Source organism: Consotaella salsifontis, from assembly GCF_900167365.1.
Taxonomy (GTDB): Bacteria; Pseudomonadota; Alphaproteobacteria; order Rhizobiales; family Rhizobiaceae; genus Consotaella; species Consotaella salsifontis.
Genome location: NZ_FUXL01000005.1, coordinates 168,324 through 281,181 on the forward strand (window position 1 = coordinate 168,324; position 112,858 = coordinate 281,181).

105 protein-coding genes, 1 tRNA gene, 1 pseudogene and 1 riboswitch (2 of these 108 only partly in view) are annotated in these 112,858 nt (G+C 65.9%); of the genes and pseudogenes, 61 read left to right on the plus strand and 46 right to left on the minus strand.

Features of this window, described 5'->3' with window-relative positions; all coding sequences use genetic code 11:
* The 4 genes in view from B5D38_RS08915 to mce are tightly spaced (at most 38 nt apart) and all read left to right on the plus strand, a layout consistent with a single transcriptional unit that may run on beyond the window.
* A protein-coding gene (locus B5D38_RS08915) for an acetyl-CoA carboxylase biotin carboxylase subunit (RefSeq protein ID WP_078708063.1) crosses the window boundary here: on the plus strand, positions 1-141 show its 3' end. 1,869 nt of this gene lie to the left of the window's left edge; 141 of the gene's 2,010 nt are visible here — the last part of the coding sequence; the start codon falls outside the window, past its left edge; it ends in the stop codon at positions 139-141.
* Between the two features lie 38 nt (positions 142-179).
* Positions 180-2,021, plus strand: a complete 1,842-nt coding sequence (locus B5D38_RS08920; RefSeq protein ID WP_078708064.1) for a methylmalonyl-CoA mutase family protein — start codon at positions 180-182, stop codon at positions 2,019-2,021.
* Positions 2,018-4,183: a methylmalonyl-CoA mutase gene (scpA, locus tag B5D38_RS08925; RefSeq protein ID WP_078708065.1), complete on the plus strand. Its 2,166-nt coding sequence runs from the start codon at positions 2,018-2,020 to the stop codon at positions 4,181-4,183. The genes B5D38_RS08920 and scpA overlap by 4 nt, the downstream gene beginning before the upstream one ends.
* A 7-nt stretch (positions 4,184-4,190) precedes the next feature.
* Complete coding sequence (gene mce, locus B5D38_RS08930; protein WP_078708066.1) at positions 4,191-4,619, plus strand: methylmalonyl-CoA epimerase; 429 nt, start codon at positions 4,191-4,193, stop codon at positions 4,617-4,619.
* On the opposite strand, the gene B5D38_RS08935 is transcribed toward mce, so the two are convergent.
* From B5D38_RS08935 to B5D38_RS08945, 3 genes are all read right to left on the minus strand, one after another.
* Positions 4,613-5,137 (minus strand): SH3 domain-containing protein, encoded by a 525-nt coding sequence (locus tag B5D38_RS08935; protein ID WP_165690817.1) that lies wholly within the window; start codon positions 5,135-5,137, stop codon positions 4,613-4,615. The genes mce and B5D38_RS08935 overlap by 7 nt on opposite strands.
* A gap of 84 nt (positions 5,138-5,221) precedes the next feature.
* A complete protein-coding gene (gene gshB, locus B5D38_RS08940; RefSeq protein WP_078708068.1) occupies positions 5,222-6,166 on the minus strand; it encodes a glutathione synthase in 945 nt (314 codons plus the stop codon).
* Positions 6,167-6,253: 87 nt separating this feature from the next.
* Positions 6,254-6,751: a P-loop nucleotide/nucleoside kinase family protein gene (locus B5D38_RS08945; protein ID WP_078708069.1), complete on the minus strand. Its 498-nt coding sequence runs from the start codon at positions 6,749-6,751 to the stop codon at positions 6,254-6,256.
* Between the two features lie 94 nt (positions 6,752-6,845).
* On the opposite strand from B5D38_RS08945, the gene B5D38_RS08950 reads away from it, so the two are divergent.
* Complete coding sequence (locus B5D38_RS08950) at positions 6,846-7,211, plus strand: VOC family protein (protein ID WP_078708070.1); 366 nt, start codon at positions 6,846-6,848, stop codon at positions 7,209-7,211.
* Positions 7,212-7,222: 11 nt separating this feature from the next.
* Here B5D38_RS08950 and B5D38_RS08955 read toward each other — a convergent pair whose 3' ends face one another.
* From B5D38_RS08955 to rph, 7 genes are all read right to left on the minus strand, one after another.
* Positions 7,223-8,146 (minus strand): alpha/beta hydrolase, encoded by a 924-nt coding sequence (locus B5D38_RS08955; protein ID WP_078708071.1) that lies wholly within the window; start codon positions 8,144-8,146, stop codon positions 7,223-7,225.
* Between the two features lie 89 nt (positions 8,147-8,235).
* Positions 8,236-8,604 (minus strand): YraN family protein, encoded by a 369-nt coding sequence (locus B5D38_RS21840; RefSeq protein ID WP_116002618.1) that lies wholly within the window; start codon positions 8,602-8,604, stop codon positions 8,236-8,238.
* 3 nt (positions 8,605-8,607) lie between these two features.
* Positions 8,608-9,504 (minus strand): 16S rRNA (cytidine(1402)-2'-O)-methyltransferase, encoded by an 897-nt coding sequence (rsmI, locus tag B5D38_RS08960; protein ID WP_116002619.1) that lies wholly within the window; start codon positions 9,502-9,504, stop codon positions 8,608-8,610.
* Between the two features lie 13 nt (positions 9,505-9,517).
* Positions 9,518-9,841 (minus strand): YnfA family protein, encoded by a 324-nt coding sequence (locus B5D38_RS08965; RefSeq protein ID WP_078708072.1) that lies wholly within the window; start codon positions 9,839-9,841, stop codon positions 9,518-9,520.
* Positions 9,838-11,028, minus strand: coding sequence for a radical SAM family heme chaperone HemW (gene hemW, locus B5D38_RS08970; RefSeq protein ID WP_078708073.1), 1,191 nt, complete (start codon positions 11,026-11,028; stop codon positions 9,838-9,840). Before hemW ends, B5D38_RS08965 begins: the two co-directional genes overlap by 4 nt.
* Complete coding sequence (gene rdgB / locus B5D38_RS08975; RefSeq protein WP_078708074.1) at positions 11,025-11,675, minus strand: RdgB/HAM1 family non-canonical purine NTP pyrophosphatase; 651 nt, start codon at positions 11,673-11,675, stop codon at positions 11,025-11,027. Before rdgB ends, hemW begins: the two co-directional genes overlap by 4 nt.
* Positions 11,672-12,391, minus strand: a complete 720-nt coding sequence (gene rph / locus B5D38_RS08980; protein ID WP_078708075.1) for a ribonuclease PH — start codon at positions 12,389-12,391, stop codon at positions 11,672-11,674. Before rph ends, rdgB begins: the two co-directional genes overlap by 4 nt.
* A gap of 220 nt (positions 12,392-12,611) precedes the next feature.
* Here rph and hrcA point away from each other — a divergent pair, with 220 nt between their 5' ends.
* Positions 12,612-13,691, plus strand: coding sequence for a heat-inducible transcriptional repressor HrcA (hrcA, locus tag B5D38_RS08985; RefSeq protein WP_425349322.1), 1,080 nt, complete (start codon positions 12,612-12,614; stop codon positions 13,689-13,691).
* Between the two features lie 158 nt (positions 13,692-13,849).
* On the plus strand, positions 13,850-14,533 hold the full coding sequence (gene grpE, locus B5D38_RS08990) for a nucleotide exchange factor GrpE (RefSeq protein WP_078708077.1): 684 nt from the start codon (positions 13,850-13,852) through the stop codon (positions 14,531-14,533).
* Positions 14,534-14,627: 94 nt separating this feature from the next.
* Here the strand turns inward: grpE and B5D38_RS08995 are convergent, their stop codons facing one another.
* Complete coding sequence (locus B5D38_RS08995; protein WP_078708078.1) at positions 14,628-15,239, minus strand: NAD(P)-dependent oxidoreductase; 612 nt, start codon at positions 15,237-15,239, stop codon at positions 14,628-14,630.
* Between the two features lie 103 nt (positions 15,240-15,342).
* Between B5D38_RS08995 and B5D38_RS09000 the strand changes: the two genes are divergently transcribed.
* Positions 15,343-15,768, plus strand: coding sequence for a winged helix-turn-helix transcriptional regulator (locus tag B5D38_RS09000; protein ID WP_116002620.1), 426 nt, complete (start codon positions 15,343-15,345; stop codon positions 15,766-15,768).
* Here the strand turns inward: B5D38_RS09000 and folD are convergent.
* Positions 15,732-16,631: a bifunctional methylenetetrahydrofolate dehydrogenase/methenyltetrahydrofolate cyclohydrolase FolD gene (gene folD, locus B5D38_RS09005; RefSeq protein ID WP_116002641.1), complete on the minus strand. Its 900-nt coding sequence runs from the start codon at positions 16,629-16,631 to the stop codon at positions 15,732-15,734. The two genes, B5D38_RS09000 and folD, sit on opposite strands and share 37 nt — an antisense overlap.
* Before the next feature lie 117 nt (positions 16,632-16,748).
* Here folD and B5D38_RS09010 point away from each other — a divergent pair, with 117 nt between their 5' ends.
* The 5 genes from B5D38_RS09010 (at position 16,749) to B5D38_RS09030 (ending at position 27,901) form a co-directional block, all read left to right on the plus strand.
* Complete coding sequence (locus B5D38_RS09010; protein ID WP_078708080.1) at positions 16,749-20,306, plus strand: hydantoinase B/oxoprolinase family protein; 3,558 nt, start codon at positions 16,749-16,751, stop codon at positions 20,304-20,306.
* A gap of 123 nt (positions 20,307-20,429) precedes the next feature.
* Positions 20,430-22,376, plus strand: a complete 1,947-nt coding sequence (locus B5D38_RS09015) for a methyl-accepting chemotaxis protein (RefSeq protein ID WP_078708081.1) — start codon at positions 20,430-20,432, stop codon at positions 22,374-22,376.
* A 325-nt stretch (positions 22,377-22,701) separates the two neighbouring features.
* Complete coding sequence (locus B5D38_RS22735; protein WP_280949378.1) at positions 22,702-24,906, plus strand: methyl-accepting chemotaxis protein; 2,205 nt, start codon at positions 22,702-22,704, stop codon at positions 24,904-24,906.
* Between the two features lie 404 nt (positions 24,907-25,310).
* On the plus strand, positions 25,311-27,560 hold the full coding sequence (locus B5D38_RS09025) for a methyl-accepting chemotaxis protein (protein ID WP_078708082.1): 2,250 nt from the start codon (positions 25,311-25,313) through the stop codon (positions 27,558-27,560).
* Positions 27,561-27,763: 203 nt separating this feature from the next.
* Complete coding sequence (locus B5D38_RS09030) at positions 27,764-27,901, plus strand: DUF3096 domain-containing protein (protein WP_078708238.1); 138 nt, start codon at positions 27,764-27,766, stop codon at positions 27,899-27,901.
* 18 nt (positions 27,902-27,919) lie between these two features.
* Here B5D38_RS09030 and B5D38_RS09035 read toward each other — a convergent pair whose 3' ends face one another.
* From B5D38_RS09035 to B5D38_RS09045, 3 genes are read right to left on the minus strand one after another with little or no spacing between them, the layout of a single operon-like run.
* On the minus strand, positions 27,920-30,145 hold the full coding sequence (locus B5D38_RS09035; RefSeq protein WP_078708083.1) for a xanthine dehydrogenase family protein molybdopterin-binding subunit: 2,226 nt from the start codon (positions 30,143-30,145) through the stop codon (positions 27,920-27,922).
* Positions 30,145-31,125, minus strand: coding sequence for an FAD binding domain-containing protein (locus tag B5D38_RS09040; protein WP_078708084.1), 981 nt, complete (start codon positions 31,123-31,125; stop codon positions 30,145-30,147). The genes B5D38_RS09035 and B5D38_RS09040 overlap by 1 nt, the downstream gene beginning before the upstream one ends.
* The gene (locus tag B5D38_RS09045) at positions 31,122-31,625 is read right to left on the minus strand and encodes a 2Fe-2S iron-sulfur cluster-binding protein (RefSeq protein WP_078708085.1); all 504 of its coding nucleotides are present in this window, start codon (positions 31,623-31,625) and stop codon (positions 31,122-31,124) included. Before B5D38_RS09045 ends, B5D38_RS09040 begins: the two co-directional genes overlap by 4 nt.
* Positions 31,626-31,798: 173 nt before the next feature.
* On the opposite strand from B5D38_RS09045, the gene B5D38_RS09050 reads away from it, so the two are divergent.
* From B5D38_RS09050 to B5D38_RS09070, 5 genes are all read left to right on the plus strand, one after another.
* Entirely contained in the window at positions 31,799-32,653 is an 855-nt protein-coding gene (locus tag B5D38_RS09050) for an SDR family NAD(P)-dependent oxidoreductase (RefSeq protein ID WP_078708086.1), read from the plus strand.
* 95 nt (positions 32,654-32,748) lie between these two features.
* The gene (locus tag B5D38_RS09055; protein ID WP_078708087.1) at positions 32,749-33,381 is read left to right on the plus strand and encodes a TetR/AcrR family transcriptional regulator; all 633 of its coding nucleotides are present in this window, start codon (positions 32,749-32,751) and stop codon (positions 33,379-33,381) included.
* Positions 33,381-34,352, plus strand: a complete 972-nt coding sequence (locus B5D38_RS09060) for an HlyD family secretion protein (protein ID WP_078708088.1) — start codon at positions 33,381-33,383, stop codon at positions 34,350-34,352. Before B5D38_RS09055 ends, B5D38_RS09060 begins: the two co-directional genes overlap by 1 nt.
* The gene (locus tag B5D38_RS09065) at positions 34,349-35,308 is read left to right on the plus strand and encodes an ABC transporter ATP-binding protein (RefSeq protein WP_078708089.1); all 960 of its coding nucleotides are present in this window, start codon (positions 34,349-34,351) and stop codon (positions 35,306-35,308) included. The genes B5D38_RS09060 and B5D38_RS09065 overlap by 4 nt, the downstream gene beginning before the upstream one ends.
* The gene (locus tag B5D38_RS09070) at positions 35,301-36,437 is read left to right on the plus strand and encodes an ABC transporter permease (protein WP_245318957.1); all 1,137 of its coding nucleotides are present in this window, start codon (positions 35,301-35,303) and stop codon (positions 36,435-36,437) included. The genes B5D38_RS09065 and B5D38_RS09070 overlap by 8 nt, the downstream gene beginning before the upstream one ends.
* Before the next feature lie 66 nt (positions 36,438-36,503).
* On the opposite strand, the gene nagA is transcribed toward B5D38_RS09070, so the two are convergent.
* The 4 genes from nagA to B5D38_RS09090 are packed head-to-tail and all read right to left on the minus strand — an operon-like array spanning position 36,504 to position 40,346.
* Entirely contained in the window at positions 36,504-37,664 is a 1,161-nt protein-coding gene (nagA, locus tag B5D38_RS09075) for an N-acetylglucosamine-6-phosphate deacetylase (RefSeq protein ID WP_078708091.1), read from the minus strand.
* Positions 37,661-38,671, minus strand: coding sequence for an SIS domain-containing protein (locus B5D38_RS09080; protein WP_078708239.1), 1,011 nt, complete (start codon positions 38,669-38,671; stop codon positions 37,661-37,663). The genes nagA and B5D38_RS09080 overlap by 4 nt, the downstream gene beginning before the upstream one ends.
* A 38-nt stretch (positions 38,672-38,709) precedes the next feature.
* Complete coding sequence (locus B5D38_RS09085; protein ID WP_078708092.1) at positions 38,710-39,477, minus strand: GntR family transcriptional regulator; 768 nt, start codon at positions 39,475-39,477, stop codon at positions 38,710-38,712.
* Positions 39,474-40,346, minus strand: coding sequence for a glucosamine kinase nucleotide-binding domain-containing protein (locus tag B5D38_RS09090; protein ID WP_078708240.1), 873 nt, complete (start codon positions 40,344-40,346; stop codon positions 39,474-39,476). Before B5D38_RS09090 ends, B5D38_RS09085 begins: the two co-directional genes overlap by 4 nt.
* Before the next feature lie 185 nt (positions 40,347-40,531).
* On the opposite strand from B5D38_RS09090, the gene B5D38_RS09095 reads away from it, so the two are divergent.
* The 7 genes from B5D38_RS09095 to B5D38_RS22005 all read left to right on the plus strand — a co-directional run bounded on the left by B5D38_RS09095 (position 40,532) and on the right by B5D38_RS22005 (position 47,160).
* Positions 40,532-41,467 (plus strand): N-acetylmuramic acid 6-phosphate etherase, encoded by a 936-nt coding sequence (locus tag B5D38_RS09095; protein WP_078708093.1) that lies wholly within the window; start codon positions 40,532-40,534, stop codon positions 41,465-41,467.
* A 1-nt stretch (position 41,468) separates the two neighbouring features.
* Positions 41,469-42,734, plus strand: coding sequence for an ABC transporter substrate-binding protein (locus B5D38_RS09100; protein ID WP_078708094.1), 1,266 nt, complete (start codon positions 41,469-41,471; stop codon positions 42,732-42,734).
* A gap of 79 nt (positions 42,735-42,813) precedes the next feature.
* Complete coding sequence (locus tag B5D38_RS09105; RefSeq protein ID WP_078708095.1) at positions 42,814-43,731, plus strand: carbohydrate ABC transporter permease; 918 nt, start codon at positions 42,814-42,816, stop codon at positions 43,729-43,731.
* A gap of 12 nt (positions 43,732-43,743) precedes the next feature.
* The gene (locus B5D38_RS09110; RefSeq protein ID WP_078708096.1) at positions 43,744-44,583 is read left to right on the plus strand and encodes a carbohydrate ABC transporter permease; all 840 of its coding nucleotides are present in this window, start codon (positions 43,744-43,746) and stop codon (positions 44,581-44,583) included.
* On the plus strand, positions 44,580-45,644 hold the full coding sequence (locus tag B5D38_RS09115) for a Gfo/Idh/MocA family protein (RefSeq protein WP_078708097.1): 1,065 nt from the start codon (positions 44,580-44,582) through the stop codon (positions 45,642-45,644). The genes B5D38_RS09110 and B5D38_RS09115 overlap by 4 nt, the downstream gene beginning before the upstream one ends.
* A 15-nt stretch (positions 45,645-45,659) precedes the next feature.
* Positions 45,660-46,682: an ABC transporter ATP-binding protein gene (locus B5D38_RS09120; protein ID WP_078708098.1), complete on the plus strand. Its 1,023-nt coding sequence runs from the start codon at positions 45,660-45,662 to the stop codon at positions 46,680-46,682.
* A gap of 61 nt (positions 46,683-46,743) precedes the next feature.
* On the plus strand, positions 46,744-47,160 hold the full coding sequence (locus tag B5D38_RS22005) for a hypothetical protein (RefSeq protein ID WP_131829888.1): 417 nt from the start codon (positions 46,744-46,746) through the stop codon (positions 47,158-47,160).
* Positions 47,161-47,414: 254 nt separating this feature from the next.
* Here the strand turns inward: B5D38_RS22005 and B5D38_RS09130 are convergent, their stop codons facing one another.
* Positions 47,415-48,416, minus strand: coding sequence for an SDR family oxidoreductase (locus tag B5D38_RS09130; RefSeq protein ID WP_078708241.1), 1,002 nt, complete (start codon positions 48,414-48,416; stop codon positions 47,415-47,417).
* Positions 48,417-48,668: 252 nt separating this feature from the next.
* Between B5D38_RS09130 and B5D38_RS09135 the strand changes: the two genes are divergently transcribed.
* Entirely contained in the window at positions 48,669-49,247 is a 579-nt protein-coding gene (locus B5D38_RS09135) for a DUF488 domain-containing protein (RefSeq protein WP_078708100.1), read from the plus strand.
* A 3-nt stretch (positions 49,248-49,250) separates the two neighbouring features.
* Here the strand turns inward: B5D38_RS09135 and B5D38_RS09140 are convergent, their stop codons facing one another.
* From B5D38_RS09140 to tsaD, 7 genes are all read right to left on the minus strand, one after another.
* On the minus strand, positions 49,251-49,859 hold the full coding sequence (locus tag B5D38_RS09140; RefSeq protein ID WP_078708242.1) for an NUDIX domain-containing protein: 609 nt from the start codon (positions 49,857-49,859) through the stop codon (positions 49,251-49,253).
* A gap of 40 nt (positions 49,860-49,899) precedes the next feature.
* Positions 49,900-50,553: a class I SAM-dependent methyltransferase gene (locus tag B5D38_RS09145; protein ID WP_245318960.1), complete on the minus strand. Its 654-nt coding sequence runs from the start codon at positions 50,551-50,553 to the stop codon at positions 49,900-49,902.
* 22 nt (positions 50,554-50,575) lie between these two features.
* Entirely contained in the window at positions 50,576-50,812 is a 237-nt protein-coding gene (locus B5D38_RS09150; RefSeq protein ID WP_116002622.1) for a DUF3072 domain-containing protein, read from the minus strand.
* Positions 50,813-50,884: 72 nt separating this feature from the next.
* Positions 50,885-51,319 (minus strand): EVE domain-containing protein, encoded by a 435-nt coding sequence (locus tag B5D38_RS09155; RefSeq protein ID WP_078708103.1) that lies wholly within the window; start codon positions 51,317-51,319, stop codon positions 50,885-50,887.
* 12 nt (positions 51,320-51,331) lie between these two features.
* Positions 51,332-51,622: a YciI-like protein gene (locus B5D38_RS09160; RefSeq protein WP_078708104.1), complete on the minus strand. Its 291-nt coding sequence runs from the start codon at positions 51,620-51,622 to the stop codon at positions 51,332-51,334.
* A gap of 17 nt (positions 51,623-51,639) precedes the next feature.
* Entirely contained in the window at positions 51,640-52,620 is a 981-nt protein-coding gene (locus B5D38_RS09165) for an NAD(P)H-dependent glycerol-3-phosphate dehydrogenase (protein ID WP_078708105.1), read from the minus strand.
* Positions 52,617-53,735 carry a tRNA (adenosine(37)-N6)-threonylcarbamoyltransferase complex transferase subunit TsaD gene (tsaD, locus tag B5D38_RS09170; protein WP_245318964.1) on the minus strand — a complete coding sequence of 373 codons (1,119 nt, stop codon included), beginning with the start codon at positions 53,733-53,735 and terminating at the stop codon, positions 52,617-52,619. Before tsaD ends, B5D38_RS09165 begins: the two co-directional genes overlap by 4 nt.
* A gap of 146 nt (positions 53,736-53,881) precedes the next feature.
* Here tsaD and hemC point away from each other — a divergent pair, with 146 nt between their 5' ends.
* The 6 genes from hemC to B5D38_RS09200 all read left to right on the plus strand — a co-directional run bounded on the left by hemC (position 53,882) and on the right by B5D38_RS09200 (position 60,109).
* A complete protein-coding gene (gene hemC / locus B5D38_RS09175) occupies positions 53,882-54,817 on the plus strand; it encodes a hydroxymethylbilane synthase (protein ID WP_078708107.1) in 936 nt (311 codons plus the stop codon).
* A gap of 15 nt (positions 54,818-54,832) precedes the next feature.
* Positions 54,833-55,528 (plus strand): uroporphyrinogen-III synthase, encoded by a 696-nt coding sequence (locus B5D38_RS09180; protein ID WP_078708108.1) that lies wholly within the window; start codon positions 54,833-54,835, stop codon positions 55,526-55,528.
* 130 nt (positions 55,529-55,658) lie between these two features.
* Positions 55,659-57,311 carry a COG4223 family protein gene (locus B5D38_RS09185; RefSeq protein ID WP_078708109.1) on the plus strand — a complete coding sequence of 551 codons (1,653 nt, stop codon included), beginning with the start codon at positions 55,659-55,661 and terminating at the stop codon, positions 57,309-57,311.
* Positions 57,312-57,320: 9 nt separating this feature from the next.
* A complete protein-coding gene (locus tag B5D38_RS09190) occupies positions 57,321-58,844 on the plus strand; it encodes a heme biosynthesis protein HemY (protein ID WP_078708110.1) in 1,524 nt (507 codons plus the stop codon).
* 3 nt (positions 58,845-58,847) lie between these two features.
* Positions 58,848-59,324 (plus strand): tellurite resistance TerB family protein, encoded by a 477-nt coding sequence (locus B5D38_RS09195; RefSeq protein ID WP_245318967.1) that lies wholly within the window; start codon positions 58,848-58,850, stop codon positions 59,322-59,324.
* Positions 59,325-59,326: 2 nt separating this feature from the next.
* Positions 59,327-60,109: a glutamine amidotransferase gene (locus B5D38_RS09200; RefSeq protein ID WP_078708111.1), complete on the plus strand. Its 783-nt coding sequence runs from the start codon at positions 59,327-59,329 to the stop codon at positions 60,107-60,109.
* Between the two features lie 27 nt (positions 60,110-60,136).
* On the opposite strand, the gene B5D38_RS09205 is transcribed toward B5D38_RS09200, so the two are convergent.
* The 3 genes from B5D38_RS09205 to B5D38_RS09215 form a co-directional block, all read right to left on the minus strand.
* Positions 60,137-61,363 carry an MFS transporter gene (locus B5D38_RS09205; RefSeq protein WP_245319033.1) on the minus strand — a complete coding sequence of 409 codons (1,227 nt, stop codon included), beginning with the start codon at positions 61,361-61,363 and terminating at the stop codon, positions 60,137-60,139.
* Between the two features lie 282 nt (positions 61,364-61,645).
* Complete coding sequence (locus tag B5D38_RS09210) at positions 61,646-63,112, minus strand: mannitol dehydrogenase family protein (RefSeq protein ID WP_078708113.1); 1,467 nt, start codon at positions 63,110-63,112, stop codon at positions 61,646-61,648.
* Between the two features lie 291 nt (positions 63,113-63,403).
* A complete protein-coding gene (locus B5D38_RS09215) occupies positions 63,404-64,270 on the minus strand; it encodes an ADP-polyphosphate phosphotransferase (protein WP_078708114.1) in 867 nt (288 codons plus the stop codon).
* Between the two features lie 182 nt (positions 64,271-64,452).
* On the opposite strand from B5D38_RS09215, the gene B5D38_RS09220 reads away from it, so the two are divergent.
* Entirely contained in the window at positions 64,453-65,214 is a 762-nt protein-coding gene (locus tag B5D38_RS09220; RefSeq protein WP_078708115.1) for a ThuA domain-containing protein, read from the plus strand.
* A gap of 218 nt (positions 65,215-65,432) precedes the next feature.
* Positions 65,433-66,056, plus strand: coding sequence for an SAM-dependent methyltransferase (locus tag B5D38_RS09225; RefSeq protein ID WP_078708244.1), 624 nt, complete (start codon positions 65,433-65,435; stop codon positions 66,054-66,056).
* Here the strand turns inward: B5D38_RS09225 and B5D38_RS09230 are convergent.
* The 3 genes from B5D38_RS09230 to B5D38_RS09240 form a co-directional block, all read right to left on the minus strand.
* On the minus strand, positions 66,053-66,367 hold the full coding sequence (locus B5D38_RS09230) for a hypothetical protein (protein ID WP_078708116.1): 315 nt from the start codon (positions 66,365-66,367) through the stop codon (positions 66,053-66,055). The two genes, B5D38_RS09225 and B5D38_RS09230, sit on opposite strands and share 4 nt — an antisense overlap.
* A 126-nt stretch (positions 66,368-66,493) precedes the next feature.
* Positions 66,494-66,570: transfer RNA gene (locus B5D38_RS09235), tRNA-Arg, on the minus strand.
* An 81-nt stretch (positions 66,571-66,651) separates the two neighbouring features.
* Positions 66,652-67,305: a thiamine diphosphokinase gene (locus B5D38_RS09240; protein WP_078708117.1), complete on the minus strand. Its 654-nt coding sequence runs from the start codon at positions 67,303-67,305 to the stop codon at positions 66,652-66,654.
* An 86-nt stretch (positions 67,306-67,391) separates the two neighbouring features.
* Positions 67,392-67,496, plus strand: a riboswitch (TPP riboswitch).
* Positions 67,497-67,557: 61 nt separating this feature from the next.
* Here B5D38_RS09240 and thiB point away from each other — a divergent pair.
* The 4 genes from thiB (at position 67,558) to B5D38_RS09260 (ending at position 72,717) form a co-directional block, all read left to right on the plus strand.
* Positions 67,558-68,565 (plus strand): thiamine ABC transporter substrate binding subunit, encoded by a 1,008-nt coding sequence (thiB, locus tag B5D38_RS09245; RefSeq protein WP_425349323.1) that lies wholly within the window; start codon positions 67,558-67,560, stop codon positions 68,563-68,565.
* A 19-nt stretch (positions 68,566-68,584) separates the two neighbouring features.
* Positions 68,585-70,231: a thiamine/thiamine pyrophosphate ABC transporter permease gene (thiP, locus tag B5D38_RS09250; protein WP_078708119.1), complete on the plus strand. Its 1,647-nt coding sequence runs from the start codon at positions 68,585-68,587 to the stop codon at positions 70,229-70,231.
* Positions 70,228-70,977 carry a thiamine ABC transporter ATP-binding protein gene (gene thiQ, locus B5D38_RS09255; RefSeq protein WP_245318971.1) on the plus strand — a complete coding sequence of 250 codons (750 nt, stop codon included), beginning with the start codon at positions 70,228-70,230 and terminating at the stop codon, positions 70,975-70,977. Before thiP ends, thiQ begins: the two co-directional genes overlap by 4 nt.
* Positions 70,978-71,196: 219 nt before the next feature.
* On the plus strand, positions 71,197-72,717 hold the full coding sequence (locus B5D38_RS09260) for a M48 family metalloprotease (protein ID WP_245318972.1): 1,521 nt from the start codon (positions 71,197-71,199) through the stop codon (positions 72,715-72,717).
* Positions 72,718-72,816: 99 nt separating this feature from the next.
* On the opposite strand, the gene B5D38_RS09265 is transcribed toward B5D38_RS09260, so the two are convergent.
* Positions 72,817-73,683, minus strand: a complete 867-nt coding sequence (locus B5D38_RS09265; RefSeq protein WP_078708121.1) for an RNA polymerase factor sigma-32 — start codon at positions 73,681-73,683, stop codon at positions 72,817-72,819.
* Positions 73,684-74,112: 429 nt separating this feature from the next.
* Positions 74,113-74,709, minus strand: coding sequence for a CarD family transcriptional regulator (locus B5D38_RS09270; RefSeq protein ID WP_078708122.1), 597 nt, complete (start codon positions 74,707-74,709; stop codon positions 74,113-74,115).
* Positions 74,710-74,878: 169 nt separating this feature from the next.
* Here B5D38_RS09270 and B5D38_RS22010 point away from each other — a divergent pair, with 169 nt between their 5' ends.
* Complete coding sequence (locus B5D38_RS22010) at positions 74,879-75,307, plus strand: hypothetical protein (protein WP_131829889.1); 429 nt, start codon at positions 74,879-74,881, stop codon at positions 75,305-75,307.
* 36 nt (positions 75,308-75,343) lie between these two features.
* On the opposite strand, the gene fdxA is transcribed toward B5D38_RS22010, so the two are convergent.
* The gene (gene fdxA, locus B5D38_RS09275) at positions 75,344-75,682 is read right to left on the minus strand and encodes a ferredoxin FdxA (RefSeq protein WP_078708123.1); all 339 of its coding nucleotides are present in this window, start codon (positions 75,680-75,682) and stop codon (positions 75,344-75,346) included.
* A gap of 384 nt (positions 75,683-76,066) precedes the next feature.
* Here fdxA and B5D38_RS09280 point away from each other — a divergent pair, with 384 nt between their 5' ends.
* The 8 genes from B5D38_RS09280 (at position 76,067) to B5D38_RS09315 (ending at position 81,535) form a co-directional block, all read left to right on the plus strand.
* On the plus strand, positions 76,067-76,441 hold the full coding sequence (locus B5D38_RS09280) for a response regulator (RefSeq protein WP_165690818.1): 375 nt from the start codon (positions 76,067-76,069) through the stop codon (positions 76,439-76,441).
* A gap of 65 nt (positions 76,442-76,506) precedes the next feature.
* Positions 76,507-76,707 carry a hypothetical protein gene (locus B5D38_RS09285; RefSeq protein WP_078708125.1) on the plus strand — a complete coding sequence of 67 codons (201 nt, stop codon included), beginning with the start codon at positions 76,507-76,509 and terminating at the stop codon, positions 76,705-76,707.
* Positions 76,708-77,055: 348 nt separating this feature from the next.
* Positions 77,056-79,032, plus strand: coding sequence for a methyl-accepting chemotaxis protein (locus tag B5D38_RS09290; protein ID WP_078708126.1), 1,977 nt, complete (start codon positions 77,056-77,058; stop codon positions 79,030-79,032).
* A complete protein-coding gene (locus B5D38_RS09295; protein WP_245318975.1) occupies positions 79,032-79,373 on the plus strand; it encodes an STAS domain-containing protein in 342 nt (113 codons plus the stop codon). The genes B5D38_RS09290 and B5D38_RS09295 overlap by 1 nt, the downstream gene beginning before the upstream one ends.
* Positions 79,370-79,735 (plus strand): response regulator, encoded by a 366-nt coding sequence (locus tag B5D38_RS09300; protein WP_078708127.1) that lies wholly within the window; start codon positions 79,370-79,372, stop codon positions 79,733-79,735. The genes B5D38_RS09295 and B5D38_RS09300 overlap by 4 nt, the downstream gene beginning before the upstream one ends.
* A 15-nt stretch (positions 79,736-79,750) precedes the next feature.
* Positions 79,751-80,599 (plus strand): Hpt domain-containing protein, encoded by an 849-nt coding sequence (locus B5D38_RS09305; RefSeq protein ID WP_078708128.1) that lies wholly within the window; start codon positions 79,751-79,753, stop codon positions 80,597-80,599.
* A gap of 49 nt (positions 80,600-80,648) precedes the next feature.
* A complete protein-coding gene (locus B5D38_RS09310) occupies positions 80,649-81,116 on the plus strand; it encodes a chemotaxis protein CheW (protein WP_078708129.1) in 468 nt (155 codons plus the stop codon).
* A gap of 26 nt (positions 81,117-81,142) precedes the next feature.
* Positions 81,143-81,535, plus strand: coding sequence for a response regulator (locus B5D38_RS09315; protein WP_078708130.1), 393 nt, complete (start codon positions 81,143-81,145; stop codon positions 81,533-81,535).
* A 161-nt stretch (positions 81,536-81,696) separates the two neighbouring features.
* Here the strand turns inward: B5D38_RS09315 and B5D38_RS09320 are convergent, their stop codons facing one another.
* Positions 81,697-84,246: a putative bifunctional diguanylate cyclase/phosphodiesterase gene (locus B5D38_RS09320; RefSeq protein WP_078708131.1), complete on the minus strand. Its 2,550-nt coding sequence runs from the start codon at positions 84,244-84,246 to the stop codon at positions 81,697-81,699.
* A gap of 401 nt (positions 84,247-84,647) precedes the next feature.
* Here B5D38_RS09320 and B5D38_RS09325 point away from each other — a divergent pair, with 401 nt between their 5' ends.
* The 3 genes from B5D38_RS09325 to lepA all read left to right on the plus strand — a co-directional run bounded on the left by B5D38_RS09325 (position 84,648) and on the right by lepA (position 87,995).
* The gene (locus B5D38_RS09325) at positions 84,648-85,142 is read left to right on the plus strand and encodes a CYTH domain-containing protein (RefSeq protein WP_078708132.1); all 495 of its coding nucleotides are present in this window, start codon (positions 84,648-84,650) and stop codon (positions 85,140-85,142) included.
* Positions 85,139-86,086, plus strand: coding sequence for a CHAD domain-containing protein (locus tag B5D38_RS09330; protein ID WP_078708133.1), 948 nt, complete (start codon positions 85,139-85,141; stop codon positions 86,084-86,086). The genes B5D38_RS09325 and B5D38_RS09330 overlap by 4 nt, the downstream gene beginning before the upstream one ends.
* A gap of 97 nt (positions 86,087-86,183) precedes the next feature.
* Positions 86,184-87,995 carry a translation elongation factor 4 gene (gene lepA, locus B5D38_RS09335; protein WP_425349325.1) on the plus strand — a complete coding sequence of 604 codons (1,812 nt, stop codon included), beginning with the start codon at positions 86,184-86,186 and terminating at the stop codon, positions 87,993-87,995.
* A 1,334-nt stretch (positions 87,996-89,329) separates the two neighbouring features.
* On the opposite strand, the pseudogene B5D38_RS09340 reads toward lepA, so the two are convergent.
* A pseudogene (locus tag B5D38_RS09340) lies at positions 89,330-90,283 on the minus strand (IS1595 family transposase); the annotation flags it as partial.
* 226 nt (positions 90,284-90,509) lie between these two features.
* Between B5D38_RS09340 and B5D38_RS09345 the strand changes: the two are divergent.
* Positions 90,510-91,571 (plus strand): hypothetical protein, encoded by a 1,062-nt coding sequence (locus tag B5D38_RS09345; RefSeq protein ID WP_131829890.1) that lies wholly within the window; start codon positions 90,510-90,512, stop codon positions 91,569-91,571.
* A gap of 491 nt (positions 91,572-92,062) precedes the next feature.
* Here B5D38_RS09345 and B5D38_RS09350 read toward each other — a convergent pair whose 3' ends face one another.
* Positions 92,063-92,248, minus strand: coding sequence for a hypothetical protein (locus B5D38_RS09350; protein ID WP_078708136.1), 186 nt, complete (start codon positions 92,246-92,248; stop codon positions 92,063-92,065).
* A gap of 131 nt (positions 92,249-92,379) precedes the next feature.
* On the opposite strand from B5D38_RS09350, the gene B5D38_RS09355 reads away from it, so the two are divergent.
* The 3 genes from B5D38_RS09355 to B5D38_RS09365 are packed head-to-tail and all read left to right on the plus strand — an operon-like array spanning position 92,380 to position 94,376.
* The gene (locus B5D38_RS09355) at positions 92,380-93,303 is read left to right on the plus strand and encodes a DMT family transporter (protein WP_078708137.1); all 924 of its coding nucleotides are present in this window, start codon (positions 92,380-92,382) and stop codon (positions 93,301-93,303) included.
* 23 nt (positions 93,304-93,326) lie between these two features.
* On the plus strand, positions 93,327-93,626 hold the full coding sequence (locus tag B5D38_RS09360; RefSeq protein ID WP_078708138.1) for an HNH endonuclease: 300 nt from the start codon (positions 93,327-93,329) through the stop codon (positions 93,624-93,626).
* A 24-nt stretch (positions 93,627-93,650) separates the two neighbouring features.
* The gene (locus B5D38_RS09365; RefSeq protein WP_245318978.1) at positions 93,651-94,376 is read left to right on the plus strand and encodes a DUF7002 family protein; all 726 of its coding nucleotides are present in this window, start codon (positions 93,651-93,653) and stop codon (positions 94,374-94,376) included.
* 26 nt (positions 94,377-94,402) lie between these two features.
* On the opposite strand, the gene B5D38_RS09370 is transcribed toward B5D38_RS09365, so the two are convergent.
* Positions 94,403-94,588 (minus strand): hypothetical protein, encoded by a 186-nt coding sequence (locus B5D38_RS09370; protein ID WP_078708139.1) that lies wholly within the window; start codon positions 94,586-94,588, stop codon positions 94,403-94,405.
* Positions 94,589-95,212: 624 nt separating this feature from the next.
* On the opposite strand from B5D38_RS09370, the gene B5D38_RS09375 reads away from it, so the two are divergent.
* Together B5D38_RS09375 and B5D38_RS09380 are read left to right on the plus strand one after the other, a co-directional pair.
* Positions 95,213-95,773, plus strand: coding sequence for a DUF2585 family protein (locus B5D38_RS09375; protein ID WP_245318981.1), 561 nt, complete (start codon positions 95,213-95,215; stop codon positions 95,771-95,773).
* A 97-nt stretch (positions 95,774-95,870) separates the two neighbouring features.
* The gene (locus B5D38_RS09380; protein WP_078708141.1) at positions 95,871-96,743 is read left to right on the plus strand and encodes a 1-acyl-sn-glycerol-3-phosphate acyltransferase; all 873 of its coding nucleotides are present in this window, start codon (positions 95,871-95,873) and stop codon (positions 96,741-96,743) included.
* Here the strand turns inward: B5D38_RS09380 and B5D38_RS09385 are convergent.
* From B5D38_RS09385 to B5D38_RS09400, 4 genes are all read right to left on the minus strand, one after another.
* Complete coding sequence (locus B5D38_RS09385; RefSeq protein WP_078708142.1) at positions 96,721-98,256, minus strand: methyl-accepting chemotaxis protein; 1,536 nt, start codon at positions 98,254-98,256, stop codon at positions 96,721-96,723. The two genes, B5D38_RS09380 and B5D38_RS09385, sit on opposite strands and share 23 nt — an antisense overlap.
* 208 nt (positions 98,257-98,464) lie before the next feature.
* Entirely contained in the window at positions 98,465-100,009 is a 1,545-nt protein-coding gene (locus tag B5D38_RS09390; protein WP_078708143.1) for a SpoVR family protein, read from the minus strand.
* 5 nt (positions 100,010-100,014) lie between these two features.
* Positions 100,015-101,325: a YeaH/YhbH family protein gene (locus B5D38_RS09395; RefSeq protein ID WP_078708144.1), complete on the minus strand. Its 1,311-nt coding sequence runs from the start codon at positions 101,323-101,325 to the stop codon at positions 100,015-100,017.
* Between the two features lie 211 nt (positions 101,326-101,536).
* A complete protein-coding gene (locus B5D38_RS09400) occupies positions 101,537-103,477 on the minus strand; it encodes a PrkA family serine protein kinase (RefSeq protein ID WP_078708145.1) in 1,941 nt (646 codons plus the stop codon).
* Between the two features lie 759 nt (positions 103,478-104,236).
* Here B5D38_RS09400 and B5D38_RS09405 point away from each other — a divergent pair.
* From B5D38_RS09405 to B5D38_RS09415, 3 genes are all read left to right on the plus strand, one after another.
* A complete protein-coding gene (locus B5D38_RS09405) occupies positions 104,237-105,235 on the plus strand; it encodes an ABC transporter substrate-binding protein (protein WP_078708146.1) in 999 nt (332 codons plus the stop codon).
* 278 nt (positions 105,236-105,513) lie between these two features.
* Positions 105,514-106,425 (plus strand): ABC transporter permease, encoded by a 912-nt coding sequence (locus B5D38_RS09410; protein WP_078708147.1) that lies wholly within the window; start codon positions 105,514-105,516, stop codon positions 106,423-106,425.
* Positions 106,418-107,503 (plus strand): quaternary amine ABC transporter ATP-binding protein, encoded by a 1,086-nt coding sequence (locus B5D38_RS09415; protein ID WP_078708148.1) that lies wholly within the window; start codon positions 106,418-106,420, stop codon positions 107,501-107,503. Before B5D38_RS09410 ends, B5D38_RS09415 begins: the two co-directional genes overlap by 8 nt.
* 22 nt (positions 107,504-107,525) lie before the next feature.
* Here the strand turns inward: B5D38_RS09415 and B5D38_RS09420 are convergent, their stop codons facing one another.
* Both B5D38_RS09420 and B5D38_RS09425 read right to left on the minus strand, forming a co-directional pair.
* A complete protein-coding gene (locus B5D38_RS09420; RefSeq protein WP_078708149.1) occupies positions 107,526-108,755 on the minus strand; it encodes a DUF1501 domain-containing protein in 1,230 nt (409 codons plus the stop codon).
* Positions 108,756-108,759: 4 nt separating this feature from the next.
* Positions 108,760-110,109, minus strand: coding sequence for a DUF1800 domain-containing protein (locus tag B5D38_RS09425; RefSeq protein WP_078708150.1), 1,350 nt, complete (start codon positions 110,107-110,109; stop codon positions 108,760-108,762).
* A 218-nt stretch (positions 110,110-110,327) separates the two neighbouring features.
* Here B5D38_RS09425 and B5D38_RS22535 point away from each other — a divergent pair, with 218 nt between their 5' ends.
* On the plus strand, positions 110,328-111,902 hold the full coding sequence (locus tag B5D38_RS22535) for a precorrin-8X methylmutase (protein WP_245318984.1): 1,575 nt from the start codon (positions 110,328-110,330) through the stop codon (positions 111,900-111,902).
* A gap of 170 nt (positions 111,903-112,072) precedes the next feature.
* On the plus strand, positions 112,073-112,858 hold the 5' portion of the coding sequence (gene cobT / locus B5D38_RS09435; RefSeq protein WP_078708151.1) for a nicotinate-nucleotide--dimethylbenzimidazole phosphoribosyltransferase. Its footprint extends 234 nt past the window's final position; only the first 786 of its 1,020 coding nucleotides appear in the window; it begins with the start codon at positions 112,073-112,075; the stop codon falls past the right edge of the window.

The window sequence follows — 112,858 nt, forward strand, 5'->3', positions numbered from 1 at the left end:
ATCGGCGATCCGCTGGCCGTGGTCGAGGCGATGAAGATGGAAAACCAGCTTCGCGCCGAATTCGACGGCAAGGTCGCCAAGATCTGCGCCAAGGAGGGCGACAGCCTCGCTGTCGATGCGGTGATCCTCGAATTCGCTTGAGCGACTCGCTCGGACGGACAAGACGAGGGAGAAGGGCCATGACGGAACATTCTGCCGCAATCAACGCCGAAGAAGCCCAGGCCGAATGGCGCCGGCTGGTCGAGACGGCGCTCAAGGGCCGATCTTTCGAAAGCCTTGTCTCACAAACCGCCGACGGCATCGCCATCCAGCCGCTCTACGACAAGGCCGAACCGAGCCGCCGCGCCCTGCCGCGCCGGACCGGCCCGTGGCGTGTCGTCGAGATTGTCGATCATCCCGATACCGCAGCGGCGCTGGCGGCTGTGCTGGAAGCCAGAAATGGCGGGGCGGGCGGCATCTCGCTCGCCCTTCGCGGCTCAATCTCGGCGCGAGGCTTCGGCCTTCCATCCGACCACCTCGCCGCCATCCTCGAGCAGATCGACCTGACACGCCTTCCGCTCCGCCTCGATTTGCCTCCGGGCTTCGCCAGGGAAATGTTCGCCATCATCCACCGGTTGCTGGCGCGCCATCCGGGCGGCGGCGCCGGGATCGATCTCGATCTCGGCCTTGATCCCATTGGCGATTTTGCCCGGAGCGGCCGGGAAGAAGCGCTCATCCCTTCGGCGGACCTCGGCCGCCATGTGGCGGGCCTGAAGGCGCTCGGCCTCGATTCGCCCATTCTGCGCGCCGATGGCCGCGTTCATCATGAGGCCGGCGCCAGCGAGGCCGAGGAGTTGGCGGCCGTCCTCGCCACCGCCCTTTCCCACCTCAGAGCCCTCGAAAGCGCGGGGCTCGAGCTGGAGGTGGCACGCCAAAGGCTTGGCTTCCTGCTGGTGGCCGACGCCGACCAGTTCCTCGCTACCGCGAAGTTCCGGGCGCTGCGCCTGCTCTGGGCAGAGATCGAGGCGGCATGCGGTCTGGCGCCGCGTTCCGTCCGGCTCGATGCCGAGACAGCCTGGCGCATGACCAGCCGCAGGGACCCGTGGGTCAACCTCCTGCGCAACACGATGGCGGCCGCCGCGGCCGCTTTCGGCGGGGCCGATGCCGTGGCTGTCCTGCCCCACACGGCGCCGCTCGGCCTCGCCGATCCCTTCGCCCGCCGCACGGCGCGCAACATCCAGATCATCCTGCGGGACGAGAGCCAGCTCTGGCGCGTTGCCGACCCCGCCGGGGGGGCGGGTGGTATCGAGGCGCTGACGGACGAGCTCTGCGACAAGGCATGGACGCTCTTCCAGGAGATCGAGGCATCGGGGGGAATGGCCGCGATGCTGAAAACCGGAGCTTGGCAGGTGCGCGTCGCCGCGACACGCGCGCGGCGCGAGAAGGCCATCGCCACTCGAACCCAGCCGCTGGTCGGAACCAGCGTCTTTCCGCTGCTGGACGAAACAGCGGTCGCCGTCCTCGCCCCTGCCCCGCCGGAGCCCTCGCCCGAAGAAGCGAGCGAATTGGCGATGCGGCCGCATCGTCTGGCCGAGCCTTTCGAGCGGCTGCGCGATAGGGCGGACCGCTTCCGGCAGAGGACCGGGCGGGAGCCGACCATTTTCCTCGCCGCGATTGGCCGTCCAGCCGATTTTACCGCGCGGGCGAATTTTGCCGCTGCCCTGTTGGCGGCGGGCGGCATCCGACTTGTCGGCGAGGCCGGACATGACGATGCCGAGGCCGTGGTGGCTGGATTCGCCGCAAGCGGCGCCGACGGCGCATGCCTTTGCGCGTCCGATGCCGACTATGCCAGCGGCACCCTCGCCACGGATGTCGCGCGCGCGCTGCGGGAAAAGGGCTGCGGCCTCCTTCTCGCCGTCGCCCCGCCCAAGGTTCATCAGGAGCATTTGGGTGCGGCCTCTTTGGACGAGTTGCTCCACGCCGGCCTCGACGCGGTCGCCCTCCTCTCCCGCCTCCACGAACGGATCGGAGTTGGTTCATGACCCAAATTCCGGACTTCTCGCACCGTCCTCGCCAGGGGGTCCCTGCCGAGATACCCGTTGTCACCGGCGAAAGCTGGAGGACGCCGGAGGGGATCGCGGTGAAGCGCCTCTATGGCGAGGAGGACCGAAAGGGGCTTGCCTTCGTCGACACCTTTCCCGGCATCGCGCCCTATCTGCGCGGGCCCTATCCCACCATGTACGTGACCCAGCCCTGGACCATCCGGCAATATGCGGGTTTCTCGACGGCCGAGGATTCCAACGCCTTCTATCGGCGCAATCTCGCGGCGGGCCAGATGGGCCTTTCGGTCGCCTTCGACCTTGCCACCCATCGCGGCTACGACAGCGACCATCCGCGCGTGGCCGGCGATGTCGGCATGGCGGGCGTCGCGATCGATTCGATCTACGACATGCGCACGCTGTTTTCCGGCATTCCGCTGGATCGGATGAGCGTATCGATGACCATGAACGGCGCCGTTCTGCCGATCCTCGCGCTCTTCATCGTCGCGGGAGAGGAGCAGGGCGTGCCGCCCGAAAAGCTCTCAGGGACCATTCAGAACGACATTCTGAAGGAGTTCATGGTCCGCAACACGTATATCTATCCGCCCGCCCCTTCGATGCGCATCATCTCGGACATCTTCGCCTATACCTCCGAAAAGATGCCGAAGTTCAACTCGATCTCGATCTCCGGCTATCACATGCAGGAAGCCGGCGCGACGGCGGATCTCGAGCTCGCCTATACGCTCGCCGACGGCCTCGAATATTTGCGAGTCGGCACCGGCGCGGGGCTCGATATCGACGCTTTCGCACCCCGCCTCTCCTTCTTCTGGGCGATCGGCATGAACTTCTTCATGGAGATCGCCAAGATGCGCGCGGCTCGGCTCATCTGGTCGCGTCTCGTCGCCGATTTTTCGCCGAAGAACCCGAAGTCGCTGGCGCTTCGCACCCATTGCCAGACCTCCGGCTGGTCGCTGACCGCACAGGACGTTTTCAACAACGTCGCTCGCACGGCGATCGAGGCGATGGCTGCGACGCAAGGCGGAACCCAGTCGCTCCACACCAACGCCTTTGACGAGGCGCTGGCACTGCCCACCGACTTTTCGGCGCGCATCGCCCGCAACACGCAGCTCTTTCTTCAGCAGGAGGCGGGCACCAGCCGCATCGTCGATCCGTGGGGCGGCTCCTATTTCGTCGAGCGCCTGACCGCCGACCTCATCGAGAGGGCGGAGGCGCACATCGCCGAGGTGGAGGCGCTCGGCGGCATGGCGAAGGCCATCGAGGCAGGCATTCCCAAGCTGCGGATCGAGGAGGCGGCGGCCCGCACCCAAGCGCGCATCGACGCCGGCGAGCAGGTCGTGGTGGGGGTCAACCGCTACCGCGTGGCGGACGAGCAGCCAGTCGATGTGCTCAAGGTGGACAATGGCGCGGTGCGCGCCCGCCAGATCGAAAAGCTCCAGCGCCTGCGCGCCGAGCGCTCGGCAAGCGAGGTGGAGGCCGCACTCGACGCGCTTTCCAAGGCCGCAGCCAGCGGCGCCGGCAACCTCCTCGCTCTCGCCGTCGATGCCGCCCGCGCCAAGGCGACGGTCGGCGAGATATCGGACGCCATGGAGAAGGCGTTCGCCCGTCACAGCGCGGCGATCCACATCAATTCGGGTGTCTACAAGGAAAGCTTCGACGACCCGGTGCGCCTGGAGCGCGCCAGCGCCCTTGTTGCCGACTTTGCCGCCGAGGACGGCGCCCCGCCGCGCATTCTCGTCGCCAAGATGGGTCAGGACGGGCACGATCGCGGCCAGAAGGTCATCGCCTCGGGCTTTGCCGATCTCGGCTTCCAGGTGGAAATCGGCCCGCTTTTCGCAACGCCCACGGAGACGGCCGCACTCGCGATCGAAAAGAACGTCCATGCCGTCGGGGTCTCGTCGCTCGCCGCCGGCCATCTGTCCCTGGTGCCGGAGCTCAAGGCCGAGTTGGAAAGGGCGGGGCGCGGCGACATTCTCATCATTGTCGGCGGTGTCATCCCGCCCCAAGACTATCAGGCGCTCTACGACGCCGGAGTCGCCGCGATCTTTCCGCCGGGAACGCCGGTCACGGACGCCGCCCTTGCCGTTCTAGACCACTTGTCGGCCCATCTCGGCTATCGGCAGAAGCATCCGAGCGAATATCAGTGAGGACGAGATGATCGGACGGCTCAACCATGTCGCCATCGCCGTGCCGGACCTTCGCGCCGCCAGCCGACTCTACTCGGAGACACTGGGAGCTGAGGTCTCGGCGGTGACGGATCTTCCCGAACATGGGGTCAGCGTCGTCTTCGTGACGTTGCCCAACACCAAGATCGAGCTGATGGCACCATTGGGTGACGGCTCGCCCATCCTGGGCTTTCTGGAGCGCAACCCGTCGGGCGGCATGCACCATGTCTGCTATGAGGTGGACGACATTATCGCGGCCAGCGACCAACTGGTGGCGAAGGGCGCTCGCGTCCTTGGAGAGCCAAGGACCGGCGCCCATGGGCTGCCGGTCCTGTTTCTGCATCCGAAGGATTTTCACGGTACGCTGATCGAGCTGGAAGAGGTGGCGCGGCCACTCTCCTCCTCATTCCATCAATAGTTCCGGTAGGGCCGATGCGGCATGAAGGGCCCTGGGCGAGGCCGGTCGCGGAAATGATGCGGCGGGCGATGCGGGCGTCCGTGCCACCGCGGACGGTGATGGCGAGGCCGGTCGAAGTGCCGGCCATACCAGCGGTCGCGATGGCGATAGAAGGATCGGTTGCGATAATGACGATCCCAGTAGTTGCCGACCGAAAAGCCGATAATCGGCGCGCCGATCATCGGCACCACTGACGGCCCGGAGATGCGCCGGCCGCCCTCGAGATAGGCAAGATAGTTAGACGACATCCAGCCGCGATTGCCGCGATAGCCGATGTCGCACCACGACCGGTTGGACAGGCACCCGTAGACGCGCACATTGTCCCTGTTGCCGACCACGGTGATCACCGGATAGCGCGTCGACGGCCCGGCTCGCAAATTGACGTCGGCGGTGGCGATGGCGCTCGCCGCCGCGAGAGCGGCGGTCGGCACCATGAAAGCGCCCGCGAGCATGATGGCCGCGATAGCTTTTTTCATCATCGAGTTTGTTCCCTGACGGACCCACATCCCTTCCAAGACATGGGGGTAATCGCGCAGCAGCGCGATTCGTTCCCGCAAGGGAAATCAGCGCCCGACCTTCCTTTCGATCGCGTCCCAAAGCAGAACTGCGATGTCCGTACCGCCGAAGCGCTTGACCTCGCGGATGCCGGTCGGCGAGGTGACGTTGATTTCGGTGAGATAGTCGCCGATGACGTCGATGCCGACGAAGAGAAGGCCGCGCTTCCTCAGTTCCGGCCCGATGCGCTCGCAGATCTCGCGCTCGCGCGCCGTCAGCTCCGTCGGCTCGGCGCGCCCGCCGACATGCATGTTGGAGCGGGAATCGGTTTCCGAGGGCACCCGGTTGATGGCGCCGGCGAACTCGCCGTCGATGAGGATGATGCGCTTGTCGCCCTTGCGCACGTCCTTCAGATAGCGCTGGACAATGAAGGGCTCGCGAAAGAGCAGCGCGAAGGTTTCCAGGAACGAGGTTAGGTTGCGATCCTCGCGGGTGATGTGGAACACCCCCGCCCCGCCATTGCCGTAGAGCGGCTTCATGACGATCTCGCCGAATTCCTCGCGGAACGCCGCCACCTCCAGCGGGTCCTTGGTGATCAGCGTTTCCGGCATGAGGTCGGCATACTCGGTGACGAAGATCTTTTCCGGCGCGTTGCGCACCGAGGTCGGATCGTTGACCACCAGCGTCTTCGGATGAATGCGGTCGAGAATATGCGTCGAGGTGATGTAGGCCATGTCGAAGGGCGGGTCCTGGCGCAGAAGGACGACGTCCATGGTCGAAAGGTCGATCTTTTCGGATGGCCCGAGGGTGAAGTGGTTGCCCTCCTCCTCGCGCAGGATCATCGGCTCGGCCCGTGCCGTCACCTTGCCGTCGCGCAGTGAAAGCCGCTCGGGCGTATAGTGGAAGAGCTCGTGCCCGCGCGCCTGCGCCTCCATCGAGATGGCGAAAGTCGAATCGCCCTTGATGGTGATCGAGGAGACATGGTCCATCTGGACCGCAACTTTCAGCGCCATGATGAAGGCTCCGTGATTGACTTTGGCCGAAGGCGGTAGCGCGTCGGTGGGACAATGGCAACGTGCGCCCTGCGCGAGACCGCCTGGTCAGGGAAGCTCGGCCCGGATCGCCGCAACACAGCCGGTGATATCGCGTCGCGCCGTGTCGACCACAAGGCAGGGCCTCTCCCACGGACGATAGTCCCGCGCCAAGACATCGGACCAGCTCGGCAGGCAAAGTCCCGGAACCTCGCCGCGTCGCTTCTCGACCCGTCGTCGATGCTCGGCCCTGTCCGAACAGACGATCTCCACCTCGAGGACGCCGACGCCGGCATCAAGGGCGAGCGATCGCCAGTAGTTCCGCGTTTCCATCCACGGGTTCACGCAATCGGCGACGACCGTCAGCCCGAGGCGAAGATTGTCCTCGGCAACGCTGCCGGCGGCACGGTAGCCGGCATCGTTCAGCGAACCCGTCACCACGTCGGCGTCGCGGATCGCCTGCTCGATGGAATCGATCCTGAGCCAGGCCGCCCCGATCCCGCGGGCAAGAGCCCTGGAGATGGTGGACTTGCCCGTACCGGGCAATCCGGAAAAGGCGATCAGCATGCTCTTTTCTCCCTCGCGGCATCGATGAGCGATCCCTGCGGCGGCTCCACCTATATGGTACGGCTTCGCCAACCATCATGTCGGAGATGGCCGAATGACCATTCTTGCCCTGCACCATGTCCAGCTTGCCATGCCGGAAGGGCGCGAGGCGGAAGCGCGGGCCTTCTATGCTGGTCTCCTCGGCCTTGGCGAGGAGACAAAGCCCGAGCATCTCGCTCGGCGCGGCGGCTGTTGGTTCGCGGCTGGCGAAACGCGGCTGCATCTCGGCGTCGAGACGGATTTCCGCCCTGCCCGCAAAGCCCACCCCGCGCTTCTCGTCGACGATCTTTTCGCCCTCGTCACGCGGATCGAGCGCGCAGGCTTTACGGTCATGGAGGACCAGTCGCTCGAAGGCTTCGAGCGCCGCTACGTTTCCGACCCCTTCGGCAACCGCATCGAGCTGATGCAGCGCGCCGGCTGACCCTCGCCGGATCAGCTGCCCGACTTTGGCGGTTCGGCGGCAAAGCGCAGGGCGCGCTCCACCGAGGCCGGAAGTTCGGAAGGGTGGTTGGCGCCATCGTTGCGATGAAAGCGGGCAGTCACAGTGGGCAGGCGGTCGAGCCGTTCGGCGAGTTCGCGCACCCGATCGACAAAGCGTCGCTCGGCCAGCTTCTTCGCCCGCTCGCTCGCCCCCGGCGTTCCCGCTTCGTCCGGGCTCAACACCTGCTCGTATTCCGCCGCCATGAGAAGGACGCCGATTCGCTCGGACAGCATCCCGGCCGAGAAGGACTTCTCCTCCTTGTCGAGGATGCTGTCGCCGAAGCGCAGCGACGGGCTCGCCGCGACATAGGCCGAAAAATCCTGCGGCTGCGAATAGAGCACGTGCAACGCGAAAAGCCCGCCATAGGAATGGCCGAAGAGCGTCTGGTGCGCGTGGTCGATCGGCGCGTCCTTTTCGATCAGGGGTTTCATCTCCGTCTCGATCGCACGCAGAAACTTATCGGCGCCGCCGATCGGCTCGCCGTCGCGATCGACGGTGCGCCCCGGCACCGGCGGTGTCAGATCGTAATTGCGGGCCGGGTCGTATTCGCCATCGATATCGTATCCGACGCCAACCACGACCTCCTGCGTGAGTTCGCGGTGGGTCTTTTCCTCCTTGGCAAGGGTCGCCATCGCCATGGGGAAGGTGATGTTGCCGTCGAGGAGATAGATCACGCGGTAGCCGGCCGCCGGCGGCGGCGCGGTCGGCAAGGCAACATAAAGACGGTAGTCGCGCCCCATGATCGCCGAATGGACGAGATGCTGCTCGATGCGCAGCCCGGCGGGCGGTGCCAACGGTCCCGCCGCGGCCAGCGCCGGCGCCGCCGCAACAGTCGCAAGAAGCAAGAAGACCCAGCCTGACGCGCGAAGATGCATGACGGCAAGTTCCTTTCCTGGGGGACGGGCATCGAAGCTAGCGCGGCAGGCACCGGGAAACGAGCGGATGCGCTATGACAAATACGGGATCATCCCCTGGCGCGCCAGGCATCCCTGATATGGATCGGCCAACGCCGGGGAAGAACGGCGACGATGTCGAAGCGCAGCGACAGCCGGCCGTAGTCCTTTTGGCGCGCCAGCCAAAGGTCGGCCGCCGCCTCGATGCGCCGCTGGGCAACCGGTCCGACCGCCTCCATCGCGGCTTCTAGGCTGCCGCGCGCCTTAACCTCGACGATGGCGACAAGATCGCCGCGACGGGCGATGAGGTCGATCTCGCCGAGCCGGGTGCGGTAGCGCCGTTCGACGATATGGAAGCCCTTGAGCCGCAAGGCCCAGGCGGCGAGCCACTCGCTCCGGTGCCCGCGCGCATGAGCCAGCCGACGCGCCTCCGTCGACATGGCTCAGCTCTCGCTTTTCATCGCCAATGCCCGGGCATAGAGGTCCCGGCGCGAGAGACCCGTCAGGCGCGCCGCCTCCTGCGCCGCCTTGGTCGGCTTCATCTCGGCAAGCAGGCCGGCGAGAATGGCGTCGGCGTCCTCGGCGCTCGCCGCCGCCTCGGCCGCCGGCGGCGCAACGACCACGACGATCTCGCCCTTGATGCTCTCCATCGCGGAGAACTCGCCGGCGAGCGCCGACAGCTCCCCCCGATAGACAGTCTCATGGGCCTTGGTGAGTTCGCGGCACACGCTCGCCCGACGCTCGTCCCCCAGCACCCGCGCCATATCTGCGAGGCTCTCGGCGATGCGATGCGGCGCCTCGTACAAGAGAAGCGTCGCGGGAATCCGGCAAAGCTCCTCCAGGCGCGTCCGCCGCGCCGCTTCCTTCGGCGGAAGAAAGCCGGCAAAGAAGAAGCTCTCGGCCGGAAGACCGGAGACGAGGAGCGCCGCAAGCGCCGCAGAAGCACCGGGCACGGGGAAGACCGGGATTCCGCGCTCGATCGCCGCCTTCGCCAGGCGCTCGCCAGGATCGGAGACAAGCGGCGTTCCCGCGTCCGAAACCAGGGCAATGCTTTCGCCGCGCTCCAGGGCTTCGATCAAAGCCTCGCCGGCCCGCGCGGCGTTGTGTTCGTGATAGGGGCTCATGCGGCGCTCGATGCCGAAGCGGGCGAGAAGCTTGGCGGTGACGCGTGTGTCCTCGCACACCAGCCGGTCGGCGCCGGCGATGATCTGAAGGGCTCGCAAAGTGATGTCGGAAAGGTTGCCGATGGGCGTCGCCACCAGATAGAGCCCTGGTTCGGGCTTTGTGGCGGCAAATCGCGCATCGCGGATCTTGAAGCTGCCCGCCTCCGCCTCATCCATGACGCTTCTCCTTTCAAGCCGGCCGGGGCGCCCAAAGAATAATGGCGGCACCGAGCAGGCAGACCATCGCGCCGAGGACATCGTATCGGTCTGGCCGCGCGCCTTCCACCGCCCACAGCCAGGCGAGCGAGGCCAGGATATAGACGCCGCCATAGGCCGCATAGGCCCGTCCGGCCTGTGCCGCAGGGCTCTGCGCCAGCAGAATCGCGAAAAGCGCGAGGCTCGGAAGTCCCAGCGCCAGCCAAAGCGCGGAGCGGCCGAGGCGCAGCCAGGACCAGAAGGCGAAGCAGCCGCCGATCTCGGCGAGCGCGGCTGCCGTATAGACGAAAAGCGTCATGCGAGGTCGGCGACCACGGCATCGAGAACCAGCATGCCGGCGGGCGTCGCCCGGATGCGGTCGGGCGACAGGCGCTCGACCATGCCCTGGGCGACAAGGTCGGCCTCCACGGTCGGGTCGATATCGCGCCCGGAAACCTGCCGCCACCGCTTGAGGTCGACACCCTCGGTCAGGCGAAGCCCCATCAGCAGGAGTTCGTCCGCCTCCTCCTGATGCGACAGAGCGTCGTCGATCGTCGTGCCGGTTTCCCAGTCCTCGACCATTTGCAGCCAGCGCTCGGGATTGGGCTCGGTGGCGACGGCGTGGCGACCGAGGCGCCCCATCAGCCGGCCGTGAGCGCCCGGCCCGACGCCGGCATAGAGGCCATAACGCCAATAGGTGAGGTTATGGCGCGATTCGGCACCCGGCACGGCGTGGTTGGAAATCTCGTAGGCCGGAAGCCCCGCCGTTCGCGTGACGGACTGCGTCGCTTCGTAGAGATCGGCTGAAAGCTCGCCGTCGGGCACCTTCAGCTTGCCGGCCTTGTGAAGCGCATAGAACGGCGTGCCGTGCTCGATGGTGAGCTGGTAGAGCGAGAGGTGATCGGCGGCGAGATCGATGGCGCGCGCCAGCTCCGCCTCCCACGACGCCACGCTCTGCCCCGGACGGGCATAGATGAGGTCAAAGGAAAGGCGGGGAAAGGTCGAGCGCGCGAGTTCGATCGCCTTCAGTGCCTGGGCAACGTCGTGAAGCCGCCCCAGCCCGCGCAGGTCCTCGTCGTTCAGCGCCTGGACACCAAGCGACAGCCGGTTCACTCCCGCCGCCCGATAGCCGAGGAAGCGCTCGGCCTCGACGCTGGAGGGGTTGGCCTCCATCGTCACCTCGGCGCCGGGAGCCACGGTCCAGTTGGCGGCGATGGCGTCCAGGATGGCGCCGACGGTCGCCGGCTCCATGAGCGAGGGGGTACCGCCGCCCAGGAAGATCGACGTGACGGTCAGCCCACGCGAGCGCCCCGCCATGACCGCGATCTCCCGGGCGAAGGCACGGGCGAAGCGCTCCTGGTCTATCGCCTGATGGCGAACATGGCTGTTGAAGTCGCAATAGGGGCATTTGGCCGCACAGAACGGCCAGTGGACATAGACGCCGAAGCCCGGATCGGCCGGCGTCGTGGGAAGGAAGCGGTGAACCTCGGCGCTCAAGGCGTTCATTTCGGTGTCAGCGCTTCTTCGGCGAAGCGCTTGAAGGCGCGGGCGCGATGCGACAGCGCATCAGGATCGCCCGGCTTCCAGCCATGCTTGGCCTCCGAGCTCATCTCGCCGAACGTCTCGGTGAACCCCTCGGGAAGGAACATGGGATCGTAGCCGAAGCCGAGCGTGCCGCGCGGCGGCCAGACCAGCGTTCCCTCCACCTCGCCGCGAAACTCGCGCGTCGCGCCGTCGGGCATGGCGAGGCAGAGCACGGCGACGAAGCGGCCCGTGCGGCTGTCCGGCGTCGTCGCGCCGGCCGCCTGAAGCTTCTCCTCGATGTTGCGCATGGCAAGGGCGAAATCGCGCCCCTCTCCCGCCCAGCGCGCCGAATGGATGCCCGGAGCGCCGTCGAGTGCGTCGACGCAAAGGCCGGAATCGTCGGAAAGTGCGAGAAGGCCCGAGGCGGTCGCCGCCGCCAGCGCCTTGATCCGCGCGTTCTCCTCGAAGGTCGAGCCCGTTTCCTCGGGCTCCGGCAGGCCCTTTTCGGCGGCCGAGGTCACGGCGATGCCGAAAGGCGCCAGAAGCTCGCGGAATTCGCGGATCTTGCCCTGGTTGTGGCTGGCGACCAGCAACGGCCCACCGCCAATGTCGAAGTTCGCGCCGCTCATCGCGCCACCGCCTTCTTCTGAAGATCGATCAGGCTGGTGACGCCGCGCCGGGCGAGCGAAAGGAGGTTCAAAAACTCCTCCTCGGAAAAGGGCGCGCCCTCGGCCGTGCCCTGGATCTCCACGAGACCGCCCGAGCCGGTGATGACGAAGTTGGCGTCGGTTCCCGCCGACGAATCCTCGAGATAGTCGAGGTCGAGCACCGGCGTCCCACCGTGAATGCCGCAGGAGACGGCCGCGACATGATCCTTCAGCACCTTCTTGCGGTCGATCATCGCCCGGTCGGCCATCCAGCCGAGACAGTCGTGAAGCGCGACCCAGGCACCGGTGATGGCAGCCGTTCGGGTGCCGCCGTCTGCCTGGATGACGTCGCAATCCACCGTGATCTGGCGCTCGCCGAGCGCTTCGAGGTCCACCACGGCGCGCAGCGAACGGGCGATGAGGCGCTGGATCTCCAGCGTGCGGCCCGACTGCTTGCCGCTGGATGCCTCGCGGCGCATCCGCTCGCCCGTGGCGCGCGGCAGCATGCCGTATTCCGCCGTCACCCAGCCGCGCCCGGAATTGCGCAGCCAGCCCGGAACCCGCTCCTCGAGGCTGGCGAGGCAAAGCACGTGGGTGTCGCCAAACTTGACGAGGCAGGAGCCCTCGGCGTGGCGCGAGACCCCGCGTTCGAGGCTGACAGAGCGCATCTCGTCGTTGGCGCGTTTGGAGGGTCGCATGATCGGGGTCCGGTTCATCAGGAGCTGCAAAGGTGGCGGCCCGGCCGCCAAGGCGAATCGCTGCGGCTTGTACCGCAATGGTGCGGCAGGGAAAACCTGAGCGCAATCGAGCGCTTGCGCGTTGTCCCGGCGCCGCCCTTGGCGCCGACCGCGAGGCTCCCTATAGTGTTGTTTTACCAGGGTGTAATATCGGTAGGCCATGAGTGAATTGAGGCGATCGATGGCGGATCTTTCGGGACCGCTCGACGAGCGGTCTCGCGAAATCTTCCGTCTCATCGTCGACAGCTATCTGGAGCTTGGCGAGCCCGTGGGTTCACGCTCGCTCTCCCGCCTGTTGACGACCTCGCTCTCGCCCGCCTCCGTGCGCAACGTGATGAGCGACCTTGAGGCGCTGGGGCTGATCTATTCGCCACACATCTCGGCCGGCCGCGTGCCGACGGAGCTGGGCTTGCGCTTCTTCGTCGATGCCTTTCTGGAGGTCGGAGACCTGCCGCAGAAGGAGCGCGAGGAAATCCAGGAGAAGGTCCGCGTGACGGGCGAGGCGCGCAGCGTGGACGTGCTTTTGACCGAGGCGAGCCAGCTTCTGTCCGGCCTCTCGCGCGGCGCCGGTCTGGTTTTGACATCGAAGTCCGACCTTCGCCTGAAGCATGTCGAGTTCATTCGACTGGAGCCGACCAAGGCTCTGGCCATTCTGGTCGGCGCCAATGGCGACGTGGAAAACCGGGTGATCGAGCTGCCGGCGGGCGTCACGGCGTCGCAGCTCGTGGAGGCGGCGAACTTCCTCAACGCCCATGTGGTGGGGCGTACGCTTTCGGAAGCGAGCGACGCCGTGCGCGCCGCCAAGGAGGCTATTTCCGGCGAACTCGACGCGCTCTCCCGCGCCCTCGTGGAGCAGGGGCTCGCCATATGGTCCGGCGCGGAAAAGGACCAGCCGCCGAGGCTCATCGTGCGCGGCCGCGCCAATCTCCTGGAGAACGTGACGGCGAGCGACGATCTGGAGCGCCTGCGCCTGCTCTTCGACGACCTGGAGACAAAGAGCGGCATCATCGAGCTGCTGGAGCTTGCCGAGACCGGCTCCGGCGTCAGGATTTTCATTGGCTCGGAAAACAAGCTGTTCTCGCTGTCCGGCTCCTCCCTGGTGGTGGCGCCCTATCGCGACAGCTCGGAACAGGTGGTGGGCGCTGTCGGCGTCATCGGCCCAACGCGGCTCAACTATAGGCGCATTGTGCCCATGGTGGATTACACGGCGCGTCTCGTGTCGCGACTGCTGAAACCGGGTTCGGCTGCCGTCCGGCCTTGATTTTCCGGGGCGAAGTCTCGATATCCCGCACGGGAAATTGAACGGCGCGGGCGTGCCGGCCTGTCTCCGCCGGCAGGCGACGCGGCAGAACCGCGAGCCATGCCAAAGAGCAGCGCCGAACCTTGGCCGAAGCACGAGAAGACGGGATCGATCGGCGTATGAGTGACATCGACAAGACCAACACCGAGAACGAGATCGAGGCCGGCGCCACCGAGGCGCCCGGCAACGAACAGGCGACCGGGGGCAAGGCTAGCGGCTGGGGCTCGCAGGAAGCGGCGGGTGCCGCCGATGCCGAGCGCATCGCGGCGCTCGAGGCCGAGAATGCCGATATCAAGGACCGGATGCTGCGCATCGCCGCCGAGATGGAGAATCTGCGCCGGCGCACCGCTCGCGAGCTGCATGATTCGCGCCAATATGCCGTGGCCTCCTTCGCCCGCGACATGCTTCAGGTCGCGGACAATCTGCGCCGCGCCATCGAATCCATCCCGGCCGAGGCGCGCGACGCCGGCAATGCCGGGCTCGACAGCCTGGTCGAGGGCGTCGAGATGACCGAGCGCGGCTTCCTCGCCACCATGGAAAAGCACGGCGTCAGGAAGCTGGAGCCGGAAGGCCAGCGCTTCGACCCCAATTTCCATCAGGCCATGTTCGAGGTACCGAACACCGAGGTGCCCAACGGCACAGTGGTTCAGGTGGTCCAGGCCGGCTATGCCATCGGCGAGCGTGTTCTTCGGCCCGCCATGGTCGGCGTTTCCAAGGGCGGCCCCAAGCCGGGTGCAGAGCCCAAGGCCGAAAGCCCGGCGGAGCCCGCCAACAGCAACGACACCGGCAACGGCGCGGCTTGATAGAGGCTCTGCTGCCTTAACGCCTCAAATGATCAACGCCCGGCCTTGCGACCGGGCGTTTCTTTTTCTGGCAGCCATTCTTGTCGGGAAAGGATCAGTAGCCCACCGTGAAACGCTGGCGCACATGAGCCGGCTTTTCGAGCTCGTCGACCAGAGCGACGGCATAATCCTCATAGGAAATGTGGCTCTGCCCGTCGGGTGCGGTGAGAAGGGTGTCGCCGCCGATCCTGAAGCGGCGGGTCCGTTCGCCGGGCCCGAACATCGCCGACGGCGAAAGGAACGTCCATTCCAGACCGTCCTCGCGCCGCAGCAGGTCGAGAAACCGCACACCGCCGGACGCCTCGGGCTTGTAGGCTTCCGGAAATTCCGCCGTGTCGATCAGCTTCACGCCCGGCGCGACCTCGAGGCTGCCGGCGCCGCCTACGACGAGAAAGCGGGAAACGCCCGAATCGCGCACGATCTTGATCAGCGCCGCAGCGTCGAGGTCCTGGAACCGCACCGAGCTGACGACGGCCTCGTGGCCGGAAAGGAGAGACGCAAGCGCCGCCGGATCGGCGATATCGCCCCGCACTGCCGTCACGCCCGGAAGCGCCGAAATCTTCTCGGGATTGCGCGCGATCGCGGTGACGCTATGGCCGCGGTCCGAAAGCTCCTTGGCGATGCGTGAGCCGACATTGCCGCTGGCGCCGATCAAGGCGATTTTCATCGAGTATGCTCCTGGTAGTTTCTGATGGGTACCAGATGATATATTGACACCGCCGTGTAAAGGAGGCACGAATCCGTCACCTGGTTCCCGATGAGAAACCGCCATGGAACAACGCCCCAATCCCTACGCCGCCAACTGCCCGACACGCCTTGTGCTCGACCGCCTGGCCGACAAGTGGGCGGTGCTGCTGCTCGGCCTGCTCGCGTCAGGGCCGCAGCGCTTCAACCAGCTGCGCCGCGAAGTGGAGGGCCTGTCGCAGAAGATGCTGTCGCAGACGCTGAAGGGCTTGCAGCGCGACGGCCTGATCGAGCGCACGGTCTTTGCCACGGCGCCGATCACCGTGGAGTACGCGCTGACGCCGCTGGGCCGGACGCTGATTTCGCCCATCGAGGCGCTGCGGCTCTGGGCCGAGAGCCACATCGGCGAGGTGGTCGCGGCCCAGGCCGCCTATGATGATGCCGGCCCGGCCGTTCCGGTGATGCCGATGAAGGTTCAGAACGTCGGCGCGGGAAGCCCCGCCGCCCGGTAGGCGGCGATCACCGTGTTGGCCATGAGCATGGCGATGGTCATCGGGCCGACGCCGCCTGGCACCGGCGTGATGGCGCCGGCGTGCTCCAGCGCCTCTTCGTAGGCGACGTCGCCGACGAGCCGTGTCTTGCCCTCGCCTTTTTCGGGCGCCGGCACGCGGTTGATGCCGACGTCGATCACCACCGCTCCATCCTTCACCCAGTCGCCGCGGATCATCTGCGGCCGGCCGACGGCGGCCACCAGAATGTCCGCGCTGCGGCAAACGGCGGCAAGGTCGGCGGTGCGTGAATGGGCGACCGTAACGGTCGCGTTGGCCGCCAGGAGCAGACGCGCCATGGGCTTGCCCACGAGCTGCGAGCGCCCAACGACGACGGCGCTCTTGCCCGACAGGTCGTCGCCCAGCGTCTGGCGCACCAGGAGCATCGCGCCCGCCGGGGTGCAGGGCAGCAGCACCTCGTCGAGAACGTCCGAGGCCAGCCGCCCGGCGTTGATCACCGTGAGCCCGTCCACGTCCTTTTCCGGCGTGATGGCGGCGATGACGCGCCGCGCGTCGAGAGGACCGGGCAGAGGAAGCTGCTGAAGGATGCCGTGGATCGCCGGATCGGCGTTGAGCTTTTCGATGAGCGCGATGAGATCGGCTTCGCTGGTCTCGGCGGGCAGGCGATGGGTGAGCGAGCGAAAGCCGCAGCTCTCGGCCATCTTGCCCTTGTTCGCCACATAGACCTGGCTCGCCGCGTCCTCGCCCACCAGGATCACCGCCAGCCCCGGCCGAACGCCGGACGCCTCGGAAAGGCGGGCCGCCTCCACCTTCACGCGCTCCACGACGGATGCCGCCGCTGCCTTGCCGTCGATGCGGGCTGCCACCATGATAGACCTCTTCCGGAGCACTGCGTCTGGAAAGCCTTATAGCGAGCCGAATCGGGTTTTGGCACCCGCTCTTCTCGTTGCTCCGACCACACGACCGAACCGCATTGGACAAGGATGACGCTGGTGGCAGGCTGGGACTTCTGGATCGACCGGGGCGGCACGTTCACCGACGTCATCGGCCGCTCGCCGGACGGCGCGCTCCACGCCCGCAAGCTGCTGTCTGAAAACCCAGGCGTTTACGAGGACGCCGCGATCCAGGGCATCCGCGATCTCCTGGACGTGCCGGCGGGCGCGCCCTTCCCCTCCTCCCGCGTCGCCAGGGTGCGCATGGGAACGACGGTTGCGACCAACGCCCTGTTGGAGCGCAAGGGCGAGCGGACGGCCCTCCTTATCACCAAAGGTTTCCGCGACGCCCTCAGGATCGCCTATCAGGCGCGGCCCGACATCTTCGCCAAGGAGATCGTCCTTCCCGAACAGCTCTATGACGAGGTGATCGAGGCGGATGAGCGCGTGCGCGCCGACGGCACGGTGGAAGCGCCGCTCGACGAGGCGACGGTGGCGGCAGGCCTTGCAGAGGCGCGCGGCCGAGGCATCGAGGCGCTCGCCATCGTCTTCATCCACGCCTGGCGTCATCCCGAGCACGAGCGCCGGGCAAGACGGCTGGCGGAAGCGGCGGGCTTCTCGCAGATCTCGGTGAGTCACGAGGTCTCGCCCTTGATCAAGCTCGTCGGGCGGGGCGACACCACGGTCGTGGACGCCTATCTCTCGCCGATCCTCAAGCGCTACGTCTCCCGCATCGCAGGGGCGCTGGGCACCGACGAGAAGACGGGGCAGGCACCCCTCCTCCAGTTCATGATGTCGTCGGGCGGGCTGACCGCCGCCGACCTCTTCCAGGGCAAGGACGCCATCCTGTCGGGACCGGCCGGCGGGGTCGTCGGCATGGCCGAGACGGCACGGGCCGCCGGCTTCGACAAGGTCATCGGCTTCGACATGGGCGGCACCTCGACCGACGTCGCCCATTTCGACGGGGCCTATGAGCGAACGCTGGATTCGGAGGTGGCCGGGGTGCGCGTTCGCGCGCCGATGATGCGCATCCACACCGTGGCGGCCGGTGGCGGCTCGGTCCTGGCGCTGGATCAGGGGCGCTTTCGTGTCGGCCCCGCTTCGGCCGGCGCCGATCCCGGCCCGGCAGCCTATGGCAAGGGCGGTCCCCTCACCGTCACCGACGCCAACGTCATGCTCGGCAAGCTGAAGCCCCACCTCTTCCCGGCGGTCTTCGGGCCAAGACAGGACCGGCCGCTCGACGCCGCCGTTGTGGAAGCGCGGTTCCGCGCCCTCGCCGCCGAGATCGGTGACGGGCGCCGCCCAGAGGAAGTCGCCGAGGGCTTTCTCACCGTCGCCGTCGAGAACATGGCGAACGCCATCAAGAAGATCTCCGTCCAGCGCGGCTACGACGTCACCCGCTACGTTCTGAACTCCTTCGGCGGTGCCGGCGGCCAGCACGCCTGCCGCGTCGCCGACGCGCTCGGCATGGGAAAGGTGCTGATCCACCCGCTATCGGGGCTTCTTTCGGCCTATGGCATCGGCCTTTCCTCGGTGTTCGCGACACGGAGCCAAGCCCTCGTCGCGCCTCTCGCCCAGGACGGGCCGGGTGCCGTCATTGCTCTCGCCGAGGCGCTGGAGCGGGACGCGCGCGCGGAACTCGCGGACCAGGGCATCGAGCCCGACGCGATCCATGGCAAGGTCCTTCTGCAACTGCGCTACGACGGCACCGACACCACGCTTCCCGTCCCTCACGACGGCACCGTCGACGGCGCGCGGCAGCGCTTCGAGGAGGTGCATCGGGCACAGTTCGGCTTCGTCTACGAAGATCGCGCGATCGTCGTCGAGGCGGTGACGGTCGAAGTGTCAGAACGCCGGGAGGCCCCGCCGTCCACGACAGAGCCGCCAGCCGATGCCGTGCACATGCCGGCAGACGAAACGGGCTCGTTCTTCTCCGGCGGACGCTGGGTCGAGGCGAGCATCCTGCGCCGCGCCGATCTTGGCTCAGGCGCTGTGCTCAAGGGTCCGGCCCTTGTCATCGAGGAAAACCAGACCGTAGTGGTGGAGCCCGGCTGGCGCGCCACGGTGACGGCGCGCGGCGACTTGCTTCTGGAGCGCGCAGCGCCGCTGGAGCGCCATGCCGCCCTCGGCACCGCCGGCAAGGGCGCGGCCGGCAAGGGCGCCGATCCCGTGCTCCTCGAGGTCTTCAACAACCTCTTCATGTCGATCGCCGAGCAGATGGGCGTGACGCTCCAGAACACCGCCTCGTCGGTCAACATCAAGGAGCGCCTGGATTTCTCCTGCGCCGTCTTCGATGCCTCGGGCGCGCTCGTCGCCAACGCGCCGCACATGCCGGTTCACCTCGGCTCCATGGACCGTTCCGTCCAGACCATCATCGAGGAGAACCGGGGCCGTCTCAGGCCGGGCGACGTCTATGCCCTCAACGCGCCCTATAACGGCGGTACGCACCTGCCGGACATCACCGTGGTGACGCCCGTCTTCGCCGAGGACCGATCCCGCATCCTCTTCTTCGTCGCCTCGCGCGGCCATCATGCCGATATCGGGGGCCTCGCGCCGGGCTCGATGACGCCGAGAGCCACGACGGTGGACGAGGAAGGCGTTCTCATCGACAATTTCAGGCTGGTCGAGGGCGGACGCTTCCGCGGGGACGCCTTGCGCCGCCTCCTGACCGACCATCCTTATCCGGCGCGCAATCCCGACCAGAACATCGCCGACCTCAAGGCGCAGATCGCCGCCAACGAAAGAGGCGTGGCGGAGCTGAGGAGGATGGTGGAAGCATTCGGGCTCGCCACCGTCGAGGCCTATATGGGCTTCGTCCAGGACAACGCCGCAGAGACGGTCGCCGAACTGATCGCGACCCTCGACGACTGCGGCTGCGACTACGAGACGGACACGGGCCAGATCATCCGCGTCGCAGTGACCGTCGATCGAGCCGCGCGTACGGCGACCGTCGATTTCACCGGCACCTCGCCGAGCGCCGCCAACAACTTCAACGCACCCGAGCCGGTGACGCGCGCCGCCGTGCTTTACGTCTTCCGCGTGATGGTGGAAAAGCCAATCCCGATGAACGCGGGGTGCCTCAGGCCCCTCACCATCGTCGTTCCCGACGGCTCGATGCTGAAGCCGCGATATCCGGCCGCCGTGGTCGCCGGAAACGTCGAGACCTCGCAGCATGTCGTCAACGCGCTGTTCCAGGCGTTCGGGTCGCTCGCCAACGCGCAAGGGACGATGAACAACCTGACGTTCGGCAATGCCCGCCACCAATACTACGAGACCATCTGCTCCGGTGCGCCCGCCGGACGCCTCAATGACGGACGAAGCTTTGCCGGCGTCTCCGGCGTCCACACTCATATGACCAATTCGCGTTTGACCGACCCGGAAGTGCTGGAAATGCGCTACCCGGTCGTCCTGGAGGGCTTTGATATTCGTGAAGGTTCAGGCGGCTCAGGAGGGATGCCCGGCGGCGGCGATGGCGAGGCAGGCCGCACTGTGGTCCGCCGAAACGACGGCCGTCTGGAGACGCTGTCGGCGTGCGATCAGACGGTCCTGGAGGCGGGTGAGGCCATCATCATCACGACGCCGACGCCCGGCGGTTTCGGCGCCGGATGATGCGTCGCCGAGCCTTCGCATCATGGCTCAAGCCCCCCTCTACCCCTGGTCAATAAGCAAATTCGAAATCTATTTGCGGTAGGTCCAGATGGTGTGTTGCGTGTTTTGGTAGGCGAGGGCCGCATGACGTTGTCGATTTCGAGGAAGCTGGGACTTCTGGTCGCTCTCGCCGCGCTGATCTGCATATCAGTGACAGCCGTACAGCTTCTTTCGCTGCGAAGCGCCATCATGGTCGAGCGCAAGGCGCTTCTCAAAACCCAGATCGAGACGGCGATCTCGATGACCAAGGGCTTCAAGGCCCAGGCCGACGCGGGCAAGATTTCCCAGGACGAGGCCAAGAAACTCGCAGGAGAAGCCCTGTCCGCCGTTCGTTATGGCCATGACGACTACGTCTTCGTCAACGACGACAAGGCCACCATCATTGTTCACCCGAAGGCCGAGCTGGTCGGCCAGAACCTTTGGGAAAAGAAGGACCCGAACGGCGTCCTTCTGTTTCAGGAACTCATCCGCCAGGCCAAGGCCGGCGGCGGCTACACCCCCTATCTCTGGCCGCGTGCCGGGGCCGAGGAACCGGTCGCCAAGCTGAGCTACTCGGCGCTTATCCCCGATTGGGGCTGGGTGGTCGGCACCGGCGTCTATATGGATGATCTCAGCGCGATTTTCTGGCGAGAGGTTCGCACCGCCCTCCTTTGGTCCGGCAGCCTGCTCGCGGTGCTTTTCGCCGTAGGGTGGATGCTCGCCCGCACTATCTCGCGGCCGATCGAGAAAATCACCCAGGTCATGCGCGAGCTCGCGGGCGGCAAGAATTCTGTGACCGTACCGTTCAAGGGCCGCTCGGACGAGATCGGCCGGATGGCAGGAGCCGTGGAGGTTTTCCGCAACGCGGCTGTCGAGCAGAAGCGCCTTGAAGAGGAGTCGGAACGCCTTCGTGCCAGCCAGGAAGCGGAGCGTGAGCGCCAGGCGGCGGCCGATCACGAGAAGGCGGAGCGGCTGGAAAGCTTCATCGCCGACATCGGCGCCGGCTTTGCGCGCCTTTCGGACGGCGACCTGACGGTTCGCATGAACAAGGCGGTCGCGGCGGAGTTCGAGACGATCCGCGGCCAGTTCAACGGCTCGGTGGAGAAGCTCGAGACGACGCTGGGCTCGGTGGTGAGCTCCATCGGCTCGATCCGCTCGGGCCTCGACGAGATCAACACGGCCTCCAACGACCTCGCCCATCGCACCGAGCAGCAGGCGGCGGGCCTGGAGGAGACGACGGCGGCGCTGACCGAGGTGACGCGGGCGGTGAACGAAACGGCCGAAAGCGCGGGCCGCGCCCAGCATTCCGCCGAAACCGCCCAGAAGAACGCCGAGAAGGGCGGCACCATCGTCGGTCAGGCGGTCGAGGCGATGGCCCAGATCGAAAAGAGCTCGGAGGAGATCGGCAAGATCATCGGCGTGATCGACGAGATCGCCTTCCAGACCAACCTTCTCGCCTTGAACGCAGGCGTCGAGGCGGCACGCGCCGGCGAAGCCGGCAAGGGCTTCGCCGTCGTCGCCCAGGAGGTTCGCGCGCTGGCGCAGCGCTCTGCTGAAGCGGCCAAGGAGATCAAGGAGCTGATCTCCAAGTCGAGCGAGCAGGTCGGGCGCGGCGTCGAGCTGGTGACGGCCTCGGGCAAGAGCCTGGAAGAGATCGTGGCGCAGGTCGCCTCGATGAGCCAGGAGGTGAAGGAGATCGCCAAGACCACCCGCGAGCAGGCCGCCAACCTCAAGGAAGTCTCCACCGCCGCCGACCAGATGGACAAGGTGACGCAGCAGAACGCGGCGATGGTGGAGGAGACGACGGCGGCGGCGCAGACGCTGGCGAACGAGACCGACCATCTCGCCGAGTTGATCGCCCAGTTCCGCACGGCCGCGAGCGCCGGCCATGCCTCGCAGGGTGCCCGCACGGTTCGCCGTCAGGCGGCGGCCGCGGCTCCTCGTCCTGCCGCCAAGCCCGCGCCGCGCCCGGTCCCGCAGATGAGGACGGCGGGCGCCGGCGGCGCGGCGCCCAAGGCCGCCCCGGCCAACGAGGGATGGGAGGAGTTCTAGGCCGCTCATCCCCTCGAGAAGCAGCTCTCAACCAGAAGGACCGGCCGCAGCGATGCGGCCGGTCCTTTCGTCATTGGAAACGGGAAAGGCAGGGCGGCACCCAATACCGTTTGAGTATCATACTATAACTTCGCGGTATTGTTTATTTATACATCCTAAACGACGCCGAGACACAATCTACGGATGTTAATACATTATCGCTTGTTTAAGCCCCATCATGCGAGAAAGAGATAGTGGAAGCGCCGACCAATCCGGAGGCTGCTCCAGCCTCGCTCGCCGATCAAGGGTTTCAATGCGTCTCTCGAACTTCAAGATCTCACAGCGTATGGCTGTGGCCGCGGCCGTGTCCATCCTCGGAATGCTCGCCCTCGCGGTGACGCCGTTCATCGAGAGCGGGATTCGCGCTCCTTATGAAGCCGTCGCTCAGAAGGCCGACCAGGCGGAGCGCCTGATCAAGGACATCGAGATCAATTTCCTTGAGGAGCGGCGAGCGGAAAAGGATTTCTTCCTACGCAAGGACGAGGCGTCGCTCGCCAAGCACCTGGAAATATCCGCCAAGCTCGACCAGCAGCTGCAGAACCTTTCCGGCGCCCTCGACGCGAAGGAGATCGCCGGGCTGAAGAACGATGCGGGCGAGATGACCTCGCTCTTCGGAGAGTACGTGAAAGTGATGGCGGCGGCGGCCGACGGCGAGAAGACGCTGGGGCTGACGCCGGATTCCGGCCGCCAGGGCGACCTGCGCAAGGCCGTCCACTCCCTGGAGGCAACGCTCGAAACCATCGCCGATCCGCAGATGCAGGTGATGATGCTGATGATGCGTCGTCACGAGAAGGATTTCATTCTTCGCCAAGACCGCAAATACGCCGCGCAGCTGCATGATCAGGCGGCCGCTATGAAGGCCCTGCCCGAGGCCCGCTTCGGATCTCCCGAGGCGTACGCCTACTCGCTCGCAGATATCGACACCTACGAGAAGAATTTCGACGCCTATGTCGATGCGACGTTCGAGGAAGCCGATCTGCGCGAGCAGCTGAGCCAGGTCTTTTCGAAAATCGAGCCGCTCTTCCGCACCATCCAGTCGGGTGTGAGTGCCGCCCGTGCCGATGCCTTCTCCTCGGCCGCTCAAATCTCGGCGACCGCCCGCCAGTCCATGATCGGCACGGCGGTGGTGCTGACGCTCCTCGTCTCCGCAATCCTCTTCGTCGTCGGCCGCTCCATCACCGCGCCGCTGATCCTGACCGCCTCGGCCATGCGCCGCTTCGCCGAAGGCGACATGACGGCCCGCCTTCCCGAGGAAGGGCGGAAGGACGAGGTCGGCGACATGGTGGGCGCTCTCCTCGTCTTCCGAAAGTCGGAGGAGGAGAAGCGCCGCATGGAGCGGGAGCATCAGGAATCCGAAAGGCATGCGGCCGAGGAGCGGCGACATGCCGAGGCGGCCGCGAGCGAGCGGGCGCGGCTGGAGTTCATCGCCAATGTCGAACCCGTCTTCTCCGCTCTTTCCCAGGGTGATCTGACGACCCGGATGGACCCGGCGCGCATGCCCGGCTTCGAGGAAATCTGCGATCTCTTCAATCGCTCGATCGTCGAGCTCGAAGGTGTCGTGGGCTCGGTGGTGAGCTCCATCGGCTCGATCCGCAACGGCCTCGACGAGATCAATACAGCCTCCAACGATCTTGCCCACCGCACCGAGCAGCAGGCGGCGGGCCTGGAGGAGACGACGGCGGCGCTGACCGAGGTGACGCGGGCGGTGAACGAGACGGCCGAAAGCGCGGGCCGCGCCCAGCACTCGGCCGAGACCGCGCAGAAGAACGCCGAGAAGGGCGGGTCCATCGTCGGCAAGGCCGTTTCGGCCATGGCGGAAATCGAAAAGAGCTCGGAGGAGATCGGCAAGATCATCGGCGTCATCGACGAGATCGCCTTCCAGACCAACCTTCTCGCCTTGAACGCAGGCGTCGAGGCGGCGCGCGCCGGCGAGGCCGGCAAGGGCTTCGCGGTGGTGGCCCAGGAGGTTCGCGCGCTGGCGCAGCGCTCGGCGGAAGCGGCCAAGGAGATCAAGGAGCTGATCTCGAAATCGAGCGAGCAGGTGGGCCAGGGCGTCGAGCTGGTGACGGCCTCGGGCAAGAGCCTGGAAGAGATCGTGGCTCAGGTCGCCTCGATGAGCCGAGAGGTTTCCGACATCGCCAAGACGGCGCGCGAGCAGGCGGTGAGCTTGAAGGAAGTCTCCACCGCCGCCGACCAGATGGACAAGGTCACGCAGCAGAACGCGGCGATGGTGGAGGAGACGACGGCCGCCGCGCAGACGCTGGCCAACGAGACGGATCACCTCGCCCAGCTCATCTCCCAGTTCCGCACGGCGGCGAGCGCCGGCCATGCCTCGCAGGGGGCGCGCACGGTTCGCCGCCAGGCGGTCGCCCCTGCTCCGAAGGCAGCATCCAGGCCCGCGCCGCGCCCGGTCCAGCAGATGAGGACGGCGGGCGCCGGCGGCGCGGCGCCCAAGGCCGCCCCGGCGGACGAGGGATGGGAGGAGTTCTAGGCCCTCATCGCTCCTACAACACGGCCTTCAATCGAAAGGACCGGCCGCAGCGATGCGGCCGGTCCTTTTCTTTGGAAGTGGCGTATGACCGCCCGCTATTCATGATCGCCGCACGTCTTTTGACTTTCGCAACCAATCAGCCGGAAGTCCTCAACGATGCCGCTGCAAGCCCGGGTCTTTGATCGCCGCAGCCCGTTGGTTCGATGCGGTAAAACACACGCCGGCGTATATACTTCGCAACCTTGGGTGTATTTATCAGAAATAAACTGAATTTAATTCTTTGCTACTGTCAATTTTAGGACTACATCAATATGTCCTCGATAGTTTTTAGTCGGCTCAAAAAGCTCAATCGACAAAAACTTACTGTACGGCTAGCCCCCCTACGCCCGAGGAACTTCCCCGCGATGACGACGACGGATATCAAGCGTCCCCTTTGGGTGCGCATCACTGCCTATGGATTTGCAGCAGTTCTCTTCGCCGGTTGCACGATCGGTGGCTTTGCGTGGTATCGCCAGTCGATGATGGGCGACACGATGATCGGCGCGGAATTGCGCAACGATGTCGGCTTTGTCTTCGCGGATATCGACGCCCAGAAGAATTCCGCCGCCGGCCTTGCCGTCGCCATCGCCAGCCAGCCCGAAGTCGCCGTGGCGCTCGAGCGCGGTGATCGGGAGGCGCTCCTTGCAAGGTATGAGAAGAGCCTCGCCAGCATCACGGCGGCAAGCTCGTTGCAGCTGATCACCTTCGCGGACGAGAATGGTATTGCGGTCGCCCGCGCGCACAATCCCAAGACGTTCGGCGATGACATGAAGGGTCGGCGCAAGACTGTCATCAGCGCCCTTCAGTCCAAAGCGCTCGCCGCGGGCGTCGAGCCGGGGCGCGATGCCGTCAGCGTCTTCGCCTCTGCGCCGGTCCTCGACAACGGAAGAGTGGTTGGAGTCGTCGATGTCGGTACAAAGCTCACGGAGGAATACTTCCAGCAGCTGTCTGACAAGGTCGGAGGCAAGCTTGCTGTCTATATCCTCGGCGACCAGGGCTTGGCGCAGCAAGCCTCGACCTTTCCGGGCGAGCCGCTGCTGAGCGAGGAGGAGCTGCGGCAGGCCTTCGACGGCAGCCGTGTCCGCCGGGAGTTTTCCGCCGACGGCAAGGATTTCGCCGTCACGGCAGTGCCCTTCAAGAACTACTCCGGCGACAAGGTCGGCGTCGTGGAGCTCGCCTCCGACGTCTCCGAACTCGTCGAACGGCGTCAATCGGCGCTTTGGTATGTCGCGACGGCGGCGGTCGTGGTTTCGCTGCTCTCGCTCGCCGGCTTCTTCCTCTTTGCCCGCTCGCTCGGCTCGGCGATCCGCCGGGTGACGACGGTGATGAGCCGCCTCGCCGCCGGCGACAAGACGACGATGGTCGAGGGTGCCAACCGTCCCGATGAGATCGGCGCGATGGCTCGCGCGGTCGAGGTGTTCAAGGCGGCGGCCATCAGGCAGGAGCAGCTCGAGCACGAGGCGCAGGTGCTGCGTGAGAAGCAGGAGGCGGAACGCGCCCGGCAGCTGGCCGAGGAGCAGGCCAAGGCCGACGAACTCCAGAGCTTTGTCTCGGACATCGGCGCCGGCTTTGCCCGCCTGTCGGATGGCGACCTGACGGTTCGCATGAACAAGGCGGTCGCGGCGGAGTTCGAGACGATCCGGGGCCAGTTCAACGGCTCGGTGGAGAAGCTCGAGACGACGCTGGGCTCGGTGGTGAGCTCCATCGGCTCGATCCGCTCGGGCCTCGACGAGATCAACACGGCCTCCAACGACCTTGCCCACCGCACCGAGCAGCAGGCGGCGGGCCTGGAGGAGACGACGGCGGCACTGACCGAGGTAACACGGGCGGTGAACGAGACGGCCGAGAGCGCGGGCCGCGCCCAGCACTCGGCCGAAACCGCCCAGAAGAACGCCGAGAAGGGTGGAGCCATCGTCGGCAAGGCCGTTTCGGCCATGGCGGAAATTGAAAAGAGCTCGGAAGAGATCGGCAAGATCATCGGCGTCATCGACGAGATCGCCTTCCAGACCAACCTCCTCGCCCTGAACGCAGGCGTCGAGGCGGCGCGCGCCGGCGAAGCCGGCAAGGGCTTCGCCGTCGTCGCCCAGGAGGTTCGCGCCCTCGCCCAGCGCTCGGCGGAAGCGGCCAAGGAGATCAAGGAGCTGATTTCCAAGTCGAGCGAGCAGGTCGGACAGGGCGTCGAACTGGTGACGGCCTCGGGCAAGAGCCTGGAGGAGATCGTGACGCAGGTCGCGGCGATGAGCCAGGAGGTGAAGGAGATCGCCAACACCGCCCGCGAGCAGGCCGTGACCCTGAAGGAAGTCTCCACCGCCGCCGACCAGATGGACAAGGTGACGCAGCAGAACGCGGCGATGGTGGAGGAGACGACGGCGGCGGCGCAGACGCTGGCGAACGAGACCGACCATCTGGCGCAGCTGATTGCCCAGTTCCGCACGGCGACGAGCGCCGGCCATGCCTCGCAGGGCGCGCGGACAGTTCGCCGTCAGGCAGCGGCTCCGGCGCCGAAGCCGGCCGCCAAGCCCGCGCCGCGCCCGGTTCCGCAGATGAGGACGGCGGGCGCCGGCGGCGCGGCGCCCAAGGCCGCCCCGGCCAACGAGGGATGGGAGGAGTTCTAGGCCGCTCATCCCCTCGAAAAGCAGCTCTCAACCAGAAGGACCGGCCGCAGCGACGCGGCCGGTCCTTCTGCATTTGTCACAGTTTGATACACGCGCGGCACAGAAGGCGGCATCCGGCGCGCTATCTTGATCCTGGCTCCGAACTCCCCTGGCATCCGCCGTCGGAGCGGGGGCGGAACAGGCAAGGACTGGATACGCCGATGATGTACGGATCGATCGCCATTCAACCTCTCATCGCGCTGGTCGCCGGGGTGCTCATCCTGATCGCGCCGCGACTGCTCAACTACGTGGTCGCCATCTACCTCATCATCATCGGCATCGCCGGCTTGGCTCATTTTTGACGGCGCGCCCCGCGCCGCTCATTGCCTTCCGCCGCCCTCGGCAAGCCCTTCGAGAACCTTGTCGAGCGTTGCCGGGTAGTCGCGGACACGCACGCCGCAGGCATTGTAGATGGCGTTGGTCACGGCCGCGCCGGCGCCGCTGATGCCGAGCTCGCCGAGCCCCTTGGAGGCCATGGGCGAGGCGAGGCGATCCACCTTGTCCAGAAGCACGACGTCGAGCTGAGGCACGTCGGCGTTGACCGGCACATGGTACTCGGCAAGGTCGTGGTTGACCAGGAGCCCGTTCCGGTCGTCGATCACCAGTTCCTCGGTGAGCGCTGTGCCGATGCCGAAGATCATGCCGCCGAGGCACTGAGAGCGCGCCGTCTTGGCGTTGAGGATGCGCCCCGCCTCGCACACGGACAGCATCCGCCGGACCCGCGTCTCGCCCGTCACCGCATTCACCGCCACCTCGCAGAAGTGCGCGCCATAGCTCGCCTGGTGGTGGTCCTTGGTCGCATTCCCGGGCTGGAGCGTTCCCTCCGCGCTCAGCGCCTCGCCCGCCAGAAGCTCGACCAGAGGCACTTGGCGATTGCCGGCGACGGCCGTGCCGTCCTTGAGGGTCAGATCTTCGGCCGCGCAGTCCATCTTCCGCGCGAGGCGCTCGATCAGAGCCTCGCAGGCGATATAGACCGATGATCCGGCGCTGGCGGCACCGAACGACCCGCCCGAGCCCGAGCTTTCCGGCAGCGCCGAATCGCCGAGCAGCACGGTGATCCGGTCCATCGGCAGACCCAGCATCTCGCCCGCCGTCTGCGCGAGGATGGTATAACTTCCGGTGCCGATGTCGGTCATGTCGGTGAGCACGATCGCCCGGCCGTCCGGTTCGAGGCGCACCTCGGCGGATGATTGGGCGAGAAGGTTCTTGCGCGAAGCGGCGGCCATGCCGATGCCGATCAGCCAGTCGCCTTCTTGCCGCGCCCTGGGGCGGGCCTCGCGCTCGCTCCAGCCGAAACGCCGCGCCCCCTCCTCCATGCATTCGATGAGATGCCGGCTGGAAAAGGGCTTGTCGTCCTCCGGATTCCTGTCCGGCTCGTTGCGCTTGCGGAACTCGATCGGGTCGAGCCCCAGCTTCTCGGCCATCTCGTCCATGGCGTTTTCCAGCGCCAGCATTCCCACCGCCTCGCCGGGCGCGCGCATGGCCGAGGCCATGAGGACGTCGAGTTCGGCGAGCCGATGCGTGATCAGGCGGTTTTCGCCGGCATAGAGGAAGACGGTCGAGAGCCCGATGGGCTCGAAATAGTCGTCGCCCGCCATGTTCGAGCACCAGGATTCATGCCCGATGGCCGTGATCCGCCCGTCCCTGGTCGCGCCGATGCGCACACGCTGGATCGTGTCGGTGCGCCGCGACGTCACCTGATAGACCTGCTGGCGCGTGAGCGCGACCTTGACCGGTCGCCCGATCTCCTTGGCGACCATCGCCGCGAGCACGGCCTCGGGCCCGATGCCGAGCTTGCCGCCGAAGCCGCCGCCGATATAGGGCGTCAGGATGCGCACCTTATCCGGCTTGATGCCGAGCGCCGCCGCGAGCTGGCGCGTGTTGTCGCCGACGAGCTGGCACGAGGTGTGGACGGTGAGCTGGCCTCCTTGCCATTCCGCGACGGCCGCGTGCGGCTCCATGGCCGAATGGCTCTGGCTGGGCGTGCGGTAGGTCTCGTCGAGCTTGACCTCGGCCTCGGCGAAAGCCCGCTCGAAATCGCCGCGCGCCGTGTCCGGCGGCATGTTGCCCGGCGGCGGCACCTTGGCATTTGGCCTTTCGGCATCGAGGTCGTAGCGTCCCTCCCGGGTCTCGCACTCCACCGTGACGAGGCTGGCGCCATGACGCGCGGCCTCGAAGCTGTCGGCCACCACGAGGGCGAGGACCTGCCCGTAGAAATGGATTTGCCCGCCGCCGATGGCCGGCTTGTCGCCGCTCGGCTGGGCCGAGTTGGTCGGCAGGTTGTCGCCGGTGAGAACATGGATGACGCCCGGCGAGGAAAAGGCCTTCAAGGTGTCGATGGAGACCACCTTGCCCTTGGCCACCGGAGCGGTGACGACGACGCCGTAGGCAACGCCCTCGCCATGCCGTGTCTCATAGGCGTAGGGCGCCTTCCCCGTCACCTTCAACCGCCCCTCGTAGCGGTCGAGCGGCTTGCCGATGAGGCCCTGCGCACCTTTGTCGAGACGGGTTTCGCCCAGCGCTTCGTTCATGACGTGGGTCGGCATCACTTGTCTCCCTGGCAGGCTTCGGCGAGGACGGCGCAAAGGGTTCGCCGGGCCAGCGTGATCTTGAAATCATTGGCGCCATGCCCGCGCGCCTCGGCGAGGAGAAGGTCGGCCGCCTCCTCGAACAGCGTCGGCGAGGGTTCCTTGCCAACGAGATGGGCCTCCACCTTTTCGTTGCGCCAGGGCTTGGGCGCCAGGCCGCCGAAGGCGAGACGGGCGGCGGCGATGCGTCCCTCCTCCATCGAGGCGACCGCCGCGACAGAGACGAGGGCGAAGGCGTAGGAAGCGCGATCGCGAACCTTGCGATAGACCTGGCGATCGCCGATAGGCGCCGGCAGGACGACCGCGACGATCAGCTCGCCGGGTTCAAGGGTGGTTTCAATGTGCGGCGTCTCGCCCGGCAGCCGGTGAAGCTCGGCCAGGGGGATTTCCCGCGAAGAGCCATCGGGAAGCAGCGTCTCGACCGTGGCATCGAGCGCCAGCAGCGCGACCGCCATGTCCGACGGGTGGACGGCGATGCAGTTCTCGCTGCCGCCGAGCACGGCGTGAATGCGGTTGAAGCCGTCAAGCGCGGCGCATCCCGACCCCGGCTCCCGCTTATTGCAGGCGGCGGACGGCTCGTAGAAATAGTAGCAGCGCGTGCGCTGAAGGAGGTTTCCGCCGGTCGTCGCCTTGTTGCGGATCTGGCCGCTCGCCCCGGCGAGGATCGCGCGGGCAAGCACGGGGTAGTCGCGCCGCACCGCGGCATGGCGCGCGAGGTCGCTGTTGGTGACGAGCGTGCCGATGCGCAGTCCCTCGTCGGTGGGCTCGATGCGGTCCAGCGGAAGCCGCGAGATGTCGACAAGACGGCGCGGAGCCTCGATCTCCAGCTTCATCAGATCGAGGAGGTTGGTCCCGCCGGCGATGAAGCGCCCGCCCGCAACGGCAAGATCGGCCGCCTGGCCCGCGTCGGTGGCGCGCTGATACTCGAAAGGTCTCACGCCGTCTCCTCCGCGTTCGCCTCAAGGATCGCCTTGACGATGTTGGGATAGGCGGAGCACCGGCAGAGATTTCCGCTCATCCGCTCGGAAATCTCTTCGGCTGTCGGCTCGAAGGGACCGTCGAGATCGTCCGAGACATGGCTGGGCCAACCCTGCGCCATTTCCTCCACCATCGCGACGGCCGAGACGATCTGCCCCGGTGTGCAGTAGCCGCACTGGAAGCCGTCATGGGCCAGAAAGCTCGCCTGCATCGGGTGGAGGTTTTCAGGATCGCCCAGGCCCTCGATCGTGGTGATCGCGTCGCCCTCGTGCATGACCGCGAGCGTCAGGCATGAATTCACGCGCCGGCCGTTGACCATGACGGTGCAGGCGCCGCACTGGCCGTGATCGCAGCCCTTCTTGGTTCCGGTCAGTTGAAGATGCTCGCGCAGGGCGTCGAGCAGCGAGGTTCGAAGGTCGAGATCGAGGTCGTGCTCGGTCCCGTTGATGGAAAGACGCATGGCGGCTCGACTCCCTGGAATTGTCTGAGGCTTCAAACGCGCCAGCGACCATTTGTTTGCATCACCGGCCAAAGGGATTTCAGCATCCACGCGCCAGGTGACGGCTTGCCGCCTGGGGATCGGAGGCCTAGCCTTCCTGTCTGATCCAACCGCAACCCCGCCGTGAGATCCCGATGACCCACCCCGCCCTGTCGCCGTCCAACATCGCTCTCGTCACCGGAGGGGCATCGGGCATCGGCCTTGCGGCGGCGCGGCGCTTCGCCGCTCTCGGCCTCAAGGTGGTCGTCGTCGATCGCGACGAGGAGCGGTTGAAGCCGGCCGCCGCCGAGGTCGCGGCAAAGGCGGCAGGGGGTGCGGCGGACGTCATGGCGGTGGCGATCGATGTCGGCGACCGCCTGGCGCTGGAGACGCTCGCCAAGACTGTCAAGGAAAGCTGGGGCGTGCCCAACGTTCTGATGAACAATGCCGGCATTCAGCCCGGCAGTGGCATCTTCGGCCCCGAGGCGGCATGGATCGAAATCCTGCGCATCAATCTCGGCGGCATCGTCAATGGCTGCCAGGTCTTCGTGCCGGAGATGATCGCCAGCGGCAGGCCCGGCCTCGTCATCAACACCGGCTCCAAGCAGGGCATCACGACGCCGCCGGGCGATCCGGCCTACAACGTTTCGAAGGCCGGCGTGAAGGTGTTCACCGAGGCGCTCCAGCATGACCTTCGCGGCCGCGAGAACTGCAAGGTCGAGGCGCGCCTGCTTATCCCCGGCTTCGTCTTCACACCACTCACGGCCCACGGGCGCTCGTCAAAGCCCGAGGGCGCCTGGACACCCGACCAGACCGTGGACTTCATGATGGAAAAGCTCGCTGCGAGCGACTTCTACATCCTCTGCCCGGATGGGGAAGTGACGCGGGAGATGGACGAGCGACGCATCCTCTGGGCGGCAGGCGACATCGTCGAGAATCGCCCGCCCCTGTCGCGCTGGCATCCCGATTATGGGGAGGCCTTCAAGGCTTTCGCAAAGAAGACGGACTGACCGGCGGCGCCACGGTTCCCGCTCACGCAAGGCCATCAGGCGGAGGTCGCGACATTCGGCTTGATTATGACTGACTGGTCAGTCATAATCGTCTCATGGACAAGAGCAAGAAGCCTCGCCGCCGTGCCGGCTCGATTTCACCCGACGAGCGGGTCCAGGCGATCCTGGAAGCGGCCTGCGCGGTCTTCCTCGAGAAGGGCTTCGCGAACGCCCGAGTTGAGGACGTGGCGGCCCGCGCCGGCATCGCCAAGGGAACGGTCTATCTGCACTTCGCCAGCAAGGAGGCGCTGTTCGAGGCGCTGATCTCCTCGCTCGCCTTGCCGCCGCTCGACGGGCTCACGGCCCTTCTCGCTGACGAAACCGGTTCCAGCGCCGATCTGCTGCGGCGGGCGATCGGCATCTTCAAGGACGGCGTCCTCGCCAGCGAGCGCCGGCACGTTCTGCGGCTGCTGCTTACCGAAGGCCCGCGCTTTCCCGCCATAGCGCGCTTTCACCATGATCATGTCGTCTCCCGCGCCATCCCCATGCTGCGGGCGGTGGTGGCGCGCGGTGTCGAGCGCGGTGAGTTCGCCACGGATGCGCTGGCGCGCTTCCCCCATCTTTTCGTCTCGCCCATGCTGCTCGCCCTCGTCTGGGAGGCGCTGTTTTCCGACATCGAGACACTCGACGTCGACGGGCTGATGAACGCCCATCTCGAGCTCATCCTTCGCGCGATGGAGCCAAGGTGATGCGCCGCCTCCTCGTCATCGTCGCCGTGCTCCTCCTTGCGGTCATGGCCGGCTGGTGGTGGGGCATTCCGGGCACGGGGCAAAGCGAGCCCGCCCCCTTCCTCGGCTATGTCGAGGGCGACGCGATCCATACGGCGGCGAAAGCGGGCGGACGCATTGTCTCCCTTGATGCCAAAGAGGGCGAGGACGTCGCGGCCGACGCACCTCTCTTCAAGCTCGACTCTGAGAGCGAGGAGGCCGCCGTTTCGGCGGCTGCGGCCAAGCTCGCCGAGGCGAAGGATCAGCTCGCCGATCTCGAGGCGGCGCAGCAGCGCCCGGAGGAAATCGCAATTCTCGAGGCCGAGCGGCGGCAGGCGGCGGCCTCGCTCGACCTCGCCAGAACGGAACTTGAGCGCCAGCGCCGGCTGGTCGCGCAAAAGACCGCCGCCCAGTCCTCGCTGGACCAGGCGGAGATGACTTTCGCGCGGGATACCGCCGCCTTGGGCGAGGCCGAGCGGCGGATCGAGGCGGGAAGACTGGCCGCGCGCCAGGGCAAGGTCGATGCGGCCAAGGCGGCGGTCGCCGCAGCGAAGGCCGAGCTCGACGGCGCCGAGAAGACGCTTGCCGAGCGAAGCGTCGCCGCGCCGGCCGCCGGCCGCATCTCCGAGGTGCTCTATCGCGTCGGCGAGATCGTTCCCGCCGCCTCCCCGGTGGTGAAGATCCTGCCGCCCGACCGGATCGAGGCGTGGTTCTACGTGCCCGAGGGCCGGATCGCGGCGCTGAAGCCCGGCGCAGGCGTCGTCCTTTCCTGCGACGGCTGTCCGCCCGGGCTTTCAGGGACGGTGCGCTTCATCGCGCCGGAGGCGGAGTTCACCCCGCCCGTCATCTTCAGCCGCCAGGAACGGGCCAAGCTGGTCTTCCTGGTCAAGGCCGCCATCGACCGGCCGGACGCGGTCGCTCCGGGCCTGCCCATAGAGGTGCGGCCAAGATGAGCGCGCCGGACGACATCGTCATCGACGTGGAGGGCCTGACGAAGACATTCGGCAAGCAGGTCGCCGTGCGAAACCTTTCCATCAAGGTGAAGCGCCGCCTGATCTATGGCTTCCTCGGCCCCAACGGCTCGGGCAAGACGACGACGCTGCGGATGCTCACCGGCCTCTTGCGCCCCGACGGCGGGCACGGCACCTGCCTCGGCTACGACATCCTTCGCCAGAGCGCCGAGATCAAGCGCCATGTCGGCTACATGACGCAGCGCTTCTCGCTCTATGCCGACCTCACCATTCGCGAAAATCTCGAATTCGTCGCCCGCATCCACACCCTGCCACATCCGCGCGACCGGGCTCAGGAGGCGATTGTGCGGCTCGGGCTGGAAAGCCGCGCCGGCCAGCTCGCGGGGTCCCTGTCCGGCGGCTGGAAGCAGCGTCTGGCGCTCGGCGCCTGCATCCTTCCCGGTCCCGAGCTTCTGCTGCTCGACGAGCCGACGGCGGGCGTCGATCCCCAGGCGCGGCGCGACTTCTGGGACGAGATTCATGCCCTGGCCGCCGACGGGCTGACCGCGCTCGTCTCCACCCACTACATGGACGAGGCCGAGCGCTGCCATGAGCTCGCCTTCATCTCCTATGGCGATCTTCTGGCCACCGGGCCGGTCGAAGAGATCATCGCGCGGTCGAACCTGTCGACATACACCGTCGGCGGCCCTGATCTCGACGCCCTGTCGCGGCGGCTGAAGTCCCTGCCCGGCATCGACAACATCGCCCCCTTCGGCAATGCGCTCCACGTCAGCGGACGCGACGGTGCGGCGCTGGAGGAGAGCATTGGCCCACTGGTCGAGGCTGGCCCCCAGCACTGGCAGAAGAGCGCGCCGACCATCGAGGACGTGTTCATCGATCTCGTCTCGCGGCCGAAAGGCGCCCTGGCTGCGCCGTCGAAGGATGGGCGAAATGCTTGACGCCGTCCGCCGTCCCCTCGGTCGTACCCTCGCCGTCCTGATCAAGGAGTTCATTCAGCTCGCGCGCGAGCGCACGACCTTCGCGATGATCATCGCGATCCCGCTGCTTCAGCTCATCCTTTTCGGCTACGCCATCGATTCGGACCCACACGAGTTGCCGACGGCCGTGCTCGCACACGAGACCAGTCCAGAGACACGCGCTGTGCTCGCCGCGATCGACCGAACCGGCTATTTCCGCGTCGCCTATGCGGTTTCCAGCGAAGCCGAGATCGATGGCCTCGTCCATTCAGGCAAGGTGCTCTTCGCCATCGAGATCCCCGCCCATTTCGGCCGCGATGCGCGCCGCGGCCTCTCCCCGGAGATCCTGGTGATCGCCGACGCCTCGGACCCGGCGGCCATCGGCAACGCCGTCGCCGCCCTTTCCGGCATCGCCGGGGGCGCCCTCGCCCATGTCGGCCCGCCGCTGACCGGAGCCGACGCCGCCCCGCCCTTCCGCTTCGTCGTGCATCGGCGCTACAACCCGGCCATCGAAACGAGCCTCAACATCGTCCCCGGCCTCACCGGCACCATCCTCACCATGACCATGGTGATCTTCACCGCGCTCGCCGTGACGCGGGAGGTCGAGCGCGGGACCATGGAGAACCTCCTCGCCATGCCGGTTCGTCCGACGGAGGTGATGCTCGGCAAGATCGCGCCCTACGTGGTGATCGGCGGGCTCCAGATGGCGATCATCCTCTTCCTAGCCTGGCTGCTTTTCGACGTGCCGGTGGAGGGCAGCCTCGGCCTTTTGGCGGCGCTGACGACGCTCTTCGTTCTCGCCAATCTTTCGGTCGGTTATACGTTCTCGACCATCGCCACGAGCCAGCTCCAGGCGATGCAGATGTCGATCATGTTCTTCCTGCCGAGCCTGCTGCTGTCGGGATTTCTCTTTCCCTTCCTGGGCATGCCGCTTTGGGCGCAGTGGATCGGCGAGGCATTGCCCCTCACCCACTATCTGCGCATCGTGCGCGGCATCATGCTGAAGGGCGCGGGGTTCGCCGACCTCGTCCGCGATGTCGGCGCCCTCGCCGCCTTCACGCTGGCTGCCATGACGCTCGCCGTCCTGCGCTTTCGCCAGACGCTGGATTGAGGTCGGCGCGTCAGAGCATGGCGCCGAAAGTCGCCAGGACTTTCGGCGTCAGGCCGAACCGGGACATCAGAGCGAGGCCGCCGCCTGCCCCTCGATCCAGACGCCCTCGACCTGAAGATCGTCCGACAGATGGACGAAGGAGGCCACGGCGCCATCCTTCAGGTGGCCGAGACGCTCGGCGGCGCCCACCGCCTCGGCCGGATAGAGCGAGGCCATCCGCAGCACCTCGGCAAGGTCGACGCCCATTTCGCAGTACATGAAGCGTACGGCCTCGGCCATATCGAGGTCGGCGCCGGCAAGCGTGCCGTCCTCGCCGGTGAGGCGGCCGTCGCGGCGCAGCATGCGCCGCCCGTTGAGCATGAACTCGGTCATGTCCGTGCCGAGCGGCGACATGGCGTCGGTGATGAGGAAGAGCTTGCCGGGGCCGCGCTTCGCCCGCATCGCGATGGCGATGCAGTGGCGATCGACGTGGACACCGTCGGCGATCAGCCCGCAATAGGCCGCTTCCGATTCCAGGGCCGCGCCGACCACGCCCGGCTCGCGCTGGCTGATCTGGCTCATGGCGTTGAAGAGATGGGTGTAGAGCGTGGCGCCGGCCTGCTCGGCGGCTTGCGCCTCGCCGACACTGGCCGCCGAGTGGCCGAGGCTGACCCTGACGCCCGCCGCGGCGAGCGCCGTGATGCGCGCCGGCGGAACGGTCTCCGGCGCCACCGTCGTCATCAGCACCGGCATTCCCTTCGCCGCCGCCGAAAGCGCCTCGAAGTCGGCGTCCTCCATCGGCCGGATCAGGCTCGGCTCGTGGATGCCCTTCTTGGCGAGCGAAAGATGCGGCCCCTCGACGTGAAGGCCGAGGAAGCCGGGAACATGGGCGGAGGCCGCCGCGACGCCGGCGTCGAGCGCCGCCCGCGTCACCTCGGGCGCGTCCGTGACCACGGTGGGAAGAAGCGCCGTCGTGCCGAACTTGGCGTGGGCGCGGCACATGGTCCGGATGCCCTCGACGGTCGGCGTATCGTTGAACAGCACGCCGCCGCCGCCATTGGCCTGAAGATCGATGAAGCCGGGGGCGACGAGGCCGCCGGCGAGATCGATCACCTCGCCGTCCGCCGGCACGTCGCCGGTGCCGACGATCGCCGCCACCTTCCCGCCCGTCACCACCAGGGCGCACCCGTCGTGCCAGTTCTGGCCGTCGAAGATGCGCGCGCCGCGATAGGCTGTCGTCTTGGTCATCGGGTTTCCGTCACTTTCTTGAGGTTCTGCGGCTTGTCGGGATTGAAGCCCCGATGGCGCGCATAGGCCTCGATGAAGCCGTAGAAGGAGGTGATGAGGGAGAGCGGTTCGGTCAGCGGATGGCCGGTCGCCGCGAAGGGCAGGCGGCGGGCCTTCGAGGCTCCATCGCTGGTGACGAAGACGGCGGCGCCGCGCTCGGCGAGCGTTTCGGCCGTGTCGACCGCGCTCTGCTGCGCAGCGTCGCGCGCGGCGAGCACCAGCACCGGAAAGCCCTGCCCGACCAGCGACACCGGCCCGTGCATCAGCTCCGCCGCACTGTAAGCTTCGGCATGAAGCGAGGAGGTCTCCTTGAATTTCAGCGCCGCCTCGTTCGCCATCGCCATGGACGGGCCACGCCCGAGAATGAAGAGCGAATCATGCCCGTCGACGGCCTCGCCGAGGGCGCTCCAATCGCAGGCGATCGCAGCCTCCAGCTTCTCCGGCAGGTCGCGCAGGGCGGAGATGAGCGCCTGGTCGCCCTGCCAATAGGCAAGAAGCCCGAGCCCCGCGACAGCCGAGGTGACGAACGTCTTGGTGGCGGCCACCGCCACCTCTTCCCCCGCCAGGATGTCGATGGTCTCGTCCGCGGCCTCGGCCAGCGGCGAGGACGCGGTGTTGGTCATGGCGAAGGACAGCGCCCCGCCCGCCCGCGCGACCTTCGCCATCTCCACGATGTCCGGGCTCTTGCCCGACTGGGAGATCGAAAGGCATGCGGCATGGGCGAGCTTCAGCTTGGCGCCGTAGACCGAGGCGATGGACGGGCCCAGCGAGGCGACGGGAATGCCGGCCGTCAGCTCGATGGCATATTTCAGGAAGAAGGCTGCATGGTCGGACGAGCCGCGCGCCACCGTCGCCACCAGCGCCGGGTCGAGCGCGGCAAGGCGGCGTCCCGCCGCCTCCAGTCGCGCGCCACCCTCGCCGACAAGCCGGGCGACGACCGCCGGGATTTCCTCGATTTCACGACGCATGAATGTGGAGGTTTGGCTCACGACGTGTTCTTCCTTCTTCATAGGTGTGATTCGGCCAGCCGAAGCTCGGCGACGAAGTCATAGGCATCGGCGCGATAGCGCGACCGGGTGAACTCCACCACCTTGCCCGACGCAAGATAGGAGATGCGCTCGATGACGAGGCTCGGAGCCCCCGACGAGACGCCGAGCCTTGCGGCGTCGCTGTCGTCGAGGAGAGCCGCCGAAATCCGCTGGATGGCCCGGACGGGGCGCGCGCCGACCTTGTCGAGCGCCTCATAGAGCGAGCCGTCCAGCTCTTCGGGATGAGGCAGCATACGGCCCGAAAGCGACGCCCTTTCGATCGCCAGCGGATTGCCGTTGGCCATTCTGAGGCGGCCAATGCGCGCCACCTTCTCGCCGGCCGAAAGTCCAAGCGTCATGGTCTCCTCGGAGGTGGGCTCGTAGAGGCCTCGATCGAAGAATTCCGACCGCACGGCAAGCCCGCGCCGGGCCATGTCCTCGGTGAAGGAGGTCAGGACCGAGAGCGACTGTTCAACCCGCTCGACAGGCAGGGCGACGAAGGTTCCCGAGCCCTGGCGCCGCTTCAGAAGGCCGTGGGCCACGAGATCGCGAACCGCCTTGCGCACCGTGACGCGCGAGACGTCCGCAAGGTCGGCGAGATCGCGCTCGGAGGGCAGTGCGTCACCCGGCCCGAGCACGCCCGCCTCGACAGCGCTTTCGATGGACCTTCTGAGCCTCAGATAGAGCGGCCCGCCACCCCTCGCGGCGGCTCCACCGGAAAGGAACTGGCGCAGCGCCTCCGTCATGGCTGGTTCGCTCCGCCGGGGCCGAAGCGCTCCCGCGCGATCGCCAGCGCCCCGTGCAGCGCATCGCCGAAGGGCTGCTTCAAAATGGCGCCGAAGCGCGACGAAAGAAGGCCGGCATAGGCTGCGGAAAGACCGCCGAGCAGGCAAAGCCGATCGCAACCGGCGGGCATGAGCGCGGCCAACGCCTCTTCGACCGCGCGCCGCCCCTCGTCGAGAAGCCGCTCGGCGACCGGATCAGAGGTTCCCGCCGCCGCGATGATCCACGGCGCGAAGGTGCCGAAGTCCAGGGGACGGGCCGTATGGGCGAACTCGACGATGGCCTGCGGGTCGTTGCCGAAATGGGCGAGCACGCGCTGCGTCAGCGGCGAGCGAGGGTGAATGCCGTCATAGGCAAGGAGGGCCTCCTCCAGGAGCGCGCGCCCGAGACGCGCCCCGCCGCCGAGATCGCCAACCTTGAAGCCCCATCCCCCGACGAAGCGCACCGCGCCTTCAGCGCGCGCGGCGAAGATCGAGCCCGTCCCGATGATGGCCATGGCGCCGTCGTGAGGCCCCAACGCGCCGACAAGCGCGGTCAGCGCGTCGCTGACCACGGCGGAGCGGGCAAAGGGCAGCATGCCCTCCAGCAGCCGCCCGTTGCCGCCAACGTTGGCGCCGGCGAGACCGAGCACGGCAGGCATTTCGGCCAGCTTTTCCGGTTGAAGTCCGGCGTCACGGCAGGCAGCTTCGGCGGCCTCGATGATATGGGTGTGCGACGTCGCAAGATCGGTCACGATGTTGGCGGCGCCGGCCGTCCCAGTGCCAAGGACGCGGCCGTCTGCGCCTGCAACCGCAGCGCGACAGCCTGTTCCACCACCGTCGATGCCGATCATCAGGTCCAATGTGGTTTTCCTCTTTCACACATCATACCAATTTGCTACCAATAGCCAAATCAGGTCAGAAATGCCAGTGCCGAATAATCAGGCAGAGCGAGGAAAATAGGGGCAGGCGCAGTATTCAGGGCAAGGCCGGTGGATTGTTTTGGCATTCATTGCCGAGGTGGGAGGCGAAAGACTGCATGACGGTGGCCAGGACGGAAGAGTTGCATGAAGAGGCAGCCGACCTTGATCGGCGCCCTGCGGCCGAGGTGCTGGCTGTCCTCCTCCGGTCGCAACGCGCGGCCGCTGCCGCAGTCGAGCCCGCTCTTCCCGCCATCGCCAAGGCGGCCGCCCTCGCCGCCGAGTGCCTCGCCTCAGGCGGTCGTCTCGCCTATGTGGCCGCCGGCAGCTCCGGTCTCATGGCTCTCGCCGACGGGCTGGAACTACCCGCCACCTACGGCTTGCCGCCCGAGCGGGTCATCATCCTCTTCGCCGGCGGCGCCGAATCACTGCTGCGCATGGCCGGAGCGGTGGAAGATAGCGAGGCAGAGGGAGCGCGCGACGTCGAGCGGGCGAGCCTCGGGCGCGGCGACTGCGTCATCGGGATCTCGGCCAGCGGCTCGACGCCCTATGTGCTTTCGGGCATCGAGCGGGCACGAAAGGCGGGAGCGCGCATCATCTCCCTCGCCAACAACGAGCAGACGCCGCTCCTCGCCATGGCCGACGTGTCTGTGCTCCTGGAAACGCCGCCCGAGGTGATCGCCGGATCGACGCGCATGGGCGCTGCGACCGCGCAGAAGATCGCTCTCAACCTTCTCTCGACGATGATGGCCATCCGCCTCGGCCACGTCCATGACGGCCACATGGTGTCCGTTCAGGCCGACAACGAAAAGCTGCGGCGCCGCGCGGCGCGCATCGTCGCCGCCATCGGCGGCTGCCGCGAGGACGAGGCGAGAAGCCATCTTGCCGCGGCCGACGGCTCGGTCAAGGCTGCCGTTCTTCTCGCCGCCGGCGCGGGCGATCCCTCCGCAGCCTCGGCGCTTCTCGCGGCCAACGCCGGCCACCTTCGCCCGGCCCTGGCCGCGCTTCAACCTAGACAACCAGCCGCCCCAACCGGCGAACAACAGGGAGAATGAGATGAGACATACCGCATTGACGGGCCTGCTCCTGGCGTCCAGCGTTCTCGGCTCCGCGAGCCTGGCTGCTGCGGAGACGACTCTCACCATCGAGAGCTGGCGCAACGACGACCTCTCCATCTGGCAGGACAAGCTGATCCCAGCCTTCGAGAAGCAGCACCCCGACATCAAGGTGGTGTTCTCGCCCTCGGCGCCGCCGGAATACAACGCCGCACTCAACGCCAAGCTGGACGCGGGTTCGGCCGGCGACCTCATCACCTGCCGGCCCTTCGACGCCTCGCTCGAGCTCTTCAACAAGGGCAAGCTCGCCGACCTCACCAGCCTGCCGGGCATGGAGAACTTTTCCGACGTCGCCAAGGCGGCTTGGTCGACGGACGACGGCTCCAAGACCTTCTGCGTGCCGATGGCCTCGGTCATCCACGGCTTCATCTACAACAAGGCCGCCTTCGAGGAGCTCGGCCTCAAGGTGCCGACGACGCGCGAGGAGTTCTTCGCCGTTCTCGACAAGATCAAGGAAGACGGCAACTACATCCCCATGGCGATGGGCACCAAGGATCTCTGGGAAGCCGCGACCATGGGCTACCAGAACATCGGCCCGAACTACTGGAAGGGCGAGGAAGGCCGGAAGGCTCTGATCGCGGGCGAGCAGAAGCTCACCGACGAGCCCTGGGTGGCGCCGTTCGAGGAGCTGGCCAAGTGGAAGCCCTATCTCGGCGATGGCTTCGAGGCGCAGTCCTATCCGGACAGCCAGAACCTCTTCACCCTCGGCCGCGCGGCGATCTATCCGGCAGGCTCGTGGGAAATCGCCCCGTTCCGGGCGCAGATCGGCGATTCTTTCGAGATGGGCGCCTTCCCGCCGCCGGTGGAGAAGGCCGGCGACAAGTGCTACATCTCCGACCATACCGATATCGGCATGGGCCTCAACGCGGCGAGCAAGAACGCCGACGCGGCCAAGACCTTCCTCACCTGGGTCGCCTCGCCGGAATTCGCCAACATCTATGCCAACGCGCTGCCCGGCTTCTTCTCACTCGCCAAGACGCCGGTAGAGATGGAAGACCCGCTCGCCCAGGAGTTCGTCTCCTGGCGTGACAAGTGCGCCTCGACCATCCGCTCAACCTACCAGATCCTGTCGCGCGGCACGCCCAACCTCGAGAACGAGACCTGGGTGAAGTCGGCCAACGTGATCAACGGCACCGAGACGCCCCAGCAGGCCGCCGAAGAGCTCCAGAAGGGCCTCGCCAGCTGGTACGAGCCGCAGAAGAAGTAAGGCCGGGCTCTCCGCTCACGGGGCCGCCGTCTCGGCGGCCCCGTTCCAACCTTGACACGCGAAGGACGAGACAGAGCCGATGGCGGGAAAGAAGCCGATCCGCTGGCATATCGCCGTCTTCCTGGCGCCGGCCGTTCTCATCTATACGGCGATCATGATCCTGCCGCTGTTCGGCACGCTGGAGCTGTCGCTGTTCCACTCCTCGCCGGACGGCCGAACCTTTGTCGGCCTGGACAATTTCCGCACGCTCTTCGGCGATCCGCGCTGGGCGGCGAGCTTCTGGAACGCCCTTGCCAACAACACCTGGTTCTTCATCATCCACATGCTGGTGCAGAACCCCGTGGGCATCCTTCTCGCCGCGCTGCTCTCGCACCCGAAGCTCAGATTCCGCGCCTTCTATCGCACGGCGATCTTCGTTCCGACGATCCTCTCCTTCGTCATCGTCGGATTCGTGTGGAAGCTGATCCTCTCCCCGCTCTGGGGCGTCGCGCCGAGCCTGCTCGACCTCTTCGGCCTCAAGGCGCTGTTCTCGCCCTGGCTCGGCAAGGAGGAATACGCGCTCACCGCTCTCGGCCTCGTCTCGGTCTGGCAGTTCGTCGGCATCCCAATGATGCTGATCTATGCGGCACTCCTCTCCATCCCCGACGAGATCATCGAGGCCGCCGAGATCGACGGCATCACCGGCGTCGCGCAGTTCTGGAAGATCAAGCTGAGGCTGATCCTGCCTTCCATCGGCATCATATCGATCCTGACCTTCGTCGGAAATTTCAACGCCTTCGACCTGATCTATTCGGCGCAGGGCGCGCTCGCGGGGCCGAACTTCTCCACCGACATTCTCGGCACCTTCCTCTACCGCACCTTCTTCGGCTTTCAGCTCCAGATCGGCGATCCCAACATGGGCGCGACCATCGCCTCGATGATGTTCTTCATCATTCTCGTCGGCGTGTGCCTCTACCTCTTCGCCATCCAGAGGCGGCTGCGCCGCTACCAGTTCTGAACGGAGGCAGAGATGAGCAAGGCAACCAGCAGCCCCACCCGCTCCATCGCCGCCCACGGCGTTCTGATCCTCTACACGGTGATCGCGCTCTTCCCGGTGATCGTGATCCTGATCAACTCCTTCAAGAATCGGCAGGCGATCTTCCGCTCGCCGCTTTCTCTGCCGGGGCCGGAAAGCTTCAGCCTCATCGGCTATCAGACCGTGCTGAAGCAGGGCGACTTCCTGCTCTATTTCGAGAACAGCCTGATCGTGACCGTGGTGTCCATCGTGCTCGTTCTCTTGTTCGGGGCGATGGCCGCCTTCGCGCTGTCGGAATACCGCTTTCGCGGCAACACGCTGATGGGGCTCTATCTGGCGCTGGGCATCATGATCCCCATCCGCCTCGGCACCGTCGCCATTCTCCAGCTCATGGTCGCCTCCGGCCTCGTCAACACGCTGACCAGCCTGATCCTCGTCTACACCGCACAAGGGCTTCCGCTCGCCGTCTTCATCCTGTCGGAGTTCATGAAGCAGGTCTCGGACGACCTGAAAAACGCCGGGCGCATCGACGGGCTGTCGGAATATCGCATCTTCTTCCGCCTCGTCCTGCCCCTGGTGCGCCCCTCCATGGCGACGGTTGCCGTCTTCACCATGATCCCGATCTGGAACGATCTCTGGTTCCCGCTGATCCTGGCGCCGGCCGAATCGACCAAGACTGTCACGCTGGGCGCGCAGATGTTCATCGGCCAGTTCGTCACCAACTGGAACGCCGTCCTTGCCGCCCTGTCCCTGGCGATCCTGCCGGTTTTGATCCTCTACCTGATCTTCTCGCGCCAGCTGATTCGCGGCATCACCGCCGGAGCCGTCAAATGAGCCAGACCCCCATCAAGGTCCTCGTCGCCGGCCTCGGCAATATGGGCGCGTCCCATGCGCGCGCCTACCACACCGACCCCGGCTACGAGATCGTCGGCCTCGTGACGCGCGGCGGCAGACCCCTCCCGACCGAATTCGCCGCCTATCCGCATTTCACCGATTTTCACGAGGCGCTGGCGACGACGAAGCCGGACCTTGCCTCCATCAACACCTACACCGACACCCACGTGCCCTACGCCATCGCCGCGATGGAGGCAGGCGCCCACGTCTTCGTCGAAAAGCCTTTGGCAACGACGGTGGAGGACGCGCGTCGGGTCGTCGACACCGCCGCCCGCCTCAAGCGCAAGCTCGTCGTCGGCTACATCCTGCGCCATCATCCGTCCTGGATGCTCTTCATCGAAAAGGCGCGCGAGCTGGGCGGGCCGTTCGTCATGCGCCTCAACCTCAACCAGCAGTCCTTCGGCGAGCAATGGGCGCTCCACAAGACGCTGATGGAAACCACCTCGCCCATGGTCGACTGCGGCGTCCACTATGTCGACGTCATGTGCCAGATCACCGATGCGAGGCCGAAGGAGGTGCGTGGCATGGGCGTGCGCCTCACCGACGAGATCGCCCCCGACCAGTTCAACTACACCCATCTTCAGGTGCTCTTCGACGACGGGTCCGTCGGCTGGTACGAGGCGGCCTGGGGGCCGATGATTTCCGAAACGGCCTTCTTCGTCAAAGACGTGATGACGCCGAAGGGCTCGGTTTCGATCGTCGTCGAGGACGGCTCGAAGTCGTCCGATATCGACACCCACACCAAGACCTCGCGCATCCGCGTCCACCACGGCGCGCTTTCCGCCGACGGCCGGTTCGCGCGGGACGACGATTGGCTTTCGACGGTGGACGAACCGGGCCACGACGCGCTTTGCGCGCGCGAGCAGGCTTTCATGGCGAAGGCCATCCGCGAGGATCTCGACCTTTCCCGCCACAACGAGGACGCCGTGCGCTCGCTCGCCATCGTCCTTGCCGCCGACCGGAGCGCCCACGAGGGTCGCCCGATCGCTCTGGAATTCTAGAAGAGAGACACGCGCATGGCCGAGGCGACCGGCACCAGCATTCTCGAACTGAAGGCCGTCACCAAGAAGTTCGGCCCCGTGGAGGTCATCCGCGGCATCGATCTTGATGTCCGGCAAGGCGAGTTCATCGTTTTCGTCGGCCCGTCGGGCTGCGGCAAGTCCACGCTTCTGCGCATCATCGCCGGCCTCGAGGACGCCTCAGCCGGAGAGGTCTGGATCGCCGGCCAGGAGGTTTCGTCAACGCCGCCCGCCAACCGCGGCATCGCCATGGTGTTTCAGACCTACGCGCTCTATCCGCACCTTTCCGTGCGCGACAACATGCGCCTGGGCCTCAAGCAGGCGGGCACGCCGGCGGCCGAGATCGACCGGCGGGTGGAGGTTGCCTCCACCATGCTGTCGCTGGATCCCTATCTCAAGCGCTTCCCGGCCGAGCTTTCCGGCGGCCAGCGCCAGCGCGTCGCCATCGGGCGTGCCGTGGTGCGCGAGCCGACCCTCTTCCTCTTCGACGAGCCGCTGTCGAACCTCGACGCCGGGCTGCGCGTCAACACGCGCCTGGAGATCGCTCAGCTCCACCGCCGCCTGAACGCCACGATGATCTACGTCACCCACGATCAGGTGGAGGCGATGACATTGGCGGACCGCATCGTCGTGCTTTCCGCCGGCCGGATCGAGCAGGTCGGCGCGCCAATGGAGCTCTACAACAACCCGGCCAACGAGTTCGTCGCGGGCTTCATCGGAAGCCCCAAGATGAACTTCATCGAGGGCGCGCGTCTTGGCGACAAGGCCAAGACCCTCGGTATCCGCCCCGAGCATCTCACCGTCGACCCCAATTCGGGAGCCTTCAAGGGCACGGTGGTCCATGCCGAGCATCTCGGCGGCGACACCAACCTCTATGTCGAGACGGAGAAGGCGGGCCTCATCACCGCCCGCCTCTTCGGCGAATACCAGGCCGCGCCCGGCGCCACCGTTCATCTCACCCCCCTCCCCGGCCGCATGCTGCGCTTCGATGAGACGGGAAAGACCATCGGGACGATGTGAGGATGACCGGAGCAGGAGCAGCGCCTTCTGCTTTGTGATCCTTGGTGTGCCGACGGCGTTCTTGGCCTTGGTCCTCGGCGTGCCGCGTGGAGGAGGCGAGCGAACCGGCGGCCTCACTGCAGACGTACAACACAGCGTGGGCGGCCACACGGTTTATTTCGTAAACATCGCAACTCATCTGGGACACAACGGCTTGCTGTCCGGAGGTCAAGCCGATTACGCCAAAGAGGAGCGACCGATGAACACGGAACTTCGCAACCGCATTTTCGCCAACGATCGCCTTCTCAAGGCACTGATCACCCTGATTTCGCTGCGCGATCCGCATCTGCTCGATGAACTGAAGGAGATCTTCGAGTTTGCGGCGGAAACGGGCAATCCCATGGGCGACGCCCCCGCCGGCGCGTGGGAGCATCTGCGCGAGGAACTGGAAGCGATCGCCGCGCTCAGCCAAGCGGCCGAGCAGGGCCTCGAGCACTGAATCTGGCCTCCGAAGGTTGCCATTCATCGAGCATCCGGCAGCCGCGAATGTCTCGGGCGCCGAAGCCATCGCTCCCTTCGTGGCGGCGGGGATCGATCGCCTGGGCATGGCGCCGTCCGCCCCAACCGGCGCCATCGCCCATATCACTCGCCCAGCCGCATGCTCCTCTCCGGTGACGCCGGACGCAGCTTGAGCCCGCCCGGTGGTTTGTTCACAGGCGGCTTCGGGACGAAAATTCGGGCCGCCGTGGCGGCTCAGACCCCCGGCTGGGCATCCCCGCCGGTTGCGCCGAACACCTGTCCGGTCGAGTAGCTGAAGGCGGGGTCGGCAAGCGCCACGTACAAAGGCGCGAGCTCCACGGGTTGCCCGGCCCGTCCCACCGGCGTGCTCGATCCGAAATTCGGGATATTCTCCGGCTTCTGTCCGCCCGTCACCTGCAGCGGGGTCCAGATCGGTCCCGGCGTCACGGCATTGACGCGGATTCCGCGCGAGCCAAGCTGTTTCGCCATCGTCTTGGTGAACAGCAGGATCGCGGCCTTCGTCATCGAATAATCGATCAGGATCTCGGGGGCGGAGGCGGCCACCTCGCTCGAGGTGTTGATGATGGCCGCGCCTGAATTCAGATGCGGCAGCGCCGCCTTGGTGAGCCAGAACATGGCGTAGAGATTGGTCTTCATCGTCTGGTCGAACTGCTCGTCCGACAAGTCTTCGAGGCCCGGCACCCATTTCTGATAGGCGGCGTTGTTGACCAGGATATCGAGACCGCCGAGCGCCTCGACGGCCCGGCCGGGCAGCGCCGTGGTGTACTCCTTGTCGCGCAGGTCCCCGGGGAACGCGGCAAACTTGCGGCCCGCCTTCTCCACGACCTGCTTGACCTCCTCAGCGTCGGGCTCCTCCTCCGGAAGATAGCAGATCGCGACGTCCGCGCCCTCCTTGGCGAAGGCGATCGCGGCGGCGCGCCCGATCCCGCTGTCACCGCCGGTGATCAGTGCCCGCTTGCCGGTGAGCCGGCCGGTCCCCTGGTAGGTTTCTTCACCGTGATCAGGCCGGGGATCCATCTTCTGGGCAAGCCCGGGCCAGGGCTGCTCCTGCTTTGGATAGGGTGGCTTCGGGAAATCGGCGGCCTGTCTCGTCATGGGCGCATTGCTTCCGCCGGACTGGCCGCTCTGCGCAAAGGCGGGAGCCGCAGCAGCGGCGGCACCGGCCATTGCGGCACTGGCGACGAAGGCGCAGCGAGCGGGATCGAACTCGGTCATCGAGTGCTCCATTCTCGTTCGAGGGGTGGGCGGCCCGCTTGGCGACGGGTCAGCAAAGCAATCCCTCGCCGCCAAGCTCGTTCCGGGCTCTTTTGGAAGAAGAAACTTGCCAGCCAACAATGGAGTGAACGATCGGCTCGACGGTTTCCCAGGTTGCGGAGGCCGGACGACCGCGGAAATCCTCGTGACGATGGCATTTCTCTCCGGCGCGTCCTAGACCAGCGTCGGAACACCGCGCGAGGGACGAACGCCATGGCGAACCCGGCAGCCGAGATCTGGACGATCGGCCATTCGAATCACGCCTATGAGGCTTTTCTGGAGCTGCTTCGGAGCCACCAGATCACCGCGCTCGCCGACGTCCGCTCCATTCCCTATTCGCGCCGGGTGCCGCATTTTTCCCGCGCGCCGCTCTCGGCGCGGCTGCGGGAGGACGGCATCGCCTATGTCCATCTCGGCCTTGAGCTCGGCGCGCGGCCGAGTGATCCGGCCCTGATGACCAACGGCCATGCGGATTTCGACAAGATCGCAGCAGGAGACGCGTTCAACACCGGTCTCGACCGGCTGATCGAGGGCGCCAAGAGCCACCGCATCGCCATCATGTGCGCCGAGCGCGATCCGGCCGACTGCCACCGCTGCCTGCTTGTCGGCCGCGCGCTCCACGAGCGCGGCGTCCTGGTGCGCCACATCCTGGCCGATGGCGAAGTGACCGATCAGGCGGCCATCGAGGGCCGGCTCATGGCGATGCACGGGCAAGGCGAGGTCGACCTGTTCGCCTCGCCCGAAGAGCGGCGTGCGGCCGCCTATCGGCGACACCTCGCGCCCGCATCCTGAGCTTCAGAGAATCCCCTTCACCCGCATGTGATAGAGCAGGATGATCGTCTTGGCGTCGCGGATCTCGCCGCGATCGATCATCGCGAGCGCCTCGTCGAAGTCCACCTCGATGCGCTCGATATCCTCGCCCTCGTCCGCCGCGCCACCACCTTCCGAGCCGCGCACGCCCGCCTCGATCTCGGCGAGATAGAAGTAGAGCCGCTCGGTGACGGCGCCGGGGCTCATGAAGATGTCGAAGAGCTCGGAGACATCGCGAACGTGATAGCCCGTCTCTTCCTCGACCTCCTTGATGATCGCCGCCTTGGGATCGAGGTCGTCGACGAGCCCCGCCGTCGCCTCGATCAGCATGCCATCGCCGCCCTCGTTGACGTAAGCCGGCAAACGGAACTGCCGTGTCAGGACAACGCTGCGCTTCTGGCGGTCATAGAGCAGGATGGCAACGCCGTTGCCGCGATCATAGGCCTCGCGCGCGGCGCTCTGCCAGGCGCCGTCACGCCGGCGTTGGGCGAACGTATAGCGGCGCAGCGTATACCAGGCATCGGAGAGGATTTCGGCCCTTTCCAGCCGGACATGGTCGCTGTCGCCCGGCCAGGGCGCTTCTTTGGAGGACATGAGGGAAGTATCTCCGTCGGAAGGATCGGGAGGCGGCATTCTATCCCGCTCCCCGGCGCCAGCGCCAGACCGTCGTCGCCTTGAAGTCAGCGTCCTCCAACGCCTGGCTGGTGGGCACGCGGTGGACCGCCAGCCGTTCGAGCCTCTCGACCGGTACATAGGCACGGCCGGGATCGCCGATGAGGATTTGGACGCCCTCGCCCGCCAGCCTGTCGAACCAGGGAATGATCGCCGCGCTCATCGCCCGGTCGAAGAAGACGTCGCCGGCCAGCAGAATATCGGCCTTGATCATCTTGCCGACGGGGTCCTTGATGGCAATGTCGATCGAAACGCCGTTGGCCTCCGCATTGAGGAGAATGGCGGCGCCGCAGAAGGGATCGATGTCCACCGCCGTCACATGCGACGCGCCTGCCTTCCGCGCTGCGATCGCCACAAGACCGGAGCCCGAGGCGAAGTCGACGACGCGGCGTCCGGCGACGACGGCGGGATGGTCGAGGATGAAGCGGGCCAGCCCCTGCCCACCAGCCCAGGCGAAGGCCCAGAAGGGCGGTGCGAGGCCGGCGGACTGAAGCTCCGCCTCCGTCTTCAGCCACAGACCGTGCGCCTCCTCGGCGAGGTGAAGCGCAACCTCCGGCACGGAGGGAACGCGCTGAAGGCGCGTCTCCGCAAGAACGAAGGCGCGGGCGCCCGGCACGGTAAGGCCGGCGCCCTTGCCGTCACTTGGCGTCGCCTCCCCTGGTCCCCTTGAGACGCTTGCTCTGCTGTTGCAGGTCATCGATGAGCTTGGAGGCCTCCGCCTTGGTGAGCGAGGAGTCGAAGTCGTGGTCCGTCTCCTCGCACAGCGTCTTGAGATAGGACGCCTGGGCGCCGGTCATCGGCTCGTCGGCCGTCGTCCAGTCGTCGGGGTTCTTTTCCGTGTTGGAGGCTTGCTCCGCCTTCGGGGCATCGGTCATGGAGATCTCCGTCTCAGGATTATGTTCCTGAAATGTTCAGCCCCCTCCTTCGTTCCCCGCCCCAGGCACGCCTCAGACCATCACGCTTGCCGGATCGAGCCCGCCCATCTCGCAGATCCTGCGAAACTCCGCCTCGCCGACCGGCTGAACCGACAGGCGCGAATTGGAAACGAGCACCATGTCCTTCAACGCCGGCTCCGCCTTGATGGTCTCCAGCGTCACCGGGCTCGGCATGTCCGCGACGGCCATGAGATCGACGCACTCCCAGGCCGTGCCGGGGGCCGTCGAATCAGGATGGGCCTCGGCCGCAACCTCGACCACGCCGACCACCGCCTTGCCCTCGTTGGAATGATAGAAGAAGCCGCGCTCGCCTGTCTTCATGGCGCGCATGAAGTTGCGCGCCTGATAGTTGCGGACACCATCCCACTCCTGCCCCGCCTCGCCCTTCGCCTTCTGCTGGTTCCAGGACCACTTGCCCGGCTCGGATTTGAACAGCCAATAGGCCATGGGCTTCCCCTCTCAGGCGGCGTCGGGCTTGTTCAGTGCCCACACCCAGGGGCGGATGGTCACGGAGGAGAAGAGCCCGGCCTTGGCATAGGGATCGCCATCGGCGATCGCCTGTGCCGCCGCCGCATCCTCCGCCTCGATCATGACGAGGCTGCCGTTCGGCTTGCCGTTCTCACCGAGGAAGGGGCCGGCAAACTTCATGGCATCGCCAAATGAGGACAGGTAGTCGAGGTGGGCGGCCCGCGTTTCGGCACGCAGCGATCCGGCGTCCGCGCGATCCGTGCAAAGAAGGGCGAAGAGCATGGGTCAATCCTTTCCTGTCAGTCCCATTCGCGTTTGAGGGGGCGGGCGAGAAGCGCCTTCATCGCCTCCTCGAGTGTCATGCGCCCCGCCACGACGGCGGCGACGACGTCGATGATCGGCGCCTCGATGCCACGCTCGGCGGCGATCCGCGCGGCAATCTCGGCGGAATGCACCCCTTCGGCCAGCTTGAGCTTCGACACGTCCTCGCCGCGCCCGAGCGCCAGTCCGAAGGTGAAGTTGCGCGACTGGGCGCTGGAGCATGTGAGGATGAGGTCGCCGAGGCCGGAGAGGCCCATCAGCGTCTCGGCGCGCCCACCCAGCGCCTCGCCAAGACGGCGCAACTCGACGAAGCCGCGCGCCGTCAGCGCGGCGGCGGCCGATGCGCCGAGGCGCCTTCCGTGGACGGCGCCGACGGCGATCGCCAGGATGTTCTTGAGCGCGCCTCCCGCCTCCACGCCGGCAAGATCGTCCGAGGCATAGCAGCGCAAGGTTTCCGTTGAGAGCGCGCGAGCGAGGTCGTCGGCAAGCGCAATCTCGCCCGCCGCAACCGTCACCGCCGTCGGCAGGCCGCTGGCCACATCGGCGGCAAAACTTGGACCGGACAGCACGGCCGCGCGCGCCGTCGGCGCTTCCTCCCGAAGAACATCGGAGGCAAAATCGCCGGTCGCCTTCTCGATGCCCTTGGCGCAAAGGACCACGGGCGTACGATCCTGAAGGAGCGGAGCAAGGCTTGCCGCGACTGCCCTGACGCTCTGCGTCGGCACGACGGCAAGAACGATCTCTGCGCCGGTGGTCGCGGCCGCGAGGTCGTCGGTGGCGGTCAATCCCTGCGGCACAGGGATGCCGGGCAGATACCGGGCATTCTCACGGCTCTGGTTGATGGCGGCCGCCATCGCGGTATCGCGCGCATAGAGCGTCACCTCATGCCCCGCTTTGGCATAGAGCGCGGCGAGCGCCGTGCCCCAGGCGCCGCCGCCGATCACGGCAAAGCGCGTCATGCCTTGGCCCCCCGCTTGCCGAACCCGATCATCGGCGCAGCCTGTTCGTCCAGCGGCCAGCGTGGGCGCACCGGCGCCTCGAAGCCGTCGAAAAGCCCGGCCTCCAGCCGCTCGAGCCCGGCATGGGCGATCATCGCGCCATTGTCGCCGCACAGGGAAAGCGGCGGCGCCACCAGCCGTACGCCATGACCCTGGCAGGCGGCATTAAGGGCCGCCCGGATGGCGCCGTTGGCGGCGACCCCTCCGGCAACGGCGAGCACGGGGTCGGCAAGATCGGACAGCTCAGCCCGGTAACGTTCGAGAGCCCGGCCGATGCGGTCGCGGACGCTGTCCGCCGCCGCCGCCTGGAAGCCGGCGCAAAGGTCGGCGACATCCTGGTCCGAGAGAGGCGCCGCCGCGTTCGCCGCCTGTCGCACCGCCGTCTTGAGGCCGGAAAAGGAGAAGTCGAGTCGCTTCTCGCCCCTCATGGGGCGCGGCAGATGAAAGCGCCCGGCATCGCCGGAGGCGGCGGCGCGCTCCACCAGAGGGCCGCCCGGATGGCCGAGCCCCAGCATCTTCGCGGTCTTGTCGAAGGCTTCGCCAAGGGCGTCGTCGATGGTCGTTCCCCAGCGCTCGTAGCGCCCGAGACCCCGCACCAGGAGAATCTGCGTGTGGCCGCCAGAGACAAGCAGGACGAGATAGGGGTAGGCGACCGCGTCGGTGAGACGCGGCGTCAGCGCGTGGCCTTCCAGATGATTGATCGCGAAGAAGGGCAGTTTTCTTGCCGCCGCCAGCGCCTTGCCCGTCATCGCCCCGACGATGAGGCCGCCGACAAGGCCGGGGCCGACTGTCGCCGCGATGCCGGCGAGCCCTTCGAGCCCGGTTCCGGCCTCGGTCAGCGCGGCCTTGACGATGCCGTCCACCGCCTCGACATGGGCGCGGGCCGCGATTTCCGGCACCACGCCGCCAAAGGCCGCATGCTCCTCCGTCTGGCTGAGTACGACACTGGATAGAATGACCGGCGCGCCCGATGCCGTCCTCCCCACGACGGCCGCCGCGGTCTCGTCGCAGCTCGTTTCGATGCCGAGCACCGGCCCTTTCGGAGCGGCGGAAACCGGGTTGACTGGACGGGGCACCAACAAGGACATCCTCTTTGCGTTGCGCGGCAGGCTGATCCGCCTTACCCCTATGCTCCCAAACCGGACCGGCAAAACCTTGCCGGGTTGGAGAAGAAGGTCGGAATGCGGCGCGTCACGCCCTTCCGGTAGCAAAGGGTTGATCCATGACGCAATCGAAACCCGTCGTCATCGGCACCAGAGGCAGCAAACTCGCGCTCGCCCAGGCGGCGGAAGTGCGCGCGCGCCTGATGGCCGCGCACGGGCTGGAGGAAAGCGCCTTTGCCATCCAGGTGATCTCGACGGCGGGCGATCGCATTCTCGACCGTCCCCTGGCCGAGGTAGGCGGCAAGGGCCTCTTCACCAAGGAGATCGAGGAGTCGCTGCTCGACGGGCGGATCGATCTCGCCGTCCATTCCTCCAAGGACGTGGCGACGGTGCTGCCCAATGGTCTCGAGCTTTCCGTCTTTCTGCCGCGCGAGGATGTACGCGATGCCTTCATCGGGCGCACCGCGCCGACCCTTGACGCCCTTCCGGCCGGCGCCGTGGTGGGAACGGCTTCCCTCCGCCGCCAGGCGCTGGTCAAGCGCCTGCGCCCGGATCTCGAGGTCAAGACGTTTCGCGGCAACGTTCAGACGCGGTTGAGGAAGCTCGAGGAGGGCGAGGCCGACGCGACGCTTCTGGCGATCGCCGGGCTGAAGCGCATGGCCATGGAGGATGTGGCGACGGAGGTGCTCGACCTCGAGCGCTTTCCGCCGGCTCCGGGTCAGGGCGCGATCACAGTGGAAAGCCGGATCGGTGACGAACGTCTCGGCGGCCTGCTCGGCGCCATCGACCATCGCGAGACGCATCTCGCCTTGCTGGCGGAGCGGGCATTCCTGGCCGAGCTCGATGGCTCCTGCCGGACGCCGATCGCCGCACGCGCCACCATCGAGGGTGAAACGATCACTCTGACGGGAATGATCCTGACGCCGGACGGTACGCGGGCGCACACCACGCGGCGAAGCGGCCCGGTGGGTGAGGCCACCGCGATTGGGCAGGAAGCGGCGCGTGTCGTCATCGCCGAGGCAGGGCCCGGCTTCTTTGACGGCTGGCGGTGCTGAAGGACCAGGAAGCCAATGGCGAGGGTCCTGATTCTGCGGCGGCATGAGGAGGCCCAGCGCACGGCCCGCCTGGTCTCCGAGCGGGGTCACGAGCCGTTGATCCTGCCCACGGAGGAGGTCGTTGCCCTGCCAGGCCCGCCTCCGTCGAGAGACGTCGAGGGATTTCTCGTCACCAGCGCCAATGCCGTCGGCGCGCTCGCGGCCGCCTTCCCGCGTGACGGGCGCCCGCTCCTCGCCGTGGGCAAGGCGACGGCGAAAAAAGCGCAAGATGCCGGCTTCAGCCATATCAAAGCCGGCTCTGGCAAGGCCGAGGATCTCGCGGCTCTCGTATCGACCGTGTTTGGTCAACCGCGACGCCCGCTCCTCTACGCAACCGGGCGTCAACGCACGGCCACATTGGAGCAACGCCTTGCCGCATCAGGCATCGCCCATCTCGTATGGGAGGCCTACGACATGCGCCCGCTCCACCCGTCGGGGAACGAGATAGCGGCGGCGGTCGGCGGCAAGCCGGCTGATTTCACGCTGCTTCTGTCGGCGGCCCAGGCGCGGGCGTTTGCGGCGCTGATCGACGAGGAACCGGCCCTCCTCGGCCCCGCTCGCCCCCTGTGCCTTTCGCCGCGCATCCGCGACGCACTGCCTTTCTCTTTGGCCGATGCCGCGGCCATTTCGCCCGAACCACATCTTTTGTCGCTTTTCGATTGCTTTCTATAACCTAGTTTCGCAAAGCGAGGGCGTCCTGACTTGCGTCCCGTCCGGTCGCGGATCAATAGGGGAGCCGAGCCTAGGTCGGTCCCGCGCCCTGCCGGGACCCGCCAAGCATGAAGGAAACGGAGTCGTCTCGATGAACAGTCGCCCCCGGCGCTCGCGGCCCAACAAGCAGGAAGGCCCGACGATCGATCTTACCGCCGAGGACAAGACCGTGGCGCGAACGCCAGACGAGGAAACGTCGGCGGAGGCGACCCGGCAAGCCGCGCCCGATCCCACTCCCGAAGAGGCGGCATCGGAGCCAAGGCCCGACGTCCCGGACATCGAGGCAGGCAGCCCGCCGATCGAGCCGTCCGAGAGCGCAGCGGTCGAGCGTTCCGCCATCGAGGAAGCCCCGGCCGGGTCGACCTCGACCGAAGAGCCCATCCCTGCCCAAGAGCCCGCTACCGATACGACCGAAGAGCTCGCCGGCCCGCGGGAATTTGCCGAGGACGAAGGTTTGCAGGCGCCCGAGGCAGAAGCCGCCCCGGCGGCCGACGACGGTCTCACCCAGGCCGACCGCGATCTTATCCTGGAAGCCGCACACCCTCACTCGGCGCATGAAGAGCCCGAACACTCGACGCGCCCGCCTTTTTCCGGCACGCCGTTATCGCCCGCCTATGAGGCCGCTCCCCACGGCGGCGGGTTCGGCCCTGCCTTGGGTGCCGGCCTTCTTGGCGCGGTGATCGCCCTCGCCGGCGCCGGCGTCCTACAATATGCGGGGGTTTTGCCTTCGGTCGCGACCGAAGAGGCCGCTCCGATGGACGATGTGGCGCGCAAGGGCGACATCCAGCAGTTGCAGAACCAGATTCAGGACATGAAGGGCGGGCTCGATCAGGTCCGCTCCGCCCAGGCGGCCGGCGGCGATACGGCCGCAGCGACATCGAGCCGGCTCCAGGAGCTGGACAACCGCATCTCCGCCGTGGAGAAAGGCGGCGGCGGACAGGCGGCGGGCGATCTCGACGGCCTTCGGCAATCGGTGAACGAGGCGACCAACACGGCCAATGCCGCCAACGCGGCGATCGAGGAGGTTCGCCAGACGGCAACCAAGGCCAACGACACAGCCAACCAAACCGCGAGTGCGCTCGACGAGCTGCGCTCCACCGTCGACGCCAACCGCCAGAACGCGGAGAACTCCGTTGCCGAGGCAAGGCAGGTGGCCGATTCGGCCAACCAGACCGTTGCCCAGCTCGCGGACCGTCTCTCCGCCGTGGAAGCGGCCAATGCCAAGGCGCGCGTCGCTCTCGCCGCCGCCTCGCTGAAGGCCGCCATCGATCGCGGCGACCCGTTCATGAGCGAGCTCGAAACCTATGCCGCAGCCGCCGGCGGTGACGAAGCCGTCGCCGACTTGCGCGATTTCGCGGCCAAGGGCGTTCCGACCGAGCGCACCTTCGCAGCCGAATGGAGCGACGTGAAGGACAGGATCGCCGCGGCGCTGGCACCGAGCGGCCCCAATGTCGGCATCGGAGAGCAGGTTCTCTCCGGTCTCAAGGGTCTCGTTTCCGTCCGTCCGGCTGGCAATGCCACGACTGCGGCGCCGGCCGCCGACGTTCCGGTGCTCGCGCAGATGGATCAGGCGATGGCTGAGGGCAATTTCCGCCATTGGCTGGAGCTCTGGCAGGGCCTGCCCGATCCGGGCAAGGCGGCGAGCCAGGATTTCGAGGAGGCCGTCCGCTCGCGCATCGCCGCGGACGATGTCGCCGAAAAAGCGCTGGGCGGAGCCCTTGGCGCCAATCAGACGGCAGGGTGAGGACATTCCATGTTGCGTGTGCTGGCCTTTTTCCTCATCGTTCTCGCCGCCGGCCTGGGCTTTGCCTGGCTTGCCGACAATCCCGGCATGGTGTCGCTCACCTGGCAGGGGCAGCATGTCGAAACCAGCTTCCTGGTCTTCGTCATAGCTGAGGCGCTGCTGATCTTCGCGGCGCTGATCCTCGCCTGGCTGATCGTCGCCTTTTTTCGCACGCCCGGAGCGCTCGGCGGCTATTTCCGCCGTCGCAAGCGCGATCGGGGCTATGACGCCCTGTCTCGCGGCATTCTCGCCGCCGGAGCGGGCGATGCCGTCGCCGCCCGCCGCCTCGCCAAGCGCAGCGAGAAGCTTCTCGGCAATCGCCGCGAGCCGCTGGTGCGCTTCCTCGACGCACAGACGGCGATGATCGAGGGCGACCATCAGCGCGCCCATGCCGCCTTCGAATCCATGGAGCGCGACCCGCAGACCCGTCTTCTCGCCCTGCGCGGCCTCTACCTGGAGGCCGAGCGCGCCGGCAACGAGACTGCGGCCCGGCACTATGCCGAGGAAGCGGCGCGGATCGCCCCGCAGCTGCCCTGGGCGGGCGGCGCGGTGCTGGAAGCGAAGTCCTTGGAGAAGGATTGGGACGGGGCACTGCAGATTCTCGAGGCGCAGCGCGAATCGCGCCTCGTGGGCAGGGACGATTCGAAACGTCTGCGCGCCGTGCTTCTGACCGCCAAGGCCAAGGCGGTGGCCGATGCCGATCCCACCACGGCCAAGAATGCCGCCATTGAGGCGCACAAGCTTGCGCCGGACCTCGCGCCGGCGGCTGTCACGGCAGCGCGCGCCCTCTTCCGCCTCGGCGATATCCGGCGCGGCGCCAAGATCCTCGAATCCGCCTGGACGACGGAGCCGCATCCGGAGATCGCGGAAGCCTATGTCAACGCCCGGCTCGGCGACTCGACATCGGAGCGACTGAAGCGCGCCAAGACGCTGCAGTCGCTGCGGCCGAACCACGTCGAGTCGTCCATCTGCGTCGCCCACGCCGCGCTCGATGCCCACGACTTCGCTCTCGCCCGCGAGGAAGCGCTCGCGGCGAGCCGCATGGGGCCGCGCGAAAGCGTGTTCCTGCTTCTTGCCGATATCGAGGAGGCCGAGGGCGGCAACGAGGGCAAGATGCGCGAGTGGCTTTCCCGCGCCCTGCGCGCCCCGCGCGATCCCGCGTGGACGGCCGACGGCATGGTGTCGGAGGAATGGCAGCCGATCTCGCCTGTCACCGGCCGGCTCGACGCCTTCCGCTGGAAAGTGCCGGTGCAGCGCCTCGGCGCCGCAGAGCCGCTGAATATTTCCCACGAGGAGGAGGCAGCCCGTCCGCTCGTCGAACACGCGCCGGTGACCTCTGCGTCGACTCAGCCATCGGCCGAGAACCATCCGACGAGTGGAGCCGCGTCACCATCTCCCGTGGACGCGGACGACGAAACTCCGCCTTCGACAGGCACCACGCCGCCGCCCGGCGGTCAGGAGCATGGCGAAGGCGGCCGGATGCGGTTGTTCTAGCCCGTGCTGGCTGATCGCCTGAAGGAGCTGGTCCGTTTTCTCGGCGGCGATGGCGAGGGCGTCGCCGGCTCGTCGCTCGGGCCGGACGATCCTCGCGTTGCCGCCGCCGCCCTGCTCGTCCATGTCGAGCGCGCCGACGGCAGGATGACCGAGGCCGAGCGGGAGAGCCTGCGCGCCGCCCTTGCAACGGAATTCTCGCTGTCGGAAGATGAGATAGACCGCGTCACCGACGCCGGCGGCCAGGCGGACGCCGAGGCTGTCGATCTCTATCGCTTCACCAACGTCCTGATGCACGCTCTCGACGCGCAAGGGCGCGTGCGCTTCATAGAACTGCTTTGGGAGGTCACTTTCGCCGACGGCGAGGTGCATGAGCTGGAGGACAACCTGATCTGGCGGATCGCCGATCTTCTCGGCGTCTCGACACGAGATCGAATGCTCATGAAGCACCGGGCCGCCGATCGACACGACAAAGGTGGATGAGAATGGCGGAAACGGCCGGAAAGAGCGCTCAAGAGACATTGGACGAAGCGGCCGAGCGCCGTTTCGTGCTGGGTGGCGCTTCCGACCCCCGGCCGATCCTGGCGGTCCTGCACCAGGAGATGTCGACGACCGGCCGCGTCGGCCAGATCCTTCAGTCCCATGGCGTTGCCCTGGACATTCGCCGGCCGGTGATGGGCGACGCTCTCCCCGAAACGCTGGAGAATCATCGCGGCGCCATCATCTTCGGCGGACCGCCCAGCGCCAACGACGACGAGCCTTATCTTCGCCAGGAGATCGAATGGCTCAAGGTGCCGCTGGAGGAAAAGCGCCCCTATCTCGGCATTTGTCTTGGCGCCCAAATGCTGGCCAAGCATCTCGGAGCGGAGGTCGGGCCGCGTTCGGACGATATGGTGGAGATCGGATATTATCCCCTGTCCACCACGACGGAAGGCCGCCGGCTCATGCCTCATTGGCCGTCCATGGTCTATCAGTGGCACCGTGAGGGGTTCGATCTGCCGTCTGGCGCCTCGCTGCTCGCCACCGGCGATCGCTTTCCCAACCAGGCGTTCCAATATGGCGAGACGGCCTTCGGCGTTCAGTTTCACGCCGAGCTTACCCTCGCCATGCTTCACCGCTGGACGACGCGCGGCCACGAGCGCACGCTGCTTCCGGGCGCTCAGAAGCGCCGCCAGCACTTCGACGGGCGCGCGATCTACGACGCGCCGGTGCGCCGCTGGCTCGAGGATTTTCTCGCGCACATCTTTGGCGAGCCGGCCAAGAGCTGACGCCGGACTCGGCCGCGCCCTCTTCCCTCAAACCCGGCCGGCGAGATGGCGCGCCTTGCGCAGCTCCGGGAACAGCGCCGACCAGATTCCGGCGACGGCGATCGTCGCGAAGCCGCCGAGCACCACCGCTGGCACGGCGCCGATCCAGAACGCCATCACGCCCGCGCGAAACTCGCCAAGCTCGTTGGACGCGCCGATGAACACCTGGTTCACGGCGTTGACGCGCCCGCGCACATGGTCCGGCGTCCAGAGCTGCATCAGGGTTTCGCGCACATAGACGCTGATCATGTCGCACGCGCCCATCGTCGCCAGCGCCACGATGGACAGCCAGACCCATTGAGACAACCCAAAGACAACGGTGAAGAAGCCGAACAGGGCGACGAAGACGAACATGATCCGTCCCGCATGATCCTTGACGGGGTGGGCGGCGAGCCAAAGCGCCATGCCGATCGCGCCGAAGGAGGGCGCGGCGCGCAAGAGCCCGAGCCCCCACGGCCCAACATGGAGGATGTCGCGCGCATAGACCGGCATCAAGGCGACCGCGCCGCCGAGAAGCACCGCAAACAGGTCGAGCGAAATGGCGCCAAGCACGACCTTCTCCGTCCACACATAGCGGAAGCCGGCGATCACCGTGGACATGCTCTTGCCTTCGTTCGTCACCACTCGCTGGGCGGGGGCATGGATCGAGAAGACGAAAACGGCCGCGAGGAGGAAGAAGATGACGGCGACGGCATAGGGCACGTTGGCGCCCACGCCGTAGAGCAGGCCACCGATCACCGGGCCGATAATGCTCGCCGCCTGCCAGGACGAGGAGTTCCAGGCGATGGCGTTCGCCAGCTCCTCGCGCGTCACCAGGTTGACCACCAGGGACTGCTGCGCCGGCCCGAAGAAGGCGCGCGCGATGCCGAAGGCGATGAGGATGGCGAACACCGGCACCGGCGAAACGAGGCCATGCCATGTGAGCGTCAGCAGCGCGGTGGCTCCCATGGCCTCAACTAGGATCGCGCAGCCCATGATGATGCGTCGCGGATAGTGGTCCGCCACCGTCCCCGTCACCAGAACCAGCAGAAGCGCCGGAAGGAACTGGCAAAGCCCGATGAGGCCAAGGTCGAGGGGATCGCGCGTCAGGTCGTAGATCTGCCAGCCGACGGCGACCACCACGATCTGGATGGCCAGCGACGACAGAAGCCGCGACAGCCAGTAGAGAAGGAAACGCTTGTTGCGGAAGACCGCGAACCGGTCGCTCTCGGGCACCGAGCCCGGTTGCGGCTCGCTGCGTTCTTCCTTCGATTCTCCGCCTGCCGTCACGACGCACCACCTGCCGTTGTCGGCCACCGGGCGAGCGAACTCGCGCGGCCACCGCCCCATCTTCGACCGGCACTCTGACTCCGGCTCCACTCATCGAGGGAAGAAAGAGGACTTAGCAGGACGAATCGGACTTGCACAAGGGCGATGCGGCACGGCGGCAAAACCTCGACGTGGCTCATCAGCCGTCGGATTTTGCCGCCGCGTGGTGTCAGGCGTTGGTGACGCCGGTCAGATGTAGGTCTTCACGGTCGCGGCGGCGCCCTGATCGAGAAGCTTCGTCAGCGCGGCCTCGACGGCACTCGCCACGGCCGGATTCTGGCCGAGATCGTGGCCGAACACTTCCTCGACCGAGAGATAGGCCCGCGTCAGCGCGCCGGCGTGGCGCCCGGTCTCGTCGGCGATCTTCTTCAGCCGGTCCGCCAGCGGATCGCGAACGTCGATCGCCGCCTCGTGCTCGTCACGCCCGGTGACGTAGCGCATCCAGGCGGCGATGCCGAGGGCGAGGCGGTCGAACGATTCCCCGCTCTCCAAACGATCGCGCAGCGCGCCCAGCATGCGCTGCGGCAGCTTCTGCGAGCCGTCCATGGCAATCTGCCAGGTCCGGTGCTTCAGCGCCGTGTTCTTGAAGCGGGCGATGAGCGCGTCGCGGTAGCCGCCGAGATCGACGCCCGGCACGTGCAGCGTCGGAGCGAGTTCTTCCGTCATAAAGTCGAAGATGAGCTTCTCGAACGCCCGGTCGGCCATGGTCTCGGCCACCGTCTCGTAGCCGGCGAGATAGCCGAGATAGGCGATCATCGAATGGGAGCCGTTGAGCATGCGGTGCTTCATGCGCTCATAGGGCTCGACATCCTTGACCATCTCGGCGCCGAGCGACTCGTAGTCCGGGCGGCCGTTGGTGAAATGGTCCTCGATGACCCACTGGATGAAGGGCTCGGTGACGACCGGCCAGGCATCTTCCAGGCCGAGCTGGGCGGAGACCGCCGCGATGTCCTGCTCGGTCGTGGCCGGAACGATGCGGTCAACCATGGTGCCGGGGAACGCGACCTCCGCGGCGATGAACTTGGCGAGGTCCTTGTCGACGCTCTCGGCGAACTGCGTCACCACCTTGCGTGTGGTGATGCCGTTGGACGGGAGATTGTCGCAGGAAAGCACGGTGAACGGCGCCGTGCCGGCGGCGCGGCGGCGGCGCAGCGCCTCGGTGATGAAGCCCGGCAGCGTCGTCGGCTGGTGCGGATTGGCGAGATCGGCCGCGATGCCCGGATGGTTCATGGCAAGGTCGCCCGTCGCCGGATCGTAGCAATAGCCCTTCTCGGTGACGGTGATGGAGACGATGCGGATGGTGGGATCACACATCTTCTCGATCAGCGCATCGGAGCCATCCGGCACCACGAGCGAGCGCAGCGACCCCACGACCCTGAGCTTGGCCTCGTCGCCCGAGCGAAGGCCGACCGTGTAAAGGAAGTCCTGGGGCGCGAGAGCATCGCGAAGCTGGGTGTTGTTGATGACCTGCGCGCCCGCGATGCCCCATCTCGGGTCCTTCGCCAGAAGGTCGTCCATGAAAACGGCCTGATGCGCCCGGTGGAAGGCGCCGACGCCGAGATGAAGAATGCCGGTCTTCACCGTTGTCGGGTCATAGGCGGGCACCTGGGCGGTCTTTGCGGCCTCGCCGAGGGTCTTAAGGGAGAGTCTCGCCATCGCAGCATGGTTCCTTTGAAAGGAGATGAAGAGGGTCGCGTTTCAGGTCGGCACGGTCCCGCGAGATTGCGACATGAGCGGGCGAGCCTCTGGCTGCCCGCTTGTCGTCTTGCATCCGAGGCCGCCAACCTCTGCCGTGCCGTCCGGTTCACCCCGGAGCCGGCCCGGCCGTCAATGGCAGTACTATTCTAGTATGGCATCGGTCGCAAGCCGAAAGAGCGATGCGGACGCCCGTGCGAAAGCCGATCCGATCGCGACGTGCGGAGCATCTCCTCTACGCCCCACAACCGATCAGTCGGCCAGTTGCTTGCGAAGCACCAGAAGCTCCTCGCGCCGCTGGCTCGTCACCTCTGGGAACTTGAGGTGAAGGTCTTCCATGGTTTCGGCGACCGCATCTGAGACGAGCAGGCGGGCGGTTTCCTTGTCGTCGGCGGGAATGATGTACCAGGGCGCGTGATTTGTCGTCGTCGCCGAGATGCACTCGGCATAGGCCTTCTGGTAGTCGTCCCAATATTTGCGCTCCTCCAGATCGGCCGCCGAGAACTTCCAGTTCTTCTCCGGCTCGTCGATCCGGGCGAGAAAGCGGTTGCGCTGCTCGTCCTTGGAAAGATGCAGGAAGAACTTCACGATCCGGGTGCCGTTGCGGTGGAGGTGCTTCTCGAGATCGTTGATCGATTCATAGCGGTGCTGCCAAATCTTCTCGCCCGCCGGCAGATCGGGGATGCCCTCGTTGAGCAGAAGCTGCGGGTGGACCCTCACCACCAGCACCTCCTCGTAATAGGACCGGTTGAAGATGCCGATCCGCCCGCGCTCAGGCAAATTGCAGTTGGTGCGCCAGAGGAAGTCGTGGGCGAGCTCGTTCGTGCTCGGCTGCTTGAACGAGACGACCTTGCACCCCTGCGGATTGATGCCCGACATCACGTGCTCGATGGTTCCGTCCTTGCCGGCCGCGTCCATGGCCTGGAAGATCAAAAGCAGCGAATGGCGCCCGGAAGCGTAGAGCCGCTCCTGCTGGTCGGAGATGCGGTCGACATATTTCTCCAGCGCCTTCTTGTAGTCGTCCTTCGAGTCGGCCACCGGGTCGACCCGTGTCGCCCATTGGGAAAGATCGACCGACTTTCCCTCGGGCGCGCGATAGTCTTGGCTTTTGATCTTCATGGGGATCTCCAGGCTGAACGGGGCTTGAGGTCGTCGGGCCTACATAACGCCCTGCCGGCAAGCTTCACGGCGCGCCGCGTTAATTCGCGAGCCGCAGCGGCACCTTCTTCCCGCTCTTTCCTTTTCGGCAATGGCGAGAGCCCTACCATCCCCCCTCGCGATTGAAGAGGCGGAGATGAGGGATGAACCACACCGGAGAGATCAGGCCGATCCGCGTGACGATCTGGAACGAGGGTGCCCACGAGAGGGACCAGGAGCAGGTGCGCGGGATCTATCCGGACGGCATTCATGGGGCCATCGCCGAAGCTGTTGCAGGTCCCGGCGTCGAGGTCCGCACGGCCACGTTCTTCGATCCGGATCACGGCTTGCCGGACGGCGTTTTGGCGGAGACAGACGTCCTCTTCTGGTGGGGCCACGTCCTCCACGACCAGGTTCCCGACCCCCTGGTGGACCGCATCCAGGCGCGCGTTCTCGATGGCATGGGGCTGGTGGTGCTGCATTCCGGGCACTATTCCAAGCCGTTCAAGCGGCTGATGGGCACGAGCTGCACCCTGACCTGGCGTGTCCATGACGGCGGCGAGCGCGAACGCATCTGGATCGTCGACCCGGCGCATCCGATCGCCGAGGATGTCGGCGAATTCATCGACGTCGCGCAGTCGGAAATGTACAGCGAGGCCTTCGACGTCCCGCCGCCCGATCATCTCGTCTTCGTCAGCTGGTTCGAGGGCGGCGAGGTGTTCCGCAGCGGCTGCTGCTATCAGCGCGGGCGTGGGCGCATCTTCTATTTCAGCCCCGGCCACGAGACGTTCCCGATCTATAACAACCCGCAGGTGCGCCGGGTGCTGGCCAACGCCGCCCGCTGGGCCGCCCCGCACCACGACATCGGCTCCAAACTCGCCAACCGAAATCGTGCTGTCCCGCTGGAGAGGATCAGGCGGAGTTGAGGGGGACACGATGAGGGAGCGAAGAGCCGCCCGAACGGTGGGATAGCCGCTGTTGTCGAAGTCCGTTGATGAATCCTTATGCGCAGCACGCACAATCAACGGTCGCCGGTCTATCGCAATAATTACTAACATAGCTGGAGCGATGCCGACATGGATTCAGAAGAGGGATTCTTCCATTGCCTCTCTCGTGGTACCACTCGGGCGAACCGGGGGTTTCCATGGCACAGAATATTTCTCACGCCGTAATGGCTCAGCGGCACGAGCCTCGTGATAGTGCCGACGATTTCCCCACGCCACCGTGGGCAACCAGAGCGCTGCTTGAGCACGTGATTGGCAAGGAAAAAGTCCGTGGCCTGTCCTGTCTGGAGCCGGCGTGTGGACGCGGTTATATGAGCCTGCCGCTTTTCGAGTACTTCAGACAAGTCGAGTCTTCAGACGCTCTTCCATATGGCTTTGGATCTGTCCGTGACTTTCTAGAATATCCGTTCGCAGCTCTGTCGCATGATTGGGTAATAACGAACCCGCCTTTTCGTCTTGCAGAAGAGTTCGTAGACCGCGCGCTTGTCGTCGCACGACGTGGGGTCGCAATCTTAGCCCGTACAGTTTTTTTAGAAAGCGTCGGTCGTTACGAAAATATCTTTAGGTTGCGTCCGCCGTCGAAGTTTGCCCAATTCACCGAGCGTGTAGCAATGGTGAAAGGCAGAGTTGACCCCAAGGCATCGACGGCAACTGGCTATGCTTGGTTCGTTTGGGAAAAAGACGAACTGGCACAGCCAAGCCTTATGTGGGTTCCGCCGTGCCGGCGTAGTCTTGAGAGAGCCGGAGACTACGAAATTCGCTAGCTGATGTCGTCGGCCGCCTCGATGAAAGTTCGACCATCATCAGTTATTTGCCAGCCCTCCCGCTCTTTGACGTATTCGGCTAGGCCACGCGTCTGAAGGCCGGTGCGGCTTCCGCGATGCGAGACGAGATTTCTGACTTTTTGGCTGAAGTGAGTATCTCCGCGGCCCGACAAGAGCTGCGCATCAATGCCTGCCGGCTGAAAGTGCGCCTCTAATGCTTCGATCAGATCGGTCGTAGTCATAAAGCCGTCTCGCGTCGCAGCAAGAAGCCTCAACGCAGGAATAATGAGGTCGCCTTCTCGTATCGCCATGGGAAATGCCTCTTAGGTCGGATAAACCTGCCAAATGTCGCAGGGATATTCTGGGAATCAAGGACATTGCCTTTGAAAGCAGTGCGACAAGAAGTCCAGAAACCTTAATCTAAGACATCGGGAAGCTGGTGATCCCGGCGCGACTCGAACGCGCGACCCTCAGATTAGGAATCTGATGCTCTATCCGACTGAGCTACGGGACCACTCGGCGCGCACCATAATCGAAAAGCTTTCGCCGCGCCAACCCCTTCGCGCGGGCGGCGAGGCGCGTTGAAGTCGATCGGTCAGCGCCCCGGCGCCTTGCCGGCGGCGGCGCATTGGGCGAGCAGGATCATCCGCCCGCGCTGGATCGTGACCTCGATCATGCCGAGCGCCTCGTTGGAGAGCGTCAGCACCGAGTGGAAGGGCAGCTCGACCTTGTCGAGCGGCCATTTGGCGCCCGCCACCGTCAGCCCGGAAAGGTCGGAAAACGGCAGGATGGAAAAGGTCGTGCCGGCCGTGAGGTCGAAGCGGCGGGCCGTGTCGGTCATCGGCCACGCTTCCTCAAGGCCGCTCGCCAGCCTGACGGAAATCCCGCGCGCGCCGTAGCGCAGCGCCAGCAGGTAGTTCATGAAGGCGTGGTCGGAGCGCGGGCCGCCGAGGCCGCCGACCAGCGTCAGCGACTTGGCGCCGCGCGCCACCGCCGCCTCCACCGCCAGTTCGCCGTCGCTGAACGCCTTGTCGCGCGGATAGGGCAGGCGCTCGATCCCGCCAAAGCGGGCGGACGCCTTGACGTCGGCCGAATCGAAATCGCCGACCCAAAGCTCGGGCGCGAGGCCAAGGGCCTCGGCATGGGCGATCCCTGCGTCGGCCGCGATGACGCGGGCGCCGGAAAGCTCGGCGCGCAGCGCCCCGGTGGGCCAGACGGGACCCGCGAGAAGAATGGCGAAGTGGCTCATGAGACCGCTGGTTAGCGCCTCTCTTGTTTCGGCGCAATGTGCTCCTTGCCGGGACTTGCTCTCCCCCGCCCTTCGACATAAGTCAGACCTGCTCACACGGGGTGCCCATTGGGGCTGAGAGGCGGCCGCGCCGCCAACCCGCTGAACCTGATCCGGGTCATGCCGGCGGAGGGATGGAGAGTTTCCGCTCGATAGAAGCGAGATGCGCCCCTTCCGATCAACGACAGCAAGAAGGAGGCGCCGATGCGCTCGATGTTCCTTTCCTCCCTCGCCCTCGGGGCAGCCGCGACCGCTTTGGTCGGGCCGGCCACGGCGGCCGAGACCAAGCCCACGCTGACCGTCTACACCTATGAGAGCTTCGTCGCCGATTGGGGTCCTGGGCCTCAGATCAAGAAGGACTTCGAGAGGGACTGCGGCTGCACCCTGGATTTCGTCGGGCTGGAGGATGGCGTCGCCATCCTCAACCGCCTGAAGCTCGAGGGCGACACCACCAAGGCGGACGTCGTGGTCGGCCTCGACACGAATCTCGTCTCCGAGGCGAAGGCGACCGGCCTTTTCGCGCCGAGCGGCGTCGACACCGCGCCGGTCACGGTGCCGGGCGGCTTTTCCGACGATGTGTTCGTGCCCTACGATTACGGCTGGTTCGCCGTCGTCTACGACAGCGAGCAGTTGAAGAACCCGCCGGCCAGCCTCGACGCGCTGATTTCCGGCGACGGGTCGCAGAAGATCGCCATCGAGGACCCGCGTACCTCGACCCCCGGCCTCGGCATGCTGCTTTGGATGAAGGCGCTCTATGGCGACGATGCCGCGCAAAAGTGGAAGGACTTGTCGAAATCCATCCTGACGGTGACGCCCGGCTGGAGCGAGGCCTATGGCCTCCTCACCAAGGGCGAGGTTCCGATGGTCCTCAGCTACACCACCTCGCCCGCCTATCATCTGATCGAGGAGAAGAGCGACCGCTACAAGGCGATCGCCTTTCCCGAGGGGCACTATGTTCAGGTGGAGGTGGCGGGGCGGCTCGCCGGCTCGGCCCATGGCGATCTCGCCCAGCGCTTCCTCGCCTTCCTGATCTCGCCCGAGGCGCAGGACATTTTGCCCACCACCAACTGGATGATGCCCGCCGCCAAGACCGCCTCGCCGCTGCCGGCGGCCTTCGACCAGCTGGTGAAGCCCGAAAAGACCCTCTTCCTCGATCCCGAGACGGTGGCCAAGAACCGCCGCGCCTGGACCGACGAATGGCTCGAGGCGCTGGGACGGTGAGCGGCACCGGTTCAGCGCGATGACGCGATCGGGCGACAGGGCGGCGCGCCTCGCCCTGGGGCTGGCGGCGCTGCTCTTCCTGGCGCTGTTTCTCGGCGGGGCGCTTGCCGCGCTGGTGTTTCAAGCGGGGACGGCGCTGTCCTTCGCCAACCTCCTCGGCGATGCGTATCTCCGCCGCGTCGCGCTGTTCACGCTGGAGCAGGCGGCGCTCTCGACGCTGCTCTCGCTGGGCGCCGGCCTGCCGCTGGCGCTCGCCCTCCACCGCACGCGCTTCTTCGGGCGCGGCATGGTGCTGCGGCTCTTTCTTCTGCCCCAGGCGCTTCCCGTGCTCGTCGGGGCGCTCGCCATCCTCTCCGTCTGGGGGCGCGCCGGCGTGGTTTCGCAAGCCGGCGCGGCGCTCGGCCTGCCGCCACTCGACATCTACGGCCTGCCGGGCATCCTCATCGCCCATGTCTTCTTCAACATGCCGCTCGCCGCGCGCCTGATGGTCTCGGCGCTGGACGAGGTGCCGGCCGAAAGCTGGAAGCTTGCCGGGCAGCTTTCGCTGGGTCCGGTCACGACGTTTCGCGTCGTCGAATGGCCGGCGATCCGCAAGGCGATTCCGGGCGCAGCGAGCCTCGTGTTCATGCTGTGCGTGACCTCTTTCACCCTAGTGCTGACGCTGGGCGGCGGCCCCGGCGCGACGACGCTGGAGGTCGCGATCTATCAGGCACTGCGCTATGATTTCGATCCGGCGCGCGCGGTGGCGGTGGCGCTGATACAGCTTGTCCTCACCGGCCTCGTTCTTCTCGCCATGCTGCGCTTCGGCGGGCGGGAAGCCGGCGGCTTCTCCCTCGGCCGTGCCGCGACACGCCACGACCGCCCCTCGCCCCTTATGCATGGAGCCAGCCTCGCCGTCGTCGCACTCGGCGTTCTCTTCGTGCTGTCGCCCCTGGCGGCCGTCCTCATCGACGGTCTGAAGGCCGATCTCGCGCGTCTCGCCATGGAACGGGCGGTGCAGCAAGCGGCCCTGACCAGCGCGCTCGTCGCCGGCGCGGCGGCGATGCTCAGCCTCGCGCTCTCGCTCTTCCTCCTGCTTGCCCGCCAGAGCGTCTTGAGCGCGAGCGTGGGGAAACGCGGTCAGCCCAACCGGGAGCGCCGCCTGCTTGCAACCACGTTCGAACTGTCGGGAAGCCTCACCATGGTGGTTCCGGCGGTGGTGGTGGGCGCCGGCTGGTTCCTCCTGCTGCGCCGGATCACCGACGTCTTTTCCGCCGCGCCGTTCATCGTCGTCGCCACCAACGCCGTGATGGCGATGCCCTTCATCGTGCGCATCCTGTCGCCGGCGCTCGCGGCCTCGGCCGCCCGCCATGACAGGCTCGCGCAGAGCATCGGCCTTTACGGGCTGGCGCGCCTGCGCCATGTGGAATGGCCGGCGCTGCGGCGGCCCCTCGCGCTTTCGCTGGCCTTCGCCGGCGCCTTCTCGCTTGGCGACCTCGGCGCGGTCGCGCTTTACGGCAACCAGGATTTCATGACCCTGCCCTTCCTTCTTCTCCAGCGCATGGGCAGCTACCGCACCGCCGACGCGGCGGGACTGGCCTTGCTCCTCGGCGCGCTATGCCTCGCGCTGATGATGATCGCCGAGCGCGGCGTCGACGCCGCGTCCGGAAAGGACGGGCGCCCGTGACGAGCACCGGCGGAAACGAGACGACCGCGCTCAGATTGGAAGGCGTCGACTACGCCTATGAGGGCATGACGATGCATTTCGACCTTGCCGTTACGGCAGGCGAATGGCTCGCCGTCATCGGCCCCTCCGGCGCCGGCAAATCGACCCTGCTCGACCTCGTCGCCGGGTTTCTGGCGCCCGACGCCGGACGGATTGTCATCGATGGCGCCGACATGGCGGGCATCGCCCCGGCCGAGCGGCCGGTGAGCTTCGTCTTTCAAGAAAACAACCTCTTCGCCCATCTGACGGCGGCGGAAAATGTCGGTCTCGGGCTTGCGCCACGCCTCAGCCTGTCGCGGGAAACCCGCGCCCGGGCCTCCCAGGCTCTCGCCGAGGTCGGGCTCGCCGGCTTCGACGACCGCCGCCCCGCCGAGATGTCAGGCGGCGAGCGCCAGCGCGTCGCGCTCGCCCGCGCTTTCGTCCGGGACCGCCCGCTCATCTTGCTCGACGAGCCTTTTGCTGCGCTCGGGCCGGCTTTGAGGCGCGAGATGCTGGCGCTGCTGGACGAGCGCCGCAGGCGGGCGGAACGGCCGATCACCATCCTGATGGTGACGCACCAGCCGGAGGACGCCCGTGGCTTCGCCGATTGTGTCGCGTTCCTGGAGCGCGGGCGGATCGCGACCCTCGGGCCGACTGAGAGCGTGCTGGACGGTAATGAGACACCCGGCGTCGCAGATTATCTTGGGCAGGCGACCCGGCCCTCTTGACGACGCAATTCCGGCGAATTTGAAGACTAGCGCGTCGTCGCGCTGGAACCATCGCCTGGGGCAAGCCGGCGGCGGCAAGGGCAATCATCGCCCAGGTCGACCATCCACCGCCGGAGTGTGTCCTCAATTCACTTCTCCAGCGAGCGCTGCCTCGGCTAGACAGGGGCCGAAGACAGAGGCCGAACGGCGAATCGAGCGCCGGTCGTGAAGGAGAATCGCTTGAACGCATTGGGCTTGACCGGGCTTAGACGCATTGTCGCAAGCACGCTGCCGTTGCTCGCCCTTGTGTTTGCCTCCTGCTCGACGGTTCAGGACGCGCTGGACCAGGCGTCGCTGGAGCGCTCGGCGGCGCCCAGCGCCGTGCCCGAAGTGGCGCCGCGCGACCCCATCACCTTCGAATCGGCCCAGTCGGGCGATCCGCAATCCTCGATCGGCCGCTCTCAGCATCCGAAGATCCTCGCCGCCTACGGTGGCGCCTATACCGATGCGAAACTGGAGCAGGCGCTCGCCGGCATCGTCGGCAGGCTCAACGCGGTGAGCGACGACCCGAAGCGCGTCTATTCCATCACCGTCCTCAATTCGCCGAACGTCAACGCCTTCGCCCTGCCGGGCGGTTATCTCTACGTGACGCGCGGCCTTCTGGCGCTCGCCTCCGATTCCGCCGAGGTCGCGGCGGTGCTCGCCCATGAGATGGGCCACGTCACCGCCAATCACGGCATCGAACGCCAGCAGCGCGAGGCGGCGGCCGAGCTCGCCGGGCGCGTCGTCGCCGAGGTGCTGTCGAGCGATGCTGCGGGGCGCGCTGCCCTCGCCCGCGGCCAGCTCAACCTCGCCAGCTTCTCGCGCCAGCAGGAGCTTCAGGCCGATGCCCTCGGCATCCGGCAGATCGGACGCGCCGGCTACGATCCCTACGCCTCTTCGCGCTTCCTGGAAGCGATGGATGCCTATTCGAAGCTGAGGAACGCTTTCCAGGCCGACAATCCGAATCTCGACTTCCTCGCCACGCACCCGGCGACGCCACAGCGCATCGAACTCGCCAAGCAGCACGCGCGCGCCATCGGCCCGGAAGGCATTGGCCGCAAGGACCGCGACCGTTTCCTCATGGGGATTGACGGCATGCTGTTCGGCGATTCGGCGGCGGAAGGCTATGTGCGCGGCTCGCGCTTCTATCATCCGGGCCTCGGCATCACCTTCGAGGTGCCGAACGGTTTCGTCATCGACAACACGGCGGAAGCCGTGCTCGCCACCGGACCGGACGACACGGCTATCCGCTTCGACGGTGTTTCCGTGCCCCGCTCCACCAGCCTCTCGGACTATCTCAAGAGCGGCTGGATCGGCGGGCTCGATCCCACCAGCATCCAGCCGCGCCGCGTCGGCGATCTGGAGGCGGTCTCGGCGCGCGCGGCGGGCGGCAACTACGTCTTCGACGTGACGGCGATCCGCGTCGGCAGCCAGGTCTATCGTTTCTTGACGGCGCTGCCGGCCGCGAAGGCCGACCGCCTGATCGGCGTTGCGGCGAGCGTCGCGCAGTCCTTCCGCCTGCTGACGCCCGAGGAGAGAGAGAGCCTGAAGCCGCTGCGCATTCGTGTGCTCAAGGCGGGAGCAGCCGACACCGTCGACAGCCTTGCCCAGCGCATGATGGGCGTCGACCGCTCGGCCGAGCTCTTCCGCCTGCTGAACGGTCTCGGCCCCGAGGAAAACGTCACCCCCGGGGAGCTTTACAAGATCGTTGCCGAATAGGCAGCGAGCCTGGGCGCCCGCTCAGCCTACCGCCTCCAATAAACGAAAAGGCCAGCCCTAGGGGCCGGCCTTTTTCATGTCTGCTTCCTGTCACTTGCTTCAGCTTACATAGGCCGCGCGATCGGGATTGGTTTCGAGAAGCGCGGTGCGCAGCTTTTCCAGTGCCCGCGTTTCGATCTGGCGAACACGCTCCTTGGAGATGCCGAGCTTGGAGCCGAGAGCCTCAAGCGTTGCGCCATCGTCCTGAAGTCGCCGCTCGCGGATGATCTTCAGCTCGCGCTCCGACAGAACGCCCAGCGCATCGTGAAGCCAGTGAACCCGCCGCTCGTCGTCGATGGACGAGGAGACCATCTCATCCGGCAGAGGGTCCGAGGCGACGAGGAAATCCTGGCGGTCGGCGCTGCCGGACTCATCCTCGATGAGAGGAGCGTTGAGGGATGAGTCAGGTCCGGAAAGGCGCGAATCCATCAGCGCGACATCGCCCTCCGACACCTTCAGCGCGGTCGCGATCTCGCGGTACATCTCGGTGCCGGAGAGACTTTCGGAGCCCTGGCTAAGGCGGGCGCGCAGACGACGCAGATTGAAGAAGAGAGCCTTCTGCGCAGAGGAGGTGCCACCGCGCACGATTGACCAGTTGCGCAGAATGTAGTCCTGGATCGAGGCGCGGATCCACCAGGTCGCGTAGGTCGAAAATCGCACGTCGCGTTCCGGCTCGAAGCGGGCTGCAGCCTCCAGAAGGCCGACATGCCCCTCCTGAATGAGATCGTTCATGGCCAGCCCGAAATGCCGGAACTTGGCTGCCATGGAAATAACAAGGCGCATGTGGGCTGCGGTGATTCTGTGGAGCGCCTCCTGGTCGTGCTGCTCCTTCCATCTGACGGCGAGTTCGTATTCTTCCTCGCGTTGAAGATAGGGCGCCGCCATGGCAGCCCTGATCATCGTGCGACGCGTGGATTGAGACTTCATCGCTTTCCCTCCAGAGACGAGTCCGGCCTGGCGGCCCCGATGCAACGCCAGACCAACGGCAATTGCCGAGCGCCCGACCTCGCTGAAACGCGCGGCCGGGAGGAACGTTCCCGAAGGGTCAAACTTTTTGGAGGGAAATAGCGCGGATGCAAAACAGGGCAAGACGGGCCCAAAAATGCAGCAGATTCAACGCATCATTTACCGCGTTCACGTCGCTGTTTCGCAGAGCGCAGCGTCAACCGCAAGAGCCGGCGCTTAGTTTTGTCCCGAACCGGCCTCTTCGGAAGAACCCTCGTCGAAGAACTTCCTTGCGGCATCGCCTGAAAAAACGAACGGCCGCGATTTTCATCACGGCCGTCCAAACTTCCTGTCGATGACAAGGCTCAAAGAGCTGCGGGTCTAGCGCAAGCCGCTATCCCGAGACGCCTCTCAGGCGGCCTCTTCCTGCTCGCCGGCCTCATCCACTTCCACATCGCCTTCAGCGTCGCCGGAGGCTTTGCCGGTGCGCTTCGGGCCCTTGTTGAGGTTCGTCTCGATGAGACGCACGGCCTCCGTTTCCGAGACGCTGTTCACAGCCGCGAGCTCGCGCGCCATGCGGCCAAGAGCGGCCTCATAGAGCTGGCGCTCAGAATAGGACTGCTCGGGTTGCGTGTCGGCGCGGTAAAGGTCGCGCACCACCTCGGCGATCGAGATCAGATCACCCGAGTTGATCTTGGCGTCGTATTCCTGAGCGCGGCGGCTCCACATGGTCTTCTTCACGCGGGCGCGCCCCTGCACGATCTTCAACGCGCGCTCAACGAAATCCGTCTCGGAGAGCTTGCGCATGCCAACGGCCTCGGCTTTGGCGACCGGGACCTTGAGGCGCATCTTGTCCTTCTCGAAATCGATGACGAAAAGCTCCAGGCGCAGCCCTGCCACTTCCTGTTCTTCGATCGCAACGATTTGACCAACGCCATGGGCAGGATACACAATGCTCTCGCCGGTCTTGAAAGCCTGCCGCTGAGGCGCCTTCTTCTGACTGCTCATACGCTTTCCAAAACTCCCTTGAAGTGTCCTGCCGGAAACGGCTAGACACTCACGCGGCGCCGACGGCGCCGCTTCCTGCCACTCGCCTCGCAGGCGATCTTCAGTCGAGCCCGACCACCCAGCAAGACACACCCGAGGACTCGGCACTTAGCCCAGCCAAGAACCGTCAATGATGGAGAGCCTATCGGGATTCTTCCTTCCGGATAATCTCGAGCGAAATTCCTCTTTGGCGGAGGAAACGGGGATTTTTTCACTCGACTGTGGCAGTGATGCTACCCTAACCAACGCGAATTATCAAGGTTTTTTCGGACTACCGCAATTCAGCCATGCGCCGGCGGCGCATCAACAACCTGCCCGAGAAGCGTCTCGATCCGAAACAGAAGCGTGGTCACCCCTTGCCGTCGGCCCCGATGTAAGAGGGCGAACCCCGCCTCGGAAGGCATCTTCACGCAAATATGCACAGATTCTGGACGAGCATCGTCAGAATAAGCACAAAGGCCTCGTCAGCCGCGCCGGTTCTGCAGGAGGGATCGCGCTGCACCCGAAGAGGCACGCGACCGCGCCGAAGCTCCGCTGCGTCAAAGATCATGCGCCATGAGCGCGCCGCGCTCCGGGCGCGTCCTGAGACGGCGCCTCAGTCGCCCTGCCCCGGCTCCGGCGAGAAGTATTTCTCCAGCTTCCCCGGCTCGCCGTCACGCTCTTTCACGTCTTCCGGCGGGTCGCGCTTGATGGTCACATTCGGCCACTTGGCGGAATATTCCGTGTTGAGCTGGAGCCAGGAGTCGAGCCCCGGCTCGGTGTCCGGCTTGATCGCCTCGGCGGGGCATTCGGGCTCGCAGACGCCGCAGTCGATGCACTCGTCGGGATTGATGACGAGCATGTTCTCGCCCTCATAGAAGCAGTCGACTGGACAGACCTCGACGCAATCCATGTATTTGCAGCGGATGCAGTTGTCGGTCACGACGTAGGTCATCGCAGGTCCTCGGAATTTGTCCTCGCACGGAATGGCTGGGCGAATTTGGGGACGTCGGGCGTCCGTTCCATGCGCTTCCGGGGCGGGAGGTAACGGCTCGGTCGGCCGCTTGCAAGAAAAAACCGTCCCCGGCAAGCCCCGAAAAAGGCAAAGAATTTGCAACCTTGCCCGGCAGGTTCCGCATTCGAAAACGGGGCGACGGAATGCCCCACTCCGATTCCGAAAAAGTTTCGCAACCAAATCACGAGTATGGAGTTTCTTGCCTTGGCCGAACGTGTTTCGGCCTGACGACTGCCGGGTGCCTCGATGTCAAGCGCTGAGGATTCAATGACCTCCGGAGGTCGAGTTGGGAACCTTTCGGAAAGTCTACGGAATCCAATACCGATGTCGCGTTTCAATGGAAAGAAGATCCTCGTTGTCGAGGATGAGTTCATGATTGCCATCGATATCGAGGCGAGTCTGGAGGAGCTGGGTGCCAACGTCGCTTGCGCCGGAACCTTGGAACGCGCGCTGGAGGCCGTTGAGAGCGACCGGTTCGACGGCGTCGTGCTGGATCTCAACCTCGCCGGCAAGGAGGTCTACCCGGTGGCAGACATCCTCGCCCGCCAGGGCATCCCGTTTTTCTTTCATACCGGTCATGGCGTCAAATCGGTTCTACGCAACCGCTATCCCGATGCCGTAGTTTGCCAAAAGCCCTGTCTCAGTCATGAGCTGGTCGATGCACTCGCCAGCGTCATGATGAAGACGGCGGACGCCTAACCCCGTCCTCCTCGTTCCGTCCACGCGAGGAGCGCGTTCGGAACAAGCGGCTTGAGGAAACTGACATGACCAACCCGCTCGATGCTGCCATCGACCACATCAATCAGCGTGCGGCCAAGATCCGCCAGTTCCTGGATGGGCTCGATCAAGGCCAGCCGGTGGAAAAAGTGGCGCTTCAAAGAGCGATTCACGACTGCATCAATGTCACCGCTTCCCTGGAAAGCCTCAAGCGCGTCGTGGCGCGGCGCGACGGCCGACAGGGCTGACCGCGACCGTCAGCTCTTTCCTTTTCCTTTATCGAGTCGATTCTTGTGCTGATCGGCGGCAGCTCGTTCACCTGCCATAATCCCGGCGTCTGGTGAAAGCAAAACCAGTAAGCCGGGCGCAACTTATTATCTTTTACATACTACTTGGCTATACCGAAGATTACTGACAGAACCACGGGTTCGACGCGGCATGCGTGGGCTTCCGGTGGCGTAGTCCCTGTAACCAATACTTAGGAGTCATCACCTTAAGGTGCCCGTGGGTCGCGATGCGCGAACCGCCTTTCTCGCCTCGTCTGCCTGAGCAGGCCGGGCACTTGCCACGGGAACCTATCTTAAGGCGAATAGACTATGGGTCTGAGTGACATCGCAATCGGCAAGAAGATCGGTGCAGCTTTCGTAGCGATCGTCCTGGGCGCCGCAGTGACGGGCGTCTTCGTCATGAACAACATAGCCGATCTCGAGCACGTGGGGGCCGAAAATCGGCGAGACACCACCATCGCTATCTCGGCGATCGAAGCGCGCTTCTATGTCACGCGTCAGGAAGGTTCCCTGCGCGGCTACATGATCACCAAGGACCCCTATCTCTCCCAACGCGTGAAGGACCATTGGGGCAAGTTCAAGGAAACGGTCGCCAAGATACGGTCGACCGACAGCGACCCTGCGCTCGGCGCCCGGCTCGACGAGCTGGAGAAGGCGATGACGGGGTGGCAGGAGAACGTCGCCGATCCAGTGATCAAATACTCCGCGAATGACGCCACCTATCCCCAGGCCCTCGAGATATTGATGTCTGGCGCTGCCGACAAGTACATCGATCCCGTCGAAACCATTCTCGATGGGCTGCGGGACGAGAAGAAGGCGGCGCAGGAAGCGGCCGCCGATCTGGAAGCGCACCAGGCGAACCTGGCCGGCATCGTCATGATGAGCGGAATCGCCGCGCTCGTGGTTCTCGCCCTCGGCCTCGGCATGGTTCTTTATCGCTCCATCGCCCTGCCGATCCGCGGCCTCACCAAGACCATCGCCGATCTCACCGCCGGTAACCGGCAGGTGAGTGTTCCCTCCAAGGAGCGGGGGGACGAGATCGGCGCCATGGCCAAGGCCGTTGAAACATTCCGCCAGAGCGCGATCGAGCAAAAGCGCCTAGAAGAGGAAGCCGAGCGCCTGCGTGAGAGCCAGGAGGCGGAGCGCCAGCGCCAGGCGGCGATCGAGCACGAAAAGGCGGAGCGGCTGGAAAGCTTCATCGCCGATATCGGCCAAGGCTTCGAACGCCTGTCCGATGGAGACCTGACGGCGCGGCTGGACAGGCCCGTGGCCGCCGAGTTCGAGACGATCCGCGGCCAGTTCAATGGAACCGTGGAGAAGCTTGAGACGACGCTGGGCTCGGTGGTGAATTCCATCGGCTCGATCCGCACCGGCCTGGACGAGATCAACACCGCCTCGAACGACCTCGCGCACCGCACGGAGCAGCAGGCGGCAAGCCTGGAGGAGACGGCGGCGGCGATCAGCGAGGTGGCGCGCGGCGTCAATGCAACTGCCGAAAGCGCCGATCGCTCGCAGAAGCTTGGCCAGGTGGCCCGAGCCAATGCCGAGAAGGGCGGGCAGATCGTCGGGCGCGCCATCGAGGCGATGTCCGAGATCGAGAAGTCGTCGGAGGAGATCGGCAAGATCATCGGCGTCATCGACGAGATCGCCTTCCAGACCAACCTTCTGGCGCTCAATGCCGGCGTCGAGGCGGCACGCGCCGGCGAGGCCGGCAAGGGCTTCGCCGTCGTCGCCCAGGAAGTTCGTGCGCTGGCGCAGCGCTCGGCCGACGCCGCCAAGGAGATCAAGGAGCTGATCTCCAAGTCCGGCGAGCAGGTCGGGCGCGGCGTCGAGCTGGTGACGGCCTCGGGCAAGAGCCTTGAGGAGATCGTGGCGCAGGTAGCGGAGATGGCGGCAGAGGCCGCACAGGCCGCCAAGAGCACCCGCGAGCAGGCCGCCAACCTCAAGGAGGTCTCCTCGGCCGCCGACCAGATGGACAAGGTCACGCAGCAGAACGCGGCGATGGTGGAGGAGACGACGGCGGCGGCGCAGACGCTGGCGAACGAGACCGACCACCTCGCCCAGCTCATCTCCCAGTTCCGCACGGCGGCGAGCGCGGGTCATGCCTCGCAGCAGCAGCGCACGGTTCGCCGTCAGGCGGCCGCCCCGGCGCCGGTATCGCGGGCGACGCCCCGGCCGACCGCCAAGCCCGCGCCGCGCCCGGTCCAGCAGATGAAGACGGTTTCCGCCGGTGGCGGCGCGGCGCCCAAGTCCGCCCCCGCCGATGAAGGATGGGAAGAATTCTGATGGCGAGAAAGAAGCGGGTTGAGACGCCGGAAGCAGCGGTTGAAGCGGTCTCGCAGGAAGAGAGCATGACGGTGGAGCTTCCGGCCCATCTTGGACTGAACGCGGCGGCGCCGTTGGTGGAGCAGCTTCTTTCGCTGCGCGGCAAGGCGATCGTTCTGGACGCCTCGAAGGTGGAGAGCGTGGGCGGCCAGAGGCTCCAGGTTCTGCTGTCGGCGGTGGCAACGTGGAAGGCGGACGGGATCGCCCTGTCGTTCGGCGAGCCCTCGCCGGCCTTCGAAGAAGACCTTGGCCACCTCGGCCTGTCGGTCGCAACCCTTATGGACAAAGGTCAGCTGCAGTGACGAAGACGATTTTGACGGTGGACGATTCCCGCACCATGCGCCAGATGCTGCTGCGCGCCCTGCAGGAGGCGGGTTTCAACGTGATCCAGGCCGAGGACGGCGTCCATGGCCTGGAGGTGCTTCAGGGCAACTGGCCCGACGTCATCATCACCGACGTCAACATGCCCCGCATGGACGGCCTCACCTTCATCGAGGAGGTCCGGGCAGACCGCGCCAAGCGCGCCATCCCCATCCTCGTCCTCACCACCGAGAGCGACGCTGAAAAGAAGGCCCGCGCCCGACGCGCCGGCGCCACCGGATGGATCGTCAAGCCTTTCGATCCCGTCAAGCTCGTAACCGCCATCAACCGCGTCGCCGCCTGAGGCGAGGAGGGGACAATGGAAACGATGGAAGACATCCGGGCGACGTTCTTCGAGGAATGCGACGAACAGCTCGGCGAGTTGGACAAGGGGCTCGCGGGTTTCGCCAGGGGCGAGACCGACCAGGAGACGATCGGCGTGGTCTACCGCGCCGTCCACTCCATCAAGGGCGGAGCGGCCTCCTTCGACCTTCACGAGCTGGCGAACTATGCCAAGCTTTACGAGGAGATGTTGAAGAAGGTCCGCGGCGAGGAACTCGCCGTCACCCCGGATGTCCTTGACGTCGCCGGGCGCTCGCGCGACCTCCTGAAGCAGCTTGTCGCCGTGGCGAAGGTCAAGGATGGCGTCGTCGCCGAGTTGAAGACGCTGGCAGGGATCGAGGACGAGCCCGCCGAGGCGGCGCCCGAGGCATCGGACGACGGCATGGCCGACATCGAATTCAGCCCTGTCGCCGTCGATCTGGACGATGTGATGGGCGGGGAGGCGACTTATCGCATCGTCTTCCATCCCATGGCCGAGCTCTATGCCAACGCGCATGAAGCCACGCGCCTGATCCGCCAGTGCCTGGAACTCGGCACCGGCACGGTGAGCTGCGAGGCAGCCGACTTGCCGGCGCTCGATGCGCTCAATCCCGAGGGCGCCTACCTGACCTTCACGATCGAGCTCACCACGGACGCCGGCGAAGGCGGCATCCGCGAGGTGTTCGAATTCGCCGAATGGGATTGCGAGCTGTCGATCGAGCGGATTTCGCAGGACGATGACGAGCCGGCGGGTCTCGATCTCGACGCCATCGCCGATCCCGAGATCGCCGCCCTCTTCGCGCGGCTGCAGGCAGAATCGCCGGATGAGGCGGGAACGAAACATTAACCAATTCCGGGACATAGGTTAATTACCTGACCGGCGGAGCCAGAGGGCCATGAGCGAGCATCACGAGAAGGAAAGCGCGGGGGCGCGCGAGCTGGTCGCCTTCCGCATCGGCGAGCAGGAGTTCTGCGTCGACATCATGTCGGTGCGCGAGATTCGCGGCTTTGCCGCAGCCACACCGCTGCCGCATGCGCCGCACTATGTGACCGGCGTCATCAACCTGCGAGGCACGGTGCTTCCCATCGTCGATCTCGCCGCGCGGCTCGGTTTCGGCAAGACTCAGCCGACCGCACGGTCCGTGACGATCGTCGTCGCCATGGGGGCACAGGTGGTCGGTCTCCTGGTGGACGGCGTGTCCGATATCTTGACGGTGACGGACGATCTTCTTCAGCCGACGCCCGACGTCAGCTCGGACCTCGCCCGCAGCTTCGTCCAAGGGGTCATGGCGTTCGAAGGCCGGATGATTTCGCTCATCCACGTCGACAACGTCTTGCCGCCGAAGATGGATTTGGCCGCCTGAGACGGCACACGAAGGACTGAATCGTCATGAGCAATTTCAAATCCCACCTCAAGGTGATGATCGTGGACGATCAGCGCACCAGCCGGATGCTGATCCGCGACGCGCTGCAGCAGATCGGCGTCGAGAACGTCATCTTCGCGGTCGACGGCGAGGAGGCATTGAAGACGATGATGACGACCCCCTGCCACATCATCATCTCCGACTACAACATGCCCAAGCTCGACGGCCTGCAGCTTCTCAAGGCCATCCGCTCCTACGGGCCGACCAAGAAGGTCCCCTTCATCATCCTCACCGGCAAGGGCGACAAGAACCTCGTCCAGAAGGCCGCCGCCCTCGGCGTCAACAACTTCCTCGTCAAGCCGATTTCCGTCCCGGTCCTCCAGAAGACCATGGAAGCCGTGGTCGGAAAGCTGCAATAAGCGAGACGGGCGGCGGCGGTCCCCTCGATCGCTGCCTCCGCGAGCTGACGATTCGCCTCTTCAAGACCGCCGGGCGCATAAAGCGCCGGCGGCTTTTTTGTGTTGAAGCTGATAGTGCCAGAAAAATCGGCGCAGAGATTCGGTGGTCGATGCCCTGAAATCTACTGCGTCGCAGCGTGATCCACCGGCTCAAGAACCCGCTCCGCCCCCTCGCCCACGTCGCGCGCGAGATCGGCCAGCAGCGAGGCCATGACGGAAGGAAGATCCCAGGCCGGCACGGGACGGCTGAAGAGAAAGCCCTGCGCCTCGTCGCACCCCTCTCTTCGCAGGCGCTCCATCTGCTCCGGCGTCTCGACGCCCTCGGCCGTCGTCGTCATCTGCAGGCTGCGGCCGATCCCCATCACGGCGCGGATGATCGCCATCGATTCGGGGCGCTCCGACAATTCCCGCACGAAGGACTGGTCGATCTTGATCTTGTCGAAGGGAAAGCGCTGGAGATAGCCGAGCGAGGAATAGCCCGTGCCGAAGTCGTCCATCGAGATGCGGATGCCCAGCGATTTCAGTTCCTTGAGTATGGCGAGGTTGCGCTCGTTCCCCTGGAGCAGCACGGACTCGGTGATCTCCAGTTCGAGGCGCTGCGGCGCGAGGCCGGATTCGGCGAGCGCGCGGCGCACGGCGTCCACCAGATAGTCGCTTCGGAACTGAACCGGCGAGAGATTCACCGCCACCCGAAGCGGCGCGGGCCAGTTCGCGGCCTCGGCGCAGGCCTGCCTCAGCACCCATTCGCCAATGGGGATGATGAGCCCGACTTCCTCGGCCAGGGGTACGAAGTCGCCCGGCGGGATCATGCCTCGCACCGGGTCGCGCCAACGTAAGAGCGCTTCGAATCCGGTGACGCTGCGCGTGCCGACATTGACCAGCGGCTGGTAGAACAGCTCGAAGCTCTGCTCGATGAGAGCCCGCCGCATGTCGAGTTCCAGCAGCCGGCGCGCCTGCAGGCGCCTGTCCATCTCCGGCTCGAAGAAACGGTGAAGATTTCGGCCGTCGTTCTTGGCGCGGTAAAGCGCCACGTCGGCGCGCTTCAAAAGCACGTCCGGCTCCGTCCCGTCGTCGGGATAGAAGGCGATGCCGATGCTGGTGCCGATCACCACTTGATGGCCGTGGATGTCGTAGGGCCGGTCGACCGTCTCGATGAGCCGTTCTGCCAGGCGGGCCGCTTGCGCGGGCTCGGCGGCGGCCGAAGTGACGAGGGCGAACTCGTCGCCGCCGAGACGGGCAATGAAATCCCACTCGCAGAGCGACTGGCGGAAGCGATCGGCCACAGCCTGAAGCAGCTTGTCGCCGATCGGATGGCCGAGCGTGTCGTTGACACTCTTGAAATGGTCGAGATCGAGGCAGAACACCGCGAGGCGCCCCTTCGCTCGTCGCGCCGCCTCGATGGAATCCTCGAGCCGGATGCGGAACAGTGAGCGGTTGGGTAGATCCGTGAGCGTGTCGTGATGGGCCAGATGCTCGATGCGAGCCTCGGCCTTGCGGCGCTCCGTAACGTCTATCACCGAGATGAGAATGGCGGCGCGGCGCTCGACCTCGATGATCCGCGCATAGGGAAACACCTCGATGACGGTGTCGTCGGCCTTGCGGTTGATCCAGGACGTCTCGCCCTGGCAGGACGGGTCGAGCCCCCGCAGCGTGGCTCGGACCTTGGCCCGGTGTTCGGGCGGCGCGAGATCGGCCACCGTCATCTTGAGAAAGGCCTCGCGGCCGTGGCCGTAATGCTGGAGCGCGGCGTCGTTGGCCCTGAGGATCGCGAGGCTCTCGCGGTCGGCGAGCCAGGTCGGCACCGGGTTGTCGTCGAAAAGCGTGCGCAGCACGTCCTCGCGCGCCCTTATGTCGGCGATGTCTGTCAGCGTCAGCGAGACCAGCGAGCCGACCGGCGCCACGCCGAAGCGCAGATGGCGCGGCGCCTCGTCACCGGTGATCGCCGCGGCCTCGAAGACCTTCCGCTCACCCTTCGCCACCGCATCGGCGATCTCGGCGATCGGATCGCTGCCGGCGAACACGCCGCTGATATCCGAGAGGCGATGCCAGAGCAGCTGCGAGCGGTCGAGCGACAGCAGCTTGGCGGCGCTGTCGTTGAGCGCCATCACCTGAAAGTCGATCGCCTCCCCGCTTGGGCTGGTGATGGTTTCGAGCGCGATCATACCGTCCGAGGTCGCCCCGAACATCGTCTCCAGGAGATCCGCTCGCCCGTCGCGCTCGTCGAGGACAAGGACGAACGCCATCTCATACCAGCGGATGGCCAACGGCAGCGCCCACAGATCGTAGGTCACGATCGAGCCGTCGATGACGCGATGGGTCTCGACGCGCTGCGGATTGCGGTTTGCCCGCGCCCGTTCGATCACCTCGCCGATGGTGCGCGAGCGCGCGGGCGACAGCTGATCGAGCGTTTCCGCCTCGCGCCCCGCCCCCACCCAGTCCGAAAAGCTCGGGCCGATGCGCAGGATTTTCAGATTGCCCTGCCGGTCCTCGCCGACGAGCGCGCTGCCGTCAGCGCAGCGTCCGAGGCTGCCGAGCGCGACGTTCTCATAGGTCGGCAGCGCGCCTTCCGATGGGATCTCGGAGTGCCACCGGCGCAGAAGGATGCGGGCCGCCGATCGTTCCAGCGAAACACCGGGCCGCGGCGGCTCTTGAAGCGTCGACGCAAAGGGCATGTGCGCTATTCGATTTTTAAGGGATGGCGCCGGCTAAGAACCACCCGCGCCACGTTGATCGGATGCCAATGCGACTATCAGCATTCCCTCACCAAAGTGTAAGCAAGATCATGAACTTCCATGCGATTCTCGCCAGCCACGGTCACCCGATCGAGCGGTAGAATCCGGCGACGGACAGTGCACCGATATTTTTGCGAGGCGCGAAACCTGTCTCGCCCCAATGGGCTGCGGCGCTTTATGACATTGGGATGACAGGGCCGACGTGGACGATTGGTTGCCGGAAAGCTAAAATCTTTGACGGCGCGACAGAGTGCCGCGCAATGGTGGCACGCAGATCAGCGGTGTCTTTGCCAGCTTCGCAGCCTATCTGATTGCCGACGATCCACGTGAGTCTCCCGTCGATGGCCCAAGAGATTGAACGCCGCTTCCTGGTCAAGAACGACGACTGGCGGCGCACCGCCGATGCCGGCGAGCCGCTCCTTCAGTTTTATCTCGCGGCCCGGGAGACGTTTTCGGCCCGCGTGCGCATCAAGAAAGAGGCTTCGGCCGTTCTGACGCTGAAGACCGGCGCGGGAATGGCGCGCGAAGAGATGGAATATCCCATTCCGCTTGAAGACGCGCGCCACCTCGAGGGCTCGGCTGTCGGCACGGTCATTCGCAAGCGCCGCCACCGCCTCGCCCATGACGGCCATACGATCGAGATCGACGTCTTCTCGGGCGACCTCGCCCCCCTCGTCATCGCCGAGGTCGAGTTCGCGGAAGGCGAGGCCACCGACATCGCGCTGCCCGACTTTTTCGGCCGGGAAGTCACCGACGACGGCGCCTACACCAACGCCAGCCTCGCCTTGGAGGGGCTGCCCGCAACGTTTTCGCCCAAAGAGCAAGATCCGCGATGAAGGCCCCTCTCCGCCCCTGGAAGCGGCTCGACGCCGAGTTTCGCCGCCTTGCCGAGCAGGAGCTCAAACGCGCGAGCGCCGATCTCGCCGCGCCCGAGGGCGCCGAGCGGGAGGAAGGCATCCACGAGGCGCGCAAGCGCCTGAAGCATCTGCGCGCGCTGCTTCGGCTGGTGCGCCGCGGACACGCCGCCTTCTACAAGACCGAGAACACGCGCTACCGCGATGCGGCCCGGCGGCTGTCGGCGGTGCGCGACCGCACGGCGCTCATCGAGGCTCTGACGGCGCTGGAGAAGCGCTATGGCCTTGCCGCCGGCACATCCTTTGCCGCCGCGCGGACGACGCTGGAGGCGCGGCGCGATGCCGCCGCCGGAACCGACATGGGCCCCGCCATTGAGGCGACGCTCGCCGACCTTGCCGAGGCGCGCGAGCACGCCTCCCATTTCACCCTGCCCCACCGCCCCGACAAGGCCGGCCGCATAGTGGCGAGCGGCTATGCCGAGACCCACGCCCGCGCCCGCAAGGCCCTCGCCAAGGCAATGGAGACGGAGGACGCGGACGACCTTCACGAGCTGCGCAAGCACGCGAAATATCAGTCGCTCCAGCTGAAGGTGATCGAGCCGCTGTGGCCCCGGGCCTTCGCGCCGCTGCGCGAGATCGCCGCCACCATCGCCGACGAACTCGGCAGCGACCACGATCTTGCGGTGCTCGCCGCCGAGATCGCCGCCGATCCTGGAAAATTCGGCGGCAAGGAGGAGCGCGAGGCGCTGGTGACGCTGATCGGCCAGCGCCAAAGCGAGCTGCGGGCGAGCGCGATCGTCGCCGCCGAGCGCCTCCTCATCGACCGGCGGAGCGCCGTGCGCCGGCGCATTCGCCGCCTATGGAAAGTCGCCGGCCAGAAGGCCGCGCGCCCCGCCAAACCGGCGAAGATCGAGGAGCTCGACTGAGAATCGTTGCGGCCGACCCGGCAAAAGTCGGCGCTTGCGGGCGCGTCGCCGCTTCCCACTATTTTTAAAAGTCTCTATATGCGGCGGCATGAGCACCATGCCCGCCGAGACGCCTCTCGACCACATCCGCAACTTCTCGATCGTCGCCCATATCGACCACGGGAAGTCGACCCTTGCCGATCGCCTGATCCAGGCCACGGGAGGGCTCGATCTGCGCGAGATGAAGGAGCAGGTGCTCGACTCGATGGATATCGAGCGCGAGCGCGGCATCACCATCAAGGCCCAGACGGTGCGCCTCCACTATACGGCCAAGGATGGCGGCACCTACGTCCTCAACCTCATCGACACGCCCGGCCATGTCGACTTCGCCTACGAGGTCTCGCGGTCGCTCTCGGCCTGCGAGGGCGCGCTTCTCGTGGTGGATGCGGCGCAGGGCGTCGAGGCGCAGACGCTGGCCAACGTCTATCTCGCCCTCGACAACGACCTCGAGATCGTCCCCGTCCTCAACAAGATCGACCTGCCGGCCGCCGAGCCCGACAAGGTGAAGGAGCAGATCGAGGAGGTCATCGGCCTCGACGCCTCCAACGCCGTGATGATCTCGGCCAAGGCCGGCATCGGCATCGAGGACGTCCTCGAGGCGATCGTTCATCGCCTGCCCGCGCCCAAGACCGGCGACAGGACGGCGCCGCTGAAGGCGCTGCTGGTCGATTCCTGGTACGACGCCTATCTCGGCGTCGTCGTGCTCGTTCGCATTCTCGACGGCGAGCTCAGGAAGAACCAGGTGGTCCGCATGATGGGCACGGGCGCGCGCTACGGCGTCGACCGCGTCGGCGTCTTCACCCCGAAGATGGTGCAGGTGGACGCCCTCGGCCCCGGCGAGATCGGCTTCATCACCGCTTCGATCAAGGAGCTGGCCGACACCCGCGTCGGCGACACCATCACCGAGGACCGCCGCCAGACGGCGGAGATGCTGCCCGGCTTCAAGCCCGCCCAGCCCGTCGTCTTCTGCGGCCTCTTTCCGGTGGACGCGGCCGATTTCGAGGATTTGCGCGCCGCGATGGGCAAGCTGCGCCTCAACGACGCGAGCTTCTCCTTCGAGATGGAGACGAGCGCGGCGCTCGGCTTCGGCTTCCGCTGCGGCTTTCTCGGGCTGTTGCACCTCGAAATCATCCAGGAGCGGCTGTCGCGCGAGTTCGACCTCGACCTCATCGCCACCGCGCCCTCGGTCGTCTACCGCATCCATTTGACCGACGGCACGATCCTCGAGCTCCACAACCCGGCCGACATGCCGGACCCGGCGCGCATCGAGATGATCGAGGAGCCGTGGATCACGGCGACGATCATGACGCCGGACGAGTATCTCGGAAACATCCTCCAGCTCTGCCAGGAGCGCCGCGGCATCCAGACCCAGCTGACCTATGTCGGCGCCCGCGCCCTGGTGTCCTACGAGCTGCCGCTCAACGAGGTGGTGTTCGATTTCTACGATCGCCTGAAGTCGATCTCCAAGGGCTACGCCTCCTTCGACTATCATATCGCCGATCATCGCGAGGGCGACCTCGTCAAGATGCAGATCCTGGTCAACGCCGAGCCGGTCGACGCGCTGTCCATGCTGGTCCACCGCTCCCAGGCCGAGCGGCGCGGCCGCGTCATGTGCGAGAAGCTGAAGGAGCTGATCCCCCAGCACCTCTTCAAGATCCCGATCCAGGCCGCCATCGGCGGGCGCGTCATCGCCCGCGAGACGATCTCGGCCCTGCGAAAGGACGTGACCGCCAAGTGCTATGGCGGCGACGCCACGCGCAAGCGCAAGCTTCTGGAAAAGCAGAAGGAAGGCAAGAAGCGCATGCGCCAGTTCGGCAAGGTCGAAATCCCCCAGGAAGCGTTCATCGCGGCCCTGAAGATGGAGAGCTAGCGCTCGTTCGAATCGCATTGGCGGTTCGAAGGAGGCGACGATCCAGCGAATCGTCGCCAGCGCGGCTCTGCCGGGGAGCTGCCGCAGGCAGCGGGCGCCCGGCCGGGCGCCGGTGGAGCGGCGCGATGGCCATGGCACGCCATGGCAGGAAAAACGTCGTTCCCGCCTTCCCTCCCACGCGTCGTCCTCGCCCCCGAGGGGCGGGGATCCATGCCAAATCGCCTGCGCCGCGCAATGGCCGACAGGCAATCGCTCTCGGCCTTCGGCCTTACCGTTGATCGCAGTGCCACCGGCAGCCCGGCGGCATGGATCCCCGCGCGTTCCGCGCGAGGATGACGGCGCGGGAGGGGCAAGGCCGTCCCTACGCTGCCCGGCGCGCGGCGTACCGTCCATCCGGCAGCGCGGACAGGGCCAATATCGGTGCAAAAACTCTAGCCCAGAAGCGGACGTAGGTGAGGCAGGGCGCGTGGGTAGTTTTTGCGCCCACGTCGAAGCCTTCGATCACGGTACAGAATTTTTTGAAGCTGCTAGTTGCAGCAAACCACAAAAGACCGCCGATGTACGAGAAGATATTAGCCGTTCGAGCACGGTGAATGGTCGTCAAACGTCGTTTTCCCTCGTTTCTCAGAGTCTTGATTTTAACCTAAACTGCTTATCCCGTTCGCTCAGGTACCCACAACATGTAGCCTCGCAGCGTCTTCAGAATCCCCGCTTCGGAGTGGTCACTGATCGAATCGGAAAGCTCCTTAGGGCCATGAGACACGATGCATCGTGTCGCGTCTCATGGCGTGGGGGATCATCCACAGGTTCCATGCACAGAGCGATGACGGCGAGCCGCGACCAGAAGAAGAACCGCTCGTCGGCGTGCGCGCCGGCCATCGCGGTGCCACGACCGTCAGCGCTTCCACCCTCGTCAGAACCCGCTTGCCCATTTGAGCGCCCCAACACCGATGCATTGCATGAGCATGGAGCGCCGCGGCGCGTCGCGCCAATCGCCGGCGGAAAGGATTGGATCAGAAGGGCGCGACCTGCGTCGCCGCGGGCCGCATGTGGCGCAGCCATCCCAGTTCCATCTCAGCCTTGGACGGCCTCGGTGGATGACGGTAGCGGCCCGGGATCAGCCGCTCGCCCTCCGGCGGCCTGCCGAGGACGGGACGGAAGGGCCGCTCGCGGTCGTACTTCCGCTCCTTGGGCTCCGGGGGCAGCATGTGGAGGGCCTCGATCACGGAGCGCTTGCCTTCGACGGCGAGGATCTGCGCCTTCAGCAGCCGCTCTTTGCCGACCATCTTGAGGATCTGCTTCTCGTGGTCCTTCTTCCACTGCAGCGTGTCGCCGACGATGTCGCGGCGCGTGATGCGCGGCAGTCGCTGGCCGATGCCCAGCAGCGTGTCCATCGATGACCAGTAGCTCCGTCGTCGGTTCCAGCGGAAGACGAACTCGTTGAGGTAGAGATCGACGTGCTTCTCGCGGAGACCGTGGAATACCCCCAACGCCCAGCGCTTCAGGTTCGAGAACACGCGGTGGATCCGCTCGAACGTCACATGCGCCGGAAGGGCGTTCTTGGCGCTGAGGTTGCGCGGGACGTGCTTCCGGTCGGGCAGGCCGACGTAGGCCTTGTTGCCGTCGGTGAACAGCGTGCAGCCGGGTGCGGTGTTCTCTAGGACGAAGGGGCGGATGTGCTCCCTCGTGTCCTCGTCGATCCGTTCGAGCCGGATGCGGCCGGAGGTCCGTCCGTCGCGCTTCTCGACCGCCCCGATCAGGACCGTCTTGCCGACGGTGCTCTTGCCCTGGCCGCCCGTCAGCGGCTCGTTGTTCGTTCGATAGGGAATGCTGGACTCGTCGACTTCCACCAACCCCGTCAGCGGGGAACGATCGGGGTCGATCATGGCGATGCGCAGCTTCTGCACCAGCAGCCAGACCGTCTGGTAGGACCGGATGCCGAGCTTCGCCTGGAGCTGCAGGGCCGAGATCCCGTTGGAGTGTGTGGCCATGAGGTAGGCGGCCAGGAACCACTTGCGCAGCGGCACGCGGGTGCCGTGCATGATCGTCCCGGAGATGACGGAGGTCTGCTTGCGGCACTTGGACGAGGCGCATTGCCAGAGCCAGGGACGCGTCTCGAGCTTCCATCCCTTGGGGTGTCCGCAGTGGGGGCAGACGAACCCCCTCGGCCACCTTCGCCTGGCGAGATGGGCCGCGCAGGCGTGGTCGTCGGGGAAGGCCGCGACGAACTCCTCGATCGACGGCGGCCTGTCGTGCTTCCATCGGGTGGGAAACAACGCTTCGGACATGGCCGTCTCCCATAGGGGAGGCCGTATCCGGTGTCACGCTCATTCGCTACATATGGTTACCACCTGAGCGAACGGGATAAGCAGTTAACCTAATCCGTTGATTAGCAATAATATTGCTCAGCAAATCGTCAAAGGCGTTAAAGCGATGATCGACCCAACGACGCCCGCCGCGTGAATTAGGAGCCGAGTGTGCTCGCCTTTATCCAGTAATTGAGGCCGACCTAGCATGAGCGTTGAAGTGCTTCCGCAGAAATCACGAGCAGCCGACTATTTTAGTCACATCGACCCTGGTTTCTTGAACCGACGGCTTGCCGTCACCGCGCTCGGCCCCGCACGCGAGTGGTTTCTGAGGGAGCAGGAGACCGGGTCAGACCATATGGCGGTGCTCCGGAACGATCATTTACTCGTAACGCGGCTCATCGATGTCTGTGAGGCAATAGGCGTACCAACGCTTGCCGAAGCGCTGTTAGCTGGAAAGCCCTCGCACCTTTTCATGAGCACGGAAAAGCTTGAGCCCTGTCCAGAAATCTATGAAACATCGCGGGTAAAATACGGGGTGCATCTCGAATTTTACTACGGAAAGCCGGTGGTGATCGCCTATCACACGGAACATATCCACGCCTCCACCGGCATGATGAAGCTCGCAGAAGGCTATCAGGCTGGTTATCTGGAAGCGATTATTGGCATTTTACACGACAAAGGCGACCGATTTGAAATCGAGCCAATCGTGATCGGATCGCCTTGGCTAGATCATCCGAGAAACGAGGCGGACCCCAAACTCATGTGGTTCGGACATGACTATGGGGAACTCCTTCCGGAGGACATCGAGGAGTTTCACCGCCTATCCAGCGTGGATGTTTCGGGCGCGGAGGAATGGATGCCTATGATGCGGAATGTGCCGGAAGCGCACGTCAAGATGTCCATTGCAAGACTGCTGAAGGAGCCTGTCAAGGCAGATTGGGGTGGCGAGGAGAACGACCATTACTCGGCTAACGCGACCGTAGGCGGGCGAAGAAAGACCGCGGCTTTCTTGCTGAAAGGACCAACGAAATTTCAGGAGATGACTCCCGCCATGTGCGGGAAAAACGGTGACCAAATATATCGCCTCGTCAATAGCGGCGCGGATATATCAATCGTCCAGCATTCTCACCTGATTGGGGCGGCGGTGCGCGAAACTCTAAGGGCATTTGTCGTCCAGCCCGGAGGACGGGCGCGGAAGTTCTGTGTCATGGATGGCCAGGCGACCTATCGCCTCCTGAAGGCTTACGATCTTCTGCCCAGAAGCTGATCACGCAGGGCGCCGCAACGCCCTGTGGACAGTTCTTGCTACTGCGAACCGCCGACTGCTTTTGATTTTTACCGCCAAGAATTGCCACGCCGCTCTGAGCGCCAATCGCTAAGCGTCCGCTTCCTTGCTTCTTTGGCTGGAAGCGGAAGTCTGCAAGCCACCCTTCTATGACTTTGTCTAGGCGACAGGGAGCGTCCGCTTCGGAGGAGCCGCCTAAACCGCATCAAAGACCGACAAGGACGCTGAGCTGCCGAGGCTTGTGCTCGCTCACCGCACTATGATGCCGGCACCGCCGCCCACGGGCGGACACAAGCGCGGTCGCTTGAGTGCCGGCGGGCGCGGGGCAGGACTGTTCAAGAGCGGCTTGCAGCACAGCGGGCCAAGCTTGCCTGCCGTCCCTAAAAAAAGGCGATCCGGCGTCGCGTGGAAGACATGCGCCTCGCGGCGTCGTTCCGCCTCCGGCGCAGCAGCGCAGAAGTGACGCAGCCTCCTCAATGCCGCTTCTGGTCACCCTCGTCGCCGTGGCCGGCTTTGGCGACCTTCTTGGCGTGGTGCTTGACGTCCTGGCTCAGCGACTTCGACACGTCGACCGATTCCTTGAAGCGGCCGTTGTCGTCGCGCTTGACGTAGCGCTTGTCGCCGGCGTGGGGCTCGATCAGTTCGCGCTTGCTGCTCATGGCGTTCTCCCGTGCGTTGAATTTGCCCGACAACGTCGGCGGCCCGGCGCGCGTTCCCGCCGATTCCGCTTGACGGCGGGCCGCGCCTGGCGAAGGACTGGGACCTTCGATCCCTCTCCGGGCCAGCCCTCATGACCACCGCAGCGACGCCCACCGACGAGGGACGCAACCTCGTCCTTCTCGGCATCATCCTGATGCTCGTCGGCAATTTCGCCTTCGCCCTCAACGACGCGCTGGGCAAGGCGCTGGTGACGAGCCTTGCCGTCGGCGAGGTCCTGCTCATCCGCTCGCTCGGCGCCTTCCTCCTCCTCGGCCCGGCGCTGGCGCGGCGCCCGCGCGGCGAGCTCACCCACCCGGACCGCCCCTGGCTCCAGCTCCTCAGGGTCGTCATGGCCACCGGCGACACGGCCTTCTTCTATGCCGCCGTGGTGACGCTGCCGCTCGCCGACGTCATCACCTTCTACATGGCCGGCCCCATCTATGTGGCGGCGTTCTCCCACGTTTTCCTGGGCGAAAAGGTCGGCTGGCGGCGCTGGACGGCGATCCTCGTCGGCTTCGTCGGCGTGGTGGTCGCGCTGCGCCCGTCGTCGGCCTCGCTCTCGCTCCACTCGTTCTACGCCCTTGCCGGCAGCATCAGCTTCGCGCTGTCCATCGTCCTCGCCCGCCGGCTGCGCACCACCAGCGACGCGGCGCTCGTCACCTTTCATACGCTCGGCGCGCTCGTCCTTGGCGCGGTAATGACCATCAGCACCTGGAAGACGCCGAGTCTCTTCGAGCTCGGCGCCATGCTGCTGCTGGGCTTCGTCGCCACCGCCGGCCACATGACCATGACGCGGTCGGTGAAGCTGGCGCCCGCCTCGGTTCTCGCGCCGCTGCAATACACCATGCTGCTGTGGGGCATCCTCTTCGGCCTCGCCTTCTTCGGCGACGTGCCGGACCGCCAGATCCTCGTCGGCTCGGCCATCATCATCCTCGCCGGCCTCTTCATCTTCCACCGCAAGAAGGCCGTCGACGACGGCATCTCGACGCGCGAGCTGCCCCGCTCCGTCAACTGAACCATTTGCGGCGATTGGCGCCGATGGATTACGCAAGGGGCATAAAGACACGAGGCGACGAGACGTGCTGGCTTTGCGCCCGTCCGCTGGGGCGCCGGGTGGAATGGCATCACCCGCGCCCGAAGAGCCGCGGCGGACGCGAGACGGTGCCGATCCACCCCATCTGCCACCGTACGCTCCACGCGACCTTCACCAATGTCGAGCTGGCGCGCATGGAAGAGGAGGGCAAGGATCTGACCCGCCATCCGAGGCTGGCGCGCTTCCTCGCCTGGATCGCCCGCAAGCCGCCGGATTTCCACGCGCCGACGCACTCCGCGCGCTGAGCCTTGCACAACAGCAGGTTTTGGATGGAAAGCACGCCCCGAGAGGAAGCCCTGATCGCGCTGTTTCCGCGCCTCTTCCACATGTGCGAGGCCGACAGCTGGACCGCAATCCGCGATCACGGCCTTCTCAGCACCTCGGCCCTGCTCGACCTCTACGGTATCGCGGGCGAGCGGCGCGCGGCGCTGGAATCGCGCCGCCGCGACCGCGTGGTGAGGATCGAGGCCGATGGCCTTCCCGGCGCCGTGCTGCGCGACCAGAAGCCGTTGACAGACGCAGCGCTCACGCGCTGCCTTTCAGGCGGCCTGACGCCGCGCCAGTGGTACGAGATGCTGAACGCGCGCGTCTTCTTCTGGCTGAGCGAGGCGCGCCTTGCCGGCCTTCTCGCCGCCCGCTCCTATCGCGCCCGGCCGCACGCCGTGTTGGTGCTCTCCACCCGCTCGCTCATCCAGCGCCATCGCGCCGCCATCACCCTCAGCCCGATCAACAGCGGCGCCGCCGTCCGCCGGCCGCAGCCGCGCGGGCCCGAGACCTTTCTGCCCATCGCCGACTACCCGCTCGACCTTTGGCGCGCCAAGCGGCGAGCGGCCGACAGCGTCGTGGAACTTTGCGTCGAGCGAGCGGTGAAGGATATCGCCGCGCATCTTCTGGCCGTACACCGCGTCGAGGAGGGACGGGCGACGCCCCTGTGGCGCCATCCGGACACCGGAACGACCGGCGATCTCATCTTACGGTATCCTGAGGCCCGATAGCCGCGCCGCCAAAGGGATAGGCACGGTCATTCTGTGGGGATCGGACGGTCGCTCCGTCGGCGCGAGCGCGCCTTGCCGCGCCACTTCGCGGCGCCCGCCGCCTCGTCCGCCGAATATTTGAGCAGCGCCGCCAGCGGCAGGCATCCGGCATCCTCCGCCAGACGCGCCAGCTGCATCGACATCGCGTTCACATATTTCAAGGTTGCGGCCACGTCTTCGGGACCTTGGCAAGTCGTCCTTTGTTCCATGCTCCACCCATTGGTCGGAGACCGACGTCGACAAGACTGCCGCCGCGCGACAGGAACGACATTCCGGCCGGAAATCTGCCGAAGGCGGCCCTGACGCAATCAACGCGGCACTCTCTCCGACCAATGGCGATGCTCATGCCGCCTCAGGCCCCGCGCGGTCATTACAACCGCTTCCTCCCCCAACAGGGCGTTCTGAAGCGAACATCGCGCTGCGCCATCGCCGATTCGCGTGGTCTCTGCTGCTGTTGCGAACCCTTCTAACTCAGTGGATCAACGGTCCGCAAGTTGTCCTCTGACAGATTCTTGATAAACGAAGCTTAGTAATGGATTGATGACTTTTCTTGCGAAAGATACGAACTTTAAACACAACTTCCAGTTGCAACTTTATTCCTATAAATTCTGCGAATTTCGTTGCACTTCCGCAAAGACAGGCGCGAGTAACGCTACGGAAAGGTCAAGGCGCTGCGTGTCCGCGCCGGGACAGTCCTCGCGGGACGCTGATGCGGTAACAGCCGAACCATTGCTATGGACAGCGGCGGCGAATGCGTCCAACTCTGCGCTCGCTCGTTTTCAAGGTTGTTTGTCCCTGTGACCCTTCGCCGCGCGTTTCTGTTGGCCCCGCTGGCTCTCCTGGGCCTCACCGCCCTCATCCTTCACCTGATGGGCCGCATCCCCATCTGCGAATGCGGAACGGTGGAGCTCTGGTACGGCGATCCGTCCGGCCCCGGCAATTCGCAGCACCTCAGCGACTGGTATTCCTTCTCCCACCTCATCCACGGCTTCATCTTTTTCGCCCTGCTCTGGCCCTTGCGTCGCCGTCTTTCCATGATCCAGCGCCTGACGCTCGCGCTTGTCGTCGAGTGCGCCTGGGAGATCATCGAGAACACCGACTGGATCATCAATCGCTATCGCGACAGCACCGTCTCCCTCGACTATCACGGCGATTCGATTCTCAATTCGATGTCGGACTGCCTGTTCATGGTCGCCGGCTTCCTGATCGCGGCGCGCCTGCCAGCCTGGGCGACCATCGCTCTCGCGCTCGCTCTGGAGGTTTGGGCGGGGGTGGAGATCCGCGACAACCTCACCCTGAACATCCTCATGTTGTTGTGGCCGCTGCAGGCGGTGCGCGACTGGCAGGCGGGCGTCTGATCATTCCTCCGGCCCCAACGGGCGTTGCGGTGTCATCGGGGCGTCACGGGCCATCCCTATAGCGTCGCGAGCTGTCACGAACGCGAACGCACGGCCCATGCGCCACGCCCATCTGACCTATTCCCGCCCGGACGACCCGCCCATGCGACGCTGGGCCATCCGGTCCATGGAACAGATATCGGGCCGAGGCCGGCTGGCCGAGCTCTACGAACGGTGGCGGGAAAGGGTGGAGCGCGGCGGAACCCCGGCCTTCGGCGAGATGTTGCGCCTGATGCGGATCGATCTTGCGATCTCAGGCCATTGGCCGCTCGCGGAACTCCCGCAGCGCCTCGTCATCGTCGCCAATCATCCCTTCGGCATCGGCGATGGCGCGGCCGTTCTCTCGCTGGCTGAGAGCCTCGGACGCCCATTCCGCATTCTCATCGCCAGCGAGCTCATGAAGATACCTGAGATGGCGGCCTACGGCCTGCCAGTGGTCTTCTCGGAGACCAAGGAAGCGCTGGCCGCCAACAGGGCGACGCGGCAGGAAGCGCTGCGGCTTCTGGCAGAGGGAACCACGATCGTCATCTTCCCAGCCGGCGGCGTGGCGACTGCTCCCAGGATTTTCGGCAGGGCGCTCGATCTGCCCTGGAAGCATTTCACCGCGCGACTGGTGCGCTCCGCCGGCGCATCGGTTCTGCCGGTCCATGTGGAGGGCCAGAACGGCCCCCTCTTCCACCTCGTCAGCAAATGGTCGCAGACGCTGCGCTATGGACTGCTCATCGGCGCCTTCCGCCGGCTCTACGGGCGCACCATCCGCCTCAACGTCGGCCAGATCATCAGCCACGACGCCCTGATCGCCGGCGGCGGCGGACGCATCATGACCGAAAGCCTGCGCGAGGCGGTCTTCGCGCTCGCGCCGCCCCACGCTCGCCCGCGAGCGTGGGTGAAATCGGGCCTCGTCGATATCAGATCATCCCCACAGCCTTGAGGCCGCGGCGCAGAGACTGGATGGAGCCATTGGCTGGCCCCGCTCCGGCGGCGCTCGTCCGGATGGTCGAGATCAGCGCCAGAAGATCGTCCGCCTCGCCGCGCAGCGTCATCGCCACCGCCGTCGATTCCTCCACCATGGCGGCATTCTGCTGCGTCGCCTGATCCATGTCGCCGATGGCCGAGTTGATCTCCCTGACGGCGACCGCCTCGTCATTGGCAGATTCAGCCATGGCGCGCGTCGTCCTGTCGAGATCGAGGGCGCGCTCCACGATGCCTTGCAGCGCGCCATGGGTGCTGGCGATGATCGCCGAGCCGTTATGCACCTCGGTCGACGACACGGCGATCAGCTGCTTGATCTGTTTTGCGGCGTCGGCGGAGCGCTGCGCCAGGCTGCGAACCTCCTGTGCGACGACGGCAAAGCCCTTTCCGGCCTCGCCGGCGCGTGCTGCCTCCACCCCGGCGTTGAGCGCCAACAGATTGGTCTGGAAGGCGATCTCGTCGATGATCGAGACGATCTGCCCGACCTCATGGGACGAGGCCTCGATGTTCTTCATCGCGGCGACGGCGGTCTGGACGACGTTGGCCGCTTTTTCCGCTTCGCTGCGCGACAGGTTCACGGTTTCCGCCGCCGCGCCGGCCCGGTCGGACGCCTGATGGATACGGTCGGTCAGCTCGTGGAGCGCGGCCGCCGTTTCCTCCAGCCCTGCCGCCTGCCGCTCCGTGCGTTGGGCGAGCTCGTCCGAGGCCTGGGCGATCTCGCTGGCGTGGGAAGCGAACCCGTCAGCCGCGGTCTTTACCTTGTCGACGACGCCGCCGAAGGTTTCGAGAGCGTGGTTGAAATCCTCCTTGAGCTGGGAGAACTCCGGCGGAAACTCGGCCTGGATCGGGCTCGCGAGGTCGCCGTTCGCCAGCCGGCGCAATGCGCCCGACAACTCGTCGAGCACCACGCCCCGCGCCGCCGTGCGCTCCTCCTCCTTGCGGCGCGCTTCCTCGCCTGCCTGCAGGGTGAGGACATCGAGATAGCTCCCGATGGCGAGCTCCATGTCGATCATCGCGGTCTTGCAAAGAGCATCAAGGCTCTCGCCAAGCTCGCGCCCGCTCCTGCCGCCCAGCGAAACCTTGGGCCAGCTCCTCTGCACCAGCGTCTCGATGAGCGAGCCGAGAAGATGGGCATAGCCGGAAATATACATCGACGGTTCGAGCCCGATCCGCGCATGAGCCCGCCCGATGGCCTCCGTGCGCTCGATATAAGCCGGAGCCGTCTCGCCCGACGCGACGTGGCTCCAATGGATCTTCTGGGCAGCCTTCGCCGCCTCCATGTGCTGGCTGTCGGTAAAATACTCGCGCATCTGCGGATGGGCGGAAACCACCTGATAAAAATGGTCGAGCGCGGGCCCCATGATCTCGCCGATCGTGGGCTCCAGCCGCTTCAGGGCCGCCTTTTCCTCGGCGCTGAGGGGATTGACGACACGCCGGGCAGGCCGCTGCGAGGGAGTAGTTCCGGATGACATGGAGGACCGGGTAAACGAAAACGGAAAACGCCGCGGTCGTGGGTCAACCGCGGCGATCCTCACCCTAGCCGACTATTCGCTAATAAAGGCTTAGAGAGCAGTTACAACCTCGACGGTTGGCGACGTCGGCCACGGTCGCCGGGCGGAGCTATCCGCCTATCGATGCAACAGACCTTTATGCCCTCTGCATGCGGTCGCCGGGCCGTCCTCAGGCGAAGGCCTGCGCCGGCTCGGCCTCGAGCGTCGTATAGGTGCGCTGGTCGTCTTCCTCGACCAGCCGCACGCCGTAGCCCCACAGATTGGCGAGATGTTGCAGGACACGCGCCGCGTCGCCCGCCTCCAGCGTCACGCCGTCCACCACATGGTGTCTCAGAAGCAGGCGGCGATCGCCCTTGAGGTCGACGTCCACCACCTGGATATCCGGGTCCTGGCGCGCGACATCGAACTGGCGGGCGAGAGAACGACGCACCTCGCGATAGCCGTCCTCATCATGGATCGCCGCCACCACAAGATCCTCCTCGACGGGGTCGTCCACCAGGCGGAAAAGCCGCTGCTTGCGGATCACCTCGGGGCTGAGGAACTGGAGGATGAAACTTTCGTCGCGATAGTTCGCCCAGGCGTCCCGCAGCACGTCATAGGCGTTTTCTTTGCCGGCAAAATTCGGAAACAGCGAACGATCCTCGGCCGTGGGTTCGTTCGCGATGCGCTCGATATCCTGCATCATCGCGAAACCGAGCGCATAGGGGTTGATGCCGCCATAGCGCCGGTCGTCGAACTCGGGCTGCATGACCACGTTGGTGTGCGACTGGAGGAACTCCAGGAACGCACCGTCCGAGATCTGCCCCTTCTCGTGCAGCCGGGTCATGATCCGATGATGGGTGAAGGTGGCGCAGCCTTCGTTCATCACCTTGGTCTGGCGCTGCGGATAAAAGTACTGGGCGATCTGGCGGACGATGCGCAGGATCTCGCGCTGCCACGGCGCGAGGCGCGGCGCGGTCTTTTCGAGGAAATAGAGGATGTTCTCCTCCGGTAGGCCGAGCAGGGCGCGGCGCCGTTCCTCGTTGAGGTCGCGACCACCCCGCGCGCGCGGCTTGGGCAGTGTGCGCCAAAGGTCGTTATAGAGACGCTCGGCATGTTCGCGCCGCTCGATCTCCCGCCGCTGCTCGGCCACGAGGTCGAGCGAGTGCTTGCCGGGATAGCGGTGGACGCCGTTGTGCTGAAGGGCGTGGGCGGCATCGATCAAACGCTCCACCGCCTCCAGCCCATAGCGCTCCTCGCAGGATGAGATATAGGCCTTGGCGAAGGCGAGATAGTCGAGAATGGCCGAAGCGTCGGTCCACTGCTGGAAGACGTAGTTGTTCTTGAAGAAGTGGTTGTGCCCGAAGGCGGCATGGGCCAGCACGATCGCCTGCATCGTCGCGCTGTTCTCTTCCATGATGTAGACGATGCAGGGGTCGGAATTGATCACGATCTCGTAGGCGAGCCCCTGCCAGCCCTTGCGATAAAGCGTCTCGTTCCGCAAGAACTGCTTGCCGAAAGACCAGTGCTTGTAAAGCAGCGGCATGCCGGTTGCCGCATAGGCGTCGAGCATCTGCTCGGCGGTGATCACCTCGATCTGGTTCCGGTAGGTGTCGAGGCCCATCTCGTCGACGGCGATCTTCTCCACCGCGCCATAGATGCGCGACAGCATGTCAAAATCCCAGTCGTGGTCCGAGAAGAGCAGGGTGTCCTTGGATTTGACTTGATGAGACATGGGGTTCACTCCGCTCCGACGCCGTCGCTCTTCTTCTCGAAGAGCTCGCGAAAGACGGGATAGATGTCGCGGGGGCTCGAAACCTTGCGCATGGCCATCGGCAGGCTCGGCTCGAGCACCTCCGAATAGGCCCGCCACAGCGTCGTCTCCTGGCGCGGAAAGATGCCGCCCCCGCCGCGCTCCTCGCCGCCGTTCGCCACCTGGAGATAGGCATAATACTGCGAGATCGGCAGAATGGCGTTGCGCAGCAGCGCGACGGCGCGCGGATTGTCGGAGGAGAGGTTGTCGCCGTCCGAGGCCTGGGCCCCGTAGATGTTCCACTGGTCGAGGGGGAAGCGCTCCTTGGCGATGCGCACCATCTCCTCCAGCGCCGAGGAGATCACCGTGCCGCCGCTTTCCCGCGAATGGAAGAACGTGTCCTCGTCCACTTCCTTGGCCTCGTGGGTGTGGCGGATGAAGACGATCTCGACCCGCTCGTAGCGCCGGGTCAGGAAGAGATAGAGCAGGCTGAAGAAGCGCTTGGCGAGGTCCTTCATCGCCTCGTCCATCGAGGCCGAGACGTCCATCAGGCAGAACATCACGGCCCGCGCGATGGGCTCGGGATGGGTCTCGAGGCGGCGGAACCGCAGGTCCAGCGGGTCGATGAAGGGAATGGATACCGAGCGCCTCATCTGGCGTTCCAGCTCGGCCCTGAGCGTGGCGATGCGCTCGGGCGCGTCCCCTGCCGCCTCCATCTCCTCGATCTCGCGCGTCATGCGCTCGATGTCCTCCGGCGAGGGCCGGCCGAGGGCGATGCGCCGCGACAGCGAGCGCCGCATGGTCCGCGTGACCGACAGCGCGGCGGGCGGCCCGGCGGTGCGGAAACCCGCCGGCAGGCGGCGCGTCACGTCCTCGCCGATGATCTGGCGTTTGGCGAGGTTGGGCAGTTCCAGATCCTCGAGGAAGAGCTCGAGAAACTCCTCCCGCGACAGGACGAAGCGGAACTGATCCTCGCCCTGGCCGTCGGGGCTGCCTTCCGAGCCCGCGCCCCCGCCGCCGCCCTCGGGACGCTCGATGTGATCGCCCGCGATATAGGTCTTGTTGCCGGGAAGGACGTGCTCGCGCATGCCGCCGCTGGAGGTCGGGCGAAAGATCGGCTCATGGACGCCATCGGCCGGAATCGTCACGGCTCCGCCCTCGCCGATCTCGCGGATCTTGCGGCTGGCGGAGGCGTCGCGCACGGCTTGGCGAACCAGCGCTCGCGCGCGCCGGATAAAGCGTTGGCGGTTGGCGAGACTCTTGCCGCCGGGATCGACGCGGCGATCGATGATATGCATGGGCCACTCGCTTCCAGCCGAGGAAACGGGGCGAAACGCGCCCCGGATCGGCAGAGACATGATCAGCGGCGCGAACGCCGCAAATGAGGCCAGCCGGCGAGGACGGGAACTTGAGGCTCGCCCGCGGCGGAGAGGCGCCGGCCCGACGGGCCCGCTGCCCCTCCCTCGATTGTCACCTGCCGCGCCCGATGGCGCGCGGCAGGCCAGCCCGTCAGCTCGCCTGACGGTGACGCATGTACCATTCGACGAGACGGCGAACCTGGCGCTCCGTGAAGCCGCGCTTCATCATGCGCTCGACGAACTCGTTGTGCTTCTTCTCCGTGTCGCTGTCGCGCTTGGAGCCGAAGCTGATCACCGGAAGGAGATCCTCCACCTGGCTGAACATGCGCTTTTCGACGACGTCGCGGATCTTCTCGTAGCTGGTCCACGAGGGATTGCGCCCCTGGTTGGCGGCGCGCGAGCGCAGCGAGAACTTCACCACCTCGTTGCGGAAGTCCTTGGGATTGGCGATCCCCGCCGGCTTCTCGATCTTGGAGAGCTCCTGGTTGAGGAGCTCGCGATTGAGAAGCTGGCCGGTGTCCGGGTCCTTGTAGTCCTGGTCCTCGACCCAGGCGTCGGCATAGGAAACATAGCGGTCGAAGAGGTTCTGGCCGTAGTCGTGGTAGGATTCGAGATAGGCCTTCTGGATCTCGTTGCCGATGAACTCGGCATAGCGAGGCGCCAGCTCCGCCTTGATGAACTCCAGATAGTCGCGCTCCGTATCCTCGGGGAACTGCTCGCGCCGCACCGACTGCTCCAGCACATACATGAGATGCACCGGATCGGCCGCCACCTCCTCCGTGTCGTGGTTGAACGTCGCCGAAAGCGCCTTGAAGGCGAAGCGCGTCGAGATGCCGTTCATGCCCTCGTCGACGCCCGCCGCGTCGCGGTATTCCTGCATGGTCCGCGCCCGGGGGTCGACCTCCTTCAGGCTCTCCCCGTTATAGACCCGCATCTTGGAATAGAGGTTAGAGTTCTCGTGCGGCTTGAGGCGCGAGAGAACCGCGAAGCGCGCCAGCATCTCCAGCGTGTCCGGCGCGCAGGGCGCGCTGGACAGCTCCGAGTTCTTGACCAGCTTTTCGTAGATCTTCGTCTCCTCGTAGACCCTGAGGCAGTACGGCACCTTGATGACGTAGATGCGGTCGATGAAGGCCTCATTGTTCTTGTTGTTCTTGAAGGTGCGCCACTCCGCCTCGTTGGAGTGGGCCATGATCATGCCGGTGAACGGGATGGCGCCGATGTTCTCCGAACCGACATAGGACCCCTCCTGGGTCGCGGTCAGCAACGGATGGAGCATCTTGATCGGCGCCTTGAACATCTCGACGAACTCGAGAACGCCCTGGTTTGCCCGGTTGAGGCCGCCCGAATAGGAATAGGCGTCGGGGTCGTGCTGGGCGTGCATCTCCAGGCGCCGGATATCCACCTTGCCGACCAGCGAGGAGATGTCCTGGTTGTTCTCGTCGCCCGGCTCGGTCTTGGCGATGCCGATCTGCCTGAGGCGCGAGGGCATCAGCTTCGCCACCTTGAATTTCTTGATGTCGCCACCGAATTCGTCGAGCCGCTTCACGCACCACGGGCTCATCAGCCCGGTGAGGCGGCGGCGCGGGATGCCGTATTCCTCCTCGAGGATCGACCCCATCGTCTCGGGATCGAACAGGCCGAGCGGACTTTCGAAGACCGGGGAGAGCTCCGATCCCGCCTTCAGCACATAGATGGGCTGGGCTTCCATCAGCGCCTTGATGCGCTCGGCAAGCGAGGATTTGCCGCCGCCGACGGGCCCCAGCAGGTAGAGGATCTGCTTTCGCTCCTCCAGGCCCTGCGCCGCCTGACGCAGAAAGGCGACGATGCGCTCGACCGTCTCCTCCATGCCGTAGAACTCGGCAAAGGCGGGATAGGCCCGGATGGTGCGGTTCTGGAAGATCCGCCCGAGGCGGGAATCCTGAGCGGTGTCGATGAATTCGGGCTCGCCGATCGCGGCAAGCAGCCGCTCGTGCGGCCCCGCAAACATCAGCGGATCGTAGCGGCAGGCCTCCAGATAGTCCTGCACCGTCATCAGCGTTTCGCGACGCGCCTCGTAGGCCTGCGAATAGGTATCGAATAATGCGCTCGACATTACGCCTCCATTGCGGCTCGCCTCGCCTTTTGGAAAACGAGCGGAGCGGATGTCTTGACACAACAATCCGGCTCCGGTATCGGGCCGCCTGACATGGTTGACTGCTCAGACTTTCGCCACACACTGACCAAAACGGTGGCGGAGCCAGTTCGTTTCCAACGGTTTCGTCCCCGTCTGGAATCTTAACCTTTTCGTTTCCCCTCTCGCATCACGTTTTACAGAGATCGGACACGCGTCTGTCATCGGACGGGAGCAAGCGGCCGTATTGGGTGGCTCACGTTCGAGCTGAGCTCCTCGCCGGACGGTGCCGACGATCGCACCGGTCCGCCGCGATCGTCGTCCCGAAGGCGCCCCTATCGGGGGCCGCGGCTGTCGCCCCGGTCTTCACCAGAAAGCACCGGTGCAAGTTCTGCGCCGAATCGACGTCGCGCGCAGGGATTTCCCAGCGTCTCAGGCCCGTGGCAAACTTGCAAGTTAATTCGCCGCTCGACGCCAAACGTCGTGAACGCGCGCTGGTCGCATTGATCGCGCTCCTCGCACGGCGTAGTTGCGCTAGATCGTCGCAAGCTCTCCATAATATCGCCTCAATCCGCGATTCGAGGGTTGGAATATGAAACAATACACATTAAGATGCGCCCGGTAACAGTTCGAGATTCATATGATGAATCCGAACTCGCCTCGAAGTGCGTCATACTCGGATCGACGTCGGTCCTCTCTCCTTTGTCGCGCGATATCCTTTAGTCCCAAAGGGAGAAACTAGTGAAAATCCTAGCTTTGACAGCAACTATTGCTGGAATTACTTTGTCTCTTGCCTCACCCTCTGCTGCTGCGGAAGACTGCAAGCTGACAATATCGAACATGAATTGGGCCTCCGCCGAGGTGCTGGCGGCCCTCGACAAGATCATCATGGAGGAAGGGTTCGGCTGCGAGGCAAGGATCGTTCCCGGTGATACGGTGCCCACCTTCACCTCGATGGCCGAAAAGGCCCAGCCCGATGTCGCCCCCGAATTCTGGGCGAGTCAGTTCCGCGACCAGCTCGACAAGGCGGTCGACGAGGGCAGGATCGTCGTCGGCGCCAGCTCCCTGAGTGATGGCGGCGAGGAAGGCTGGTGGATTCCGGAATACTTCGCCAAGGAGCATCCCGAAATCCAGTCAGTGTCGGATGCGCTGGCGCATCCCGAACTCTTCCCCGCGCCTGAAGACCCGTCCAAGGGCGCCGTCTATGGCTGTCCCTCCGGCTGGGCCTGCCAGATCACGACCTCGCAGCTTTTCAAGGCGACGAAGGCCGCCGACAAGGGCTTCGTCCTGGTCGACACGGGCTCGGCCGCCGGTCTCGACGGCTCCATCACCAAGGCTTACGAGAACAAGAAGCCCTGGCTCGGCTATTACTGGGCTCCCACGGCCATTCTCGGCAAATACCCGATGAAGAAGCTGGAGATCAAAGGCGAGTTCGACCAGAAGACCTGGGACAGCTGCAACTCGGTCATCGACTGCCCGGACCCGAAGGTCATGCCCTGGCCGAAGTCGCCGGTGGTCACGATCATGACCCCTAGCCTCTCCGAGGCACCCAAGGCGGTTCAGGACTACTTCAACAACCGCGCCTGGGACAACGCCACGGTGAACCAGCTGCTCGCCTGGAAGGAAGACAATCAGGCCACCGGCGAGGACGCGGCCTATTACTTCCTGGAAAACAATCCCGATGTCTGGACCAAGTGGGTCTCCAAGGACGTCGCCGAAAAGGTGAAGAACGCCCTCTAGGGCGTCGCGGACGAGATGGGCGCCGCCTTGCCATCGCTTCGCACGGCGCTCCGAAAACCGGGAGACGGATGCCGGCGCACCGAGCGCGCGCCGTCTCGCCGGGTCCGGCGGAGAAGGCTCCTCCCTCTCCGCCCCTCCGCTCATTCAGCCGCAGCAGCAACAGCACGAACACCACAAGTATTGCACTGGGTCGTTCCGTCCCATCGCAAAGGTCTGCGGCTGAGCCATCTTTCACCTCACGAAGTGCCCGCGGCGCCAGAGCGCCGACCGAAGAGGATATGAACTTGGATTGGTTCGACAACGTCAAATGGCTGACTGACTTTCCGCAGATCGGCCGAAGCAGCCTCAGGCTGATGTCACGCACGATCGACCAGCACTACCGCGCCTTCTCACGAGCCTACGGAGACGACATCGAAGCCTTCTTCCGCCCCCTTCTCGACTTCCTGCTCTGGTTCGAGAAGCTGCTGATCAACACGCCCTGGTGGATCGTGCTGGCCGTCATCGTCGCCATCGTCTGGATCGCCAGCCGATCGGCGAAGATCACCGCCGGCACGCTCATCGCGCTTGTTCTGATCGGCGTGTTCGGCATGTGGGAAGACACGATGCGCACGCTCTCGATCATCGTCGTTTGCACCGCGCTCTCCATCATTCTCGGCATGCCCATCGGCATCCTGATGTCGCGCTCCAACAAGGTTCAGGCGGCCATCAACCCGATCCTCGACGTGATGCAGACGATGCCCTCCTTCGTCTATCTCATCCCCATCGTCATGTTGCTCGGCATCGGCCTCATCCCTGGCCTCATCGTCGTCGTGATCTATGCCATGCCGCCCATCATCCGCCTCACCAATCTCGGCATCCGGCTCGTCGACAAGGAGGTGCTGGAAGCGGCCAACGCCTTTGGCGCCAGCTCATGGCAGAAGCTCGTCCACGTCCAGATGCCGCTCGCCCTGCCCACCATCATGGCCGGCATCAACCAGACCATCATGATGGCGCTGGCCATGGTCGTCGTCGCCTCGCTCATCGGCGTGCGCGGCCTCGGTCAGCCGGTTCTCCAGGCGATCACCAATCAGTACTTCACCCAGGGGCTGCTCAACGGCCTCGCCATCGTCGCCATCGCCATCGTCTTCGACCGCGCCAGCCAGTCCTACGGCAAGCGGCTCCAGCGTCACCGGGAGGCCGCCCATGGCTGACGAAATCGCCATCTCCATCCGCGATCTCTACAAGATCTTCGGACCCAACGACAAAGCCCATGTCGACGCCGTGCGGCGCGGTATGACGAAGACGGAGCTCCTGGCCGAGACCCAGCACGTTCTTGGCCTGAAAGACATCAACATCGACATGCCCAAGGGCGCCATCCAGGTGGTCATGGGCCTTTCCGGATCGGGCAAGTCGACGCTCATCCGCCACATCAACCGTCTGATCGAACCGACGGCGGGCGAGATCGTGATCGGCGAGGAGGACGTGCTGGCCATGTCCGACAAGCGCCTTCGCGACTTCCGCCGCCACACGGTCTCCATGGTGTTCCAGCGCTTCGCGCTGCTGCCCCACAAGACGGTGATCGACAACGTCTCCTACGGGCTCAACATCACCGGCGTTCCCAAGCCCAAGCAGCGCGAGACGGCGGCCTATTGGATCGACCGCGTCGGGCTCGCGGGCTACGAGGACAACTATCCCGCCCAGCTCTCAGGCGGCATGCAGCAGCGCGTGGGGCTGGCGCGGGCGCTCGCCACCGACGCCGAGATCCTGCTCATGGACGAGGCGTTTTCCGCCCTCGATCCGCTAATCCGCATGGACATGCAACAGGTGCTGCTCGACCTCCAGAAGGAGCTGAAGAAGACCATCGTCTTCATCACCCACGATCTCGACGAGGCTTTGCGCCTCGGCGACCGCATCGCCGTCCTGCGCGACGGCGAGATCGTGCAGCAGGGCACCGGCCAGCAGATCGTGCTGACGCCGGCCGACGACTACATCTCCTCTTTCGTCAAGGAGGTGAATCGCGGCCGAGTGATCCGCGTCGAGACGGTGATGACGACGCCGGACGAGGGCCCGGTGGTGCCGGAACCCGGCAGCGTTCCCGTTCGCCGCGGCACGGTGATCGAGGAAGCCGCCAAGAAGATGAGCGACAAGGAGGTGACGCGCGCCCACGTCATCGATCCCGACACGCGCCAGCCCATCGGCCTTCTCACCATGCGAGCCATCATGGCGGCCATGGTGATGCCGCTGCCGGCCGATGCGCTCACCGACGAGCAGATCGAGGCGCTCGCCTGATCAGCACCCGGATGGGCGGGCGTCAGGCATTGACGAGCCCGTCCATCGACTTCACCGCCAAACTGCCAGGGAAGATTCTGGTGGAGAGCGCGCGGTCGGAGAGGCCGAGGTGGTCGCGCAACAAGCCCTTCAGCACGGCGCGCATATCCGTCGTCGGATAGAGGTCGCGATTCTCGTAGAGGTCCGCCTCCTTAAGGCCCGGCCAGTCGGCGACGACGCGTCCGCCATTGACGGCGCCGCCCAACACAAACGTCGCCGTTGCCGTGCCGTGGTCCGTGCCCTCATTGCCGTTGGCGCGGGCTGTACGGCCAAACTCGGTCATGACCACCGCCACGGTTTCTCCCCAGGCATCCCCAAGCGAGGATTTGAGCCCATCGAGGGCGCCATCCAACGCCTTGAGAAGGTTCGCCAGCCGCCCCTCCTCCGCGCCCTCGTTGGCATGGGTGTCCCAGCCGTCATAGCTGATGGCGGCGAGGCGCGGACCGTCATCTTCCGAGAGCAGCCGGCCCGCGCCCTCGGCGAGCGAACGGAACCCTCGGGCAAGATTGCCGGGACCGGCCACCATGCCGCCGGCCGCCAGCTCGTCCGTCGTGATGCCTTCCTGGAGGACCTTCGCCATCGTCGGGTCGAGCTCGCCGTAGAGCGCGGCGAGACGCATGACCGTGTCGGAGCCCGCGGGCTTGAAGCTTGGAGGCGACCAGGTGAGGGTCGGCGCGGCGCCCCGAAGAATGAGGGGCACCGTCGGCCCGATGGCGAGTCCTTGGGCGGGGCGGACCTTCTCCCCTTCCGGCAGTGCCGCCGCGACGCGATTGAGCCAGCCGTCATCGGCGGCGCGAGGCCCCGCCATGCCGGTTTCCAGCACATCCTGCCCGTCGAAATGAGAGCGGTCGCGATAGGCCGTCGCGCAAGCGTGGACGACGGCCATCTCCCTCGACCGATAGAGTTCGGCGAGCCTCGGCATAGCGTCGTTGAGCGCAAAGGTTCCGTCGAGCGGGAGAACGCCCCGCCCGTCCGCGCCGACGGCGAGATCACCGCGCAGAGCGGCATAGCCCGGATCGCCGACCGGAGGCACCACGGCGAGCCCATCCATCGCCCCGCGCAGGACGATCGCCACGAAGCGCGGGTCGCGCACCGTCCCCGCAAAGGCATGACGCGGCATGTTGGCCCAGGCAACGAGAGCACCGGCTCCGACGATAAAGGAGCGGCGGGAAGGGCAGAGCCGGGCATCGGCAAGAAGATCGGCGCGGGTCATCTGGCTATCTCCTTTGAAATTCCGGGCTCATCATGAGCAGCGTCATGCCTTGCGTTGGAGATTCGGCGCGCTCGATCGCCTGACGCGTCTGCCGCGAAAGGCGATCGCCGAGAACAGCCTCGGCCTGCTCGCGCGGGTCTTTCACCCTGGCTCGGGCGGCAATGCGCTCGGCGATCTCGACGCGCGTCGTCATGGCGTCGGGAGCGAGCCACACCGCCGTCTCGTCCTTGAAACCGGCCGGCGAAGGCGGGTCCCATAAGGGTTGCCCCAGGGAGGCGAGGGCCCGCTGAACGAAGGGCGCCTCGACGGAGATCTGCGATGCGCGCAGCGCCGCGAGAAGGAACTCCTGCGGGCTGCGGATCTTGGTGACGGGTTCGCTCCAGGCCAGACCCGCGAGGACCAACGTTTCCGCCACCGCGCGAAGATCGCCCTGCGTCTGGAGAAAGCGCCGCGCCAAAAGATCGACGAGGGACGGCGGCGGCACATCCGCGACGAAGTGGCGGACGAGCTTCTCGGCGATATGGCGCGCCGTCGCGGGGCTCGCGGCAAGGCGCGAGAGCACGGCGAGCCCCTGTTCCTCGCCCGCCTGCCGGTAGGCAACGCCCATGACGTTCTGCGCCCCTGGTTCATGCGCGTTCCTGTTGAAGGCGAAGCGGCCATAGAATTCGGGCCGGCTTTTGTCGCGCCCGAAAGTCCAGCCCGTAAGCACCTTGGCAAAGGCGATGACATCATCCTGCCGATAGCCGGCTGTGACGCCGACGGTGTGAAGCTCCATGATCTCGCGCGCGTGGTTTTCGTTGAGTCCGCGCGAGCGCCTTTTGCCGGCGCGGCTGTCCGGCCCGACCGAGCTGGCATTGTTCAGCGAAAGCAGCATGGCGGGGTGGCGCGTCGCCGCCACCAGCATGTCCTCGAAGCGTCCCGCGACATGCGGGCGGATGGCTTCGCGCTCGAAGGCGCCCGCCATGGCGCGCACGGCTCCCGACGTGCTGGCCTGGACAGCGAAATGGTTGGCCCAAAAGGCGACGAGACGTTCGAGGAAGCCCGTCCTCACCGTCATGGCCCGTTCGATGCGCGCGGCGAGCTCCGCGCGGTAGATGAGCGCCTGGGCGTTGGGCTGCCTTTCCCCACCGTCCGCCCCGTCACGCCGCATCTCCTTTCGCTGGCGCATGTCGTCCTGGACCTGCCCGAACAATTCGTCGGATGGGCCGAGGCGGTTCGCAAGCGATGCGGGCTCAGCCCCGTCAAGGGCCGCAAGGAGGGCGCGTATGGGCTCGTCCCCCAGCGCGTCGAGATCCCCCGGCCGCGCGCCGAGGCCGAACCGTGAGAGAGCCAGGGCGGCGGATGGTCGGAACATGGCTGGGCCTCACTTCGGGCCGCTAAAGGCGGGGCCCTTTGCTCGATGCATGCCGGATCGAAGGAGCATAGCGGCCGTCAGTCGTCGAATTCGTGGAGTTTCAGCGGCGAATTCAAGGCGCTGCGCGTCGTTTCGTGAGATTGCGCTTCACTGTTTGACGGCGCACCGCCCGGCGGCTTATCCCATGGCCGGGCGCTCGGCGCCGCAACGACCTTCCGATGAAGAATGAAGACGAGGACCAGATGACCGCGCTCTTTGATCGCTATCTCGCCGTCGACTGGTCCGCGGCCAACACCCCCTCGCGCGGGCGGGACTCCGTCTGGATCGCGCTGGCCGAGCGGGACGGCCGCGATGTTTCCCTCCTCGACGTCTCGAATCCTGCGACCCGCAGCGAGGCGATGGCGATGGTGGAGGCCGTCTTCTCCGCCTCGCTCGCCGAGGGCAAGCGGGTCTTCGCGGGCTTCGACTTCCCCATGGGCTACCCGGCAGGTGCCGCCGCCGCGATTGCCGGAGAGCCGAACTGGCGCGCGCTCTGGACGCGTCTTGCCGAACTCATCCACGACCGCGACGACAACGTCTCGAACCGCTTCGAGATCGCCGGCCGGCTCAACCGCGACGTCTTCGGCGCCTCGCCCATGTATTGGGGCCGTCCCGACCATCTTCGCATTCCCGGCCTGGAGATGACGCGGCCCGCCAAGACCGCCGAGAGCCTTGCAGAATACCGTCTCGCCGAAAGCCGCGCCCGGCCCGCGCAGCCGGTTTGGAAGCTGGCCTTCGCCGGCAGCGTCGGCAGTCAGGCGCTGATCGGCATGGCCCGCCTCGCGCGGCTTCTCGAAAGTCCCACGCTGGCCGATCACCTTCGCGTGTGGCCGTTCGAGACCGGCTTCGATGCAGATCTCTCGGCGCCGCTCATCATCGCCGAGATGTATCCCGGTCTTCTTTCCATTGATCAGGCCGACAAGTCGTGCCGCGACGAGGCAGAGGTCACGGCCATGGCCGAGATGTTCGGCCGGCTCGACGCCGCTGGCCGTCTCTCGACATTGCTGGCGGCGCCCGATGATCTCAGCGCCGAGGAGCGCGCGCTGGTGCTCGCCGAGGAAGGCTGGATCGTCGGTGTCGGGCGCGCCATCGCCGAGGAGGCGGCCGCGGCGCCCTCCCCCATCCGCAAGCTGGCCTTTCTCGGGGACTCCAACGCCGTCAGGGAGGAGACCGCCCGCGTCATCGCCACGGAGACGGACCTCTCGTCGGTGCCGGAGGAGGCCCGCCGACTCGTCACCGATCTGGTCGAGGCCTGTGCGATGACCGACATCGTACCCGACCTTGTCATATCGCCGGAGGCGATCGTGGCGGGGCGCCAGGCGCTCGAATCGGGCGCGCCGGTGCTGTGCGACAGCGAGATGGTGGCGCAGGGCATCGACCGGGCCGCGCTGCGCGCCGGCAACAAGGTCATCTGCCGCCTCGGCCATCCGCAGGCGGGCACCGCCGCCGAACGCCAGCAGATCAGCCGTGCGGCCGCGCAAGTGGACCTTTGGGACGATCTTCTGCCCGGCGCCGTGGTGGCTCTGGGCAGCGATCCGGCAACTCTCTTTCGCCTTCTCGAGCGGCTGGATGAGGGCGCGCCCCGGCCGGCGCTGATTCTCGCCTTCCCCGTCGCCCTTGCCGGCGCGGCGGAGGCAAAGGCCGAGCTCGTCGAAAACCCGCGCGGTATCCCTTTCATTACGCTCGCCGGCCGCAGGGGCGGCGCCCCTCTCGCCGTCGCCGCCATCGAGGCGCTGGCGACCTCGGAGGATTGAGGACCAGCGCGGCCATCGCGCGCCATCGGTGGATGGCCGGACCACCACGTTTACAGCTTTCGGCAACGGCGCTAGAGCATCGGACGGGCAGAGGCCGCCTCCGGCGCCGTCGGCGGAGGCACCCAAGGCCGTCCGGCCCGACGACATCAAGCGCACTGAGGAATCACATCATGTCGGTGACCGGCCTACCCTTCGACGATATCCGCGACCTCGTGAAGAAGCTACCGGGGCCGGACCGCAAGGCGATCCATGACAAGCGGCATCGCGAGGCCGAGCTGACGAAGCCGGCAGGCTCCCTCGGGCGCCTGGAGGAAATCTCCGAGTGGCTCGCGGCCTGGACGGGTCGCCCGCCGGCCGTCAACCGGCCGATGGTGGTGGTGTTCGCCGGAAATCATGGCGTTGCACAGAAGGGCGTCTCGGCGTTCCCACCGGAAGTGACGGCCCAGATGGCGGCGAATTTCGCGGCCGGCGGAGCAGCCATCAACCAGATCTGCGCCACCTTCGATCTCGGCCTCAAGGTCTTCGACCTCGCGCTGGAGGTTCCGACCGCCGACTTCACCGAGGGCCCGGCCATGGACGAGCGCACCTGCGTCGCCACCATGGCCTACGGCATGGAGGCGCTGGCTGGTGAGCCCGATCTTCTGATCATCGGCGAGATGGGCATCGGCAACACCACGGTCGCGGCGGCCATGTCCGCCGCCCTCTTTGGCGGTGATCCCAAGACCTGGGTGGGCCGAGGCACCGGCAACGACGCCGAGGCGATGGCGCGCAAGCTCGAGGCGGTGGAAAAGGGTCTCGCCCTCCATGGCCCCCACATTAGCGACCCACTCGAAGTTCTGCGTCGGCTGGGCGGACGCGAGTTGGCGGCCATGGCCGGAGCCATCCTCGCGGCACGCACCCAGCGCGTGCCGGTGATCGTCGATGGCTATGTCGCGACCGCGGCCGCCGCCGTGCTG

Coding starts and splice junctions, on each gene's coding strand:
- B5D38_RS09045 (WP_078708085.1), bottom strand. CDS start 31,625: ATGCGTCTTTCCATCAACGGGACCGAGCACGACCTCGATCTCGACCTT.
- B5D38_RS08920 (WP_078708064.1), top strand. CDS start 180: ATGACGGAACATTCTGCCGCAATCAACGCCGAAGAAGCCCAGGCCGAA.
- B5D38_RS09140 (WP_078708242.1), bottom strand. CDS start 49,859: ATGTCCTCCAAAGAAGCGCCCTGGCCGGGCGACAGCGACCATGTCCGG.
- B5D38_RS09225 (WP_078708244.1), top strand. CDS start 65,433: ATGGCACAGAATATTTCTCACGCCGTAATGGCTCAGCGGCACGAGCCT.
- B5D38_RS09320 (WP_078708131.1), bottom strand. CDS start 84,246: ATGCCCTTTGCGTCGACGCTTCAAGAGCCGCCGCGGCCCGGTGTTTCG.
- B5D38_RS09010 (WP_078708080.1), top strand. CDS start 16,749: ATGACGCTGGTGGCAGGCTGGGACTTCTGGATCGACCGGGGCGGCACG.
- B5D38_RS08950 (WP_078708070.1), top strand. CDS start 6,846: ATGACCATTCTTGCCCTGCACCATGTCCAGCTTGCCATGCCGGAAGGG.
- B5D38_RS08955 (WP_078708071.1), bottom strand. CDS start 8,146: ATGCATCTTCGCGCGTCAGGCTGGGTCTTCTTGCTTCTTGCGACTGTT.
- B5D38_RS08965 (WP_078708072.1), bottom strand. CDS start 9,841: ATGACGCTTTTCGTCTATACGGCAGCCGCGCTCGCCGAGATCGGCGGC.
- B5D38_RS21840 (WP_116002618.1), bottom strand. CDS start 8,604: ATGTCGACGGAGGCGCGTCGGCTGGCTCATGCGCGCGGGCACCGGAGC.
- B5D38_RS09350 (WP_078708136.1), bottom strand. CDS start 92,248: ATGAGCAGCAAGCGCGAACTGATCGAGCCCCACGCCGGCGACAAGCGC.
- thiB (WP_425349323.1), top strand. CDS start 67,558: ATGTTCCTTTCCTCCCTCGCCCTCGGGGCAGCCGCGACCGCTTTGGTC.
- B5D38_RS09165 (WP_078708105.1), bottom strand. CDS start 52,620: ATGACGCGCTTTGCCGTGATCGGCGGCGGCGCCTGGGGCACGGCGCTC.
- B5D38_RS09110 (WP_078708096.1), top strand. CDS start 43,744: ATGAGCAAGGCAACCAGCAGCCCCACCCGCTCCATCGCCGCCCACGGC.
- B5D38_RS09080 (WP_078708239.1), bottom strand. CDS start 38,671: ATGCGTCGTGAAATCGAGGAAATCCCGGCGGTCGTCGCCCGGCTTGTC.
- B5D38_RS09030 (WP_078708238.1), top strand. CDS start 27,764: ATGTACGGATCGATCGCCATTCAACCTCTCATCGCGCTGGTCGCCGGG.
- rsmI (WP_116002619.1), bottom strand. CDS start 9,504: ATGGATGAGGCGGAGGCGGGCAGCTTCAAGATCCGCGATGCGCGATTT.
- rph (WP_078708075.1), bottom strand. CDS start 12,391: ATGCGACCCTCCAAACGCGCCAACGACGAGATGCGCTCTGTCAGCCTC.
- thiP (WP_078708119.1), top strand. CDS start 68,585: ATGACGCGATCGGGCGACAGGGCGGCGCGCCTCGCCCTGGGGCTGGCG.
- B5D38_RS09295 (WP_245318975.1), top strand. CDS start 79,032: ATGGCGAGAAAGAAGCGGGTTGAGACGCCGGAAGCAGCGGTTGAAGCG.
- hemW (WP_078708073.1), bottom strand. CDS start 11,028: ATGAACGCCTTGAGCGCCGAGGTTCACCGCTTCCTTCCCACGACGCCG.
- B5D38_RS09135 (WP_078708100.1), top strand. CDS start 48,669: ATGGCGAACCCGGCAGCCGAGATCTGGACGATCGGCCATTCGAATCAC.
- B5D38_RS09055 (WP_078708087.1), top strand. CDS start 32,749: ATGGACAAGAGCAAGAAGCCTCGCCGCCGTGCCGGCTCGATTTCACCC.
- B5D38_RS09390 (WP_078708143.1), bottom strand. CDS start 100,009: ATGTCTCATCAAGTCAAATCCAAGGACACCCTGCTCTTCTCGGACCAC.
- B5D38_RS09190 (WP_078708110.1), top strand. CDS start 57,321: ATGTTGCGTGTGCTGGCCTTTTTCCTCATCGTTCTCGCCGCCGGCCTG.
- B5D38_RS09410 (WP_078708147.1), top strand. CDS start 105,514: ATGAACTTGGATTGGTTCGACAACGTCAAATGGCTGACTGACTTTCCG.
- B5D38_RS09115 (WP_078708097.1), top strand. CDS start 44,580: ATGAGCCAGACCCCCATCAAGGTCCTCGTCGCCGGCCTCGGCAATATG.
- B5D38_RS09120 (WP_078708098.1), top strand. CDS start 45,660: ATGGCCGAGGCGACCGGCACCAGCATTCTCGAACTGAAGGCCGTCACC.
- B5D38_RS09050 (WP_078708086.1), top strand. CDS start 31,799: ATGACCCACCCCGCCCTGTCGCCGTCCAACATCGCTCTCGTCACCGGA.
- B5D38_RS09220 (WP_078708115.1), top strand. CDS start 64,453: ATGAACCACACCGGAGAGATCAGGCCGATCCGCGTGACGATCTGGAAC.
- B5D38_RS09270 (WP_078708122.1), bottom strand. CDS start 74,709: ATGAGCAGTCAGAAGAAGGCGCCTCAGCGGCAGGCTTTCAAGACCGGC.
- B5D38_RS09380 (WP_078708141.1), top strand. CDS start 95,871: ATGCGCCACGCCCATCTGACCTATTCCCGCCCGGACGACCCGCCCATG.
- B5D38_RS09290 (WP_078708126.1), top strand. CDS start 77,056: ATGGGTCTGAGTGACATCGCAATCGGCAAGAAGATCGGTGCAGCTTTC.
- scpA (WP_078708065.1), top strand. CDS start 2,018: ATGACCCAAATTCCGGACTTCTCGCACCGTCCTCGCCAGGGGGTCCCT.
- B5D38_RS09285 (WP_078708125.1), top strand. CDS start 76,507: ATGACCAACCCGCTCGATGCTGCCATCGACCACATCAATCAGCGTGCG.
- B5D38_RS09150 (WP_116002622.1), bottom strand. CDS start 50,812: ATGACCGATGCCCCGAAGGCGGAGCAAGCCTCCAACACGGAAAAGAAC.
- B5D38_RS09065 (WP_078708089.1), top strand. CDS start 34,349: ATGAGCGCGCCGGACGACATCGTCATCGACGTGGAGGGCCTGACGAAG.
- B5D38_RS09395 (WP_078708144.1), bottom strand. CDS start 101,325: ATGCATATCATCGATCGCCGCGTCGATCCCGGCGGCAAGAGTCTCGCC.
- B5D38_RS09100 (WP_078708094.1), top strand. CDS start 41,469: ATGAGACATACCGCATTGACGGGCCTGCTCCTGGCGTCCAGCGTTCTC.
- B5D38_RS09230 (WP_078708116.1), bottom strand. CDS start 66,367: ATGGCGATACGAGAAGGCGACCTCATTATTCCTGCGTTGAGGCTTCTT.
- B5D38_RS09025 (WP_078708082.1), top strand. CDS start 25,311: ATGACGACGACGGATATCAAGCGTCCCCTTTGGGTGCGCATCACTGCC.
- B5D38_RS09185 (WP_078708109.1), top strand. CDS start 55,659: ATGAACAGTCGCCCCCGGCGCTCGCGGCCCAACAAGCAGGAAGGCCCG.
- B5D38_RS09180 (WP_078708108.1), top strand. CDS start 54,833: ATGGCGAGGGTCCTGATTCTGCGGCGGCATGAGGAGGCCCAGCGCACG.
- B5D38_RS09210 (WP_078708113.1), bottom strand. CDS start 63,112: ATGGCGAGACTCTCCCTTAAGACCCTCGGCGAGGCCGCAAAGACCGCC.
- mce (WP_078708066.1), top strand. CDS start 4,191: ATGATCGGACGGCTCAACCATGTCGCCATCGCCGTGCCGGACCTTCGC.
- B5D38_RS09280 (WP_165690818.1), top strand. CDS start 76,067: ATGTCGCGTTTCAATGGAAAGAAGATCCTCGTTGTCGAGGATGAGTTC.
- rdgB (WP_078708074.1), bottom strand. CDS start 11,675: ATGAGCGGCGCGAACTTCGACATTGGCGGTGGGCCGTTGCTGGTCGCC.
- B5D38_RS09240 (WP_078708117.1), bottom strand. CDS start 67,305: ATGAGCCACTTCGCCATTCTTCTCGCGGGTCCCGTCTGGCCCACCGGG.
- B5D38_RS09155 (WP_078708103.1), bottom strand. CDS start 51,319: ATGGCCTATTGGCTGTTCAAATCCGAGCCGGGCAAGTGGTCCTGGAAC.
- hrcA (WP_425349322.1), top strand. CDS start 12,612: ATGGCGGATCTTTCGGGACCGCTCGACGAGCGGTCTCGCGAAATCTTC.
- hemC (WP_078708107.1), top strand. CDS start 53,882: ATGACGCAATCGAAACCCGTCGTCATCGGCACCAGAGGCAGCAAACTC.
- B5D38_RS09310 (WP_078708129.1), top strand. CDS start 80,649: ATGAGCGAGCATCACGAGAAGGAAAGCGCGGGGGCGCGCGAGCTGGTC.
- B5D38_RS09400 (WP_078708145.1), bottom strand. CDS start 103,477: ATGTCGAGCGCATTATTCGATACCTATTCGCAGGCCTACGAGGCGCGT.
- B5D38_RS09360 (WP_078708138.1), top strand. CDS start 93,327: ATGGATTACGCAAGGGGCATAAAGACACGAGGCGACGAGACGTGCTGG.
- B5D38_RS09085 (WP_078708092.1), bottom strand. CDS start 39,477: ATGACGGAGGCGCTGCGCCAGTTCCTTTCCGGTGGAGCCGCCGCGAGG.
- gshB (WP_078708068.1), bottom strand. CDS start 6,166: ATGGCGCTGAAAGTTGCGGTCCAGATGGACCATGTCTCCTCGATCACC.
- B5D38_RS09415 (WP_078708148.1), top strand. CDS start 106,418: ATGGCTGACGAAATCGCCATCTCCATCCGCGATCTCTACAAGATCTTC.
- B5D38_RS09215 (WP_078708114.1), bottom strand. CDS start 64,270: ATGAAGATCAAAAGCCAAGACTATCGCGCGCCCGAGGGAAAGTCGGTC.
- B5D38_RS09070 (WP_245318957.1), top strand. CDS start 35,301: ATGCTTGACGCCGTCCGCCGTCCCCTCGGTCGTACCCTCGCCGTCCTG.
- B5D38_RS09035 (WP_078708083.1), bottom strand. CDS start 30,145: ATGCCGACCCACGTCATGAACGAAGCGCTGGGCGAAACCCGTCTCGAC.
- B5D38_RS08945 (WP_078708069.1), bottom strand. CDS start 6,751: ATGCTGATCGCCTTTTCCGGATTGCCCGGTACGGGCAAGTCCACCATC.
- B5D38_RS22535 (WP_245318984.1), top strand. CDS start 110,328: ATGAAGAATGAAGACGAGGACCAGATGACCGCGCTCTTTGATCGCTAT.
- B5D38_RS09305 (WP_078708128.1), top strand. CDS start 79,751: ATGGAAACGATGGAAGACATCCGGGCGACGTTCTTCGAGGAATGCGAC.
- B5D38_RS09000 (WP_116002620.1), top strand. CDS start 15,343: ATGGAACAACGCCCCAATCCCTACGCCGCCAACTGCCCGACACGCCTT.
- B5D38_RS09265 (WP_078708121.1), bottom strand. CDS start 73,683: ATGAAGTCTCAATCCACGCGTCGCACGATGATCAGGGCTGCCATGGCG.
- B5D38_RS09060 (WP_078708088.1), top strand. CDS start 33,381: ATGCGCCGCCTCCTCGTCATCGTCGCCGTGCTCCTCCTTGCGGTCATG.
- fdxA (WP_078708123.1), bottom strand. CDS start 75,682: ATGACCTACGTCGTGACCGACAACTGCATCCGCTGCAAATACATGGAT.
- B5D38_RS09160 (WP_078708104.1), bottom strand. CDS start 51,622: ATGCTCTTCGCCCTTCTTTGCACGGATCGCGCGGACGCCGGATCGCTG.
- B5D38_RS09345 (WP_131829890.1), top strand. CDS start 90,510: ATGAGCGTTGAAGTGCTTCCGCAGAAATCACGAGCAGCCGACTATTTT.
- B5D38_RS22735 (WP_280949378.1), top strand. CDS start 22,702: ATGGCTGTGGCCGCGGCCGTGTCCATCCTCGGAATGCTCGCCCTCGCG.
- B5D38_RS09425 (WP_078708150.1), bottom strand. CDS start 110,109: ATGTTCCGACCATCCGCCGCCCTGGCTCTCTCACGGTTCGGCCTCGGC.
- B5D38_RS09015 (WP_078708081.1), top strand. CDS start 20,430: ATGACGTTGTCGATTTCGAGGAAGCTGGGACTTCTGGTCGCTCTCGCC.
- B5D38_RS09330 (WP_078708133.1), top strand. CDS start 85,139: ATGAAGGCCCCTCTCCGCCCCTGGAAGCGGCTCGACGCCGAGTTTCGC.
- lepA (WP_425349325.1), top strand. CDS start 86,184: ATGCCCGCCGAGACGCCTCTCGACCACATCCGCAACTTCTCGATCGTC.
- grpE (WP_078708077.1), top strand. CDS start 13,850: ATGAGTGACATCGACAAGACCAACACCGAGAACGAGATCGAGGCCGGC.
- nagA (WP_078708091.1), bottom strand. CDS start 37,664: ATGACCAAGACGACAGCCTATCGCGGCGCGCGCATCTTCGACGGCCAG.
- B5D38_RS09200 (WP_078708111.1), top strand. CDS start 59,327: ATGGCGGAAACGGCCGGAAAGAGCGCTCAAGAGACATTGGACGAAGCG.
- B5D38_RS09130 (WP_078708241.1), bottom strand. CDS start 48,416: ATGACCGAGTTCGATCCCGCTCGCTGCGCCTTCGTCGCCAGTGCCGCA.
- B5D38_RS09315 (WP_078708130.1), top strand. CDS start 81,143: ATGAGCAATTTCAAATCCCACCTCAAGGTGATGATCGTGGACGATCAG.
- B5D38_RS09105 (WP_078708095.1), top strand. CDS start 42,814: ATGGCGGGAAAGAAGCCGATCCGCTGGCATATCGCCGTCTTCCTGGCG.
- B5D38_RS09365 (WP_245318978.1), top strand. CDS start 93,651: ATGGAAAGCACGCCCCGAGAGGAAGCCCTGATCGCGCTGTTTCCGCGC.
- B5D38_RS22010 (WP_131829889.1), top strand. CDS start 74,879: ATGATGGAGAGCCTATCGGGATTCTTCCTTCCGGATAATCTCGAGCGA.
- B5D38_RS09420 (WP_078708149.1), bottom strand. CDS start 108,755: ATGACCCGCGCCGATCTTCTTGCCGATGCCCGGCTCTGCCCTTCCCGC.
- B5D38_RS08935 (WP_165690817.1), bottom strand. CDS start 5,137: ATGATGAAAAAAGCTATCGCGGCCATCATGCTCGCGGGCGCTTTCATG.
- B5D38_RS09325 (WP_078708132.1), top strand. CDS start 84,648: ATGGCCCAAGAGATTGAACGCCGCTTCCTGGTCAAGAACGACGACTGG.
- B5D38_RS09355 (WP_078708137.1), top strand. CDS start 92,380: ATGACCACCGCAGCGACGCCCACCGACGAGGGACGCAACCTCGTCCTT.
- B5D38_RS08995 (WP_078708078.1), bottom strand. CDS start 15,239: ATGAAAATCGCCTTGATCGGCGCCAGCGGCAATGTCGGCTCACGCATC.
- B5D38_RS09385 (WP_078708142.1), bottom strand. CDS start 98,256: ATGTCATCCGGAACTACTCCCTCGCAGCGGCCTGCCCGGCGTGTCGTC.
- B5D38_RS09090 (WP_078708240.1), bottom strand. CDS start 40,346: ATGATCGGCATCGACGGTGGTGGAACAGGCTGTCGCGCTGCGGTTGCA.
- B5D38_RS09095 (WP_078708093.1), top strand. CDS start 40,532: ATGACGGTGGCCAGGACGGAAGAGTTGCATGAAGAGGCAGCCGACCTT.